This is a genomic window from Lachnospira pectinoschiza (assembly GCF_900103815.1).
Lineage (GTDB): Bacteria > Bacillota > Clostridia > Lachnospirales > Lachnospiraceae > Lachnospira > Lachnospira pectinoschiza_B.
Window position 1 is genome coordinate 1 of record NZ_FNHZ01000002.1, and the last position, 115343, is coordinate 115343.

Consider the following 115343-nt stretch of genomic DNA (forward strand, 5'->3'; position numbering starts at 1 on the left):
AAGGTTAAGGTTTGGATAGAGAGTGAGAAATCACTGAACAAAACGAGGGTTATTCTTTAAGGATAATCATACGGATGATATATTTAATGTGCAGTTTTGAATAAACAAGAACTTAAAGCTTAGAGATTTTTCTCTAAGCTTATTTTTTTTTCTATAGGTAATTCCAAGAACTATATTGAAAGTAAAAAAATTATATATTTCGATTGAAAAATATATATTGTTTTGTTATAATATTTACATAAGTTGATCGTGAAACAATATGGAGGAATTAAATATGGAAACTAACATTTTACTAGATAGTGGAACTAACGAGCTAGAAGTATTAGAATTTATCGTTGGTGGAAATCATTATGGAATTAATGTTGCTAAGATAAAGGAAATCGTTCCATTTAATACTGTTACACCAGTTCCAAACTCGCATCCTTGTGTAGAAGGAATTTTTATGCCAAGAGATCTTATGATTACTGTTGTAGATTTGGCAAAGGTAATTAATAGAGAACCTTCAGTGGATCAGAACAGAGATATGTTTATTATTACAAACTTTAACAAGTTGAATGTAGCTTTCCACGTTCATGCAGTTTGTGGTATTCATAGAGTTTCATGGGCAGACATTATTACTCCAGATGCAACAATTAGTAATGAAGATTCTGGCGTTGCAACTGGTATTGTAAAGATTGATGGTCAATTGATTGTTATCCTCGATTTTGAAAGAATCGTATCAGAAATCAGTCCAGAGACTGGTTTAAAGGTTTCAGATATTTCAAAGCTCGAAGGAAGAGCAAGAAACGAATCTCATATTGTTATTGCAGAGGATTCTCCACTTCTTATTAAGCTTATTTCTGATTCTCTTACAAAGTCAGGATATAGTAACCTTACACTTTGTAGTAATGGTCAGGAAGCTTGGGATTATTTGTGCTCAGCTAAAGCTGGAGAAACCGATTTGGATATAGACATTATTATCACTGACTTAGAGATGCCACTTATGGATGGCCATAGACTTACTAAGTTAGTAAAGACAGATGAAGTTTTAAAGTCCATACCGATTATCATTTTCTCTTCTCTTATCAACGAACAGATGAGAATTAAGGGCGAATCTTTAGGAGCTGATGTTCAGCTTTCAAAACCAGAGATTGGTCGATTAGTTGAAGAGATTGATAAACTTTTAAGATGATTTTTTCTCATTTTTTACACTTCCTCTTATGGTGCCGCTCTTATAGAGCGGCACTATTTTTTTAAGGAAAATCTATAAATTCCTTTAAAAAGGTTAATATTTCTAAAAATTTTTCCGATATATTTATAGGTAAAATATTCTAACATATATTTTTAACTTAGACTTTAGAATTAATATTCTTGTTGATAAATACTATATATGTTAAAATATTATTATATAAAAGAACGTGACAAGGTGGTGAATACATTTGCCAAATAATGACGAGGACTACCTAAATAAATTGCTTCAATCAGTTGGTGCTGATGAAAATTTAGCCAAGGGAAAGAAGGCTTCTAAGGCTAATTTGTCTGCTGATGAATTAGAGGAGGAACGCTTATCTAGAGAAGTTAGAAACGCAGTGGATAGGAATAATGCGTCTAACAAGGATGAGAGTATTGAGGCTTTTAATGAGGAGGATGCTAATTCTATAGATTCTATAAATCCTGAGGATTTTGCAGATCTTGAGGGCTTAGCTGAAGATGATGAATTAGAAAATGAATTAAATGATGATTTTGATGATGCGGATTTGTCTGAAGATGACGAGTCGGCGTCTTTGATTGATGCTCTGGGAGATATTATGGACGGCTATAATGATTCAGGGCTTGATTTAAATCTTGAAGATGAAGCAAATGCAGTCACAGACGATGATGATAATGATGAAGATAACAACGACGAAGATGAATTAACTATAGATCCGGACGACCTTGAAAAAGACTCAGAAGTAGAAGAGGAATCAGAAGAAGAATCAGATGAAGAATTAGATGAAGAATTAGAGGGATCAGATGAAGAATTAGACGCAGACGATAATGACCATGAGGATGAAATCAGTATAGAAGAATCTGGGGACGCAGATGGTGATGAGGCTGCAGATGATGAAGCAGATGATGAAGCTGGTGGCGATGGTGATGAAACTGCGGATGATGAAGCTGATGGCGATGATGCTGATTTATCTAGTCTTGAGGATATAATGGCTGAGACTGAGGAGATTGATGAAGAAGAGGCAATTGATCCGGAGGCTGTTAAGGATAATGTAAGCGAAGATGATGGACTAAGCGAGGAGGAGAAGGATTTAAAGGCAGACGAGGAAATTGACAAATTGCTTAGTGAAACGGATTTAGATGAGGGCATGGATTTAGCCTCTAATGATTTGGCTGGAGAATTTGCCGATGGTGAATTGTCAGATAATGAAATTGAGCGTCTTGTAAATATGGACTTAGACAACATCATTGAGGATGCTACTTCAGATAGTATGTCGGTTGAGGAGTTATTTGCAGAGGACGACGAAGAGACTAGAGAAGATGGCGATGAGGCAGAGGATAAAAAGAAAGAGAAAAAGGAAAAGAAGAAAAAAGAAAAGAAGGCGAAGAAGTCAAAGGATGAGGTTGAGCTTGATGACTTAATTGAAGAGACTACTAAAAAGCCAGGTTTCCTTGCAAAGCTTAAGGACATTTTCTTTGAGAGTTTGGAAGATGAAGACTTAGAAGAAGAGGATGAGACTAGGGGTAAGTCTAAGAGAAGGACTGATGAAAATGGTAGAATCTTAGACGAGATTGATGGTGAGGCTGGAGAAGATGGCGCACCAAAGAAGGGCTTCTTTGCAAAGTTTAAGTATAGACTTGCGCAGTGGAAGAAAAAGCAGGCAGAAGAGGAGGCCCAAGAAGAGGAGCAACAGGCTATTGCTGATGAAGAGGCTAAAAAGGCAAAGGAAGAGAAAAAGGCGGCAGCAAAAGAGGCCAAGGAGGCTAAAAAGGCTGCGGAGAAGGAAAAACCTAAAAAGGAAAAGAAAGAAAAGCCTAAAAAGGAACCTAAGCCAAAGAAACCTAAGAAACCAAAGCCTGAGCCAAAGCCAGAGGATATCCTAAAAATTAAACCTGTTTCCATGATTATGTTTATTTTATTTGTCGCAGGTGTTATAGTACTATTATTAGTTCTTATTAACGCTGTTAACTATGACTACAGTTCTAGTACGGCAAAGAACTATTTTAACAAGGGCGATTATGCAGCGGCATATGAGGCACTTGACGGTTTAAGTTTGAACGAATCAGACACGACTTTATATGAACAGGCAAAGACAATCCTCTATGTTGAGAGACAGTATGAGGCTTATACTCTTTATTTGCAAATGAATGACAATACGGAAGCGCTTAATTCCTTAATTAAGGGAGTTATAGCTTATGATAAATATTGTGACGCGGCGGAAGCACTTGGAGTTTCAGACGAGTTTGAAGCAGCTTATGAAGAGATTTTAAATGCCCTTGAAGATACATTTTCAATAGGAGAAAATAAGGCCGAATCATTAGCCGAGATGTATAGTTCAGACTTTACCGAGTATTACTTCGTAATAATAGAATACGGGAAAGCGGCAGGTACTGAATGATTGCAATAATTGATTATGATGCAGGAAATTTAAAAAGCGTAGAGAAAGCGCTACTCTCCCTTAATCAGGAGGTTTTGGTAACTAGAGATAAGGATGCAATTTTGCAGGCGGATAAGGTTATTTTGCCAGGTGTTGGCTCTTTTGGCGATGCTATGAATAATCTTGATAAGTTTGATTTAATTGACCCTATTAAAAAATGTGTTGACAATAAGACACCATTTCTTGGGATTTGCTTAGGACTTCAGCTTTTGTTTGAGTCAAGCGATGAATCTGTTGGGGTTGAAGGATTAAATATTTTGCCTGGAAAAATTCTTAGAATACCTCCAAAAGAGGATTTCAAGATCCCTCACATGGGCTGGAATTCTTTAAATGTTAAAGAGGATGCAAAGCTATTTAAGGGATTAACTAAAAATCCTTATGTATATTTTGTCCATTCTTATTATTTACAGGCAGCAAATGAAGACATTGTAGCTGCAACAACTGAGTACACAACTACGATTCATGCAAGTGTGGAGGCTGGAAATGTATTTGCATGTCAGTTCCATCCAGAAAAAAGTAGTAGTGTAGGCTTAAAGATTTTGGAAAATTTTGCAAATTTATAGGCTAATTTCGTGTGGTAAATGTAAATTGAGAAAATGAATGGAGAAGGTGTATGTTTACAAAGAGAATTATTCCTTGTCTTGATTGCAAGGATGGCAGAGTTGTTAAGGGCACTAATTTCGTGGATTTGGTGGATGCCGGTGATCCAGTTTTAGTTGCTTCTATGTATGATAAGTCGGGAGCCGATGAGTTGGTTTTCCTTGATATAACTGCTTCTAGCGATGGAAGAAATACAACTGTTGACTTGGTTAGAAAGGTAGCAGAGAAGGTATTTATCCCATTTACAGTTGGTGGCGGTATTAGGACTGTGGAGGATTTTAAGGTTTTACTTCGTGAGGGTGCTGATAAGATCTCTATTAATTCGGCAGCTATTATGAATCCAAATCTTATATCTGAGGCAGCATATAAGTTTGGTAGCCAGTGCGTGGTTGTGGCAATTGATGCTAAACGTTGTGATGATGGTCATTGGAGTATTTATAAAAATGGCGGTCGTGTGGACATGGGCATGGATGCTGTTGAGTGGGCTATGAAGGCTGAAAAACTTGGCGCTGGTGAGATTTTACTTACAAGTATGGATTGTGACGGCACAAAGGCAGGTTATGATTGTGAGCTTACAAAGGCGATTTCTTCAAATGTATCTATTCCTGTAATTGCCTCAGGTGGTGCAGGTAAAATGGAAGATTTTAAGGATGCCTTTACAAAGGGTGGTGCAGATGCAGCACTTGCAGCTTCACTATTCCACTTTAAGGAGCTTGAAATCAAGAACTTAAAGGAATATTTGGCTAAGGAAAATATTCCTATGAGATTGTAATTTTGAAGAAAAACGACATGTAGGATGATTTGTAGTTTTGAAGAAAAACGACATGTATATATGATATTTAAACTACCTAGAGATTATTATTAATCTAATTTCTAGGTAGTTTTTTTATGGCTTTTCTTTGCCAAAAGAAGAGTGGGCGAGTATAATTGTTTCTTGATTGGATTTTTATTGATGAATTAAAGAAAGAGAGACATTTTTATGGAAAAGTTTACTAATTCCTGGGCGACTAGTCTTAGCGCTGAGTTTGAGAAGGACTACTTTAAAAAGCTAGAGGGATTTATTGATGAAGAATACAGTAGTAAGGAGGTTTTTCCAAAGAAAGAGGACCTTTTTACAGCACTTAATTTAACGGCTTTAGAGGATGTGAAAGTGGTGATTTTTGGGCAAGATCCATATCATGAAGAAAATCAGGCCCATGGTTTAGCATTTTCAGTGCCCTTATCTCAAAAGAAGATTCCACCTTCATTAAAGAATATCTATAAGGAATTAAATAAGGAGTGCGGCTGCTACATTCCTAATAACGGCAACTTAAAGAAATGGGCAAGCCAAGGGGTACTTTTACTAAATACAGTGCTTACAGTTAGGGCACATGAGGCCAATTCCCACAAGGGTAAGGGCTGGGAGTGCTTTACAGATGAGATTATAAAGATCTTAAATAACGAGGATAGACCTATTGTTTACATGCTTTGGGGCAATAATGCTAAGGAGAAACTTGAGATGCTAAACAATCCAAAGCAGCTGGTTTTAACTGCGGCTCATCCAAGTCCACTCTCTGCAAGAAGGGGATTTTTTGACTGCGGACATTTCAAAAAAACTAATGAATTTTTAATTAACAATGGATTGTCGCCTATTGACTGGCAGATTGAAAATGTGTAAACTAGGCTAGGTCTTGCAATAATAGCAAGAATAGAGAGAATGAAATATTTTGGAGGAAATATGTTTAAAAAGTATTTGATTATATTTTTAGTTTCAATGGTTCCTTTAGTAGAGCTTAGAGGTGCTATTCCTATTTCACAGGGAATGCAGCTTCCACTAGTTCAGTCCTACATTGTATGCATGATAGCTAATATGTTACCTATGCCTATTATTTACCTTTTTGCAAGACGTGTGCTTGAGTGGGGTAAGGATAAGAAGGTCATTGGAAAGTTCTTTACTTTCTGTCTTGAGAAGGGACATAAAGGTGGAGAGAAGTTAAAAGAGAAGGCTGGTAATGGCTTATTCCTTGCATTAGTTTTATTTGTTGGTATTCCAATTCCTGGAACAGGCGCTTGGACAGGAACTCTTGCAGCTTCAATTCTTGACTTTGGTTTTAAGAAGAGTGTACTTGCAGTATTCCTTGGAGTTTTACTTGCAGGATGCATTATGAGTTTAGTAAGTGCAGGTTTATTTGGTGCAATCTTTAGTTTTGCATAGAATTTAATTAGACTAAACTTTAAATTAAATATAGAAGAATATATTAAAACACAAGATTTAGTGGTATTGATTAATTAAGACTACAAAATCTTGTGTTTTTCTTTATTTTTATGAAAATATGAGAATTCAGTGTTTATGCGGCTTTGAGACGGGTAGGAATCAAGAAAGCTAGAAAAAATCTAATTTTTTCAAAAAAAATTCAAAAAAGTACTTGCAATTATGTCGCAACTAGTGTATATTATCAAAGTACCGCGCGGCACTAAAGAGTGCGACGGACAAGATATGGCTCGTTGGTCAAGAGGCTAAGACGCTGCCCTCTCACGGCAGAATCAGGGGTTCGATTCCCCTACGAGCTATTCTGTATTATTAGTACTTAGAAGTGAGTGGACTTATGATAGTCCACTCACTTTAGTTTTATGTTTAAATAATATAGAAGCACATAGGCTTATTTATTTTGTGTTAAAAGCATATTTATAGTATAATAACTTTGTGCGTGTTACTAAAATTGAATATTTTAAAGAAAGGCAGAGACATTAAATGGGTAAAAGAGAAAGTTACGAAGAAAAAACTGAAATGCTTATTAAACCTATTATCGATGCTAACAAGGTTGAACTTTTTGACGTTGAATTCGTCAAAGAAGGTAGCGATTGGTACTTAAGAGTTTTCATTGATAAGGAAGGCGGAGTTACTATTGAGGATTGCCAAAATGTAAGTAGAGCCTTTAATGAAATCTTAGATAAGGAAGATTACATTGACTCTGAGTACATTTTTGAGGTTAGTTCTCCAGGTCTTACAAGACCGCTTAAAAAAGAACGTGATTATGAAAAAAGTATTGGCCGTTTAATTGAGATTAAACTTTATAGTGCGGTAGATGGTGTTAAGGAAGCAGAAGGGATTTTAAAGTCATTTGACAAGGACACTATTACAATTGAAATTAACGGACAAGATAAAGATATAGAAAGAAAGAACCTATCTATGATTAGATGGGCTTACGTAGAAAAGTAAATTTTTATTTAATGGAGGATAAGATGAATAAAGAATTAATCGCAGCTCTTGAGTTGTTAGAAAAGGAAAATGGAATTAGCAAGGAAATTATGTTTACTGCTATTGAGAAGTCTCTTATGGATGAATATAAGGCTGAATTTGATAAGGCAGATAATGGTCACGTTGTTTTAGATAGAGTAACAGGTGACTTCCATATTTATGCTGATAAGCTTGTTGTTGAGAAGTTAACAGAAGTTGACGGTGATGACGAGAATAAGAAGATTAAGGAAAGAAGAATTTACAGCAAGGAAATTACACTTGATAATGCAAGAAAGGTTGATCCTAAGGCAGAAATCGGAGATGTAATTACTATTGAAGTAAAGTCTGAAGAATTCTCAAGAAAGGCTGCTAAGAATGCTAAGAACGTTATCGTTCAGACAATTAGAGAGCAGGAGAAGAATTCTATCTTTAAGGAATATAAGGCTAAGGAGAAGGAAATCATTACTGGTGTTATTCAGAGAATCGCTGAGAATGGTGATATGACTGTTGATATCGGAAGAATCCAGACAATCCTTAAGGCTGAAGAAGTTAATGTTGGAAGAAAGTTAAAGGTTGGCGATAGAATTAAGCTTTACGTTCTTTCAGTTGTTAATAGAGAAAAGAGCGGAATTTCAGTTAGAGTTTCTAGAAAGTCTCCAGAACTTGTAAAGAAGTTATTTGAAGAAGAAGCTGCTGAAATTAAGGATGGCGTAGTTGAAATTATGGGTATCGCTAGAGAGGCTGGTTCAAGAACTAAGATTTCTGTTAGAGCTAATGTGCCTAACGTAGATCCAGTTGGTGCTTGCGTTGGTATTAGCGGTGGCCGTGTTAGAAATATTGTTAACGAACTTGGTGATGAGCAGATCGATATTATTGAATGGGATGATAACTCAGCTCAGTATATTGTTAATGCACTTAGCCCAGCTAAGGTTGTTGCTGCAGAAGCTGATGACGATGCTAAGAAGGCTAAGATTGTTGTTTCAGAACAGCAGTTATCACTTGCTATTGGTAAGTCTGGTCAGAATGTTAGACTTGCAGCTAAGTTAACAGGCTATGGTATTGATATTAAGAGCGAAGCTGATGATGAAGCACTTTATAATGAAGAAGACGATAGCGATTTTGAAGATTTAGATTTTGAGGCAGATATTGAAGTTGAAGAGACTCCTTAATACCTTGAAAATATTTTAAAAACTTATCTGATTGGAGTGATTTAATGCCGGGAACTAAAAAGATTCCACAAAGACAATGCATTGGGTGTGGTCAGATGAAAGATAAGAAAGATCTTATCAGGATTCTAAAGAGCCCAGAGAATGAAATTATAGTAGATACTACTGGTAAGAAGAATGGCAGGGGCGCATACATTTGCAATAATCCTGAATGTCTTAATAAGGCTATCAAGCAAAGGGGCTTAGAAAGATCCTTTAAGATGGCAATTGATAGTAGTGTTTATGATGAATTAAAGAAGGAGTTTGAGAAACTTGGACAATAAAAAAATTATATCCATGTTAGGATTAGCTCAGAAAGCAGGAAAGGTAGTTAGTGGTGAATTTTCTACAGAGAAGGCCGTTAAGTCTAAGAAGGCTTTTATGGTTATCGTTGCAGATGATTCTTCAGATAATACTAAGAAAATGTTTTCAAATATGTGTGAATTCTATAAGGTTCCTATATATTTCTTTTCCGAAAAGGAAGCTATTGGTCATGCAATAGGAAAGGAATTTAGAGCATCACTTGCGATTCTAGATGAAGGATTTAAAAATAAATTAGAAGAATATTTTAAACAAGGTATAGACAGTAATGAATAAGGAGGTCATTGTTTAATGAGAGTACACGAATTAGCAAAAGAATTAGGTATAAAAAGCAATGAAATTATAGAAATGTTATCAAATAGTGAGAAGGCTTATAAGACTATGAGCGGCTTAACTGATGACGAAATCAAGAAGGTTAGGGGTAAGTTTAAGCCAGGAAAGCCTGAAGCTAAGGCAGAGCCTAAGCCTGAAGAGAAGAAAGAAAAGCACATTTCTCAGGTTGTTTTCCCACAGAATAGCAACAGAGATGGTGATTATAAGGCTAAGTTAAATCAGAAGAAGGATCAGATTTCTCCAAAGGGTGATTCAAGAGATTCTTCTGATAGAGATAACAGAAATAGAGATAATCGTGACAACCGTGATAGAAACGGAAACCGTGATAGAAACGGTTATAACAGAGACAACCGTGATAATAGAGATAGAAACGGTTATAACAGAGACAACCGCGATAGAAATGGTAACCGCGATAATAGAGATAATCGCGACAACCGTGATAGAAACGGAAACCGCGATAACCGTGATAGAAATAATGGCGGTTACAATAGAGACAATCGCGATAACCGTGATAGAAACAATGGTGGTTACAACAGAGATAACCGCGATAATAGAGATAGAAACGGTTATAATAGAGATAATCGTGACAGAAACGGTAACAGAGACAACCGTGACAGAAATAACGGTGGTTACAACAGAGATAACCGCGATAGAAATGGCGGCGGCTTTAATAGAGACAACCGTGATAGAAACAACGGTGGTTTTAATAGAGACCGTGACAGAAATAATGGTGGCTTTAATAGAGACCGCGATAGAAATGGCGGCTTTAATAAGGATAAGGACTCAGATAATAACGGCAGAAACTTTAATCAGAGAAGAAATGATAGAAGAGATTCAGCTCCAAAGGATGATTTCTTATTTGAGCAGAAGCCAGATGCTAGAAGAGCAGATCAAAGATATAATTCTAAGAAGAATAATGACAAGAATGATAGAAGAAAAGATAGAGACTCAAGAGAGAATCTTAAGTTTGCAAGCGGCTTAAACAAGAAGCCTAATAAGCCAAATAAGCCAGCTCCAAAGAAGGAAGAAGAGGATACAATCAAGACACTTACTCTTCCAGATTCACTTACAATTAAGGAACTTGCAGATAAGATGAAGGTTCAGCCATCTGCAGTTGTTAAGAAGCTCTTTATGCAGGGTAAGGTTGTTACAATTAATCAGGAAATCGATTTTGAAACAGCTGAAGAAATCGCATTAGAGTTTAACTGTATTTGTGAACATGAAGAGGTTATTGATGTTATTGCAGAACTTCTTAAGGAAGAAGAAGAGGCAGCAGATACACTTGTAACTAGACCACCAGTAGTTTGTGTAATGGGTCACGTAGATCATGGTAAGACATCCCTTCTTGATGCTATTAGAGAAACACATGTAACTTCTAAGGAATCAGGTGGTATTACTCAGAAGATCGGTGCTTATAGAGTTGATGTAAATGGTAACACAATTACATTCCTTGATACACCAGGTCATGAGGCCTTCACTGCAATGCGTATGCGTGGTGCTCAGGCTACTGATATTGCAATCTTAGTTGTAGCTGCTGATGATGGTGTTATGCCACAGACAATCGAAGCTATTAACCATGCTAAGGCTGCTAATGTTGAAATTATTGTTGCTGTTAATAAGATTGATAAGCCAAATGCTAACATTGAAAAGGTTAAGCAGGAACTTACAGAATATGGTCTTATCGCTGAAGATTGGGGCGGTTCAACAATTTTCTGCCCGGTATCAGCTCATACTAAGGAAGGTATTGATAACCTCCTTGAAATGATCTTACTTACAGCTGAAATTATTGAACTTAAGGCTAATCCAAACCGTAAGGCAAGAGGTATTGTTATTGAAGCTGAGCTTGATAAGGGACGTGGTCCAGTTGCAACTGTTTTAGTACAGAAGGGTACTTTAAGAGTTGGTGATTCAGTAGCTGCTGGTTCTTGCTATGGTAAGGTTAGAGCTATGATTGATGATACAGGTAGAAGAGTTAAGGAAGCTGGCCCATCTACTCCTGTAGAGATTCAGGGTCTTAATGATGTACCTAATGCTGGTGAAATTATTATGGCTATGGATTCTGATAAGGAAGCAAGAAATGTTGCTGAGACATTCATTGCTGAGAATAAGAAGAAGCTCTTAGATGATACTAAGCATAAGGTATCACTTGATGCTTTATTTGAGCAGATTCAGGCTGGTAACATGAAGGAACTTAATATTATTATTAAGGCCGATGTTCAGGGTTCTGTTGAAGCTGTTAAGCAGTCACTTGTTAAGTTATCTAACGAAGAAGTAGTAGTTAAGGTAATTCATGGTGGCGTTGGTAATGTAAATGAATCCGATGTAGTTTTAGCTTCTGCATCTAATGCAATTATCATTGCCTTTAATGTTAAGCCTGATAACCAGGCAAGAATTTTAGCTGACCGTGAAAAGGTTGACTTAAGAACATATAGCGTTATCTACAATGCTATTGAAGATGTTGAGTCTGCTCTTAAGGGTATGCTTGAGCCTATCTATGAAGAGAAGATTATTGGTCATGCTGAAATTAGACAGATCTTTAAGGCTTCTGGTGTAGGTAATATCGCTGGTACATTAGTAACAGAGGGTAGAATCACAAGAGAATCTACTGTAAGACTTACAAGAGAAGGCGAAAAGATTTACGAAGGACCAATTGCTTCACTTAAGCACTTCAAGGATGAAGTTAAGGAAATCAAGGCTGGTACTGAATGTGGTATCGTACTTGAAAACTTCAATGACATCAAAGAAGGCGATGAAATTGAAGCAAGCATTATGGTTGAAATACCTAGATAATAAAAAATGTAACTTATATATAAGAAAGCCTCTAAATTTAGGGGCTTTCTATCTTGATTATAGTGAATGTTTATGATACATTTGCAAAAAAGAGGAATTGCTATGAGAAAGAATAGTTCGAAGAATATTAGAATTAATTCAGAGGTCTTAAGAGAATTAAGCAATATCATTAGAAAAGATATTAAGGATCCAAGAATTAATCCAATGACATCAGTAGTTTCAGTTGATGTAGCTCCTGATTTAAAAACATGTAAGGCATATATTAGTGTCCTTGGTGATGAGCAGTCACAAAAAGATACTCTAGCTGGTCTTGTTAGCGCTGAAGGCTATATTAGACGTCAGCTTGCTAGAACAGTTAATTTAAGAAATACACCAGAAATTAAGTTTGTAATTGACCAGTCAATTGAATATGGTGTTAAGATGTCTAAATTAATAGATGATGTTACTAAGGCAGATGCAGAGTCACACAAGGAAGATTAGTAGTTGCTAATAGGAGGTTATTTATGAATATTTTAGATGAATTAAAAGACGCGAAAATAGTTGGAATTACCGGACATGTACGACCAGATGGCGACTGCGTTGGTTCTACTATGGGACTTTATAATTTCCTAAAAGTAAATAGACCTGATTTAGATGTAAGAATTTTCTTACAAAAGCCAGGTGATGAGTTTAACTACATTCCTAGAATAGATGAAATTAGACAAGAGACAGATATTAATCTTGTTTGTGACGCATTTGTAGTACTTGATTGTAGTTCACTTGATAGAATTGAGCCTTTTGCAGAGCTTTTTTGTAATGCAAAAAAGACAATTTGTTTAGATCATCATATTAGTAATAAGGATTTTGCTGATGTAAACTTAGTTGAGCCAGACTGGAGTTCTACAAGCGAGGTTTTATATACAACTCTTGATGAGGAAAAAATTGATAAGGATGTGGCAACCTGCATCTACACTGGTATTATTCATGATACAGGTGTATTTAAGTATAGTTGTACATCTGCGCAGACAATGGCTATTGCTGGAAAATGTATGGAAAAGGGTATTGATTACTCAGACATTATTGACAATAGCTTCTATGCAAAGACTTATATTCAAAACCAGATTCTAGGTAGAGCATTACTTGAAAGTGTGTTATTTTACGATGGTAAATGCATTTTCTCAAGTATCTCAAGAGAGATTATGGACTTTTACGGAGTTGATGGTAAGAGTCTAGGCGGAATTGTTGAACAATTAAGACTTACAGAGGGTGTTGAAGTGGCCATCTTTATGTATGAAATTGGAGATGGAGAATACAAGGTTTCTCTTCGTTCAAAAAAAATTATAGATGTGGCAAAGATTGCTGCTAAATTTGATGGTGGCGGTCATGTTAGAGCTGCTGGCTTTAGTATTAAGGGCACAGTTCATGGCATCATTAATCAGATTGGTGCTCTTATTGAAGAGCAAGTAAAGCAATTATCATAATTTAAGTTAGGGATTGATATTATGAATGGGATTATTAATGTATACAAGGAGCAAGGCTTTACATCCCATGATGTGGTAGCTAAGCTGAGGGGCATTTTAAAATTTAAGAAAATTGGACACACAGGAACTCTAGATCCTGACGCAGTAGGTGTTTTACCGGTTTGCCTTGGAAAGGGCACAAAGATTTGTAGCATGATTACAGATTGGGATAAGACTTATGAGGCTGTTATGCTTCTTGGTACAATCACTGATACTGCAGATATTTCAGGAAATGTGTTAAAGTCTAGTGAGGTTAATCTTACTGAGGCTGATGTTCTTGAGGCTTGCGAAAGTTTTATTGGTGAATATATGCAGGTTCCACCGATGTATTCAGCACTTAAGGTCAATGGAAAGAAGCTTTATGACTACGCAAGAAGTGGAATTGAAGTGGAAAGAAAGGCTAGAAAGGTCGTAATTAAGAGCTTACATGTCAATGATATTGACCTAGAAGGTAAGCAAAAGTTTGTTACTATGACTGTAGAATGTTCTAAGGGAACTTATATTAGAACTTTATGCGAGGATATTGGTAATAAGCTTGGTTGCGGCGCTTGCATGTATAAGCTTACAAGAAAGAGAGTCGGTCAGTTTTGCATTGATGATACATTAACTCTTAATCAGATATCAGCTCTAGTTTTAAAGGGTGAATTTGAGAGTGTTGTGAAGGCTATTGATGATATGTTTCCACAATACCCTAAGTTAGAGGTTACAGTAGAAGGGGATAAGTTATTACATAACGGTAATAAGATAGATTTAGAATATAAAGAGCAATTTATAAAGCAGTTTGAAGGAATTGATTTTGTTGAGGGAGACAAGCTTCGTCTCTATGATTCAAATGGCGTTTTTGTAGGAGTTTACAGAGTTTGTGAAGGTCTTTTAACTCCAATTCAGATGTTTTATGATGCTAATGAATAATATAAAAAAGGGAGGTGTGGCCAGTAATGGAATATATAAATGGGCTAACTGACGTGAGATTGCCTAAAGCAAGTGCAGTTACACTTGGTAAGTTTGATGGATTGCATATTGGGCATAGAAAGCTCATTAATTTAGTTAAAGAAAAAGCTAAGGAAGAAGATTTACTCTCAGTTTTATTTACTTTTGATAGTATTCCATTAAGTTTATTGCCACAAAGAAATCAGCATTTTCTTACAACAAATTCTGAAAGAAAAGCAATCTGTGATAAGTTAGGTATAGACTGCTTGGTCGAGTATCCATTTACAAAGGAATTTATGAATATGGATGCTAGGGAGTTTGTAAAAAAGATTATCGTAGATGACTTAAGAGCTAAGGTAGTCGTGGTAGGTACTGATTATGGCTTTGGCAAAGGAAGAAGCGGTGATGTTAATCTTTTAAAGGAGCTTGGTGACGAGCTTGGTTTTGAAACAATTATTGTTGAAAAGGAGAAGTATCAAGGACAGGAAGTTAGTAGCACTTATATTAGAGAAGAGCTAGCCCTTGGTCATATGGAAACAGTAAATGTGCTTCTTAATAGACCTTTTTCTATTACAGGAGTTGTATCATTTGGAAAACAACTAGGCAGAACTATTGAAATGCCAACAGTTAATATATATCCAACAGAGTCAAAACTATTACCACCTAAAGGGGTTTATGCCTCTAAGATATTAATCGATGGAAATGAATATTTTGGCGTAACTAATCTAGGAACTAGACCTACTGTCAATGACAGTATGGAGATTAGCGTAGAGACTAATATTTTTGACTTCAATGAAGATGTTTATGGTAAGAAGATAGAAGTTATGTTGATGCATTTTTTAAGAGCTGAAATTAAATTTGACAGCGTTGATAGCTTAAAAAAGCAAATGGAAGCGGATAAAGAATTTGCTAAAAATATGTTCTTAATAAATTAAGCTAGTTTAGTAAATTAACTTGCAAAGATAGTAATGGTATGGTAATATACCAAGGTACTAGCCACAACTCAGGAATCGGAAACTCCGACCTATTGCTTAGTTGTTGGCGTTTAAATTAAAGGAGGATACAAGTATGATATCTAAGGAAAAGAAAGCAGAAATTATTGCAGCTTACGGAAGACAGCCTGGTGATACAGGATCTCCAGAAGTTCAGATCGCAATCTTAACAGAAAGAATTGCTGAATTAACAGAACATTTAAAGGTTAACCAGAAGGATCATCATTCAAGAAGAGGTCTTTTAAAGATGGTTGGTAAGAGAAGAGCTTTACTTGCTTACCTTAAGAAGAATGATATTGAAGGTTACAGAAACCTTATCGAGCGTTTAGGCTTAAGAAAGTAATTTATAATGCTTTTTTAGGGGGCGGAGTTTATCTTCGCTCCTTTTTATACGCCAATTTTTCACTAGGGATTTAAGAATTGAAACTTCTTTTCATTAAATTCTTAAATTATAATATGGTAAAGAGTGTTTAATTGTTGTATAATAATAATGTTTATGTGTATGTGCAATTAGGTTATTCCGAGACCACTGAAAAGCTTATTAAGACATTTTTAATGAGTTTTTTAGTTGTTTCGGCACCTATTTGCTCATATGGTAGGGCTTTGGCCTAGATTATTTACCAATTATTTAAGCCCATAGGGCGGATAGGAGATTATATGTTTAAGCAGTATACTTTAGAGCTTGCTGGTCGTACACTTAGAGTTGATATTGGCCGTGTTGCAGCTCAGGCTAATGGTGCAGCATTAATGCACTATGGTGATACAGTTGTCTTATCTACAGCAACTGCATCAAAGGAACCAAGAGAGGGAATTGATTTCTTCCCACTTTCTGTAGAATACGAAGAGAAGATGTATGCAGCTGGAAAGATTCCAGGCGGCTTCAATAAGAGAGAGGGTAAGGCTTCAGAGAATGCTATTCTTACTTCAAGAGTAATTGATAGACCTATGAGACCTCTTTTCCCTAAGGATTACCGTAATGATGTTACATTAAACAACATGGTTATGTCTGTTGATACAGAATGTAGACCAGAACTTTTAGCTATGCTTGGTTCTGCAATTGCTACATCAATTTCAGATATTCCATTTGACGGTCCATGTGCTACAACTCAGATTGGTTTAATCGACGGTGAATTCGTTGTTAACCCTTCACAGGCTCAGTGGCAGGAAGGCGACCTTCAGTTAACAGTTGCTTCAACAAAGCAGAAGGTTATTATGATCGAAGCTGGTGCTAATGTAGTTCCAGAAGAGAAGATGATTGAAGCTATTTACATGGCTCATGATATTAACCAGACAATCATTGCATTTATCGAGAAGATTGTTGCAGAGGTTGGTAAGGAAAAGCATACTTACGTTTCATGCGCAGTTCCTCAGGAAATGTTTGATGAAATGAAGAAGATTGTAACTCCAGAAGAGATGGAAGTTGCAGTATTTACTGATGATAAGCAGACAAGAGAGAAGAATGTTGATGCTATCACAGAGAAGTTAAAGGAAGCTTTTGCTGAGAATGAAGAATGGTTAGCAGTACTTGGTGAAGCAGTTTACCAGTATGAGAAGAAGACTGTTCGTAAGATGATCTTAAAGGATCACAAGAGACCTGATGGTCGTGCAATCAACCAGATCAGACCTCTTGCTGCAGAAGTTGATATTATTCCTAGAGTTCATGGTTCTGCTATGTTTACTAGAGGACAGACACAGATTTGTGACGTTGTTACATTAGCTCCATTATCAGAAGCTCAGAAGGTTGATGGTCTTGATGAGAATGTTACAACAAAGAGATATATTCACCATTACAATTTCCCTTCATACTCAGTTGGTGAGACAAAGCCATCTAGAGGTCCAGGACGTAGAGAAATTGGACATGGTGCCTTAGCTGAAAGAGCTTTAATTCCAGTTCTTCCATCTGAGACAGAGTTCCCATATGCTATTCGTGCCGTTTCTGAAACATTTGAATCAAATGGTTCTACATCAATGGCATCAACATGTGCAAGCTGTATGTCACTTATGGCAGCAGGTGTACCTCTTAAGGCTATGGTAGCTGGTATTTCTTGTGGTTTAGTTACAGGTGATACAGATGATGATTATGTAGTACTTACTGATATCCAGGGCCTTGAAGATTTCTTCGGTGATATGGACTTTAAGGTAACAGGTACAACAGAAGGTATTACAGCTATTCAGATGGATATTAAGATTCATGGTCTTACACGTCCAATCGTTGAAGAAGCTATTAGAAGAACTAGAGAAGCTAGACTCTTCATCATGGATACATGTATGAAGCCAGCTATTGCTGAACCTAGAAAGACTGTTGGAGAATATGCTCCAAAGATTATCCAGACTCAGATTGATCCATCTAAGATTGGTGAAGTTGTTGGTCAGCGTGGTAAGGTTATTAATGCAATCATCGATGAATGTGGCGTTAAGATTGATATTACAGATGATGGCTTTGTTTCAGTTTGTGGCGTAGAGCAGGCTGGTATGGATAAGGCTATGAAGTATATCAAGACTATCGTTGAGGACTTCAAGGAAGGTACAATCTATGAAGGTAAGGTTGTAAGCATTAAGGAATTTGGTGCATTCGTTGAATTCGCTCCTGGTAAGGAAGGCCTTGTTCATATTTCTAAGATTTCTAATGAAAGAGTTAACATGGTTGAAGATGTTCTTACACTTGGTGATCAGGTTAAGTGTAAGTGCATGGGTAAGGATAAGTTAGGAAGACTTAGCTTCTCAATTAAGGATGCTCAGTAATAATTACTGATTTAATTTGACTAGAATAATTTTAAGGAATGTCTGCTATTAAGGCATTCCTTAAGTTTGTGTAAAGAGACTAATATTAAGAATGGAGAATTATTATGATAGATAATAATTGCGCATATTGCGTTGAGGGTGAACTTGTTGCAAAGTTCGGTATTAAGATTTGTGAATTAGAGACATCAAAGGTTTATTTATTTAAAGAACAGTCACATCCAGGTAGATGTATCGTTGCTCATAAGAAGCATGTAGGTGATATGAACGAACTTACAGCTGAGGAAAGAGCTGCTTATTTTGAGGATGTTGCTAGAGTAGCACGTGCTATTATGAAGGCATTCAACCCAGATAAGGTAAATTACGGTGCTTATGGTGATACAGGTCATCATCTTCATTTCCATTTAACACCTAAGTATAAGGATGAATTTGAATGGGGTGGTACATTTGAAATGAACCCACAAAAGACATTCTTAACAGATGACAAATATGATGAAATGATCGCTAAGATTAAGGCTAATCTTTAATTTAGATTATGCTTAAATTTGGCTTGTTTTGTCATTATTTATAAATGCTACAAAGTTATTTTTAAAGGAGTTATAATATATATGTCAGGACATTCAAAATTTGCTAATATTGCCCATAAGAAGGCTGCAAATGATGCTGCTAAGGGTAAGATTTTTACTAGACTTGGTAAGGAAATTATGGTCGCAGTTAAAGAGGGCGGTCCAGATCCTAATAATAATAGCAAGTTAAGACAGGTTATTACAAAGTGTAAGGCAGCTAACATGCCTAATGATACAATTGATAGAGCTGTAAAGAAGGCTGCTTCTACAGATATGTCAAACTTCGAATCTGTTACTTATGAAGGTTATGGCCCTAACGGTACAGCTATTATCGTTGAAGCTTTAACAGATAACCGTAATAGAGCTGCATCTAACATCCGTAATGCCTTTACAAAGGGTGGCGGAAATGTTGGTACACCAGGTTGTGTATCTTTCATGTTTGATAACAAGGGACAGATTATTGTTCTTAAGGAAGATTATGACAAGACTGCAGATGATTTAATGGAAATCGTATTAGATGCAGGCGCAGATGATTTAGTTGAAGAAGAGGAGTACTTTGAAATTTTAACAGCACCAGAAGATTTTGATGCAGTTTCAACAGCACTTTCAGATGCAGACATTAAGATGTCTTCTGCAGAAGTTACAATGATTCCTCAGACAACTGTTGATTTAACAGCAGAAGAGGATTTAAAGAAGATGAGAATTATTCTTAAGCTTCTTGATGAAGAAGATGATGTACAGAACGTATATCATAACTGGAATGAACCAGAAGAAGACGAGGAATAATTTTTAGCTAAGTTTTCTATAATAAGATAAGTCATTTAATAACAACGGGAGAGAATTTTTTTTTAAGGAGTTGTTGTATAATGATTTTTACAGACATTAAGATCAATACTAATCTTAATATTATAGTTAAACAAAAAAGCGAAGAACTACAATTCCATTCTAAAGTTGTTAGTGTTTTAAATGATAAGGTACTTATTGATGCTATAAGGATGGATGGAAAGGCTGTAAAGCTTAGTTCAAGTCCTAATATAAGAATAGATATAATGGCATGCCCAGCTGGTGAAGCACCATATATGTTTACTAATGTTTTGGTGAAAATGACACGACATAACGGTCGTTTAGCATACCAGGTGACAGCTTTAAAAAGAGGTAAGAAGGTTAATAGAAGAGCAGCTGAGAGAATTTTTTTAGGTGTTAAAGGCAATGTTCAACTTGGAATTACTAAGAGTAATTTTGATGTGGTTGTTAAGGATATAAGCCAGACTGGTTTTTCTTTTGCGGCCTCTAGAAATCTAATTGATGCAGTGGATATGCCCGTTAAGCTTCGTTTTAAAGATGATTATAATATGATTGATATTGTTGGAAGAATTGTTAGAAAGACAGTTCTTGATGACAAGAAGGTTATATATGGTTGCCAATTGCTTATAAATAAGGATAGCTATCAAAGATACGTTCTTAATAAAGAAAAGGTCTACACAGAGAAAATGAAGGCTAGTAAGAATGGATATTTTAGTCCAGCTAAACGTAATTTGATGCGAGCTTTAAAAGAAAGATAATAAGAATATAGATAAGATGAATTATAGTTAATACTATGATTCATCTTATTTTTTATTTAGATTAATCTTAGATTAGATCTTTCCATAAAAAAATAAATCTGACAAATAGGCAAGAAAAAAGGGAAACGAAAAATTCGTTTCCCTTATTATAGTTATTAGTAAAACTAAATAGATAATTACTTAATGAATCTGTCAAAACCAAAGTATCTAACAGCGTTATTGTATGAGATACCTTCAACAATCTTCTTAAGAGACTTATCATCTGCTGGGTATTCACCATTCTCAACCCATCCACCAATAAGTTCACACATAATTCTTCTGAAGTATTCATGTCTTGTGTAAGATAAGAAACTTCTTGAATCTGTAAGCATACCGATGAAGTTACCAAGAAGGCTTAAGTTAGCAAGTGATGTCATCTGGTTTGTCATACCAACCTTGTGATCATTGAACCACCAAGCAGAACCCTGCTGAATCTTACCAGCAGCTGTTGAATCCTGGAAACATCCAATAACTGTACCGATAATAGCGTTCATGTTAGGGTTAAGTGAGTAGATGATTGTCTTAGGAAGCTCTTCTGTAGCTGAAAGTGCATTTAAGAATGCAGCCATTTCTGCTGAGCAGTCATAAGAGTTGATGCAATCATAACCTGTATCTGGTCCTAACTGAGAGTATCTTAACTTGTTGTTATCACGGATTGTACCGTAATGTAACTGCATAACCCAACCAAGTCTATTGTATTCCTTAGCAAGAGTAACCATGAAGGCTGTCTTAAACTTATCTCTTTCAAGATCAGTTAATTCATTGCCTGCAAATCTCTTAGCAAAGATTTCTTCGATTTCAGCGTCTGTATAAGGCTTGTACATAACGTATTCAAGAGCGTGATCAGATACGCAGCATCCCATAGAATCAAAGAATGCCATTCTATCCTTTAATGCTTCTACTAATGTCTTGAATGAGTTAACCTTAATACCAGATCTTTCTGATAAGCTAGCCATGTAATCAAGATATTCAGGCTTTTCAATGTTCATAGCCTTATCAGGTCTCCAAGCTGGTAAAACCTTAATATCGCTACATGTAGGATCTTCAGCGATAACCTTATGCCATTCAAGAGTATCGATAGGGTCATCTGTTGTACAGATTAACTTAACGTTAGACTGACGAATAAGTCCACGTACAGTCATTGAAGATTCCTGTAACTTAGCATTACAAATGTTCCAAACTTCTTCAGCTGTATCACCATTTAATACACCTGTGTAACCAAAATATCTCTGAAGCTCTAAATGAGACCAGTGGTAAAGTGGGTTACCGATAGCAAGCTCAAGTGTTTCTGCCCACTTCTGGAACTTTTCGCGGTCGCTTGCATCTCCTGTGATATATTTCTCATCTACGCCGTTAGTACGCATCTGTCTCCACTTATAGTGGTCACCACCAAGCCAAACCTGTGTGATGTTCTCGAACTTTCTATCTTCAGCAATTTCTCTAGGGTTGATATGACAGTGATAATCAACGATAGGCATCTTGTCAGCGAAATCGTGGAAAAGATGCTGAGCTGTTGGTGTAGATAATAAAAAGTCTTTATCCATGAATTGTTTCATAATCCATAGTCCTCCTAAAATATAATAAGAAATCCTCTGTAAAAATGTTTCGTTTACAGCACTTCTTTAAAGATACAAAACTACAGAACAAAAATCAAGGTTTACCAACGAAAAAGCCAATAAAAATACAAAATACAAGATATTTTTGAACAAATTTACTAAAAGGTATAGTTAAAAATAAGTAGTTAAATGTAAAAATTTTTGTTAATTTAATATCAATTGAAAATACTGTTGATAATTGCAAATCACAATGATATTATATCTAAAGTAAGCCGTATTTAGGGGCAAAAATGGGACTGTTCCCATAAAAAGAAGGAGATTTATGATGCAAAGATTAAATAAGAGTATTACACATGCAGTTGACAGACCTGTTAAGGTTATGCAGTTTGGTGAAGGAAACTTCCTTAGAGCATTCGTAGACTATATCTTCGATGTTACTAACGAGAAGACAGATTTCAACGGTGGTGTTGTTATTGTTAAGCCTATCGAATTCGGAAACCTTGACAGATTCCATGATCAGGAGTGCCAGTATACACTTCAGTTAAGAGGTTATGAGAATGGTCAGCCTAAGGAAATTACTCGTCAGATTACTTCAGTAGTAGATGCAGTTGCAGCTATTGAAGACTATGAGAAGTTTATGGAATATGGAACAAGCGAAACACTTAGATTCATCGTTTCTAACACAACAGAAGCTGGTATTGTATTTGACGCTACAGATGATTTCAATGCTTGCCCTCCAAAAACATATCCTGGTAAGTTAACAAAGTTATTATTTGAAAGATATAAGAAGTTCAATGGAGCAGCTGATAAGGGTCTTATCCTTCTTCCATGTGAACTTATTGCCGATAATGGTATAGAATTAAAGAAGTGCATTATGCAGTTTATCGATCTTTGGAAGTTAGAAGATGGATTTAAGACATGGGTTAACGAATGCTGTTCATTCTGTCCTACACTTGTAGATAGAATCGTACCTGGTTACCCAAGAGAAGATGCTGAAGCACTTTGCAAGGAGTGGGGTTATGAAGATCAGTTAATCGATAGAGCTGAAACATTCGGTTTATGGGTTGTTGAAGCTGATACTAATATCACACTTGATCAGTTAAAGAAGGAACTTCCATTTGAAGAAGCTGGACTTAACGTAGTATTTACAAAGGATCATCATCCATACAAGGAAAGAAAGGTTAGAATCTTAAATGGTTCTCATACAAGTTTCGTACTTGCTTCATTCCTTGCTGGTAACAATATCGTAAGAGAGTCTATGGACGATCCTACAATCAGACAGTACATGGAAGAAACACTTTATAACGAAGTTATTCCTACACTTTCATTATCTAAGGAAGACTGTGAAGAATTTACAAAGGCTGTTATTGATAGATTCCTTAACCCATTTGTAAAGCATCAGTTACTTGATATCTCACTTAACTCAGTATCTAAGTGGGAAGCTAGATGTTTACCTTCATTCTTAGGTTATGTTAATAAGTTCAATAAGTTACCTAAGTACTTAACATTCTCTATCGCAGCACTTATGAGCTTCTACACATCACAGACAGAAGCTGAATTCAATGGTGGTATTGTATTACAGGGCGATAGAAACGGTGAGAAGTATAACATCCGTGATGACAAGGCTGTTCTTGATTTCTTCAAGGAAAACTCAGCTAAGTCTGCAGCAGAATTTACACATGCTTACCTTTCTAACACAGCATTCTTTGGTGGAGAAGATTTAACTAAGGTTGCTGGTCTTGAAGAAGCTATTACTAACTACATTGATGACATCAGAAACAGAGGCATGAGAGCAGTTGTTACTGATTTAGTTAATGCTTAATTTAGTAAAAAGTTATACTTTAAGTATTGTTAGAGTAAATATTATATAATAATATAAAAGAGCGGGTGATAGTACTCATCCGCTCTTATTTAAAGAAAAAAAGAGAGAATATAAATTATTTAAAGGGAGGATATTATGCAGGAATTTATTAAGATTAATAAAGACGATAATGTCTGTGTTGCCTTAAAGCCAATCGCTAAGGGAACAACTGTAAATGTTGCTGGTGAGAATATTACTACAGTAGAAGATATTCCACAGGGACATAAGTTTGCTATTAAGCCTGTTAAGAAAGGTGATTCTGTAATTAAGTATGGCTTTAGAATCGGTATTGCTCAGGCTGATGTTGAAGTAGGTGCATGGATTCATACACATAACTTAAAGACAGGTCTTGGAGAATTACTTGAATATAAGTATGAACCAACAGGACAGGTTGATAAGGTTGATGAAGAAAAGGCATATTTTGACGGTTATGTTAGAGAGAATGGCAAGGTTGGTGTAAGAAATGAAGTATGGATTATTCCAACTGTAGGTTGTGTAAATTCAATTGCTAGAGCAATTGAAGCTAAGGCTAAGCTTCGTAAGCCAGAAGGTGTAGATGAAGTCGTAGCATTTACTCATCCATATGGATGTTCTCAGGTAACAGAAGATCAGGAGAACACAAGAACTGTACTTGCTGATTTAATTAACCATCCAAACGCAGGTGCTGTATTAGTACTTGGTCTTGGTTGCGAGAACTCAAGAATTGAAGTTTTAAAGAACTATATCGGTGAATATAATCCTGAGAGAGTTAAGTTCTTACAGGTTCAGGATGTAGACTATGAGCAGGATGATGCTGATAGAATCTTAGATGAACTTATGGCTTATGCTTCTCAGTTTAAGAGAGAAAAGGTTGATGCTAAGGAACTTATCATTGGTATGAAGTGTGGTGGTTCTGATGGCTTATCAGGTATTACAGCTAACCCAACTGTAGGACAGTTCTCAGATATGTTAGTTGCTAAGGGTGGTACAACTATTCTTACAGAAGTACCTGAAATGTTTGGTGCTGAAACAATTCTTATGAATCGTTGCGAGAATGAAGAACTCTTTAATAAGACTGTACACTTAATCAACGATTTTAAGGAATACTTCATTAAGAACGGTCAGGAAATTTATGAGAATCCATCTCCAGGAAACAAGGATGGTGGTATTACAACACTTGAGGATAAGTCACTTGGTTGTACACAGAAGTCTGGTTCTTCACTTGTAAAGGGTGTATTAGCTTATGGCGAACCTGTTAATACTAAGGGCCTTAATTTATTATCAGCTCCAGGTAATGATTTAGTTGCAGCTACAGCACTTGCAGCTTCTGGTGCTCAGATCGTTTTATTTACAACAGGACGTGGTACCCCATTTGCTTCACCAGTTCCTACTGTAAAGATTGCGACAAATTCAAGACTTGCTAATAAGAAGAGCAACTGGATTGACTTTAACTGCGGTAGAATCGTAGCTGATGATGTTCCAATGGAAACAGTATCTAAGGAATTATTCCAGTATGTATTAGATGTAGCTTCTGGTAAGAAGGTAAAGGCTGAAGAAGAAGGCTTCCATGACTTCGCTATCTTTAAGCAGGGCGTTACATTATAATTTAAAAATACATTAAAATATAATACGATATAAAAAGCTATCAAGATTTGTAATTTGAATCTTGATAGTTTTTTTTATAAATAATTGAATTTATAAAATATATTTGTAATAATTAAAATATATATATTAATCTAATATGTGGGACTTAGATGAGACTAGCTGTGTGTGATGATGAAAGATCATTTATAGATGAATTTAGTTCAATAATGGAACAATTGAAACTAAAGTTAAATGATATATATGATATAGATTATTTTACAGAAGCTTCTGAATTGATAAGTGAATTAAAGAATGGGGAGAAGTATGATTTAATATGTTTGGACATTTGTATGCCGGATTATACAGGACTAGAAATTGGAAAATTTATTAGGGATATTTTAAAAGATGATGTATGTCAGCTTGTGTTTATTTCTTCAGAGACTCAATATGCTCTTGAACTTTTTAAACTTAGACCGATGGATTTTATTATAAAACCTATTACAAAAGAAAAACTATCATCAGTTATAGAAATTGCTGAAAGATTAATTAATAATAATCATAGAATTTTTGAATACAGTTTTAATTCTATGAATTTTAAAATTGCTTTGAGTAGCATTATGTATTTTTCAAGCGAAGCAAGAAAAATAGTAATTCATACAAAAGATGAAAATTATGAATTTTATGATAACTTGAAAAGAATTGAAAATGAATTGGATAAATATAATTTTTTTAGGATTCATCAATCATTTATTGTTAATGCGGTTTATATTAGCAGAGTTAAATCAAACGAAATAATTCTTTTGAATAATGAAGTATTACCAGTAAGTAGAAGCAGAAAGGATGAAGTAAAAAAATTATGTTTTATGAATTATCTTTAAATCTATTATTCTTCTTAGTACAATTAAATATTTTATATGAAATCCTAGGGTTCTCCTTTAATATAAGATTAGATATAAAAAGAGATTTTTTAAGAATATTTACAACTATTGTTATCGGGTTAAATGTAATTCTTTATTATAGAAAGCTTGCGATGATGGTAATTGCAAGTGTATTTGTATTAATAATATTAAGTATTCAGGATTATAAGTATTGGAGAGATTATTGGAAAAAAATCGTACTGTATGCTGTATATTTTACTTTAATTCATATTGTTGTATTTGTTATAAATGGCATGACTATAGATACTTTTTACTATCTTTATATAGTAATTATTGAGTATGCTTTGTTAAAAATAATTATTTATATTCAATCAGAAAAATATAATTCTTATGAGTGTTTTTCTTTTGTGATAACATCAGTCATAGTAATGTGCTCTGCTTTTTTTATTGATACAAAAATAATTAATCAATCACAAGAAAAAATTATTTTATTTATTCTTTTACTATTTTCATATTTTATTTTTTATCTTTTGCATAAAAAAGAACTTAGAAAAAATGATATTAGTTTATTGAATGATAATCTAAAAAATTATAGAAGACAATTAGATGATATAAAGAAATCTAATAGTTATTTAAAATCTGTAAAACATGATTTAAATAATCATTTGTTGATTATAAAAAAATTAGCAGGAGATAATGATAAATTAAAAAAATATTTGAATAATATAGATGCTATTGTTGATTGTAATAATTCCTATCTAGACACTGGTAATCTAGAAATAGATATGATAATAAACAGTAAATTATCGATTATGAAGGAGAATGATATTGATTTTAATTATGAAGTAATTATACCTAATGATTTGAATATTAATTCCTTTGATTTTGTTATTATTTTGGCTAATTTATTAGACAATGCCATCACAGCTTCTATTGAATGTGAGAAACCTGCTATAGATATTATAATTAGATATCAAATGGGTTTGATATATATAGAAGTAAAAAATAGTTGCGCATTATCGAATGACTTTACTTATGATTTATTAAAAGAATCAGATTTACATTTTTTTAAAACCAGTAAAAAGAATAGCATTGAACATGGAATTGGTCTGAAAAATGTATACTACACTGTGAAAAAATACAATGGTTCAATGTCAGTAGAAAGATATAGCGATAAATTTACTACTAGGATTTATATGGAGGATATCTAAATATGTAAAAAATTACATGAAAGAGGATGTTTTTTACAGATTAATAATGTTTAAAGAATAATATGATATTTTTTTTATAGATAAATTCTGGCTAATGTATAGGAGGTTTATATTTATAGAGGTTGGTATGAATAAAATAGTTAGAATATCGTTAATAATTATCTTAATTGTTTCTGTATTAGTTTTTGTGTTTAATACTTTTGAAAAGTATTTTAAGGAAGATACAAATGTGAATGAGATAAATCAAGAAAACATTGAATTAAACTTTGATTATAAGAATTCGATTGTTGATTATTATAGCAATCCGGTGAAAGACATGGGAGAGAAAAACTATAAGGCTTATCAAGAAAAACTAATGGGGGAAGATGTTTATGTTTGTTATAGCTTAGAAAGCCCGGAGGAAAAAGGCTATTCGGATTATAAGTACTATCCAGTTAGAATTAATATAACAGATTATGAGATAGTGGATAGTTATGATGGGAAAATAGATGAAAAGTGGGTTGATATCTCGGATTATGATAAGTTTATGTTGGTTAACATTGAAATAACAAATCTTTATGATAAAGATAGATTATATGTATTATCAGTTAATGAAGTTATTCACTATTTGGAAGGTACTGAATTAGATCGTTATTCTTTGATAGCATATAATTTTGAAGATAATAGGCCATATTTTTATAGGAAAGATATTAAGGAAACTATGAAAAATAATGGTCAATATTATTATGGAGAAATAATATTGAAGGCTAATGAAACTGTCAAATTGCAAGCGGTAATGGCTTATAGAGGTGGAGATTATAATTTCAATATTGGAGAGTGGGTAGTAGAACATAGACTTTTTGGTGAACGTGCGAATTCTAATTACAAGATTTATTTGTATAAACAAGAGTAGATAATGGGGAGGCTTATTATGAGAGAAATTATGAAAATAGAATTAAAAAGGGCGTTTATAAATACAAAATTCTATATTGTAGTTTTTGTAAGCACTATTTTTGCAATAGGCTCTTTTTTTACGACTCCAGGATTTACAATAGCAAAGAATTGGTTTTTATATATGAATGGAGATTTGGATGCTAGTTATATAATAGAAAAATGCGATTATAGTGATGTTGCGATAGAAATATGGATGCCTAATTATGGTGCTTCAAGCAAATTCTATTTTTTATGGTTAATAATTCTTCCTCTTTTATGCATAATTCCATATGGCATTACATATATAGAGGATAAAAGTAGCGGATTAATTAATCAATATATTATTAAGATAGGTAAAGGAAAGTATTACGTTTCTAAGTTTATTACCTTGTTTATATCTGGTGGGACAATAGCAACTCTTCCCTTATTTATAAACCTAATTATATGCAGTATGGCACTTCCGTTTGGTCTACCAGTAAGATCGACACAGTTTTACCCGGTAAAAGAGTACAACCTTTTTAGCAATCTTTATTATCAAAATATAGTTGTTTATCTAATGCTATATTTTTTGATTTACTTTGTAGTATACGGTTTGATAACATGTTTGGCATTAGCTTTTGTTTATTTTGAGGAAAACAAATATATGCTTTTGCTTGTACCGTTTATTATTTATTTTTCAGAACACGTTATTATTTCGTTTGGATTTAATCGATATGATACATCATTATTACTTGCTACAAACATAATTAATCTAAGATATGAAAATATTTTGTTTTACTTGCTACAAATAATAGTTCTTTTCTTATTTGATTTTTTGTTTTTCTTTAGAATTAGAAGGGATGTAATTTAGTATGAAAAAGGTATTGAAGATAATAGTTGTTATTATTTGCTTCTTGGTTATTGCAAGAATCGCATATGTAAATATAGCTTATCCGGCAGCTGATATTAAAATAATAGACGAAGATGAAATATTTGATTTAAAAAATTTCAGCTTAAGGCTGAAGGAATATGATATTTATTCTAAAGAAGAATGGAAACAAAAATTAGAAAATGAAAATATTGAATTAGAAGAAGAAAAATACAATGTCATTTATAATATGAATCTAAAAACGGTTTTGCTGGAAATGGAGATTATAGGTTTTATCTTTTAAGTAATAAGGTACATATAATGATATTTACTGCGGTAATAGCATTATTAATATTATTGATAAATTCTATAATTTATGCTAAGAAAGATTTTTATAATTAAAAGGATGTTTATAAAAAGGATGTTTATAAAATGAAAAAAAGAATTCTATTTACATTGTCTTTAACAGTATTTATTACAATAAATGCCTTATTTAGGTTCTTTATTGATGAAAAAGTAAGTGGAGTTAATAGTTGTCTTATTGATGGAATTTTTACTTGGTCTGTTAACAGATTTCTAATTCTTGGATTAATACCAATGATGGTATATTGGTATTTTATTGAAGAATCAAATCAAGATAATAATATTAATATAATAATAAGAAGAAAAGATAGATTCGAAATTTGGCTAGAGGAGTCTAGAAAAATCTTATCATTATGTTTTTTTTCATTTTTATTCGATATATTTATAAGTTTTTTATTTGGCATTATTTTTAATGGAATAAATAGTAATTATTCTAATCTATCTGGAGATGCATTTTTAAAACACAGTTATTTAGGAATTAGCTGTTTTGAAAAACTAAATACTACAGTTTGTCCTAAATTGAATATTGTAAATGTTGTAGCTTTTATTGTAATAAATTTGCTTCAGATATTTTTGCTGGTAATAGTTGCAAATGCAGTTAGATGGTTAATATCGACTGTAGTATCATATGTGTGCCTTTTTGGATTTTGTGGACTAATTGGTGTAAATTTTGCAGCAAAATTTTATGGATTGTCGGATTTAGGAATAAAAAGTTCAAATGGTGATTATTATTATGAAATATTAAAAAAAGATATATATTTACAAAAAATATTTGTTGAAATTGTATTTATTTCTATAGTTTTTTTAATAGTAAAAATTTTTATAAATAGGAAAAATTTTATTTAAATAAAACAATATAGTGATTACTTAGAGGTGATTAGATGTTAACTTTGGTAAAATACGAAATAGTTCAGATGAATAGAAGAAAGGATAAGTATATCCTTTTTTTGATTCTAATAATTATGGCTGCATATTATATGAAGATGAAAGTGACTTCATATATGATGGTATTTTATCCAGAGAGTTTTAAAGGGGTTGGAGTACTAGATATTATATTGTATATCTTTTCTGGAGCGAGTAAAAGCTTTTTGATTTTTAGCAAAAACGTAGAGCTTCCTATTAGTTATTTGATTTATTTGGTTTATATGAGTGTTATGACTTATTGCATTTTCGATGGAAAAAATGACAATAATATTGTCTTAAAAATTGGTTCAAAGAAGAAATGGCTATTTAGCAAGTTAATTATTTCATTTATAAATCTAGTACTTTATTATTTTATGGTATTGGTTGTGGCTATGTTTATAACCAAATTTAATTTTGATTATAATGAAATTGCAGACACGTCAATTTTAAAATTAGATTATTATAATACTAGATATATAGATATTTATTTACTTCTATTATGTTCTTTTTTAACATCATTAGCAATTATGATGATACAGATATTTTTAGTTATTACAGTAAATGAATTTGTAGCATTAATAGCAACTTTATCTATTTATGTGTTCTCTATGTTTAATTGTACTTATTTATTTATTGCAAATGCCACAATGCTAACAAGATCAAATTTATTTTTAAAATCAGGTTTGGAATTTAATTCTTTTATTTTGATAGATTTCGTTATAATAGTAGTTTCCTTAGTATTAACAATAATGATGTTAAATAAAAAAGACTTTTTATAGTTTTATGATTTTTATGAACTGTAATAATAAAAAATAAAAAAAGTTCTTGACTTTAAAGCGATGAAGTCGTAACCTTATTAATAACTTGTATGACAATATTAGGGAGTTGTCATACAACGAAACACTTTACTTAATTTATTACTGTGTGTCTTGTGATATTTAAGAAGTGGAGAATATAAGGGAGGAAAATGTATATGAACAGTCTAGTAATTCTAGCTATTGCAGTTGTTGCTCTTTTGCTTGGTTATACTCTTTATGGTAGATTCCTTGCAAAGAAGTGGGGCATCGATCCTAAGAAAAAAACACCTGCATATGAGTATGAAGACGGAAAAGATTACGTACCATCTTCAAAGTTAACAGTTTTTGCACATCAATTTTCATCAATTGCAGGAGCAGGCCCTGTGCAAGGACCAATACTTGCTGCAATGTTTGGATGGGTTCCAGTACTAATTTGGCTTTTAGTAGGAGGAATCTTCTTTGGTGCAGTACAAGATTTTGGTGCACTTTATGCATCAGTAAAAAATGAGGGTAAGTCAATTGGACTTATTATTGAAAAATATATTGGAAAAGTAGGTAGAAGATTTTTCTCATTATTTGAATGGCTCTTTACATTACTTGTAATTGCAGCATTTACATCAATGGTATCTTCAACATTTAACGGCTTTAAAGAAACTACTGAAGGCACAGTTAAAAACTTCAACGGTGCATCAGCAGCTACAATTTCAATGTTATTTATCTTTGTAGCAATTGCCTTTGGTATCTTTAATAAATTTGTAAAAATAAGACAAGAAGCAGTAAAGTCAGTTATTGCCATTGTACTTGTGGTTGCAATGTTTGCAGTAGGTATGCAGTTACCAATTTACCTTAATGCAAGTCAGTGGAATTTAGTAATTATGGTTTATCTTTTTGCGGCAGCAGTAATGCCAATGTGGTTACTTATGCAGCCAAGAGATTATCTTACAACATTTATGTTAGTAGCAATGGTTTTATCAGCATTTGTAGGTGTAATTATTGCACATCCTAGCATGAATCTTAATAGCTTTAATGGCTTTACAGTTACTTCAGCATCAGGATCTGTAAGCTATTTATTCCCTACACTTTTTGTAACTATTGCTTGTGGCGCTGTTTCAGGTTTCCACAGCCTCGTATCATCAGGAACATCATCAAAGACAATATCTAATGAAAAAGACATGTTATTCGTTGGATATGGCGCTATGATCCTTGAGACATTACTTGGTGTTATTTCACTTATTATTGTAGGTGCAGTAGCAGTAAATGGTGGCGTTCCAGCAGGCCTTACACCATTCCAGATTTTCTCTGCAGGTGTTGCAGGCTTCCTTGAAAAGTTTGGAATTCCTAATACCGTTGCAAATGTATTTATGACAATGTGCGTTTCTGCACTTGCCCTTACAAGTCTTGACTCAGTTGCAAGAATTGGACGTATGGCATTCCAGGAATTATTCCAGACAGAGAATGAAGAAAAGTCTATAGTAGAAAAGATTTGTACAAACCAGTATTTTTCAACAGTAATCACACTTGTTCTTGGCTACCTTCTTTGCCTTGGTGGTTATGAAAATGTATGGGCTCTCTTTGGTTCAGCAAATCAGATGTTAGCAGCATTAGTACTTATTGGTATTGCAGTATTCTTAAAGGCTACAGGAAGAAAGCATAAGATGTTACTTCCTCCAATGCTTATTATGTTTGCAGTAACATTTAGCGCAATTATCTTAAATGTAAAGGGAAATATTGAAAGCTTTGTAGCAGGTAAGGGAACATTCCTTGTAAATGGATTACAGCTTATTGTAGCAGCTTTCCTTATTGTACTTGGCGTATTAGTATTAGTAACTTGTCTTAAGACTTTAATTAAGACAAAGAGCGAAACAGATACAAATAGCAATCAAAACGTTGCCTAGCTGCATATAATGTTTGCCTTAAGGCATGCTCACTAATTTAATAATAAGAAAAAAGCTTATAAAAAAGAAAAAGCTTGTGAATTATGATAAATATAATTCACAAGCTTTTTTATGTATTAAATTTACCTAGTAATCAATTAGCCTAGATAACATTTTTACAAAAATAATAAATTACTTTGTTGCAAGATGAATTGCATATCCTCCAAATTCACCTTCAAGGTAAATAGCCTTAAATACGCCTTCCTTAACAACTCTAGAAGCCTCTTCAAACTTGAAGCCTCTCTTTTCTAAGTGGTAAACAGCTCTATCCATGTAATTTGTAGAAATAGCAATATGACCATGAGTACCACGACCTGGCTTCTTCATGATTTCAAATGCAGTATCAGAAAAGATTGAGCTATTGCCATTCTTAGGTTCGAAGTTAAATACCTTCTTAAATGTATCAGCAAGTTCAAATGCCTCTTCTTCGTTAGCCATATTAACACCAACGTGCTTAATCTTTAAGTCAAGCATTGTATCAACAGCTTCACGAGTAAGTCTTGTGATTTCTTCGAAGTTACCAGCAGCAACTAAGTCCTTCTTAACCATCCAAGAACCACCGCAGCAAACAATCTTCTTAAAGTCAAGGTAAGACTTTAAGTTAGAAGCGTTAATACCACCTGTTGGCATAAACTTCATCTGTGTATATGGAGCTGACATAGCCTTGATCATAGCAAGACCACCTGCAGCTTCAGCAGGGAAGAATTTAACAACATCTAAGCCAAGTTCAATAGCAACTTCAACATCTGAAGGATTGCTTGTACCTGGGATGATAGGATATCCCTTATCGATACAGTGCTTTACAACCTTAGGATTAAGACCTGGAGATACGATAAACTTAGCACCAGCGTTCATAGCTCTATCAGCCTGCTCTGGTGTAAGTACTGTACCAGCACCAACGATCATTTCTGGGAATTCCTTAGCCATGATCTTAATAGATTCTTCTGCAGCTTCAGTTCTAAATGTAACTTCTGCACATGGAAGTCCACCATCAATTAAAGCCTTAGCAAGTGGCTTGGCATCCTTAGCATCGTCAAGTGCAATAACTGGAACGATACCAATAAGACCAAGTTCTTCAATAACCTTATTCATAATTAATCTCCTCTCGTTATAAAACGGAATTTATGGTTAATTAATCAAATTAACCCCATAAATTATAGGTTTCTAGCAATTTTTTGTCAAACAAAAGAAGGACCAAATATTAAATTTTTATTGCGAAAATTTATAATTTTTACAGTATGTTCATAAATTGCTAAAAAACTCTAGATAATTAAACTTGTTTGTGGTAAAATCTTTTAGTATTTATAAATCTTTGGGAGGTAATTAATAATGGAACTTAATTTAAGACCAGCTGAAGAATGCGCATTTGACGCTGTTTCATTAGGTGAAGTAATGCTTCGTCTTGATCCAGGTGAAGGTCGTATCCGTACAGCAAGAAACTTTAGAGCATGGGAAGGCGGCGGAGAATATAACGTAGTACGTGGTCTTCGTAGATGTTTTGGCCTTAAGACTGCTGTATTAACTGCATTTGCAGATAACGAAGTAGGTAAGCTTATGGAAGACTTCATCCTTCAGGGTGGCGTTGATACATCACTTATTTGCTGGAAGAAGACTGATGGTATCGGTCGTCTTTGCCGTAACGGTATCAACTTTACAGAAAGAGGATTTGGTATCCGTGGTGCTGTAGGTTGTTCAGATAGAGCTAACACAGCTATTTCTCAGGCTAAGCCAGAGGATTTCGATTTTGATTATATCTTTGGTACACTTGGTGTTCGTTGGTTACATACAGGCGGTATCTATGCTGCATTATCAGAGCAGTCATGTGAAACTGTACTTGCTGCAATCAAGACAGCTAAGAAGTATGGTACAATCGTATCTTACGATCTTAACTACCGTCCATCTATGTGGTCAGCTATCGGTGGCTTAGAGAAGGCTCAGGAAGTTAACAAGGAAATCGCTAAGTATGTTGATGTTATGATCGGTAACGAAGAAGACTTCACAGCTTGCTTAGGTTTCGAAATCGAAGGTAACGACGCTAACCTTAAGTCTCTTAACATCGAAGGTTACAAGAAGATGATCAACGAAGCAGTTAAGACATATCCTAACTTCAAGGCAGTAGCTACAACACTTAGAACAGTTAAGACAGCTACAGTTAACGATTGGTCAGCACTTTGCTGGGCTGGTGGAGAAATCTACAAGGCTAAGCAGTATGACGGTCTTGAAATCATGGATAGAGTTGGTGGCGGTGATTCATTCGCTTCAGGTCTTATCTATGGTCTTATGACAACAGGTGATGCAGAAACAGCTGTTAACTACGGTGCAGCTCACGGTGCATTAGCTATGACAACACCTGGTGATACAACAATGGCTTCTTGCAAGGAAGTTGAAGCTATCATGGGTGGCGCTGGCGCTAGAGTTCAGAGATAATTTAACACTTTTTGAGTGTTTTTTAGGGCATCTTTATAGATGCCCTTTTTTTAATGCTGTGAAAAATGAATCGCAGTTATTTAGACTTAGATAGATATTTGATTTCACAATAAAAGTTTCGGTCTTGATACATTTTCATAAAAAAAATTAAAACTAGGGGTTAACTTTCCTAAAATTTAGCCGATAACTTATATGAAGTGGATAAAAAGCCACTTTATTTAAGTATGAACAATTAATTAGGATATAGATTTTATTAGAAGGGGTAAGGGATTTAACCATCTAGTTAGGAGGTAGTATGAAGAAGTTTATGAGACTTAAGATGAAATGGAAGCTAACAATAGGAGCGATGTTAGCTGTAGTTTTAGTGTGGGGAGCAATCTACATTGCAATTGGTGATACAAGTGTAAGTTTAGCTCTTAATCTAAGCACCCTTTCAATCACTGAAGGAAGCACTTCAACTGCCCTTTATACATCTACATTTTCAGGAACAGATGATAATTACGTGGATACTGACGACTCCTCTCTTGATGGCTATGCCAATGTTAAAAGACTTATTTGGACCACATCTGATAGCGACGTGGTTTCTTTTGTAGATGATGACGGAGAATATCAGGAAACTATAGATAATACAATTAGACCAACTCTTTACGGGGCTAGTGCTGGTGCGGCCACAGTCACTGTTTCCTACCATTCAAGGACTTACGATGAAAATGGTGACATTGCCACAGATACTGTTGTTAAATCCGCATCTGCATCAGTATATGTACCTATTGAAGTAGAATTTTATGTAACTCGTGACGGAACAGATGTTACAGATGAAAATTACTACGAAGTCGGGGATATTATTACAATTTCAAGTAATACATCAACCTCAAATCCATTATTTATTTCAACAACAAATGATACAACAGGAAATGTAACAAGCGACGGCGTGGTTGAACTTGTTTCTTCTACTTATAATACAGCAACTCTTGAAGTAGTTGGTGGTGGTAAAACAGTAATTACTGCAAGAACTACTGATGGAGATGGTGTAACAGCTCTTTCTTCTACATTTACATGTGTAGGCGAGGTTGAATTTTATGAGGGCTCAGACTATGCTAATAGCGAAGGCCACTATATTCAGACTTTAAGCTCAGGACAAAAATACATGATTTTAGATGACACTGATTTTGAGAGCTTTACATATGAAACAGTTCCATCAAATGTAACTTATCCTTCAACTTCAGGAGTGGAATATGAAATTGCTGATACAAGCATTGCAACTGTAATTGCCGGCACAGTTTGCGGCGTGGCAGCAGGTGTTACAAAGCTTACAGCAGGAGTTACGGTTACGGATGTCAACGGAGATAGCACCTGGCTTACTTATGATACAGTAAATATTGTAGTGCCCTTTAAAAAGTTAGGAAATGAAACTACAACCCTAAATGTTGATGATCAGCTGCAACTCTACACCTCAGGTGTTACAAGTGAGGTAACTTGGTCTACTTCAGATACCTCTGTATTACAGGTTGATGCATCCACTGGCCTTGTAACAGCAACGGGCGCTGGAACTGCCATAATTTACGCCACAAGAACTCAGGATGAATTATACACAACCTATAATCAGACCTATCAGTTATTATATACAATCACTGTAATTGATGATTTTGGTCTAAGCACAACAACAGCTACCCTAAATATAGGAGATAGCTTTGATTTAAAGGCCTTAGTAACTAATGAAGTAACAGCAGATGATTTAACTTATACAATTACAAATCAGGCAAACGACGCAGGCGTTGTGCCAAGCGATGACATCGTAACTGTTTCCCAGTCAGATGATGGCGTTACATTTACAGTAACAGGCGTATCTGCCGGTACGACACATATTAAGATTATTCAAAATATTGACGGAGTTATAAAGTCTGACACCTGCGTAGTTTACGTAACAACTCCAGTTGAGGGCATTTCTATTAATCCTTCAACTATAGATATTGCAATTGGCACTACAGAAACGGTTCAGCTTGAATTTACACCGGAGAGCCCAACAAATAACACTGTTTACTGGTTTACTTCAGATAGTAGCGTAGCCACAGTAACAGGAACGAGCTACACAGCAAGCATTACAGGTGTTAGTGGTGGTAGCTGTACAATCTCAGTTATTTCTCAGGATGGCCTTTATATGGCAAGCTGTACAGTTAATGTAACCGTGGCAGTAACAGGCGTAAGCCTTAATGCTACAACGGTTTCCACAAATCTTTCTGTAGGACAGTATCAATTAGTAGCAACAGTTACACCAGCTGATACTGATGGTGTTAATACAAATGTAACTTGGACTAGCTCAGATACTAGCGTAGCAACAGTAGACGAAAATGGCTTAGTTACATTTGTATCATCAGGAAACGTAACTATCGTCTGCCAGACAGAAGAGGGTGGTTATCTTGCCATGTGTAATATAACAATAGCAATTCCTGTAGAATCCATAACTCTAAACCATACAGACGAGATTCTCTCAATTGGCGATACCTTGACAATTTCTGCCACAGTCCTTCCACAGACGGCAACAAACAGAGAGGTATCTTGGTCTTCAACAAATACAAGCGTGGCAACAGTTGATGAAAATGGCGTTGTAACAGCAGTGGCCAGTGGTAGCGCAACTATCCTTTGTCAGTCTACAGATGGAACCGCCTTAGTTGAGACCTGCGCAATTTATGTAAAGCAGCCTATTACATCAATTACTCTTACAACTACTGAAATTACTGTAAGAAAGGGACAGGTATTCTGGCTCTATGCTACAGTTCTTCCTGAAAATGCAGACAACAAAACCCTTACTTGGACTAGTGCCGATTCAGATTATGTAACAGTAGATTCAGATGGAATGGTAACAGCTGTTGAGGCAACAGACGGAGCGGCAATTACAATTACTTGTACTAATGATGATACGGGACTATATGCAACTTGTAAGGTAACAGTAACACAGCCAGTTACAGGCATCACCCTTAATTCTTCTTATCAAGAATTATGGGTAGGCTCAAAGTACGCCATTATTCCAACTATTGAGCCAACAGATGCGGAGAATAAAAATGTAACTTATCTATCAAGTGATGAATCCGTAGCCACAGTTGATGAAAATGGCGTAGTTACAGCAGTAGCTGGTGGTTCTTGTGTAATTGAGGTTACAACGGAGGAGTGTTCCCTTACGGCGGCTTGTAACATCGTAGTATTTGAATATGTATCAACGGTAAGTTTAGATCAAAGCGAATTTTATATAAACGTAGGAGATAAGAAGAAAATCAATGCCACAGTGGGGGCCGACACAGCCACTACAAAGACGGTTTCTTGGACCTCATCTAATGACTCCTATTGTAGTGTAGACTCCACAGGCTATATAACAGCTATTAGCCCTGGAAATGTAACAATTACCGCCACAGCAACAGATGGAAGTAGCGTTAGCGCTAGCTGTATTGTTCATGTGGTAAATCCTGTAACGGGAATTAGTGTAAGCCCTTCTACTTCAAGGATTTTAGTAGGGGACTCAGTAGTTTTATCAGCAAATATAAGTCCTAGTAACGCAACAGTTCAAACTGTAACCTGGACAAGTTCAGATACAAGCATTGCCACAGTAGATGAGCAAGGCGAAGTAATTGGCGTGGCAGCAGGTAAGGTTAAAATTACAGCTACTTCTACAGATGGCAATAGCGTAAAGGGCGTGGCATGGGTTTATGTCACAACCCCAATAAATATCACATCATTAAAGATTAACTCCTCTAGTATCTATATGCTAAATGGTAAATCAAGACAGCTAAGCGTCATTGTAAGACCTGTAACAAATACAGATGCCTATAGCTGGTATTCATCAGATACCGGTATTGTAACAGTTAATCAAAATGGCCTTATTACAACGGTGGGACCAGGAACTGCAGAAGTTTATGTAATGAGTGAAGGATCATCAGTTGAGGCTACTTGTACAGTTCACTCACTAGCTCTTAGCTCAACATCTATAACTCTTGAACAGTACGATAGCTACTATTTAACAGTAATTGGCAATGATGAAGAAAATACAGTCACATGGCGAAGTACAAACCCAAGAGTAGCAACTGTAAATGACGATGGAACTATTGTTGCAAGAAAGGCAGGAACTTGTACAATTAAGGCCATAGTAGACAACAAAACCCTAAATTGTGTAGTTCGTGTAACAAATTTTAGATAGTTTAAGCATACTTTATTTGAAGGACACAATTTGGACACAAAATGAAATTAACATAATATACAGATAGCAAAGTTAATTCTTTCTATCTCCCCCTCATATTTTTATTTTTTAAGGAGATGCTTGCACACGCATCTCCTTTTTTTACGCCCTGGGGGGAGGAAATGTAAGGGAAGGGCTTTCGGCTGGGGAAGTTCTACATTAGTGGCATGGGGCGCCCTTCTTTTTTTAGAGCACGCTTTCGCTAAGCTAGCAGCCTAGTAGCACTAAGCGCCTTTCCCCCTTGCGGGTGAAACTTGCTAAGTGCTAAGGCTGCTAGAATTGCCTAAAAAAAGAAGACGCCCCACTCGCCTGAACTTGTCACAGCCGAAAGCCCCCACTACGTTACCTCCCCGCTTAGGGGAAAAGTGGCGGGACGGAGGTGTGCTTTGTCTCTAGTTAAGCAAGTTGGGTATCGTTTTGGAAGCTTTTCTTAGGGGAATTTTGACTATTTCCCGGTAGTTTGTTGTTTTAAGGCACAAGACCAGGAAATTTTTCATTTTTTAAGCGGGGGCTTAAGGCTTCCTTATTAGTGAAATTTCACTATTTAACGAGAATTTATGAATTATAGCCACAATTTTTAATAAGTGTTGTAGTTGCTTATATGAGAGCTTGTGCTTATTTTTACAAGTTCTTGATAGAAAGGCACAGAAGTTAAAAGTTTTAAATCTAATCATATAAGTTTCATAAAGGGGCTTGTGCTTTTTTAATTAGAATTTACTAATCATAGCCACTTCATGTCTAAAAAATACAAAAATGAAAAATTTACTGTGTGGCTGTTTTTAGATATTTAAAGCAAGTTGGCCACAAACCACTAATCCCCAAAGGCTAGCAGTGGCTAAATCCCAGCAATTCATCGCCAAAAGGCACACAAGCCCCAAACAGCCCCTTTACGTTCCACAGCCCCTCCACCTCACTACACTTCTGTCTTGCGAAAATCCCCCATTTATGCTAAACTTAAAAAGTTAAATTCATTGGAGGAATTATTATGTCAGACAATAATAATAAGAATTTTGATAATGACTTAAATGCTAAGACACAGGTCATTAACAACAAGAGGGTAAGGGAAGAAATTAATGATTTAGAAGCCACTAAGCAGATTAATGGTGACGAGATTAGTAAGATTTTGAGTGAGAATAGCAAGAACATTGCTGATAATATAAAGGCCCTTGATAGTAACAATCAAAGATCAATTGATGAAGAGATAGAAGATTCTATTAAGAAGATGGTAGCAGAGGAAACTTCTGTTGCTAGGGCTTACATGGATTTAGGTAAAACGGAGAGCTTAAAGTATCAGCCAGATATTAAGCTAGTTGATGATGTGGATGATACTAAGATAATTAATCCTGATGATACAGTAGTTGTGCCAGAGGATAAGAAGAAAAAGCTAGATAAGAAAACTAAGTATACAATTATTGCGATTGCAGCAACAGTAGTTATTTTACTAGCAGTAATTATTAGCGTGGCAATTATTAATAACAATTCTACTAAGAAAAGCTATAGCTATAATTATGATAAAGGTATGGAATACTATAATGATGGCGATTACTCTAAGGCAACAAGTTATTTAAAGACAGCAAGCCTTACATCAAAGGGTAAGACAAATCTTGAACTTAAGATGGCTCTTTACGAGTGCTATTATAAGCTTGAAGATTATGATAGTGCCATTGAAACTTTAAAAGACATTTTATCTTATGATGATGAATATGATAAGGCGATTACAGCTCTTGCAAAGCTTTATGCAAAGCTAGAGGATGGAGAATCTCTTACAGAACTTATTAATACATATAAAGATACTTCTATGAAGAAGTATATAGAAAGTTATATTGTAAATGCACCTACAGCAAATAAAGAAGCTGGTGAGTATGATGAAGACATTGAGCTAACTCTTGAATCTTCAGATTCAGATACTACAATCTATTACACAGTTGATGGCAGTGAGCCAACAACAAAGAGCACACAATATGACGGAACAGCTATTAAGATAAGTACAGGAACTACAACAATTAAGGCAATTGCCGTTGATAATATTGGAGTTGTAAGTGATACCTTCAGCGCTGAATACATTTTAGTATATGGAAAACCAGATGCACCAGATATTTCGCCAAGTTCCGGCACATATGCACAGGGACAGGTTTTCTCTATAACTAATATTCCAGAGGGCGCTACAGCTTACTACACACTTGATGGCTCAACACCAACAACTTCAAGCACTGTCTACACTGATGAGGTAGAGCTTCCAGTTGGAAATATTGTGGTTTCAGCAATTATTGTTAGCGAACATGAGCAGACAAGCTCAGTGACAAAGAGAAATTACGTGATAAGTGCCAGTGCTTCATATACTAGAGCAGAGTGCCTTTCATTTTTACAGGACAAGCTAGTAAATAAGGGCGTACTTACATCCTCAACTAAGCTAGCCAATGGCAATGCTGCCGACTTTAGCTATGTTTCGAATACACAGGTAGATAGCATATCTATGTACATTTTCAAGTTAATAGACAAGCAGACTTCACAGGTGATTGGCACTTACGGAGTTTCTATTAATTACGGTACTGTCTACATTATTTCAGGCTCTGAAGGTAGCTATAGTTCTAGCGTACTTTAGTTTTGTAAGAAGAGTTTTGAACGCAGTGTAAGCAATCCCCCGCTTTAAAAGCGTAAGCTTTAAGCGGGGGTATAAAGCTTACTAGTGTCAGAAGGGGTTAAAGCCCCTTCTGACAAGTGGCACAAAGTGCCACTGCGTTCATGAGGAAGTAGCGAAGCGGATTCCGAATGTCCGCTTTACTAAAAAGGACATGAAAGATTTTTGAAAGAATGAGACATTTTCTTTTGAAAGAATGAGACATTTTCCCTTTGAAAATGTAAAACTAAATAAAGCTTAAATTAGACCATGAGTTTTACTAAATCATACATTTAATCAATGTTTGACCATTTTGTAATTCTTATGGTCTTTTTGTTTAAAAGTTTGCTAACTAGACAAAGGTTTTTTATTGAAATGGAACAAAAAAATAGTTGATTTCATTTGACACAAACTTAACAATTAGTTAAAATTATAAATGGTAGTAAATGAGAAGTTTTATCAACTTTCCATTGAGCTTATTATGAGAAAATTTAGGAAAGGGGTACAAATTATGTACAAGATTCTTAAGGCCGAAAATATAGCGGATAAGATTTATCTAATGGATGTAGAAGCTCCAAGAGTGGCATCCCATTGTGAACCTGGCCAGTTCGTAATTGTAAAGATGGATGAGAAGGGAGAAAGAATACCTCTTACAATTTGTGATTACGATAGAGAAAAGGGTACAATTACAATCGTATTCCAGACAGTTGGTGCATCTACAGAGAAGATGGCTAAATTAAAGGCAGGAGATTCTTTCCAGGATTTTGTAGGTCCACTTGGCCGCCCATCTGAAATGGTTGAGGAAGATTTAGAAGAATTAAAGAAAAAGAAGATCGTATTTGTAGCAGGTGGTGTTGGTACTGCGCCTGTATTCCCACAGGTTAAGTGGTTATATGCTCATGGTATTGAGTGTGATGTTATCGTTGGTGCTAAGAATAAGGATTTAATCATCTTAGAGGACGAGTTAAGAGCAATTGCAGGGGACAATTTATACATCACAACAGATGACGGTAGCTATGTCAGAAAGGGCATGGGTACTGACGTATTAAAGGATTTAGTTAACAATCAGGGTAAGAAGTATGATAGATGTATTGCTATTGGACCACTTATCATGATGAAATTCGTATGTCTCCTTACAAAGGAATTAGGAATTCCTACAATAGTTTCTATGAACCCAATTATGGTAGATGGAACAGGTATGTGTGGCGCATGTCGTCTTCAGGTTGGAGATGAGATTAAATTTGCTTGTGTTGATGGACCAGAATTTGATGGTCATTTAGTAGATTTTGATCAGGCAATGAAGAGACAGCAGACATATAAGACAGAAGAAGGTAGAGCAATGCTTAAGCTTATTGAAGGTGATACTCACCACGGTGGTTGCGGACATTGCAGTAACGACTAATTTGTCAGATTGATATAGAAACACTATTATTGGAGGTTAAATATGGACGTAATGAAGAAAGTTCCAGTTAGAGAGCAAGATCCTAACGTTAGAAATAAGAATTTTGATGAAGTATGTCTTGGCTATAATTTAGAAGAAGCTAAGGCTGAAGCAAGCAGATGTTTAAACTGTAAGAATGCTAGATGTATCCAGGGCTGTCCTGTATCAATTAACATTCCTAAGTTTATTGCAGAAGTTAAGGAAGGCAATATTGCAGAAGCTTATAACGTAATTAGCGAATCTTCAGCACTTCCAGCTGTTTGTGGTAGAGTTTGCCCACAGGAATCACAGTGCGAAGGCGTTTGTGTAAGAGGTATTAAGGGCGAGTCAGTTTCAATCGGTAAGTTAGAGAGATTCGTAGCTGACTGGGCTAGAGAAAATGGCATTACACCTAAGGGTGCAGATAAGAAGAATGGCAAGAAGGTAGCTGTTATTGGTTCAGGTCCTTCAGGCCTTACATGTGCAGGTGACCTTGCAAAGCTTGGTTATGATGTAACAATTTTTGAAGCTCTTCATGAAGCCGGCGGCGTTTTAGTTTACGGTATTCCAGAATTCCGTTTACCAAAGCAGACTGTTGTGGCAGCAGAAGTTGAGAATGTTAAGAAGCTTGGCGTAAAGATTGAAACTAACGTAGTTATTGGTCGTTCAATGACAATTGATCAGTTATTAAATGATGAAGGTTTCGATGCAGTTTACATCGGTTCCGGTGCTGGTCTTCCAAGATTTATGGGTATCCCTGGTGAAAATGCTAACGAAGTATTTTCAGCTAACGAATACCTTACAAGAAGTAACTTAATGAAGGCTTTCGATGATGAATATGATACTCCAATTGCTAGATTTAAGAAGGTTGCAGTAGTTGGTGGCGGTAACGTTGCTATGGATGCTGCAAGAACAGCTCTTAGACTTGGCGCTGAAGTACATGTAATTTATAGACGTTCCCTTGAAGAACTTCCAGCAAGAGCTGAAGAAGTACATCATGCTAAGGAAGAGGGAATCATCTTTGACTTATTACAGAACCCAACAGAGATCCTTACAGATGACAAGGGTAATGTAACAGGTATCAAGGTTATTAAGATGGAACTTGGCGAGCCAGATGAATCAGGCAGAAGAAGACCAATCGAAATCCCAGGCTCAGAATATGAGATGGATGTAGATGCAGTTATCATGTCTCTTGGTACATCTCCAAACCCACTTATTTCATCAACAACTAAGGGCCTTGAGATTAATAAGAGAAAATGTATCGTAGCCGAAGAAGAAACAGGTAAGACTTCAAAGACAGCAGTATATGCTGGTGGTGATGCCGTAACAGGTGCAGCTACAGTAATCCTTGCAATGGGTGCTGGTAAGGCAGGCGCAAAGGGTATCCACGAATTCTTATCAAACAACTAGATTATAATTGTAGGCGCAATTCATATATGAGAGGTGTGGCGAAAGCCGCACCTCTTTTTTGTTTGAACGCAGTGTAAGCAATCCCCCGCTTCAAAAGCGTAAGCTTTAAGCGGGGGTATAAAGCTTACTAGTGTCAGAAGGGGTTAAAACCCCTTCTGACAAGTGGCACAAAGTGCCACTGCGTTCATGAGGAAGTAGCGAAGCGGATTCCGAATGTCCGCTTTACAAGTGGGGGAGTTAAAAGCAAGTGAGTGCGGCCGCTGAGTTGGAAAAAACTTTTCGGGCTTCCTGTGCCTAGAAACCCTAATTACCATGAGAAAAAGCACAGAATAGAGCTCATAGGAAGAAATCAAGGAGACTTATAGGAAGTGAATTGTGCCTGTAAATTAGTAAAATTTCTTATTTAAGCACAGAAATCAAAAAAACTTCCGGCAGCTATAAAATTTCCTGTGACTTTTTTTCTAGCAAGCTGCAATTAAGGCACAGGATTCAAATAATGCTAGGAGAGTAAATAAAAAACTTGTGCTTTAATCTCGCAATATTGCAATTTACGGGCACAATGAGCTTTAAGAAATTAGAATTGAAAGATTTAGTGTGTGGCTATTTTTAGTTAATATTGATAAGTTGGCCACTCCCCACTAATTAAAAAGCTTAGAACTTTTAAAACCCTCAAGGTTTCAAAGCTCTAAGCTTCCTTAATTTCAATTATCTATTTCCTTTAATTTACGGTCTCATTACAATCCTTGTTAATCCCTAGCCTCCACAACAATGGCAATGCCTTCAAAAACTGTAATCACACCTTCATCTGCGCTTATCTCATTACTTTGAGTAAGGCTAAGACCTGTCTTTACCTCACACTTTTCAAGAGGATAGTAAAAACCTTCTAAGCTAATTAACATCTTATCGCCTAAAGGCTGGAGTGAGACGTAATCGCCGTATTGTTCTGATTTTCTAATGATGTGTTTTTCGCCCTCAGCCACTAAATAAATCTTATTGTGGGGGTCCACAATCTCAGCGCTTATATCTAAATCTAGCAAAGCCTTAAGATTTCCAATGGATGTAAGGCTGTGATCAAGTCTGCTGCCTGTGGCTCCAAGAATTGTAATATGTCTTGGAGATAGCTTAATTGCTGTAATTAAAGCTAGGTGAGTGTCAGTGTAGTCCTTTTCTCTTGGATAAGTCTTAATATCAAAACCCTTAAAATACTCTAAAACCTCAGGGTCTACAGAGTCATAGTCTCCAAGAATAAAGTTTGGCACAAGACCTAAATTCTTTATGTGTGAAAGACCGCTGTCAGCGGCAATAATATAGTCGTAATTATTATCCTTTAAAAAGGATTTAGCCCAGTCAATATCTAGACTTCCGCCAGTTACTATTAAAAGCTTGTCTATGTAGTCAGTTTGCATTAAAGTGTCCTCTTTTGCTAAATATTTTCTAACTAATAAACTAACACAGCCTGGCTATCTTGTTCAACCCATCTTTGTAAAAATGTTTTCAAATTATAACTTTCAATCTCCCCTGTAAGTGGGTCAGCAAGATAAGCAATATCTGCGCTAACGTCATATCCAACTAATACAAGGCAGTGCTCGTTTCCACGCCATATAACAGTATTTCCTTCAGAATCTGTCCATGTGGAAGAGCCATATTTAGTAGCTGCCATGTCCATAGTGCCCCAAACGATTACAGGGTAGCCTTCTGAAACGTAGTTAAGTAATTCGCTATAAGAACAGTATGAGATGTTTACTGCATTTGCACCAAAACTTGTAGCACAGTCAACGATTACTGGGGAATAACATCCATAAGCGTGAGATGAAAATGGACTGCCAACGAAATTTACATATGGATTAGATCCAAGAGAACCTGTATTAAGGTAATTACTAGCAAGTTCTGTATTTGTAATATCATAGCCATAGTAATTTAAAACCATAGTTAAACTAGTAACTTCACAGCCTGTAGGAAGGCTTGGATTCTGATTAATAACACTAAAGTTTTCAATATAAGCACTAGATGTCTTATCTAGGCTATTATAAGCATCTTCATCAAAAGTAAAACTTGAAATACTAGCTCTATAAGCTAGCGAATTTGTAGATGACGAACTAGATGACGAACTAGATGATGAACTAGCAACTTCATTATTTGCAATAGTAGCGGCAAGTTCTGTTGATATTTCTTCAGTAGATTTTGAACTTGTTGCTTCTTCATTAGATTCTTCTTCCTCTGCTTCTGAATCTTCTTTTGCTGCTTTAAGAGAAACTACATTTGCTCTGAAATATGTAGCATCGTTATAAACTGATTGTGTAGAGTGATTAATAGATGAATTATCTTTATCACCACTACAAGCTAAAAAATTTGTTGATACAAAAATAATCGATAATGCAAGAGACAAATTAGTCTTTGCTTGTTTAGGTGTTACATGTTTAAACATATATTCTCCTTTATCCCATTAAATATAAACGCCTTATATATTAATTGAAAAAAAAAAAAATAGCAAGTATTTTTTTAAAAAGTTCTTGAAAAATTCACAATGATTTTTTTTTAAGAAACATTTGTTAAAAAATTATCAACTATATAATTTTTAATAATTTCGTAGTTTTTTCACAAATAAGGTCTATAATAGACACTGCGTTCATGGGGAAACAGTAATGTAGTTTTTCAATGCCCGCATATAAGCAAAAACTATATGGAAGGTAAATTAAAGATGTTTGATTTAAAGTTAAAAAGAAATAAGATGGACAGTAAAGAATCAGAAGAATCTTTGAATAAAAACGACATCGAGGAAAAAGACTTAAAAGAAACAGAAAACAAAGAAATAGAGTCAGAAGAGGAAGATTCAGAAACTAACAAAGAAACAGAGGAATTAGTATTCTCTACTGGCAGCAGCTACAAGGCTAAGGAATACGAAGTTCTTGCCTACCTTGATGAGGAGGAGAGTGCTAATCGTCTTGTGGAGCTTCTTAAGTATTCTGGTATTTCTGATTGCAAATGTGAATTTGGCGAAGTTAGTGCCCTTTATGAAGTTTATGTAAGTCCAACAAGTTATGAGCTTGCTAATAACATTTATAAAAAGGTTCTTGAAGATAAGTTAATTGAAGGCATTAAGGAAAAGGAAGAAGAGGATGTCATTGATAGAGATGAAGCCCTTGAACTTGAAGAGGAAGTAACAGAGGAGATGTCTGAGCTTAATACTCAGAAGGCCTTTAGAGAGCCAACTCTTTATGATAGCAAGGAAGAAAAGTATAAGGATAATTTATCCTCAGCTTTCACATTCCTTATTTGTGGCGTCATAGGTTTAGTAGTTGTATTACTTAACGACCTTGGAGTATTTAAGCTAGTAACTAAGGATTCCTCATCCTTTATAACAATAAATGTAATTCTAATTGCCATGTTCTTACTATTTTGTGGAATTGGCGTTTGGTCACTTATTTACTCAAAGAAATTAAAGCTTGAGGCTAAGGAAGAGAATGACAAGATCAAAGAGATTAATGAATTTTTAGAAGAAAATGTATTTAAAGAGGACATTGATAGAGAAGTGGATGTTGACATTCCAGACGAGCTTAAGTTCTTTAACAGAGTTGACTATGTAAAGGATAGATTAGATTCAGAGTTTAGCGACTATGATGAAAGCCTTGTTAGCATGGTATCTGAAAAGTACATCGAAAAACTCTATGCTTAAAATCAAATTAACTTGGTTAAAAATATAGTTAATATAACATAACAAATTATCAAAACAAAGGCTAGGTGAAATCTTATGAAAATTAAGATTTTATCTAGCTTTTCTTTGTGCAAAAAGTCTTGTTTTTAGGTCAAGTTTATTATAAAATATATTTTAGTTATGTAATACATTTACTAAACATATTATTTGGAGGAGGCTAGAAAAATGAGCAATACTACAAATGCATTATCAAGAATTCAATCAATTCTTGATGATAGTAGCTTTGTTGAAATTGGTGGTTTGGTTACTGCTAGATCTACAGATTTTAACATTCAGGAAAAGAAAGCTCCATCAGACGGTGTTATCACAGGTTATGGAGCAATTAATGGCAATCCGGTTTACATTTACAGCCAGGATGCATCAGTACTTAATGGTACTGTCGGGGAAATGCATGCAAGAAAGATTGTCAATCTTATGAATTTAGCATTAAAGACAGGTGCTCCAGTTATTGGATTACTTGATTGTGCAGGAATTAGATTACAGGAGGCACAGGATGCTCTTTATAGTCTTGGTAGAATTTATACTAAGATGAGCGAGTGCTCAGGTATTATTCCACAGATTACAGCCGTATATGGTAATTGCGGCGGCGGTTTAGCAATTCTTGCTAAGCTTTCAGATTTCACATTTATGCTAGAGGATGGCGGAAAGTTATTTGTTAATAGCCCTAACGTTATTGCAGGCAACTACGAAGAGAAGTTAGATAGTGCATCTGCTAAGTTCCAGGCTGAGGCAGGAGTTGTAGATTTTGTTGGCAATGAAGAAGAGATTGCCAATGGAATTAGAGATTTAATTTCAATTTTACCTGCTAATTACGAAGAGGGACAGTTAGTGGATATTTCTTCTAACGATAACTTAAATAGAACTTGTCCATCAGCTCTATCTAATGTCAATGATCCAGCCCTAGTTTTGGCTGAAGCTTCAGATGACAATTTCCTAATTGAAGTAAAGAAGTGCCACGCACCAGAGATGTTTACAGGTTTTATTAGACTTGATGGGGTAACGGTAGGTGCTGTTGCTAACAGACTTTCTTTATATGATGAAAATGGAAAAGAGACAGCTAAGTTTAACAAGGCCCTTACAGTTAATGGTACTAAGAAGGCAGCAGATTTTGTTAAGTTTTGTAATGCCCTTGAAATTCCAATTGTAACTTTAACTAATGTTTCTGGCTTTGATGCAAGTCTTGAGGCAGAAAAGGAGATGGCAGCAGCTGTTGCTAGACTTACCTATGAATTTGCCAATGCAGATGTACCAAAGGTTAACTTAGTGGTTGGTGATTCTTATGGTAGTGCTTATATTGCTATGAATTCAAAGGCTCTTGGCGCTGACTTTGTATATGCTTACGAAGGCGTTTTAGTAGGTACTATGGATTCAAATCAGGCAGTAAAGATTATTTACTCAGATGAAATCTCTAAGGCAGAAGATCCTAATAAGGAAATCGCAGATAAGGTATCTGAATTTGAAGAGACAAACAATTCAGTACTTGCAGCTGCAAAGAGAGGCTATGTAGATACTATTATTGCTCCAGAATATACAAGACAATATTTATGTGCAGCTATTGAAATGCTTTATGGTAAGCAAGAATTAAGAGCTGATAAAAAACATGGCACAATTTAAAAGAATGGAGAATCTTTTATGAATAAGAAACATTTAAAAAGAGTTCTATCATTAATTTGTATGTTGCTTTTTAGTATCTCTTTAACTGCTTGTTCTTTTAATAGTAATGAGACAATAGATACAACTGATGTAAAGCAAGAATCTAAGCAACAATTTGTTGATACTTACGAGAATTCTATTAAGCTTTGGGTCGTTGATTTCCTTGAGTATCTAGATAAGACAAGTGCTAGTGATTTAGTTGAAGATGCTAATAATAACATTACACTTTATGACAAGACAGAGACAAGATATATAATTAACTACTATGGCTTTAATGATGCCACAATTCAGCTCTATAATAGCTGGAATGCTACAAGAGATGAGCTAGGTGATTTAAAGTCTATAGACTTAGCTTCTATTGATATTGAGGTAAGTAAAGAAACTGGTGATTTATGTGTTATTAGTGTAGAGGCTGCTTACGAGAAGAATGACAAGGTTGTATTTGAGTTTACAATCGATGAAAACTACTACGTAACAGGTGCTGCAATTAATCCTACATATACAACAGCTCAAAAGATGGCTAAGGCAGGAATGAATACTTTAATCGGTATGGGAACAGTATTTGTTGTATTAATATTTATTTCCTTTATTATTTCACTCTTTAAGTACATTAATAAGTTCCAGAATAGAAAGACTAATAAAGAAGTCGCTCCTGAAACTAATAAGGCTTTAGATGAAAATGTAACTAATACCGAGGCAGAAGAAAACTTAGTTGATGATTATGAGCTTGTGGCAGTTATTTCAGCAGCTATAGCCGCCTATGAGGGCGAGGCTAGTTCAAACGGCTTAGTAGTTCGTTCTATTAGACGAGTAAGATAATATAGCGATACATTTTAAAAAAATTAATAATCTAGATATGGAGGATTAGATTAATGAAGAATTATACAATTACAGTTAATGGTAATGTTTATGAGGTTAGTGTAGAAGAAAACGGTGCAGGAGTAAGCACAGCTAGTCAGGCTAGTACAACTAAGGCAGCAGCTCCAAAGGCAGTGGCTAAGCCAGCTAGTACAGGGGCAGCAGGTGCTATTAAGGTAAATGCACCAATGCCAGGTAAGATTTTAAAGCTTAATGTTAAGGCTGGAGATTCAGTAAAGAAGGGTGATGTACTTATGGTACTTGAAGCTATGAAGATGGAGAATGAGATTCAGGCACCACAGGATGGCGTAGTTGCATCAGTTAATGTAGCTGCATCTGAGTCAGTTGAATCAGGTCAGTTATTAGCTTCTTTAAATTAAGAATAGTTTCTTGGAGGGATTTCAATGAGTTATATTATAAGCACACTAGGAAACCTCGTACACCAGACAGCCTTCTTTGGACTTACATGGGGCAATTACATAATGGTTTTGGTTGCGTTGTTTTTTATGTATTTAGCTATAAAAAGAGAATATGAACCTCTCCTACTTGTACCAATTTCTTTTGGTATGTTACTTGTAAATCTTTATCCAGACATTATGCTTGCTATAGAAGATTCAAGTAATGGCGTAGGCGGTTTATTACATTACTTTTATTTGTTAGATGAATGGAGCATCTTACCTTCTTTAATTTTCCTTGGAGTTGGTGCTATGACAGATTTTGGTCCTTTGATTGCTAATCCTAAGAGCTTTTTACTTGGAGCTGCAGCCCAGTTTGGTATTTTTGCAGCTTACATAATGGCTATCTTTATGGGATTCCCAGATAAGGCCGCAGCAGCAATTTCTATTATTGGTGGTGCAGATGGTCCTACATCAATTTTCCTTGCTGGTAAATTAGGACAGACAAAATATATGGGACCAATTGCAGTTGCTGCTTACTCATATATGTCACTTGTTCCTATTATTCAGCCACCAATTATGAGACTTCTTACAACTAAGAAGGAAAGATCTATTAAGATGGAACAGCTTCGTCCTGTATCTAAGCTTGAAAAGATTTTATTCCCAATTATTGTAACAATCGTAGTTGTAATGATTTTGCCTACAACAGCACCACTTGTTGGTATGTTAATGCTTGGTAATTTATTTAGAGAATCAGGTGTTGTTAAGCAACTTACAGAAACAGCATCAAATGCTTTAATGTATATTGTTGTAATTATTCTTGGTACATCAGTTGGTGCCACAACTAGTGCAGAGGCCTTCCTTAACTGGGATACTTTAAAGATTGTTGGCCTTGGTCTTATTGCCTTTATGTTTGGTACGGCAGCAGGTGTATTATTTGGTAAGTTAATGTGCTTCTTTACTCATGGCAAGGTTAATCCACTTATTGGTTCAGCTGGTGTATCAGCAGTTCCAATGGCAGCTAGAGTTTCACAAAAGGAAGGCGCAAAAGCAGATCCAAGCAACTTCTTGCTTATGCATGCTATGGGACCTAACGTAGCAGGTGTTATAGGAACTGCAGTTGCAGCAGGTACATTTATGGCAATGTTTGGAGTATATTAAAATTGGAGGGATAAAAAATGGCAGAAGAAATTAAAAAGCCTCTTAAGATTACAGAGACAGTCTTAAGAGATGCTCATCAGTCACTTATTGCAACAAGAATGACAACAGAGCAGATGCTACCAATTATAGATAAAATGGATAAGGTTGGATACCATGCAGTAGAATGCTGGGGTGGTGCTACATTTGATGCATCACTTCGTTTCTTAAAAGAAGACCCATGGGAGAGACTAAGAAAGCTAAGAGATGGCTTTAAGAATACTAAGTTACAGATGCTTTTTAGAGGACAGAATATCTTAGGCTATAATCACTATGCAGATGATGTAGTTGAATATTTTGTTCAAAAATCTATTGCTAACGGTATTGATATTATTAGAATTTTTGATTGCTTTAATGATTTAAGAAATTTGCAAACAGCAGTTAATGCAGTTAAGCTTGTTAAAAAAGAGAATCCTAAGGCTCACGCACAGATTGCTCTTTCATATACCCTTGGTGATGCATATACACTAGAGTATTGGGAAAAGACAGCTAAGGCTATTGAAGAGATGGGTGCAGATTCTATCTGTATTAAGGATATGGCAGGCTTACTTGTTCCATATGAGGCTACAAAGCTTGTTAAGGCCTTAAAGGCAGGTTCAAATCTACCAATTGAAATGCATACTCACTATACTTCAGGTGTGGCTTCAATGACATATCTTAAGTCAGTTGAGGCTGGAGCTGATATTATTGATACAGCCATGTCACCATTCTCAATGGGTACTAGCCAGCCAGCAACAGAGGTTATGGTAGAAACCTTTAAGGGAACACCTTACGATACAGGATTAGATCAAAAGCTACTTGCTGAAATCGCAGCTTACTTCCAGCCAATGAGAGAAGAGGCTCTTAAGTCTGGTCTTATGAACACTAAGGTATTAGGCGTTAATATTAAGACTTTACTTTATCAGGTACCTGGTGGTATGTTATCAAACCTTGTATCACAGCTAAAGGACGCTGGAGCAGAAGATAAGTATCAGGAAGTATTAGAGGAAATCCCAAGAGTTCGTAAGGATTATGGTGAACCACCTCTTGTTACACCTTCATCACAGATTGTAGGTACACAGGCTGTACTAAACGTCCTACAGGGTGAAAGATATAAGATGATTACTAAGGAGTCTAAAAAGGTATTATCAGGCGAATTTGGTAAGACAATTAAGCCATTTAATGAAGAGGTTCAAAAGAAGGCTATTGGCGACAAGGAGCCTATTACTTGTAGACCAGCAGACTTAATTGAGCCACAGCTTGAAAAGTATCGTAATGACCCTATTGTAAAGCAATATGCAAGACAGGATGAAGATGTATTAAGTTACGCCCTCTTCCCACAGGTAGCAACTGAATTCTTTAAGTATAGAGAAGCTCAGGAATCAAAAGTGGATTCTAAGAAGGTGGATAGTGAGAATAAGGCATATCCAGTGTAAAATTTAATTAAATAGCAAAGTTTAGAAGGAGTACTTTTATAAGTGCTCCTTTTTGCAATTTTAAAATGAATTAATTTCTTGTCCTTTTTGTTAATTTTTTGTAAAGTCACTTGTAATTTATATATTGCTACTGTATTATATCAACTAATATGTAAGTCATGAAAACGATTACATATAAAAATTTAAGAAAAAAGGTGAATATAATGAGAGTAGAATTTTCAAATGGTAATGGTAAGAGAGTATTTATTTCTGAAGTTAACAATGTAGATGATGCTATTTCAGATATGTCAGATTATATGGAAAATCATAGATTTAATGCAATGCACATGAAGGCTAGACAGCTTGATAACGAATGGAAGATTGACGTTGGTAGCTGGACAGAATTTTTCTATGTATCTGATTATAAGGATAAGGACGTGGATGAATTAAAGTCTGCATTAGTAGAGTTTAATAAGTATTTACAGTTCTAAATATTCTTACAATTTATATTGGTTAGCAAACGAATATATGCTATTATTTAATTAGGAAACATAATGGATTGATACGTATTATTGAGGATGTTTATTATGGTTAAGGTTTGTAGTAAATGTAATAATATGTTTGAGGATTACCTAGATAAATATAATATGTGTCCTAATTGTCGAGATGATGAAGAAAGCTTACTAAGAAGGATAAAAGATTATTTATGGGATAATCCTGGAACTACAGAGAAGAAATTAAAGGAGCTTTTTGATGTTAGCCATAACCAGTTAATGGAATGGCTTAGAGAAGAGCGCTTAGAAATTACTCCAGATTCTGACATTGTTCTTAGATGCGAGCGATGTGGAAGTATGATCTTTACAGGTAAATACTGTGAGGATTGTAGTAATAAGATTAAGACTACTGTTAATGAAATTAATAATAGTATGAATAAGGATAAAGAAGATAAGAAATTAAGAGTGATGTCTATTAATAGAGCGAAGCTAAAAGAAAGTAAGATGCGCTTTATAAAGAATGATAACTAGACTGTATTGATAGAACTAAATAAACTGACAAAATTAAAGGAGCCTAATAATAGGCTCCTTTTAAAATGCTTTTTTAAAATTATAATAGTCTTTAAATTAAATTAGACCCTGAATAATAATTATAATAATTAGTATTGGTAGTACAAATCTAAAATAATATTTAGTCCACTTAGGGATCTTTACTCCTTTACCTGTATTAGCTTCTTCTAAGTAGTTATCAAAGCCCCAGCCCCATTTTGTAACACAAAAGATTAGGATTATAAGGGCACCTATTGGAAGAATAAGGTTACTTACTAAGAAATCTTCACTATCAAGGATTCCCATGCCTTTAATTAGTGTTACATTCTTTAAAAGGCTAAAGGAAAGGGCACATGGAATTGAAGTTACTAGTAATATTACTAAGTGAATTACTGAGGACTTAGTTCTTGAAATATTAAGGTTTTCCATGCCCGAGGCAATTAGATTTTCAAAAACAGCAATTACAGTTGAAAAGGATGCAAAGGTCATAAATATAAAGAATAAGCTTCCCCAAATTCTGCCATAAGGCATATTAATAAATACCTTAGGTAGTGTAATAAAGATTAGTGAAGGACCTGCAGTTGTTTCAACATTATATGAAAAGCATGCTGGGAAAATGATAAGACCTGACATAATGGCTACAAAAGTATCAAGAACACTAATTCTAAAGGATTCTCCAGCAAGACCATTATCTTTACTCATATAGCTACCAAAAATTTCCATTGAGGCAGCGCCTATTGAAAGGGTGAAAAAGCTCTGATTCATGGCAGCAGTAATCACTTTTCCAAGTCCCACAGCTTTAACATTTTCAATATTAGGAAGAAGGTAGAAACTAAGTCCTTCCTTAGCGTTACTAAGAGTAAAGCTATGAATTGCTAAAATAATAATTAAAGCGATAAGGCATAGCATCATGACCTTAGTGATCTTTTCAATGCCGTTTTGTAAACCAAAGCTACAAACTATAATACCAACTATTACTGAAATAGCCATAAAGATAAGCATCTGAGCAGGGCTATTTAGCATAGTATTAAATACATTTTCCACACCATCAGTGGATACATTGTTAAACTTTCCTATGGCAAATTTAAAAGCATAGTTTAACATCCATCCAGATACGGTTGTGTAATACATCATAAGAAGCAAACTGCCAAGTATGCAAATGTAACCATGAATATGCCACTTTGACTTCTTAGGTTCTAATGATTTGTAGGCTTTAATGGCACCTTTTCTACTAGCTCGACCCATAGCTAGTTCCATAGATAATATAGGTGCACCCATAATAAATAAAAATAAGAGGTAAAATAAAACAAAAATACCTCCGCCGTTTTGGCCAGCAACGTATGGAAATTTCCAGACATTACCAATGCCGATTGCACATCCTGCGCTTACTAAGATGAAGCCAAGACGCGACCCAAAATTTTCTCTCTCCATAAAATACTCCCGGAATTCTTTTTTACTTTAACGCTTTAAATCGCGATATCTCCATATTATAACAGAAATAAATTTAATTTCCATAATAGATTGAGTTCAATTTTTTTTTCTTTTGGTAAAGGATTGTTTTAATCATGTTTGTAGTTTAAAATGGAAAGGATGTAAGAATCATGATATAATTTAGAATTCTTGATTAACTTTAATAAAAGGAATTTTGATATGAGTAATGTAATAGTAATTGGTGGCGGGGCAGCAGGTATGATGACTGCCATTACAGCCGCTAGATATGGATTAGATGTAACCTTAATCGAGAAGAATGAGAAATTAGGAAAGAAGGTCTTTATTACTGGTAAGGGCAGATGTAATGTGACTAATGCCGGGGATGAGGACGATATAAGAAATGCTATAGTTTCTAATGAGAAATTTATGTATAGCAGTCTTGCGGCCTTTTCTAATTACGATATGATGGGCTTTTTAGATGAGCTTGGCCTAAAGATTAAGGTGGAAAGAGGCAATAGAGTTTTCCCAGAATCTGACCACTCTTCAGATGTTATTAGGGTTTTGGAAAATGAATTGAAGCACCTTTCAGTTAAGATTATGTTAAATTGCCAAGTCCTTGAAATTTTAACTAATGGACTAGGAGACAAAGAGGAAAACTTTAATAGTAAGGTTTCAGCTGTAAAGCTTAAGCGCATTAATAATGACAAGGAAGAGACTATTTATGCCGACAGAATTGTAGTTGCCACAGGTGGTCTTTCCTATCCACAGACAGGTTCTACAGGCGATGGCTATAAGTGGGCAAGAGAGCTTGGCATTGATGTAACTAACCTTTATCCTGCCTTAGTGCCTATTCAGGTAAAGGAAGACTTTATTAATAGATTAATGGGTCTTAGTTTAAAAAATGTTACAGCTAGCGTATATGACGGCAAAAAAGAGCTTTATTCCGACTTTGGAGAAATGCTTTTTACTCACTTTGGTGTAAGTGGTCCGATTATTCTTTCAGCAAGTAGTAAGATTGCTAAGATTTTAAAGGAAAGATATCTAGACCTTTATATTGATTTAAAGCCTGCCCTTTCTAATGAGCAGCTAGATGAGAGAATCTTAAGGGATTTTGACGACTTAAAGAATAAGGCCTTTAAGAATTCGCTAGATAAGCTACTTCCAAAGAAGATTATTCCTATAATCATTGAGATGACAGGCATTGATCCAAGCAAGAAGGTCAATGAGATAAAGAGAGAGGAAAGACTAAGACTTGTTGAGGTCTTAAAGAATTTCCACTTAACTCTAACAAATCTTAGAGGCTTTAATGAGGCAATTATTACTCAAGGGGGTATTAATTGTAAGGAGGTCAATCCAAAGACTCTAGAGTCTAAGAAGGTTTCAGGCCTTTATTTTGTAGGTGAGGTTATGGATGTAGACGCCCTAACAGGTGGTTTTAATTTACAGATGGCTTGGTCAATGGCCTATGCTTGTGGTTCACATATGTTAGAGCAATAAATAAGTAAAAGGGAGATAATATGACTAATTCAATAGCAATAGATGGACCTGCAGGAGCAGGAAAAAGTACAATAGCAAAGCTTTTAGCAAAGGAGCTATCATACATTTACGTGGATACAGGCGCTATGTATAGAGCTATGGCTATTTATTTTAACGAGAATAAGGTAGATCCTGATGATGAGGCAGCAGTTAGTAAGGCTTGTGAAAATGTAAACATCGATATCGAGTACAAAGACGGAGTACAGCAGGTTATTTTGAATGGAACTAATGTGACACATTTACTTAGAGAAGAGGCTACAGGCAAGATGGCTTCAAAGACTTCTAAGTACAGTGCTGTTAGAACTAAGCTTGTGGACTTACAAAGAGAGCTTGCAAGAAAGAATGCGGTAATTATGGATGGCAGGGATATTGGTAGCGTAGTGTTAACTGATGCATTTTTAAAGGTATTCTTAACTGCCACAAGCGATGCAAGAGCTAAGAGAAGATATGATGAATTAATTGCAAAGGGTGAGGATGCTAACTTTGAGGTTATAAAAAAGGACATCGAAGAAAGAGACTATCAGGATTCTCACAGAGAAATTTCTCCACTAAAGCAGGCAGAGGATGCAGTTTTAGTAGATAGCTCTAATATGACTATTGAAGAAGTGGTAGCTCATATTAAGAATTTAATTGACCAAAGAAAAGAAAAATAAATTTAATCAGATTAGATTAAAGAAAGGATAAATTATGGCAAAAATTATATTGGCAAAATCAGCAGGTTTTTGTTTTGGTGTTAAAAGAGCTGTAGATATGGTGTATAATCGTTTTGGCATGGAAAATGTTTATACCTATGGGCCAATTATACATAATGCTTGTGTAGTAGAAGATATAGAAAAAAATGGGGTCAAGGTAATTAAGGATGCTAGTGAAATAATTAATCCAACTACAGCCACTATTATTACTAGATCTCATGGTATTTCTAAGGAAACTGAAGACGCTCTTAGAGCAACAAAAGCGGAAATTGTAGATGCAACTTGCCCTTTTGTTTTAAAGATACATAAAATTGTAAAGGAAGAAAGCGCTAAGGGATCTCAAATAGTTATTATTGGTAATGAGAATCACCCGGAAGTTGAAGGCATTAAAGGCTGGGCAACAGGTGAGGTTTTCATTGTGGATACTAAGGAAAAAGCCGAAAATATTAAGCTAGACCCTAGTAGAAATGTAGTTATAGTATCACAAACGACTTTTAATTATAAGAAATTTCAAGAATTAGTTGAAATTTTAAGTAAAAAAGGTTACAATATTTCTATTCGTAATACGATTTGTAATGCTACTGAGGAACGTCAGACCGAGGCTAGACAAATCGCTAGCCAAGTAGATTCGATGATTGTCATCGGAGACAGCAGCAGTTCCAATACACGTAAACTGTATGAGATTTGTTTGAACGAATGTCCAAATACGTTCTATATCCAAACAATAAATGATCTTGAGCTTAGTAAGCTTAGTTCGTCAGACTACATAGGTATTACAGCAGGGGCTTCGACCCCACAGAATATCATCGAGGAGGTTTATACTAATGTCAGAACAGAGTTTTGCAGAGATGTTAGATAATTCAGAATGGAAAGAAATTCATACAGGAGAGGTTGTTGAAGGTACTGTAATTGACGTTAAGGAAGACCAGATCATTCTTAACATCGGCTATAAGGCAGATGGTATTATTACACGTAGTGAATACACATCAACACCTGGCATGGATTTAAGAGAAGCAGTTAAGGTAGGCGATCCTTTAACAGTTAAGGTTTTAAAGACAAATGATGGAGAAGGTCAGGTCCTTCTTACATATAGAAAGCTAGTTGCTGATAACGGCAATAAGACATTAGAAGATAGCTTTAACAATCACACAGAAATCACAGGAACAGCTAAGTCAATCAAGGGTGGTTTAGAAGTAATTGTTGAAGAGTCAAGAGTATTTATTCCAGCTTCACTTGTATCTGATTCATTCGTAAAGGATTTATCAGTATTTAACGGTAAGGAAATTACATTTGTTGTAACAGAATATGATCCAAAGAATCGTAAGATCATTGGTGATGCTAAGCAGATTATCCTTGCTAAGAAGGCAGAAGCTTCAAAGGCTTTACTTGCTAAGATTAAGGAAGGCGATACAATCGAAGGTACAGTTAAGAACGTAACAGACTTCGGTGCATTCATCGATTTAGGTGGTGTTGATGGTCTTCTTCATATTTCAGAAATGTCTTGGGGTAGAACAGAGAATCCTAAGAAGTTATATAAGGTTGGAGATTCAGTAAAGGCATTCATCAAGGAAATCAATGGTGAGAAGATTGCTCTTTCTGTTAAGTATCCAGATGCTAACCCATGGAACGGCGCTGATGTTAAGTATGCTATCGGCAACGTTGTAAAGGGTAAGGTAGCTAGAATGACAGACTTTGGTGCTTTCATTCAGTTAGAAGACGGTATCGATGCTTTACTTCACGTTTCTCAGATTTCTAGAGAACACGTTAACAAGCCATCAGATGTATTATCAATTGGTCAGGAAGTAGAAGCTAAGGTTGTAGATTTCAATGATGCTGACAAGAAGATTTCTCTTTCAGTTAAGGCATTATCAGAAGATAACAACGAAGAAACAGTTGATGCTGAATAATGTTTCAATTGCATAGCAATTGATATCAATCTAATAATAAAACGCAGATTTTGATTAATTTCAAAATCTGCGTTATTTTTTGCTCTTAAATATATTTTTCTAAATGCACATAAACTCTGCCGCTTTTGGTTTCTTTACCGTTTCCAAGGAAATTAAACTTTCCTATGCCTCTAATTACAAGGACGTCTTTATCCTTTAGCTTATAGCTTACATTTTCATTTAGAAGGCCATTTACATAGATTTTCTTTGAAAGGAATAAATCCTTTACCTTGCTTCTAGAAAGCTTTGTAATGGAAGATACGACGGCATCTAGACGGGCTGAGGCAGCTATAAGTTCTAGTTCTTCCTTTTTACTTTCTATGCCTTCTAAATTGGCATCCTCTACAATTTCAAGCTTAACATTGGTGTGTCTAACCTTATCTAGATTATCCATAATAAAATCGCTTATATGATCTAGGCAAAATAGATAGGCATCTAAATCCTTTATAAGGATGTCTCCTAGCAATTCCCTTTTGATTCCAAGATTCATAAGGGCTCCTAGATAGTCCCTGTGATTTAGTTTTTCAGAAAACTTTGGAGTAAGGGGTGAAATCTTTATTAGCTTTATTGGAAAATCTAGACTATAGCCTAAGTTTTCCTCACTTCCAAAGCGAATTATATTTCGCTCACTAGATTCGAAACCTCCAAAGCATTTTGACTCTATAAAGTTTAGCTCCTTTGATAGGCTGTGATAAATGCTAAGCTCTGCAAGACTAAGGAAATTAGTGAAGGCAAAGCTATTAGTCTTATAAGCCTGGTTGGCTGTATCTATAATTTTTCTTTTAATTAATTCTTCTTCATTCATAAAAATACCTCAAGTTTAATATACTGCTTATTTTTTATAATTATATACTATGCTGACATTTTAATAAATAAAAACAATCATTGACGACATATGAGAGGATAGTCGATATTATACGAATTCCACCAATTTGTCTAAATAATTACAATTATTATATTTCTTGTTTATAAAGTCTATCCATGCTATAATATCCATATAAACTTTTTTACAATATGTGATTGTTCGTGACCAATCGCAGGAAAGAGGCAACATGATTAAAGATTACGAAGATTTCAAGAAGTTTGTTTTCCAGACAACTTCCATTGATCTTAATGCCTACAAAGAGAGGCAGATGAAGAGACGTATTGACACTTTAATTTCTCGTAATAGGTTTCCAGATTATGAAACCTATTCTAAAGCCCTAAAGACAGACAAGGAAAAGTTAGATGAGTTTGTAAACTATCTAACTATTAATGTGTCGGAATTCTATAGAAATCCTAATTTATGGAGGACGCTTGAAACACAGATTTTACCTGATTTAATTAGCAAATTTGGTCAGAATTTAAAGATTTGGTCAGCAGCTTGTTCTACAGGTGATGAGCCATATTCTCTAGCTATGGTTATGGCAAAGCTTGTGCCAATAAATAAGGTTAAAATCTATGCCACAGACATTGATTCTCAGGTCTTAGAAAAGGCCCAGGATGGCGTTTATGGTGCTAATTCTCTAGCAGGTCTTCCAAAGGAATATAAGGATAAGTACTTTGAGAAGATGGGTGATAGATACTTTAAGATTTCAGATGAAATCAAGAAGTGCGTAGATTTTAAGAAGGCAAATCTTTTAAAGGATAGTTATCCTTCAAATTGTCATTTAATCGTTTGTAGAAACGTAATGATTTACTTTACAGAAGAGGCTAAGGATGAAATCTATAAAAAGTTTAATAGGTCCCTTGTAAAGGATGGCTGCCTCTTTGTTGGAAACACTGAGCAGATCATAAATCATAAGGAATTAGGCTATGATTTTGACGAGCTCTTCTTCTATAGAAAAGTCTAAGACCTAAAGCCTTAAACTTTTCTTTTGGGAAAGGGAAAACTAGCACTTAAACTAATATGAATTAGCGGCGTACTTAATTAATACACTTAGGTATGCCGCTTTTTTTATTGCCTCCATATCCTTTAATTCCATAAAGAGATCATTTTTTTCAAAACTCTCTTTGAAAATGTTTATCTCCTCAAATTCCTCAAAGACCGGAATAAATCTAGAAGCATGACAGATATAACAATTCTCTTTTGTCGCTTTTATTCTAAACTCTTTATCAATATAATTAGCCACAGATTTATGTATTGCCTTATTCTCATTTGGTATAAAGAAGTAGTCTTTATAGTTTTTATAAAAATGCTTCAACTCCGTCTTAATTACTTTTATCTTTATAGATACATTTTCCTTAGTTACTTTTAAAGAAAAGTAGTCAGAGTTAAAATTAAAGTCCTTAGCTAGTGGGGCTAGAAGCTTAAAAGAAAGATTAATTTCTGATTGTAAGTCTTTTTCCTCTAGAAGAAAGTCTAGCTTAGCCTCTTTATTTATCTCGTTATTAAGTAGATTTTCTAGATAGACCTTATTGTTAGCTATAAATTCAAGCTGGCTTAGGGCAGTAGTAGCTAATATATGAAGCATGCCCATTAAATCATCGTGATTGTGTAAAAGAATTAACTCTCTTTTTTCTTCCTCTTTAAAGGCAATGAAGTCCTTAAAGAGCTTAATAAGCTCCTTACCGCTAAATTTATCCTTTCTTTCATAGCCTAGATACTTTTCCACGTCCTTTTGCTTGTGACTTTCAAGGGGAAGTTTATTTTTATAGGCTCTAATAATTTTAAAAAGATCCATAGATTCATAAGAATTTTCCTGTAAAAATTCCTTTTCAATTGGTAATTCGTGAAATTTTGCCCTCTTTTTTAGGAAAGGAATGTCAAAACTGTCTCCGTTATAGTGTACTAAATTTAGTACATTTACCCCTGATAGTACCTTATTGAATGTTAAAATTAGGGCAATTTCATCCTCAGCCTTCTCACAAAATAGCTGATTTAATTCCCAGTTTTTACCATTAAATTTAATGTAACCTAGGAGATAAATCATGGAATTTCTAGCAGAAAGACCAGTGGTTTCTATATCGAAAAACACAGTATTTGTGCGGCTTTTATTAAATATTGTTAAAAAATTATCTATGCTATTTAAAAGATTTGTATCAACGATTTGTTTGTTTACAGTATACAATTTGTTGCCTCCCTTGATATAAATTTCACAAAAAACACTGTTAAGAAAATATCATTTTTTGTCTATTATATACGAAAATATATGCAAAAAAAAGTAGATTTATTTTTCTTAATGATATAAAATAATCAAGTAAAGAGATTTTAGTTAAAATTTATCATTAAGCTTTAATGGTAAGTGCTCAAAATCTAACTCACCAAAAGTTCTAATTTTTTAGGCCTTTTAGTGAGTTATTTTTCGTTTAAGGACTTTGTTTGATTTATAACAAACACTTTAGGCATGAGCAATTTTAAAAAAAAGGAGAGAAATCAATGGGAAAGTGTACATTTAAGGGAGGTATACATCCTTTCGATGGCAAAGAGTTATCTAAAGATAAGCCTATTAAGGAATTATTCCCTGCCCTAGGAGAGATGGTTTTTCCGCTTTCACAGCACATTGGAGCACCTGCCAAACCTCTTGTAAACAAGGGTGACTATGTTTTGGCTGGTCAGCTAATCGCAGAAGCTGGTGGATTCGTATCCGCAAATATTCATTCATCTGTTTCTGGTACTGTTAAAGCAATCGAGCCTAGAACACTTGCAACAGGTGGCAAGTGCAATTCTATCATTATTGAGAATGATGGAGAGTATAAGGAGATAGAGTATAAGGAGTCTAAATTTGAAGATTTAACTAGAGAAGAAATCTTAGACAAAATTAAGGCTGCCGGTGTTGTTGGTATGGGTGGAGCTGGTTTCCCAACTAACGTTAAGTTATCACCAAAAAATCCAGAGAATATTGATTACATTATTATTAATGGTGCAGAGTGTGAACCATACTTAACATCAGATTATCGCAGACTCTTAGAAGAAGGCGATAAGGTTGTAATGGGTCTTAAGATTGCACTTAAGTTATTTGATCATGCTAAGGGTATTATTGCTATTGAAGATAATAAGCCTGAAGCTATTAAGAAAATGAAGAAGTTAGTTGAATCTGAAGCTGATATCGAAGTCAAGGAATTAAAGACTAAGTATCCTCAGGGTGGTGAACGTAGCTTAATTTACGCTACTACTAAGAGAGAAATTAATTCGTCTATGCTTCCAGCTGATGCTGGTTGTATCGTACATAATGTTGATACAGCATTTTCAATTTACCTTGCAGTAATTGAGGGTAAGCCACTTACAAAGAGAATCTGTACAGTTACAGGTGATGGCGTTAAGAATCCTGGAAACTTCTATGTATGGCTTGGTACAAACTACAGACAGTTACTTGAGGCTGCTGGCGGTCCTGTGGGCGAACCAGAAAAGTATATCTCAGGTGGTCCTATGATGGGCTTCTCTATGTATAGCCTTGATGTACCAGTTGTTAAGGGAAGTTCTTCTTTACTTGTATTTGAAGAAGATATCGTATCAAAGATTGATGCTAGTGCATGTATTAGATGTGGCAGATGTGCTGAAGGATGTCCAGAACATTTACTTCCAACAAAGCTTGCTGAATTTGCTTCACGTAATGATGAAGAAGGATTTACAAAGTTTGACGGTATGGAATGTGTAATGTGTGGTAGCTGTTCATATGTTTGTCCAGCAAAGAGACCTCTTACACAGCAGATTAAGTCTATGAGAATGAGAGTCTTAGCTAATAGAAGAAAGAAGTAGAAAGGAATAAAAACATGAGCGAGAAATTTAACGTTTCCACTAATCCACATGTGCGTAGTAAGGTAACTACTCAGTCAGTTATGCGCGATGTTTTAATTGCCTTAACACCTGCTTCGCTATTTGGAATTTATAATTTTGGATTTGATGCATTAATTCGTATTATTGTCGGCGTAGTAGCTTGTATAGCTTTTGAAGCCGTATATCAGTATTTTATGCATTTAAAAGTTACAGTATCTGACTTAAGTGCTGCAGTTACTGGTTTACTTATTGCACTTAATATCCCATCAACACTTAATGTGGGATTTGAAATTGTTGGTTGTGCTTTTGCAATTATTATTGTTAAGCAGTTATTTGGTGGTTTAGGACAGAACTTTATGAACCCTGCCCTTGGTGCTAGATGCTTCTTACTTATTGCTTATACAGGCCCAATGACAAACTTCGTTACTAGTAATTCATTTGCAGTTGATGCATACTCTGGCGCTACACCACTTGCTATCTTAAAGCCAGGTGCAGAGGTGGTTGCTAATTCACCAAAGTTACTTGATATGTTTATTGGTACAACATCCGGTGTAATCGGTGAAACATCTGCAATTTGTTTACTTATTGGTGCTATTTACCTTCTTTGTAAGAAGATTATTAACTGGAGAATTCCAGTGGCTTACATTGCAAGTTTTGCAGTACTTATCTTCTTACTTGCACCAGGACATCAGTTTGACCTTTATTACTTAGCTTGCGAAATTTGTGGCGGTGGTTTACTTCTTGGTGCCTTCTTTATGGCAACAGATTATGTAACATCACCAATCACACCTAAGGGTAAGTTAGTATTTGGTTGCTTACTTGGTATTCTTACATTTATCTTTAGAATGTATGGTGGTTCAGCAGAAGGCGTTTCATATGCAATCATCTTCTCTAACTTACTTGTACCTCTAATTGAAAGAGTTACAGTTCCAAGATCATTTGGTAAGAAGAAAGCAGAAAAGAAGAAGGAGGTAGCTTAAATTATGGGAAAGATTATTAAAGATGCCTCAGTTCTTTTCATCATTACTTTAGTAGCAGGTGTCTTACTTGGTCTTGTTTATCAGGTAACAAAAGAGCCAATTGCTGCACAGAATGAAAAGGCAAAGCAGGAAGCTTATGAAACAGTTTTAGCAGATGCTAGTGAATTCGAAGTTCTTTATTCTGAGGAAAATGCTGACGATGTCGCTTACCTTAGCTCATTACTTAAGGATAGCGCAACAGATTTTTCTAAGGATGACATATCAGAAGTTGTAAAGGGAACAAGTAACGGTGAAACAGTAGGTTATGTTATTACAGTTACAGCCCATGACGGTTACGCTGGAGACATTAAGTTCTCAGTAGGTTTAAGCGTTAGTGGCGAATACCTTGGAACTTCAATCCTTTCAATTGGTGAAACAGCTGGTCTTGGTATGAGAGCTAAGACAGATCCAAGTTTCTTAAACCAGTTTAAGGGTGCAACAACTAGTGAATTTAGCCTTGTAACAGACGGTACAGGCTCAGAAGCTGGAGATGAAATTGTTGATGCTATTTCAGGTTCAACAGTAACATCAAAGGCTATGACAAAGGCTATTAACGCAGCATTAGTTGTATTTGAAACTATTAATGAAGGAGGTAATAACTAATGAATAAGTGTGTAGAGCGTTTATATAACGGTATTATTAAGGAAAATCCTACACTTGTACTTACTCTTGGTATGTGTCCAACACTTGCGGTTACTACATCAGCAATCAATGGTATTGGTATGGGACTTTCTTCAACAGTAGTTTTAGTATTATCAAACCTTGTTATTTCATTACTTCGTAATGTAATTCCAGATGGTGTAAGAATGCCATCATTTATCGTAATTGTAGCTTCATTCGTTACAATGGTTCAGTTCCTTATGCAAGGATTTTTACCATCACTTTATGACTCGCTTGGAATCTATATTCCTCTTATTGTTGTAAACTGTATTATCCTTGGTAGAGCTGAGAGCTATGCTTCAAAGAATCCAGCCCTTCCATCAGCCTTTGATGGTCTTGGTATGGGACTTGGTTTTACAATCGCTATTACAGTTCTTGGTGCTTGTAGAGAGTTACTTGGCGCAGGAACAATCCTTTCATCAGGAAGTTCTGCTTTAGTAGACTTAACTAAGTTTGGTTACACACCAGCTTCAATCTTTATTTTAGCTCCTGGTGCCTTCTTCATGCTTGCTATGCTTGTAGCTATTATGAACAGAGTTAAGAGAAGAAAGGGCATGAAGCCAGCACAGGTTCCTGACTATTTAGCAGGTGATACAGACGAGCTTGGTCACAAGCTTGGCTCATTAGATAAGGAGGAGGCATAGTATGAATTTACTTATTATTGCTATTTCAGCAGCATTAGTTAATAACGTTGTATTAAGTCAGTTCTTAGGTTTATGTCCATTCCTTGGTGTTTCTAAGAAAATTAATACAGCAGCCGGTATGGGTGGCGCTGTTATTGGAGTTATTACAATTTCATCAGCTATTTGTAGTCTTATTTATGACTTTATCTTAACTCCACTTGATTTAACATACCTTAATACAATCGTATTTATCTTAGTTATTGCAACTCTTGTTCAGTTTGTAGAAATGTTACTTAAAAAGACAAGCCCAGCACTTTACGAAGCTCTTGGTGTTTATCTTCCTTTAATTACAACAAACTGTGCAGTACTTGGTATTGCATTAACTAACGTTCAAAACGGTTATAACTTTATTACATCTGTTGTTTCAGGTGTAGGTACAGCTATTGGTTTTGCTATTGCAATTATTATTATGGCTGGTATTCGTGAACGTATTGAATATAATGATGTTCCAGAAAGCTTTAAGGGAATGCCTATTGTACTTTTAACAGCAGGTCTTATGTCAATTGCATTCTTTGGCTTTTCAGGAATTTTATAAAAAGGAGGAGTAAAGATGGGAGTAGTTATTGCAGCTGCAGTAGTTAGTATAACTGGTTTACTTCTAGGCCTCTTCCTTGGTGTAATGGGAAAGAAGTTCTACGTTGAAGTAGATCAAAAAGAAATCGATGTTAGAAATGAGTTACCAGGAAACAACTGTGGTGGTTGTGGTTATGCAGGTTGTGATGCCCTAGCTAAGGCAATTGCAGCAGGAGAGGCAAAGATTGATGCTTGTCCAGTTGGTGGTGCACCAGTTGCTGCTAAGATCGCAGAAATCATGGGAACAGAAGCAACAGAGTCAGTTCGTATGACAGCTTTTGTTAAGTGTTCAGGTACTTGTGATAAGGCAAAGGAAAACTTCACATATTCAGGTGTTATGAAGTGCGTGGATATGAACGTTGTTCCTAATGGTGGTTCTAAGGCTTGTACTTACGGATGTATGGGTTATGGCTCATGTGTTGATGTCTGTGAGTTTGATGCTATCCATGTTATCAATGGCGTAGCAAAGGTTGATAAGGAAAAATGTAAGGCTTGTGGCAAATGTGTCGACATCTGTCCAAGAAACTTAATCGATTTAATTCCTTACAAGCCAAAGGCAAAGAAGAAATATGTTGTAGAATGTGCAAACAAGGATAAGGGTAAGGCTGTTATTGATGTTTGTAGCACAGGCTGTATTGCATGCGGTATCTGTGAAAAGACATGTAAGCTTGATGCAATTCATGTAGTTGATAATTGTGCAATTATTGATTATAGCAAGTGTGTAGGCTGTGGCATGTGTGCTGATAAGTGTCCAAAGCAGGTTATTCATATTCATGCATAATAGAAAAATAAAATAAAACGAAAAGGGCTCCTTTACTTAAATAAAGTAAAGGAGTTCTTTTTTGCTCTAAAAGGGCTTAAATAGTGGAAAAACATAGTTTATTCATAAAATAATCGATAATTTGTTCTAGTAATATAGGCCTTAATATGCTAAAATATAATGAGTTTATAGGATGGTAAATTTAAGTATAGACTAAAATAAATTAGGGCAAAGATATTATGAACGAAATAAGTCAAACTAAGATAAATAATAAAAGAAAAATAAGAAAAAGAGTATTAAGATACATCGGAATATATTCCTTGATATTTGTAATTACAGCGATTCTTGTTTTTTCCTACAATTTTGTGTCAGGTAAAACTTTTATTTGGAAAGCTGATGGTTGGGAACAGCATTTTAAAGCCTTACTTTACTATGCTGATTATTTAAAGGAATTCTTTTATAAGCTCTTTGTGGAGCATAGAATAGAATTTAATCAATGGGATTTTGCCATAGGAGAGGGTGGAGATGTATTAAACACTCTTAATTACTATGTAATAGGGGATCCTTTTGCATTTTTTGCATTTTTAGTACCTTCAAATTATATGTACATTTTCTATGAAGCAATGATCTTGCTTAGATTATATCTTGCAGGCCTTGCTTTTTCATGGCTATGTTTTTCCACAAGAAGAGTTAGAACAACAGCCGTACTAACAGGTGCTATTACATATGTATTTTGTTATTGGGGCATGTTAAATGCTCTAAGACATCCATATTTTCTAAATCCAATGATTTATTTTCCACTTTTAATTTTAGGTGTGGAGAAGATTTTAAAGGGAATAAGACCTTACCTTTTTATCGCTGCAGTTTTTGTTGCAGCTATTAGTAATTTCTACTTCTTTTATATGCAGGTGCTATTAACAGTAGCTTATGTTTTTGTGCGCTTGATATATTTGTATAAAAAGGACATCAAAAAGATGCTTACTAAGTTAGGACAGATTGCTCTAGCTTCTATTGTTGCGGTTATTCCATCGGCAATAATTGTAATGCCAGTGCTTAATGCCTTTTTATCAGATTCAAGATTTAAGACAGCTACACCTTTCTATTTTATATATCCTGTAAAGTACTATCTTCAGATGATTTCAAATTATGTTTCTGAAGGTGATAGTTACTGGCTTTGCATGGGCTATGCAATTCCAACGGTGCTTGCAGTAATCCTACTTTTTATAAAGAGAAAGAAGAATACCCTTTTAAAGATATATTTCTTTATCTGCTTTATAATTATGATTATTCCATTTTTTGGACAGGTTTTAAACGGCCTATCTTATATGTGTAATAGATGGAGCTTTGCCTTTGCGCTACTTAACGCCTATGTCTTAGTAGTTATGTGGGAGAGCCTACTTAATATTAAGGCAAAGGAAGGCCTTGTTATGCTTATTGTAATGGTAGTTTACATGGGACTTTGTATGTTTATTGAATATGCAAGAAACACTAAGTCTTTTTCTCAGCTTATGCTTGGCTTCGTGCTTTTAATTGTTTTAATGCCTCTTATGAGTACGGATGCTGGAAAGCCAGTAATTAGTAGAAAGACTAAGCAGATTTGCATTCTTATTGTGGCTATTATTAGTATTGCAGTTAATAGCTTTTATAAGAATTCAGTAACGGGAGAGAATTACGTATCTGAGTGCGTTTCAGTAGACGACCTAGATATGTTACTTTATAGCAACGAGAATACAGCGCTTCTTACATATTTAGAGAATACTAATATTGATAAGAGCTTTGTAAGATATACAGGTTCTGACCTTGATTATAATTCTAATATGCTTTACGGCTTATCTTCATCACAGTATTACTGGACTTTAACTAACCAGTATGTATCAAGATTTAGATCAGCCCTTGGAATTACTCTTAATACTGAGCTTCCACATAAGTATATTGGCTATGATGATAGAACTTACCTTCTTTCTCTATCTTCAACTCAGTATTACCTTGTGGACTTGACTAAGAAGGTGCAGATTCCTAACGGATTTGTCTATATTGGAACTTATATGGGTTATAAGATATATAGAAATGTTAACGCCCTTCCACTTACTTATAGCTATGATTCTTATGTTACAGAGGATCAGGTGGCAGGTCTTAACGGAGTTGAGTTACAGGAAGTTATGATGAACTCAATTGTTTTATCAGATTCCCAGGCAGAGAATTTATCAACTGATGCACAGAGTCAGGCGGCTATTAAGAATGACGATTCAGCAGCTTATTTTGATGATATTGATTTTTCTAGTGAAAGCCTAGATTATACAATTAATTGTAATTCTGAAGATGTATCAGTGCAGAATAATAGTCTAGTTGTTACAAAGGCTGGAGCTAGCATAACAATTAATTTTACAGGTAAAGAGAATACAGAGACATATTTTGTAATTGATGGTATGAACTATAGCAATGCTTCAACTTATGAGCTTTACTATGGAGATTCAAAGTATGATCCTCTTGATTTATATAATTCCACAAGATGGAATTCCCTTGATTATTCAGAACAGGCTACAATATTTAGCGATTGGTTATTCCATAAGATTTCTTCTACTAACGTAGAGTTAAGCCTTACAGCTTCTAATGGGGCAACTAAGAATATGCGCTATTTTACACCAAGTTATAGTTACTATAATGGTGAAGAGGATTTCTGCGTCAATATGGGTTACTCTAATGATGCGGTTAATTCCATTACAATTACTTTCCCTAAGGTGGGAATTTATTCCTATGATGATATTAAGATTATGAGTCAGGAAACAGACAGAATCTCTTCTTATGTCAACAAGCTATCAGCGAATAGTCTTGATGATATGGAGATTGGCATAGATACTGTTACTGGTAATATTAGTCTTGATAGCGCTAAATTCTTAACCTTTGCAATTCCATATTCTAAGGGCTGGAAGGCCTATGTGGATGGGGAAGAAGTAGATATATTAGAGGGCAATTTAACCTATATGGCCATCTATGTAACTGCCGGCGACCATGAAATTAAGCTAGTCTATAACACGCCGCTTTTTGATGAGGGAAAGGTGGTAAGTTTCCTTGGCATAATTTTACTTGGTGGATATATATTTGTAACAGAACAACAAATTAGGAAAAAGAGGAAGGGCTTTAAATGTATCAAGAAGTAAGTGATTTACTAATTTTTAGTAACATAAAAAGAGATAGTATTCTTTATAAGATGTCCGATATTTTCAAAGATTTTTCTACAAAGGATTATGATAAATCGGAGCTAACTAATAGAATTTATAACGAGATTAGAAGATTATTAGAGATTTCTACAGACTTTGGTTTTGATGAAAATTTATGGCATAACTACATTACTTATCTTTTAATTAGCACAGAAACTCCTTTTAGTGTAACTTGCGAAAAGGTGGGTGCCAATGAGGGCAGTGTAAACATTTTAGCTAAGTCAGACTTTGAAAACTTTTATAAGATCTTTAATTACGACTTTAGCGAAATTGAAGAAAAGTTATCTATTAAGGTCTTTGATATAATTTCAAACTACAAGGCCGTTAAGAAGAGCACTCTTGTCTATAATGCAAATGTATCAGAGAAGGTAAGAAATTTAAGTAGACAGCTTGAAACTGCTAAGTCTGGAGAGGATTTCTTTAAATTTGTAACAGAATTTTATAAGGCTTTTGGTGTTGGAATGTATGGTCTTAATAAGGCCTTTAGAATTAAGGATACTAACGATGAAGTTTCACTTATTCCAATTAATAACATGGATACTGTAGTTTTAGATGATTTAGTTGGCTATGATATTCAAAAGAAGAAGTTAATTGAGAATACAGAAGCCTTTGTTAAGGGCAGAAAAGCTAATAACTGCCTTCTTTACGGTGATAGTGGAACTGGTAAGTCTACATCTATTAAGGCAATTGTTAATATGTATTATAACGAAGGCCTTAGAATGATTGAGATTTACAAGCATCAGTTTAAGGACCTTTCAAGTGTTATTGCTATGATTAAGAATAGAAATTATAAGTTCATTATTTACATGGATGACTTATCTTTTGAGGAATTTGAAATTGAGTATAAGTTCTTAAAGGCAGTAATTGAGGGTGGTGTTGAGACTAGACCTGATAACATCCTTATTTATGCAACTTCTAATAGAAGACATATTATTAAGGAGACTTGGAAGGATAGAAATGATGTGGAAATCGATAATGGAATTCACAAGTCAGATAACATGGAAGAGAAGTTATCCCTTGTTAATAGATTTGGTTGCCAGATTTACTTTGGTAAGCCAGCAAAGAAGGAATTCCAGGATATTGTAATAGAGCTTGCTAAGAAAAATGATATTAAGCTTGAACTTGACGAGCTCTTACTTGAGGCTAACAAGTGGGAAATTGCCCATGGTGGCTTCTCAGGAAGAACAGCACAGCAGTTTATTAATCACTGCTTAAGTATTTCAGACTAGGGAGGTATTGTTTTGCTATCTTATATAAAAGGAGAACTTGCAGAAGTTTTTGAAGATACAATTGTTGTTGAGAATAATGGAATGGGCATTAATGTTAAGGTTCCAGCAACGGTGCTATCAAATATCCCATCCATAGGAGAGGATATTAAGGTCTATACATACCTCTATGTAAGAGAGGATGCCATTAACGTTTACGGCTTTTTAACTAGAGATGACTTAAACGTATTTAAGCTCTTACTTAATGTTAATGGTGTTGGCCCAAAGGCAGCCCTTGGCATTCTTTCAACTATTAGTGCCAATGACCTTAGATATGCAGTTTTATCTGATGATGTGAATGCCATTAAGAAGGCACCAGGCATTGGAGCTAAGACTGCTCAAAGACTTATTATAGAACTTAAGGATAAATTAAAGCTTGAAAGTGAAGAGGCTTTAATTCTTAATGCAAATGTTGGCACTAAGCCTTCAGATGACTTAATCCTTAAAAATGATGCGATTGAGGCTTTAGTATCTCTTGGCTACTCACAAAGAGAAGCTATGGATGCAGTTAAGAAGGTTGATATTAGTGGAAAGAACCTTGATGATATTATTAAGGAGAGTTTAAAGAATTTGGCTTTCTTGTAATCTTTATTAATCGTTAAAGCTAAAAGACTAGAATACATTTTCAAAAAGAATAATAAAAAAGAGGACGAATTATGGAGAGACGATTGATTTCTACCCAAATAACTGAAGAAGATATTGGTAATGAAAATTCTCTAAGACCGGATAGTCTTGATGATTATATAGGTCAGGAGAAGATTAAGAGAAATCTTAAGGTCTATATTGAGGCGGCAAAGAATAGAGGAGATGCCCTAGATCACTGCCTTTTTTATGGACCTCCAGGACTTGGTAAGACTACACTTGCTGGTATTATTGCCAACGAAATGGGAGTTAATTTAAAAGTTACCTCAGGCCCTGCCATTGAAAAACCAGGAGAAATGGCAGCTATACTTAATAATTTAAGTGAGGGCGACATTTTATTTGTGGATGAAATTCATAGATTAAATCGCCAGGTAGAAGAGGTTTTATATCCAGCAATGGAAGATTATGAGATAGATATTATGATTGGTAAGGGCGCAACTGCCCGTTCTATCCGTCTTCAGTTGCCAAAATTTACACTAATTGGTGCAACAACTAGAGCAGGTCTTTTATCTGCACCTTTAAGAGATAGATTTGGTGTGGTATCGCACATGGAATTCTATACTGTGGCAGAGCTTGAAAAGATTATTGTAAGATCTGCATCGGTACTTGAAGTTGACATTGATAGTGAGGGCGCTAATGAACTTGCAAGAAGATCTAGAGGTACACCAAGACTTGCCAATAGATTGCTTAAGCGAGTAAGAGATTTTGCCCAGGTTAAATATAACGGCGTGATTACTAAGGACGTATGTGATTATGCCCTTAATTTACTTGATGTGGATAGGGCTGGACTTGATAAGAATGACAGGCTTATCCTTGAAACTATTATTGATAAATATGATGGTGGACCAGTAGGACTTGATACTTTAGCAGCTTCTATAGGTGAAGATGGTTCCACACTTGAGGATGTTTATGAGCCATATTTAATTCAGAATGGCTTTATTAATAGAACTCCACGAGGTAGGGTTGCTAGTAAATTAGCTTATGAAATATTAGAAAAAGACTATAATAAGCAAATAGAAGAAAATTAGGTCTTTATTTATTTAGAATTTGTCGTATAATGGAACAAATCCTAAATTTTATTGATAGAAGATAAAAAATACTGTATAATTTAATTAAATTATATTGTGTAAAAACCCAAATGGGAGGATTAAAAAATGGAAGAAAAACATACTACTCAGGTGGTTCTTGGAGGTAAGGTGCTTACTGTAGGTGGATATGAAAGTGAGGAATATCTACAGAAGGTTGCATCTTATATCAATAATAAGATAGAGGAATACAACAAAGAAGATAGTTTTAAAAGATTATCATCAGATTTAAGATCGAATCTCTTGTTTTTAAATATTGCTGATGACTATTTTAAGGCAAAGAGAGTGGGCGATAATTTATCAGCCGAGCTTGAAGAAAAAGACAAAGAAATCTATGATCTTAAACATGAATTAATTGCAGCAAGCATTAAGCAGGATGCTGCTAATAAAAGTATTATGTCGCTTCAGGAAGAAGTGAAGAAATACCAGAAAGAAATTGTAAGATTAGAGACAGAAAAGAAAATGCGATAGGGGGAGTTTTAAAAACCCCCTTTTATTATTGCAAATAAAAGAATTGGAGCTATATGAAAAATTCTAATATTATTTTAAACAATAACGCAAAGGCTGAAGTTTTAGCCCCTGCCGGCTCTATAGATATTGCAAAGGCAGTTATTAATGCTGGTGCCGATGCAGTTTATCTAGGTGGAGATATGTTTGGCGCAAGAGCCTATGCAGGAAACTTAAACCCAGAGGAAATGCTAGAGATAATTGAGTATGCTCATAGATATGGCAAGAAGATATATCTAACAGTTAATACTCTTTTAAAGGAACAAGAGATTACAAAATCCCTTATTGATTATTTAATTCCATATTACGAGAAAGGTCTAGATGCTGTAATTGTGCAGGACCTAGGCGTGTTTAATCTTATTCATAAGAATTTCCCAGATATGGATATTCATGCTAGTACCCAGATGACACAGACAGGACCAAAGGGAAGTAAGATTTTACAGGAACTTGGGGCAAAGAGAGTAGTTACTTCAAGAGAAATGAGTCTTGAAGAAATAAGAACTCTTCATAAGGAAATCCCTGAACTTGAAATTGAGAGTTTCGTTCATGGTGCCCTATGCTATTGCTATTCTGGACAGTGCCTTTTATCTAGCTTTAATGGTGGTAGAAGCGGTAATAGAGGTCGTTGTGCCCAGCCTTGTCGTATGCCCTACGAGGTGGATTATAATAACGAAATCATCAATAGAAAAGATGAGAGATACATTTTAAGTCCAAAGGATATGTGCGGGCTAAGCATCCTACCGGATATTATTGAGGCAGGAGTTTATTCCCTTAAGATTGAGGGACGTATGAAAAATGTTACCTATGCCGCCTTTGTTACAAGCATGTATAGAAAGTACCTTGATATCTATTTTGAAAAGGGAAGAAAAGGCTTTAAGGTGGAAGAAAAGGACATTAATGACCTTCTTGATATTTATAATCGAGGCATGTTTACAACAGGTTATTACAATGCTAGTAAGGGTAAGGATATGTTATCTTTAAATAGACCTAACCATATGGGAACTAAGGGCTTGAAGGTAATTTCTAACCAGTCAGGTAGGGTGAAATTTAAGGCCCTTGAAGAGATTAATCCAGGAGATGTCTTTGAAATTGAAGAGGGCGCTAGCTTTACAAGCGGTAAGGCCCTAAAGGCTAACGAGGAGTTAGTGGTTAACCTTCCAAAGAAATATAAGCTAAATCCTGGTAGAGTAGTTAACCGAATGAATAACGCAGCCCTAAAGACATTAGTTCAAGATAATTTTGTAAATAATGAACCAAAACTTGATTTAGATCTTAACATCTATGTAAGTGTTAATGAAAATGCAGTCCTAACCGCTAGTCTAAAAAATCCAAATTATGGCAATAGCTATTATGGAAAGGGCGAAGAGGAAAGAGTTTCTGAATATATCGATGTTAGTGTAACAGGGGATTTAGTGCAGGAAGCAAAGAATGCAGCCATTGATGAAAAGAGTATTAAAAAGGCCCTTTCACAGATGGGAGATAGCTATTTTAGACTTAATAATCTTGATATCTATCTTAATGGCAATGCATTTTTACCAATGGGCTCAATTAAGAAACTAAGAAGAGAATTAATTGAGAAGTTAGACTATGAATTAATAAATTGTAAAAAAAGGACATTTAATGGTCAAAATAGTTTGGCATTTAAAACTAATAGTGGTAAAATTTCTAAATACGGATTAAGTCTGTATTTTACAAATTTTGACTTAAGTAAAAAGATAGAAGACTATAGTGAAATCTCAAGAGTTTATCTAGATTTTTCTTCCCTTTATAAGATTTCATCTAAGCTAAAGGAAGAGGAAGAATTAGAGGAGATAAAGCAGGAGATAGAAAAAATCAAAGCCTTTGGATGTGATTTTTACCTAAGCCTACCATACATCTATAAGATTAGTCATAAGAATACTTTTAGAAAACTTGTGGAAACTGCTATTAATTTAGGGGTTAATGCTTTTCTAATAAGAAACTTAGAAGAATTAAGAACCGTGGATGAATTAATAGACGAATTGGGTCTTGGTGTTTATGAAAATGCAGATGCAAGATTTAAATTTGTCTTTGATAGTAATATGTATTGCTTTAATAAATTTGCAAAGGAAGAGCTTGAAAAAATCAGAGTTAAGAATTTAAAGCTTTCTGGCTTTAGTGCTCCTCTAGAACTTAATAATAGAGAACTAGCAGATGTTTTAGATCCTGATTTTGAGCTTCAGGCAGTCTATAGAGCGCCCCTAATGGTAAGCGAGCAGTGCCCTAAAAAGACTTTTGACAAATGCAACAAAAAGATGGAAAATTATACTATCAGAAACGGTAAAAATAAAGATTATCAGGTTAAATCTGTCTGTCCATTCTGCTACATGCAAATGGATAGTAAAATGATTAACTTATTAGATACGAAGGAAATAAAGGAATTAAATTACGGTCATCTTCGTATTCAGCTTGAAAAGGAAGAGGATTTACTAGCTATCTTTGATGCTCTAGAAATTAATGAGGATAATTCAGAAAGATTAGATAAGATGAAAAAGAACATTAAGTTATCAAAGAATTTAGTAAGAGATAAAAATGAGATTGTAGAATATGGACATTTTTACAGAGGAGTTGAATAAATGCAATCATTGTTATTTAATTTATCAAAATACGTATTAGCCTTTCTTATGGCTTTTTATTGCTTATCGGGTTACATTGGCTATACGACTAAGGAGAAGAAAAGAGGCACGATTTATTTTTGGCAGTACTTGTTAGGCTTTTTGATACATTTGCTTTGTTATAGCATTCTTTATGTGGCCTACGATGATGTGAAATACATTTTCCTCTACGTAGTAGAGTTTATATATTTCTTTGTAGTCATTGTGGTTTACAACCTTTTGTATCCAAAGGCTTCGAAATTGCTTATTAATAATATGTGTATGCTTATGGCCATTGGTTTTGTCATGATAGCAAGACTTGATTATGATAAATGTGTTAAACAATTGGTTATTGCAGCTATTTCCACTATTGTTACCTTTATAATTCCAGCCCTATTTAAAAAGGTTAAGACCTTTAGAAATTTCGCTTGGATTTACTGTGGAATCGGTTTAGTTTTACTTGTAGTTTTGTTACTTGGAAACCAAGTATTTGGTGCTAACTTAACAATTTCTATTGGCGAGTTTTCAATTCAGCCAGCAGAATTTGTAAAGATTACCTTTGTTTTGTTTGTGGCTTCTGCATTCAATCAATCTACGGATTTTAGACAAATTGTTTTAGTAAGTATTGCGGCAGGACTACATTGTCTTTTACTAGTGGCAGCAACAGACTTAGGTGCAGCATTAATATTCTTTATTTGTTATTTAATGATGTTATATCTTGCAACACGTAAGGCTAGATATTTAGCTTGCGGCTTTGTTGCATTTGCAGGGGCATCTGCTCTTGCTTATCAGGCCTTTAGTCATGTAAAGGCGAGAGTTACAGTATGGCTTGATCCTTGGTCATATATTGATACTACAGGCTATCAGATAACTCAGGCACTATTTGCTATTGGCATGGGTTCTTGGTTTGGTTACGGCCTTACAATGGGAGCACCAGAAAAGATTCCAGTTGCAATAAAAGACTTTATGTTTGCTGCTATAACTGAGGAGTTCGGTATTATTTTCTCGCTAGCCCTATTCTTGGTTTGCTTAAACAACCTAATCTTAATGATGAATATTGCAAGTAGATGTAATACTTTATTTTATAGACTTGTGGCAGTTGGACTTGGCGTAACTTATGGCTTCCAGGTATTCTTAGCTGTGGGCGGTTCAATTAAGTTAATTCCAATGACAGGTGTTACAATTCCATTTGTTAGTTATGGTGGTAGTTCATTACTTAGTTCTTTAGTGATGTTTGCTTTAATAAATGCTATGTATAATATGAGACATGATGAAAGAGAGACAGTAAATGGAAAAGAAGTCAAAAAAGAAAGATAAAAAAGATATATTAAATTCAAAAAAAGGTTTAAGAAATAAAGAGACAAATATTATCTCTTATTGCTTTATGAGTATCTTTGCCATAATTATGGTTTATCTTGTTATTTTTAATGAGTTTTTAGCTAAGGACATTTTAAATAATCCTTATAATAGCTTGGTAGATACTCAGGAAGATAATGTAATTCGTGGTGATATTCTTGCTTCAGATGGAACTGTGCTTGCAACAACACAGGTGGATTCTGAAGGAAATCAAACTAGAGTTTATCCACTTGGTTCAGAGTTTAGCCACGTTGTGGGCTTTAATAACAATGGTAGAAGTGGTCTTGAATTATCAGAAAACTACTATTTACTTTCTAAGGCAGACAATGTCTTAAGCCAGATTAGTGATGATATTGATGGAGAGATGTATGAGGGCGATGATGTCTATACAACTCTTTCTGTCACACTTCAAAAGGCAGCTTATGAAGCTCTTGGAACTAACAAGGGTGCAGTAATTGCCATGGATCCAACAACTGGTAAGATTCTTTGTATGGTATCTTATCCAAGTTATGATCCTAATGATGCGGTAGATGATTATTCTACTTGGTTAACTTATGATAGCGATGATTCGGTTTTACTAAATAGAGCTACTCAGGGTCTTTACCCACCGGGTTCTACTTTTAAGATATTAACTTTACTTGCCTATATGGAGCAAAATTCCGATTATGAGGATTTTACTTTTAACTGTTCTGGTAGCGTTTCAATTAGTGGCGGTACTAAGATTAACTGTGCAAGTAATACAGTTCATGGATATGAAACCTTAGTTACAGCTTTTGCAAATTCTTGTAACTCAGCCTTTGCAACTATTGGCGTCTCCCTTACAAGAGCAGAGTATATTAGCTTGGTTTCTAGATTCCTATTTAACCAGTCTTTAGGTGTTGATTTTACATATAATGAGAGTTCCTTCTCCCTTACAACGGACTCTTCAATTAGTGCTGTAGAAGAAACTGCCATTGGACAGGGGCAGACAATGATTAGCCCACTTCATAATTTAATGATAGCTTCAAGTGTTGCCAACGATGGGGTTATGTTAAAGCCTTATCTTGTCGATAAAGTAGTAGATAGCAATGGAAATACCGTTATCTCATACGATTCAGAAGAGCTAGGAATTATGATGTCAGAGAAACAGGCAGAATATATAACAACTTGTATGAAGCAGGTTTGCAAGACAGGTACAGGTTCAGCCTTTAGAAATTATGGTGTATCTGTAGCAGGAAAGACAGGTTCGGCACAGTATGGAGATGGCTCAAATTATCATTCCTGGTTTGTTGGCTTTGCGCCAGCAGATAATCCTAAGATTGCAATATGCGTCATTCTTGAAGGCGGTTTTACAGGAGTTTCTTCTGCTCAATACGTGGCTAGAGACGTTTTAGATGCTTACTTTGGATACTAGAAGATTTATATAGTTTCCCTGTACTTTAACCTTGATAACTAAGCATATCAAGAGTATAATATCTATATAAGCCTTTTTAGGTATAATAGCAATTTAAAATGTTGATTTTGAATGGTAAATTTAGCTTAAAGGGAGAAATGAGTATGAATTTATCTGAATTAATTACTGGAAACATGGTTACTTTACAGGTTCCATTATCCGATAGTTACCACGAGTTTGGGACTCGCATTGTGGGAAAGAAAGATGGGGTATTAATTCTTTCCTGTGTTAAGGTGGCTGGTAAGAACATTAGAATGCCACTTGATAAGATAAACATTTATTGCCAATTACTTAATAAGCTATACATATGGAGAGGTGTTAAAGTTGAAACCCTCCCACTTGGGGCAAGAGTTTATTATCGTATTAAAGATACTAACTTGGAGAGCGAGAATTATAATAGGCGCGGGGCCTATAGATTACCAGTTGATGAGATATTACAGCTAGGTATTTATAGGAATGGCGAAGAGCAAAAAGAAAGCGTTTTAGTAAAGGATATATCAGAATCTGGTTTTGCCTTCATAACTAATAGAGAGTTTAAGAAGGGCGATAGAGTGCGACTTAGTTACACACCAGAGGAAGAAACCTTTGATATGCATGCCTATATTATTAGGTCTTTGTATAACGCTGAAACAGGCAAGTATAGCTATGGCTGTAAGATGCCTGAATTTGATGCGCTTCTTGGCGGCTTTATAATGAAAGAGCAGATAAGAAGAAGGAAGATGTTTGCGTAACATTTTCAAAAGAATTAAGAAAATTAGAGATAGAGATAGGATAAGGATGAAATTTAGGGGCTTTAAAGCTGTCTAGCTTTGGAGGTATTAAGATGAGTGGGATTTATGGAGTAGAAGCACTTGATGGTAATATCTATCAGGTCAAATATTCAAATGATTCTAACAGTGTCACAGGTGATTCCTTTGACACTGTTTTTAATGAGATTAATGCACCAGTTGATTTAGAGAACATTTTTAGTGAGGCAGCAAGTAAGTATGGTGTTAATGAAAACTTACTTAAAGCAGTTGCATACGCAGAGTCAGGCTTTGATACTAATGCAACTTCTAGCGCAGGAGCACAGGGCATCATGCAGTTAATGCCATATGTAGCTGAGGATTTAGGCGTAACAGACCCCTATGATGCTCGGCAAAACATTAACGCGGGCGCATCTTTACTATCGTCTTTATTATCTAAGTATAATGGAAATGTAACTCTAAGCCTTGCAGCTTATAATGCAGGTTCAGGTAACGTTTCTAAATATAACGGAGTGCCACCTTTTAAAGAGACTCAAAACTACATTGATAAGATCAATGATTTACTTGGCGGGGCACTAAGCGGAGATTCCACAACACTTGATGGAACTAGCTCTTCAACAGTTATAGAGGAGAGCTTAGTAGATATTCCTTCTACTAAGATATATTCAAATTCCAATAGTCAAACAAATGAGGAAAGCACACAGCTTAATACTAATGCAAATGCAATTTCAAATAGCGCCTATTTAACAGTAGCTAATAACGAAAAGCTATTAGAACTTTTAAAGGCACTTGCAAACAATGGCAGCAATTCATCTACTTATAAGGACAGCGTAATGCTTGATTTGGTTTCCTTAATTACAGGAAATTATGATTCTGATGAGGATTCAGAGGATTTGATCAGTTCACTTTACACTAATAGTGCTACATCCACGGTTTCAGATAGTGATGAAAGCCTTTTATCATCCTATTTATCAAGCCTTTCAACAGATGAGTTAGATGCCTTAAGTAAAAATTCTCAATTACAAGAGAATTTTGGCCTATCTAGTGAGGCCCTTGCCTTAACTAGTAAATTAAATAACCAAGCTAATAACATCCTAGAAACAGATCTTTATAGTCTTTATGAGGCTCAATCATCTGTTATGAGCCCTGTGTTAGCAAAACTTCTCAATTTATAAATTATTTTTAACAGACTTAAGCTAAAGATAATAAATTTTGGGGGAAAATGTGCCAATACAGTGTTATTTTTTAGACAATCCGTAAGTTGTCTTAGGGTGTTTATATAAAGGAGCCAAACCTATATTTGGCAACATAAGTTAACTTATGTAGAAAGAGGGAGTAATATGAAGAAAGAAAGAATCAAAGTACAGTTGTACAACAAGACTTATAAGGAGATCGATATGAGCGATTTTACAGAAATTCCAGAAGAATTATTCTCGAATCGCAATGACATAATTAGCGTATGGTTACCAGATGGTGTTAAGAAAATCGATGCTAATGCTTTTGAAAACTGTGTAAGACTTAGTGAAATTTTCTTTCCTAAGACACTTAGAGTTATTGAAAGCGAGGCCTTTAGAAATTGCATTAACCTAAAGAAACCTGAAATTTCAGAAAAAGTAGATGTGGCCACAAGCGCTTTTGTTGGTTGCAAATTATCATAAATAGAAATTAAAAAGCCTTTTTTACAAAATGATATATACCCTCTTTACTGGACAATATAGTTTCAGTAAAGAGGGTTGTTTTTTTAAAAGTATTTTATTATTGACTACCCTCCTAAAATTGCTCGCTATATAAAAAACAGTACTTCTTTTCCAGAAAATGTATTGACTTTATATATTATCAGTATTACAATCATTTTGTTTGTGAAAAAATTGTGTAATTATTGTGATAATAAGGTGAAATAATAAATATTATTATAAATATAAGGAGAAATTATGAGAAAGAGTAAATTAATCACAACACTTTTAATTTCCACACTCGCCCTATCAAGCGTTTTAACAGCGTGTGGATCAAAGAAGAATACATCAGAAAATGAAACAGAGCTTGTAACGGAAGTAGAAACACAAAGCTTACAGAGTGAAGCAGGTGCTAATATAGAAGGAACAAATCTTGAAGGACTTACATTTAATCAGTCCGTTTCAGAGGATTCCAGCGAAGTAAAGAATTTACTAACAAATTCAGGTGTTGAATATTCAGACGTAATTCTTTACGATTTCAATCTTACAGATGCTAATAATGAAAAGGTTCAGCCAGACGGCAGCGTAACAATTACATTTACACCAGAACTTGCAAACCCTAATAGAGAAGGTGCGACAAGCACTTATGCAGTTTACTATTATGATGATGAAAATGGAACAATCAGCCCTATGGAAACAACATCTAATGGAGATGAAGTTACATTTACAACAACACATTTTAGTTACTATGCACTTGCAAGAGCAATTCATGTTACTAATGAAGATGGAACAACATCTTTACTTGAATATGTTGACGATGAAGGCAACTATTTAACATGGAATGAAAAAGAAGAATTAAGAGCTAAGAAAGAACAAGAAGCTATGGAAGCCGCAGAAAAAGAAGAAGCAAAGAAGGCACAAGCTAATTCATCAACAACTAGCTCATCAAGTGGTAAGTCAGGAAGTACTAGCTCTTCTAGCAACAGTTCTAGTGGTTCATCATCAGCATCTACAACAGCATACTTCGATAGAGCTGCTGCAGAATCCTTATGGGCATCTATAAATGCTGAAAGAACCGCTGCAGGAGTTCCAGCTATGGAATGGAATGAAACTGCTTATGCATATGCCTGTGAAAGAGCACAAGAACTTGTAACAGACTATTCTCACAATGGTAATAATGAATCTTATAACGAAATTATTGCAATGAGATATGATACTAATTTCTACACAGCATTCAAAAACTCATCATCACATCACAACAATTATATGAGTTCTAGTAATACAAAGGGTGCATGTGCAGTATATTACTGTAATGGTTGGTATTACTGTGCTGGAGACTTCTATAGCAGTGGTTCATCTGTAGGAGCAAATTATGTAGACACATACACAGCTAGCAACGGTGTAACAATCCATATTCTTGAAAACGGAACATGTGGATGTTTCGACGCATGTAGCACTGAAGCAATGATGGCTGCTTGGGAAGAATATAAAACATTGAAAGGAATTCAATAAAAAAATATTGAAAAATCAATCGTCCTACGAATTTTCGTAGGGCGATTTTTTTTTTTTTTTCGAGTGATATTACGAATGTAAAAGCATTCACGAAACAATAAACCTTATATTTTTGAAAATATAATATTAAGACACACATATGTGTCTTCGAGTGTATTTATGAATTTTAAGAAAGACGGCATAACCGATGACAAAAAAGAAAATTTTAGTAAGTATTATGATGGTACATTTCACGAATCTGGAACTTGTTATCCAGAAGGAGGAACAAATTTCTGAAAAAAATGATATAATGTCCTTACCAAGAAGGATTTCTTTTGGGAAAAATTGAAGGAGGTTTTATTATGTTAAAAGAAAAGACTTTGCAGACTGCAGAACTTTTAGATATTCTTCCAGATGAAGATATTTTACTTGTTAATGCTTTAATTAAAAAACTTGTTATTGCATGGGATCCAGACTTCACAAAAGTAACTGCAAGGGAAAGAGAATTACTCGAAAAAATTGACTCCGAAATGAAAAATGGCGATTTCGTTTCAGAGGAAGATTTTTGGTCATAATTTAGTGATTATAAAATACAGTCAGTAATTGGCTGTATTTTTTTGCTTAAGTTAATTGTTTTCTTTCAGTCGTTTTTAATATCACAGGCATTGTATATACATTTTAGTATGGTAAACTGTAAAAGTTTCATGTATCTTACTTGACAAGGTTAGCCTGATATTATACTATCAAAAAGTGCAATTTAACCGGCGCTTTTCTTGATGTTATCGAGTTTTGTCACTGTTTGATTGCATACAATTAATATAGTAAATGTAAGAAAAGAGGTCGCATATGGGAAGTAAGAAAACATTCGTATCACTAGAACAAATCAAGGATATTGTAAAGACATATCCAACACCATTCCATCTATACGATGAGAAGGGCATTAGAGAAAATGCTGCAAAGTTAAAGCAGGCTTTTTCTTGGAATAAGGGATATAGAGAATATTTTGCTGTAAAGGCAACTCCTAATCCGTTTATTATTAACATTTTAAGAGACTACGGTTGCGGCCTAGATTGCTCATCACTTACAGAGCTTATGATGGCTAATGCTTTGGAGTGTAAGCCAGAAGAGATTATGTTTTCTTCAAATGATACACCAGCCCAGGAGTATGAATATGCCCTTAAGATTGGTGCAACAATTAATTTAGATGATATTACTCATATTGAGTTTTTAGAAGAAATTGCAGGGGGTAAGCTTCCAGAAACAATGAGCTGCAGATTTAACCCAGGCGGATATTTCAAGATGGGTACAGATATTATGGATAACCCTGGAGATGCTAAGTATGGTATGACTCACGAGCAGATTATTGAAGCCTTTAAGATTTTAAAGAGCAAGGGAGTTAAGCATTTTGGTATACATTCTTTCCTTGCAAGTAACACAGTATCTAATGATTACTATCCAACACTTGCAAAGATTTTATTCGAGCTTGCAGTTGAATTAAAGGAAAAAACAGGAGTTAGCATTGAATTTATCAATCTTTCCGGTGGTGTTGGTGTAGCTTATAAGCCAGAGCAGACACCTAATGATATTCTTGTAATTGGTGAGGGTGTTCATAAGGTATTTGATGAAGTATTAGTACCAGCAGGCCTTGGAGATGTTGCTATCTTTACAGAGCTTGGTAGATTTATGCTTGCACCATATGGTTGCCTTGTTTCTCAGGCAATTCATGAAAAGCATACACATAAGGAATACATTGGCCTTGATGCTTGTGCAGTAAATCTTATGAGACCAGCTATGTATGGTGCTTACCATCATATTACAGTAGCAGGTAAGGAAGATGCAGTTTGTGATCACACTTATGATGTAACAGGTTCTCTTTGTGAGAATAATGATAAGTTTGCTATTGATAGAAAGTTACCAAAGATTGATATGGGGGATTACCTTATTATCCACGATACAGGTGCTCACGGCTTCGCTATGGGTTATCAGTACAATGGCAAGCTTCGTTCTTCAGAACTCTTACTTAAGGAAGATGGTTCTGTTGAGATGATTAGAAGAGCAGAGACACCAAAGGATTATTTCCAGACATTTGATTTCTGCGATTTTTATAAGAAAGTTCTTAACTAGTTAGGACTTAATAATATTGATTTAAAGTCGGCGAAAGTGTATTATAGACTATGTTTTCTAAAAAGAAGAGAAAGGGAGAGCGTTTTGAAAAATTTATCTTATATTGCCAATGAAATAAATAAGGGTAAGGATTTAGATGAGAATCTTTTATTATATTTGAAATCAGCTTCTTCGCTCTATAGTACACTTGGAGCCATTAAATTATCTATGAATTATTACACTTTAGTAGATATTTTACTTGAAGAAGACATAGATGATACTTTTGTTAGTAATTTTGAAAATGTTAAGACAGTCCTTGAGGATATCTTAAAAGGTGAGACAGAGGATGCCGATAGTAAGCTTAGTGAAATTAGAAATAAGCTTATTGAAAAGATGGAGAAGATTACTAACATCGTTGATAGACTTAGAATTTACGAATATGTTTTAAATAGAATCGAGTATAAGTACAAAGAAGCAGAACTTGATAAGGAGTACTATAATACTTATTTGACTAATGATGTAATGCATTACATTTTAAAGGATAAGGACAATCTAGTAATTAATACTAAGATTGCTGAAATCATTGGCCAGCTTCCAATGAGAATGTCAAAGGGTAAGTTCTATGACCATATTGAGGATGCCTTTAGTCTTCATCATGGCGCAATGAAAAAGACTATTGATGACTTTTATTACTCACTTTCAACTACAGCAATGTTAAAGGATTTAGGAGATATTTCTGAATTTGGTGATGTGGCTGTTGCTATTGAAAGGTTAGAATCTGCAAGCTATTCAAAGCTTTCAAAGGATGAGTTTGATCAGTTAAGAAAGGCCTTTGATTTAGCAAGTGAAAGAATCAATGCATTAGCTGATTCTTACGTTTTACTTACTCAGGTAATTAACGATGCGCTTACAATTTCCCTTACAAGCAGCACAAGTCTTGGCCTTAATGAAGAACTTGACCTTGCAAAGAATATTATTCTTGAGACAGGAAAGGCCTATATTACTCGTGTTGGTATGGATGAAATTGCTGAGAATTTCGTTAACTTTGAAGGCAAGCAGGAAAAGCTTTTAGAAAATATTTCAAGCTCAGACTTCATTATTGACTATGTTAATAATGAATTAAAGGATAAGCTTGATGTAGAAAGTCTTGTAGGCTATGAAAAGCTTTTACAGGTTACAAAGCTTCAGTCAGGTAGTGACTTCGTTTCTTTATTTAAGGTGGAGAATGAAGAGGAAATTCCTGAGGATTCTTATGCTGATAATATGGCAGAGAAGCTCTGTAAGGAATTAGATGAAAGCTTTAAGGGCATGGAATCAATGGTTAAGAGAGCTATTATGGCAAGCGTAATTTCTAATTTACCAGTTTTCTTTAATGACACTAAGGAGATTCAGGATTATATTAACTCAGCACTTATGGCATGTAGCGATGAGGCAGAGATGAAAGCCTGCGTTGAAATTATAAAAGCTGTTGTTAAAGGTTAAAATTAGTGTTAATATTTACTATAGTAAATTTAAGCGGATTTAAAGGTTTTCTTTTAGGTCCGCTAATTTTAAAATAGAGGGATTGTATGAGATTTTATAAAAAGTTATATTACGGCGAGGAAGCAAGAAAGAATAAAGCTAAAATATTTTCCAAAATCAAAAGAAACAGCTTTAGTTCTGATACTTATCTTATTACTCTAGCTAGCAATCCAGAGAATCTATTAGATATTATTTCAGCTAATGTCTTTAATCAGCCACATTTTAAAAAGCAAAAGAATCATGAAGATATCCTAGTGGTGGGTATTGCCAAAGGTGAGGCTGAAAGCTACGAGCTTGTAAGACAGATAGTTGATGAGATGTATAAAAAACAAGGGGACTTTAATATAAGAGAATTTCTTGAGATTAAAGGCTAAAGAGGGTATTAGATGCTAGGTGTTTGTTTGTTAATTTTGAAAATAATAGGAATAGTTCTTCTAGCCTTGCTTTTACTGCTTTTACTAGTGCTTGGCTTGCTTTTATTTGTTCCTGTTAGATATAAAATTTATGCTAGTTATTATAATGAACTAAAATTTAGTGCAAGTCTAACTTGGCTTTTGCGACTACTTAGAATCAACGCTAAATTTGATAAAGAGTTTAGCTATGAGGGCAAGATTGCATTTTTTAAATTCTTAGATGGTACATCAGAAGAGGATGTATCAAAGGAAGAGGAGAACTCAACTGTTAAGGATGCATCTGGAAAAGCTTCATCTGCTAAGGCTAAGAAAGAAAAGAATGTTTTTGATGATGACTTTGAGGATGATGAGCCTAATGAAAATGCAGGCAAAGCCGGAGAAGAAGAGCAGTCTAGTACAGGCGTAAAGACAGAACATTTTGATGAATTCTATAATGAGGAATTTAGGGAAGGGGAGTTAGGCCCTGAACCAGATATTGATGAATCTAGAAAAACTGATGACTTTGGCGAAGACGACTTTGAAGACGAGGATTTAGATGAAGAAGACTTAGCTGATAAGGACTTAGATTACTTATTATCTAGGGGTCCTATTGGAAAAGTGAGACGAATTCTAATAATTCTAGTTCGTAAACTTAAAAGAATTCTTTCCTTAATAGCGGATAGCTTAAGAAAAGTTAAAGGTGCTAAAGAAAAGCTTTTTAAGAAGATTAATCATATAAAAGAGCTTGTAACAGATGAAGAAAATAAAGAGTTTTTAGCCTTTATAATTCAAAGACTAAAGGAGCTTTTAAAGTTACTAAAGCCTAAAAAGTATAAAATTGATTTACATTTTGGCTTTGAAGATCCTTCAACTACAGGAAAAATCTTGATGTATTTATCAGTTATTTATGGTCTTACAGGCCTTGATATGAAGATAAATCCTGATTTTGAAGAAGAAGTTAAAGAAGGAGAAATCCTATTAAAAGGAAGCTTTCAGTTAATTTTTCTAGTAATAATTGCAGTTAAGCTATTCTTAAATAAAAAATTTAAAGAGTTGGTTTTCAAATAGCTTAAATGTGGTATAATTAGCAATGTATTATAGTAAGGGAGGAAATCTATGGCTAATAATAACTTTGATACAACAGTTGCGTCACTATTTAAGGGCATGGATGCTTTTGTTTCAGCTAAGACTGTAGTTGGAGACGCAGTTAAAGTAAATGATACTATTATATTACCATTAGTAGATGTAGCTTTTGGCGTTGGTGCCGGTGCATTTGCTGGAGAAAAGAAGAATAATGCTGGTGGAGCTATGACAGGTAAGATATCTCCTAGCGCAGTTCTTGTAATTCAGAATGGTGCAACTAAGTTAGTCAACGTTAAGAATCAGGATACAGTTACTAAGATCTTAGATATGGCGCCAGATATTATTGACAGATTTACAGGTAAGTCTGGAAAAGTAGAGACAGATGAGGAAATTGATAAGGCAATTGACGATATTACAGACTAGTATTAAAGATACTATAGATTATTTTTTAAATTATAAAATATTGTTGCATTATTAATTTTTATCTGATATAATAACGACTGTTGTGGGTAAAATACCCCCAAGTTTGATAAGGAGGTGTTATAGTAATGGCAAAATGTGCGATTTGTGAAAAAAGTGCTCACTTTGGAAATGCTGTGAGCCATTCTCATAGAAGATCAAATAAGATTTGGAATGCTAACGTTAAGTCTGTTAGAGTTAAGGTTGAAGGTGGATCTAAGAAGATGTATGTTTGTACATCATGCTTACGTTCAGGTGCTGTAGAGCGTGCTTAATTGACGCCTATGCGAATAACTTTAGGTAATTAAGGTGAATTGCGGAATATTTATATATACGTAATTCACTTTATTTTTTGCCTGAAATTTTACTATATACACGTATAAGAAAAGTTTTATCATTTACCAAAGGGGCTAAATCTTGAATTTAGGCCTTTATAATAGTATAATGACATCATTAAAGAAACTTAGAGATAGTTTTTCTATAGGGATAAAGTTTTCTGCGCAAGCTTTCGGTAATTACCGTCCCAATAAATCAAGACGCAGAGCGGAGGCGAGATATGAAGGGTATTCTTGATAATGAGTTAGGAAGGGTTTCTATTGATCCTGAGGTTATTGCACAATACGCTGGTTCAACAGCTATTGAATGCTTTGGTATTGTTGGTATGGCTGCAGTAAGCATGAAGGATGGTTTAGTTAAGCTTCTTCGTGGCGACAGTTTAACAAGAGGTATTAAGGTTGATATAGATGAAGATAACAAGATCACTATCGATTTCCACGTTATCGTTTCGTATGGTGTCAGCATTAATACAGTATCTGATAACTTAATACAGAATATTAAGTATAAGGTTTCTGAATTTACAGGCCTTGAAATTAAGAAGATTAATATATTTGTTGAAGGCGTTAGAGTAATTGACTAGTCTTTAATATTTATTAACATAGAAATTATTATAGGATTATTTTATTTAATGCTAAGCAAGGGCTTAGCAGAATGGAGGATTTAAAAGTGGCTACAAAAACTATAGATGCATCGCTTATGCAAAAGATGTTTCTAGCTGGAGCTAAGAATCTAGAGGCTAATAAGGAATGGATCAACGACTTAAACGTTTTCCCAGTTCCAGATGGAGATACAGGTACTAATATGACTATGACAATTTTGTCAGCAGCAAGAGAAGTTAGTACAATTGCTAATCCTAATATGGCTAGTTTATCAAAGGCGATTTCATCAGGTTCATTAAGAGGAGCTAGAGGAAATTCAGGTGTTATTTTATCACAGCTTTTAAGAGGTTTTACTAGAGAGGTTAAGTCTACAACAGAGATTAATGTTGAGACAATCGCTCTTGCATGTCAAAGAGCAACAGAGACAGCATATAAGGCTGTAATGAAGCCTAAGGAAGGAACAATCCTTACAGTTGCTAAGGGTGTTTCTGATAAGGCAGCAACACTTGCAGCAGAGACAGACGATGTTGAAGAGTTTATTGCAAAGCTTATTGAAGAAGCAGAGTTTGTATTATCTAAGACTCCAGATATGCTTCCAGTATTAAAGGAAGCTGGCGTAGTAGATTCAGGCGGACAGGGCTTAGTAGTTGTTCTTAAGGGTTGTTATGATGCCTTAACAGGTAAGGTAACAGACTTTACAATTACAGAGACTGACAATAAGCCAGAATCTGAAAGCAAGGCAGGCGTTGGCGCTGCTATTGAAAATGTTGAAATTAAGTACGGTTACTGTACAGAATTTATCGTAAATCTTGAAAGAGAATTCACATCAAAGGATGAAGCTGAATTTAAGAAGTTCTTAGAGTCAATTGGTGATTCTATTGTATGTGTATCTCTTGATGATATTGTAAAGATTCACGTTCATACAAACCATCCAGGTTTAGCTTTCGAAGAGGGATTAAAGTATGGTTCATTAACTAAGATGAAAGTTGATAACATGCGTGAAGAACACAATGAAAAGCTTGTTACACAGGCTGAAAAGCAGGCTGCTGCCGCAAGTGATGCTATGAATAAGGTTAAGGAATCTAAGGCAAGCAATGAGCCTAAGAAGGATTTTGGCTTTATTACAATTGCACCAGGTGAAGGTATTGGCCAGATCTTTAGAGATTTAGGTTGTGATGAGGTTATTGAAGGTGGTCAGACAATGAACCCTTCAACAGAAGATATCTTAAATGCTGCAGATAAGATTAATGCAGAAGTTATTTATGTCTTACCTAATAACGGTAACATTATCTTAGCTTCTAACCAGGCTGCAAGCATTATTGAAGATAAGAAGATGATCGTTATTCCTACAAAGACTGTACCTCAGGGTATTTCAAGTTTAATTAACTTTGAGGCAACAAGATCTGAAGAAGAGAATACAGAGGCTATGACAGAAGGCTTAAGCCTTGTTAAGTCAGGTCAGTTAACATATGCAGTAAGAGATACATCTATTGATGGCAAGGAAATCAAGAAGGACAACTTCATTGGTTTAGGCGATAAGGGCCTTTCATCAGTTGGTGTTGATATGCATGAAACACTCGTTGAATTAATTAATGATTTAATGTTTGATGATGCTGAACTTGTTACTGTTTATTATGGTAGTGATGTTACAGAAGAAGCTGCTAACGAAGCAGTTGAGGCTATTAAGAATAAGTTCGCTGATAAGGAAGTTGAATTACAGTACGGTGGACAGCCAGTATATTACTACATCGTTTCAGTAGAATAATTAATATTAATAATGAATTTAGATTAATCAACGCATAAGCTTTATGCGTTGATTAATTTTTTATCTAAGACTATCTAAGATTAAGAATAATAAGGGGACAGCATGGATATTAAGGCTTTAAAGGGAGTGGGCGAAAAGACTGCTAGCTATTTTTCACAACTAAATATTTATACTACTGAGGATTTATTAAAGCATTATCCAAGAAAATACGACATCTACGAAGAGCCTGTAAGAGTAGCAGATTTAGAAGCAGATGAGGATTTAGAAGGAAGTGTTGTTGCTATGGAGGGAGTCGTAATTAAAAGCCCTGACATCTATGGCAATGGTAAATTAAAGATTCTTTCAGTTAATCTAAAGGATGAAAATGGCGATGCCTTTAAAGTAACCTTCTTTAATATGCCATTTTTAAAGAACAATTTTAAGTTAGGGGCTAGATACATTTTCAGAGGAATAATTAATAAGACTAGATATAAGTGGACCTTCGAGCAGCCAAAGCTCTTTACGAGGGCTGCTTATAAAGAACTTGAAGGAAGCATGATGCCAATTTATCCATTAACTAAGGGAATTACCAATAATATGCTTACTAAGTTGGTGTCGGGACTTTTAAAGGAATATGAGGAAAAGCTTGAGCCAGAGTACATTCCTTTATGGGTTAGGGAAAAGTATGAGCTGGCGGAGCATAATTTTGCTATGGAGAATATACATTTTCCAAAAGAGTTTGATGATTATATCAATGCTAGACATAGACTATCATTCGAGGAGTTTTTCCTCTTTATTCTAGCAACACTTAGCTTGAAATCTTCAAAGGAGACTAATCCAAATATTTATGAAATTAATCGACTTGAGAAAATCGATGAATTTATAGAAGGTCTACCCTTTAAACTTACTAATGCCCAGCTAAAAACAGTGGAAGAGGTTAGGGCTGATTACACAGGACCTAAGATTATGTCTAGATTAATTCAGGGTGATGTAGGTTCTGGTAAGACTATTGTGGCCATTATTGCCTTACTTGAAATTGCTCTAAATAACTATCAGGGGGCTATGATGGTGCCAACGGAGGTTCTTGCCATTCAGCAGTTTGAATCTCTAAAGGACTTAATTGAAAAAAACGGACTTGATATTAAGATAGAGCTTTTAGTGGGTTCTATGACAGCTAAGGAAAAGCGCCTAGCCTACCAGCGAATTCAGTCTGGAGAGGCGCAGATTATAATTGGAACTCATGCCCTTATTCAGGAAAAGCTTGAATACAAGGATTTGGCCCTTGTTATAACAGATGAGCAGCATCGATTTGGCGTTGCCCAAAGAGAGAGCTTTTCTAATAAGGGAAGACGACCACACATTTTGGTTATGTCTGCTACACCGATTCCAAGAACCTTGGCCATTATTCTTTATGGAGATTTGGATATTTCCGTAATTGATGAGCTACCAAAGGGGCGTTTGCCTATTAAAAATGCAGTCGTTGACGAATCTTACAGAGATAATGCCGACAAGTTTTTAGATAGGGAAGTAAAGGCAGGACATCAGTGTTATGTTATTTGTCCAATGGTTGAGGAAAGTGAAAATTTCACTGGGGCTAATGTAATTGATTACTCTAAAGAGCTTTCAAAGCGCCTGCCAGATTGTCGAATTGAATATCTTCACGGCAAGTTAAAGCCTGCCAAAAAGGAAGAGATAATGAGGCGGTTCTCTAAACATGAGATAGACATTTTAGTATCCACAACGGTTATTGAGGTTGGCGTAAATGTACCTAATGCCACAGTTATGTTAATTGAGAATTCAGAGATGTTTGGACTTGCGGGACTTCATCAGCTAAGGGGCCGTGTTGGTCGAGGCGATGCCCAGAGTTACTGTATCTTTATGACCGGTAAAAAGTCTGAGAAGATTAAGAAGAGATTAGACATTTTAAAAAATAGTAACGACGGCTTTGAGATAGCAAGAAAGGATCTAGAGCTTCGTGGCCCTGGCGACTTCTTTGGCGTAAGACAAAGCGGAGATTTTAATTTCGGTATTGCAGATATATTTGCAGATGCACAAACCCTAAAAGAGGCTAGTGATGCGGCTAAGCTAATTTATGATGCAGACAATAATTTAGAGAGCGATGAAAATGCACTGCTTAAGGAAAAAGTGATAGAATATAGGGGTAAGGTGTTAGATAAGATTAATATATAAAGAATCGAGGCTTAAGATATGAGAGAAATGTCATTTACTATGAGTAGACCAGGTTTAGTAAAAGAAGGGGATGTAGTGGAAATTACTGAGGGAAAATTACCTAGTAGTTATTATTATACTATTGAACCTGCGGTGGCTATGTCTGGTAACTTCACAACTCCAGAGCGCTTAAAATCTAGAAAAGGCGTGGTTAAGGAAGTTGGTGAAACAAGTAGGGGATATTATGTTTTGTGTGAATTTGATGAATAGTTATACAAAACGAAATTTTTATGTTATAATGAGAAGTGCGTCATTTTATGATATTAATAGTTTAAACATATTAAGGAGTTTGTTACAATGAAAAAGGTTGAAGATTATGTAAGAAGTATTCCAGATTTCCCTAAGGAAGGCATCGTATTTAGAGATGTCACAACAGTACTTCAGGATCCAGATGGCTTCCAGTTAGCAATTGATGAGATTGATAACTTATTAAAGGACGTAGATTATGATGTTGTAGTTGGACCAGAATCTAGAGGATTTATTTTTGGTGTTCCAATCGCTTATAAGAACCACAAGGGATTTGTACCTGCAAGAAAGAAGGGTAAGCTTCCTTGCGAGACAGTATCAAAGGAATACGCTCTTGAATATGGCACAGCCGTTGTTGAATTACATAAAGATTCTATCAAGCCAGGTCAGAAGGTAGTTATCGTAGATGACTTAATCGCTACAGGCGGAACAATTGAAGCAATCATTAAGCTTATCGAAGAGCTTGGTGGTGAAGTAGTTAAGGTTGTATTCTTAATGGAACTTGAAGGCTTAAAGGGCAGAGACAAGTTAAAGGGATACAATGTAGATGCAGTAATTAAGTATGAAGGAAAGTAATTAATTTAGAAAGTTTTAATTCCTAAATCTTAATTATTAGTTTATAATATTAGATATTAAGAAGTAGTGTGTTTTATTTATAAAGTGCACTACTTTTTTTAAAAGATTGGAGGATAAATATGAGTACAGCACATAACGCAGCTAATTTAGGTGACATTGCAAAGACTGTTCTTATGCCAGGGGATCCGCTAAGAGCTAAGTTTATTGCAGATACATTCCTTGAAAATGTAACACAGTTTAATACTGTAAGAAATATGTTTGGATATACAGGTGAATATAAGGGCAAGAAGGTTTCTGTAATGGGAAGCGGCATGGGTATGCCATCAATTGGTATCTATAGCTATGAGCTCTATAGCATGTATGACGTAGATAATATTATTAGAATCGGTTCTGCAGGAGCTCTATCAGATGATCTTTCTTGCATGGATGTAGTTTTAGCTTCTACAGCTTCTACTAATTCAAATTACGCAGCCCAGTATAAATTACCAGGTACAATTGCACCAACTGCTAACTTTACACTTTTAAAGACAGCTTATGATGAGGCTGCAAAGCTTGGTATTGATGTAACTGTTGGAAATGTATTATCATCAGATACTTTCTACTCAGATGATAAAGATGCTAATGACCTATGGAAGAAGATGGGCGTGCTTTGTGTAGAGATGGAATCGGCAGCTCTTTACTTAAATGCTCAGAGACTAGGTAAGAAGGCGCTTTGCATTTTAACCATCAGTGACCATCTTTATAAGAATGAAGAGCTTGATGCATATCAGAGACAGACTAGCTTTACTAATATGATGGAAATTGCACTTAATACTGCTATTAATCTTTAATTTAGGAGACTTGAATTTATGAATAATAAGGACATCGTTTGGATACTAATAATAATAGCAGCAATAGTTTCTATTATTTATGCCTACATTTCACAAAGAAGGGCAGCAAGAATAAAGCTACACAAAAGACTTAAGAAAGCTTATGGCAAAAGGGCGAATAAGAAGACTAGCCTAGATGAACTTGAGCAGATTACACATTTTTATAAGAACAGGGCAAGGGGAGAATGCGTTGATGATATTAGCTGGAATGACCTAGATATGGACAGAGTTTTCCATACCCTTAATAATACCAACTCTTCAATTGGTCAGGAATACTTATATAAAATGATTCGCGAGACGGATAAGTCTGAAGAAGAATTAAAGAAAATTGATGACTACGCTAATTCCTTTGATGAGGATGAGGATAGTAGATTTAAGATTCAAAAGATTTTTGCATTTATTGGATATGCTAAGCATATGGCAGTGTCTGATTATGTGGACATGATTGTGGAATTAAAGCCAAAGTCTAATATTGCAAATTATCTATCGCCTATTCTTTTAATCGCTTCTTTAGTGGTTTTACTTGCAATTAATCCATCCATTGGAATTTTACTTGTGATTGTTGCTATGATTTTTTGTGTGGTTACATATTACAGATTTAAGGCGGATGTGGAGAGATATTTTGTTTGTATAAATCAGATTGTTAAGATGATTAAGGCCTCAAAGGATATTGTAAATCTTGATTTGGATTTCCTTGCAGACTCTAATGCTAGATTAAAGGAATTATCAAAGGCCTTTAGTAAGATTTATAATAACTCAGCAATGCTTGAAACAGGCAATGTAACAGGCTCTATTTCCGAGATTATTATGGACTATTTAAGAATGCTTACTCATATTGACTTGATTAAGTTTAACAATATGGTTAAGTTACTTAATAATAAGGAGCAGGAAATCTACGAGCTTATGGACGTTTTAGGCTTTATTGAGTCTACAATTGCCATTGCATCCTTTAGAAAGAGCTTGCCATACTATAGCGTTCCACAATTTGTGGAGGGAGACATCTCTATTAACTTAGAAGAGGCATATCACCCACTAATTGAAAACCCAGTGGTTAATTCTATTAGTGAGAACGGTAATGTACTTCTTACAGGTTCTAATGCTTCCGGTAAGTCTACATTTTTAAAGACTGTTGCCATTAATGCAATTCTTAGTCAGACTATTAATACAAGCCTTTCAAAGTCTTATAAGGCACCAAAGTTTAGAATCTATTCTTCTATGGCACTTCGAGACGATTTAGAGGCTAATAATAGTTACTATATTGTAGAGATTAAGTCTATTAAGCGAATCTTTGATAGTCTTGATGATAATAAGAAGCCTTTACTTATCTTTATTGATGAGGTTTTAAAGGGTACTAACACAGTGGAGCGTGTGGCTGCATCAACTCAGATACTATCAAGCCTTGGCAAGTCAAAGGCCTTTGTATTTGCGGCAACTCATGATGTAGAGCTTACAACACTACTTGAGAAAGAGTATGAGAATTATCATTTTAGAGAAAATGTAACAGATGATGAAGTTTTATTTGACTATAAGCTTCACAAGGGACCAGCAACTACAAGAAATGCCATAAAGCTATTATCAGTTCTTGGATTTGATAAAGAAATTGTAGATAAATCAAATGAGAGAGCAGCATATTTTTTAGAGAATGCTAGCTGGAAAGTTGAAATTTAGGGACAAATGTTATATAATAGCACTATATATGTGGGATACCACGAAGGTGATTAACACAAATAAAATTAATTTGGAGGCGTTTTAATGGTTGTACTTACTACTTTAGGTGGCGAAATTTGTTATGAGGCAGTTAAGTTTGTAGTTTATATTGCTGCAATCGTTTGTGCTTGTATGATCGGTGGTAAATTACGCAAGTCCTCAGATGCTAAAAAGGCTGCAAAGGCTCAGGAAGAAGATAAATAATTATTATTTTATAGACAGGTCAGTGTTTGGCCTGTCTTTTTTTATTGCAAAGGCCTTTAAATCCTTGTTTCATTGACAGAAACAAATAATTGAGTTATATTTAGCTAGTGTCTTTAGAACTAGATAGCATAAAGACACGATTATTTTTTGTTAATTATTAAAAATTTATTATAGCATTTGGGAGGAAGAAACAGTGCAGTACAGAGGTGTAAACGAACTAAGAAAGTTATATCTTGATTTCTTTGAAAGCAAAGAACATCTTAGAATGAAGAGCTTTTCTTTAGTTCCTCACAATGATAACAGTTTACTTATTATTAATTCAGGTATGGCTCCTTTAAAGCCTTATTTTACAGGTCAGGAAATTCCACCTAAGAGAAGAGTTACAACATGTCAGAAGTGTATCAGAACAGGTGATATCGAGAACGTTGGTAAGACTGCAAGACACGGTACTTTCTTTGAAATGCTTGGTAATTTCTCATTTGGTGATTATTTTAAGACAGAAGCTATTCATTGGTCATGGGAATTCTTAACAGAAGTTGTTGGTATTGATCCAGACAGATTATATCCTTCAGTTTATGTTGATGATGATGAAGCTTTTGAAATTTGGAATAAGGAAATCGGCGTTGCAGCTGATAGAATTTATAGATTTGGTAAGGAAGATAACTTCTGGGAGCATGGTGCTGGTCCTTGTGGTCCATGTTCTGAAATCTATTATGACCGTGGTGAAAAGTACGGTACAGGCCCTGAGGATGTTATGGGTGGCGAAGGCGACAGATTCATGGAAGTATGGAATAACGTTTTCTCACAGTTTAACAACGACGGCAAGGGTAACTACACAGAATTAGTTCAGAAGAACATCGATACAGGTATGGGTCTTGAAAGACTTGCTGTAGTTGTTCAGGATGTAGATTCTATCTTTGATGTAGATACATTACAGGCACTTCGTGACAAGGTTTGCGAAATCGCTGGTGTTAAGTATAAGGATTCTGAAAAGCAGGATGTTTCTATCCGTGTTATTACAGACCACATTCGTTCTGTAACATTTATGGTATCAGATGGTATCATGCCTTCTAATGAAGGAAGAGGCTATGTTCTTAGAAGATTACTTAGAAGAGCAGCTAGACACGGTAGATTACTTGGAATTAACCATAAGTTCCTTGGTGAATTATGTGAGACAGTTATTGAAGGTTCTAAGGATGGTTACCCAGAATTAGAAGAGAAGAAGACATTTATCTTAAAGGTTATCTCTGAAGAAGAAGATAAGTTTAATAAGACAATTGATCAGGGCCTTACAATTCTTAACGATATGATGGATGAGCTTGCAAAGAACAACTCTAAGGTTCTTAGCGGTGCTGATACATTTAAGTTATATGATACTTACGGATTCCCTATTGATTTAACAAAGGAAATCCTTGAAGAAAAAGATATTACTGTTGATGAAGAAGGCTTTAAGGCAGCTATGGAAGAGCAGAGAGTTAAGGCTCGTAATGCTAGAAAGACTACAAACTACATGGGTGCTGACGCAACAGTTTATGATGATATTGATCCAGCAATTAGCTCTGAATTTGTTGGCTATGACAAGTTAACAAATGAAGGTGAAGTCCTTGTTTTAACAACAGAGGAAGAAATTGTTGATGCCTTAACAGAAGGCGATAAGGGTACAATTATCGTTGATAAGACAGCTTTCTATGGCACAATGGGTGGCCAGGAAGGTGATAAGGGTATTATTACAACTCCTGAAGGCGAATTTAAAGTTGAGACTACAATTCACTTAAAGGGTGGCAAGATTGGTCACGTTGGTGAAATGACAAAGGGTATGATTAAGCAGGGTGATAAGGTTACACTTTGTGTTGATGAAGCTGGTAGAGCTGACACATGTAAGAACCACTCAGCTACTCACCTTTTACAGAAGGCTTTAAGAACTGTTTTAGGTGATCACGTAGAACAGAAGGGTTCATTTGTAAACCCAGAAAGACTTCGTTTCGACTTTACTCACTTCCAGAGTGTAACTAAGGAAGAATTAGCTAAGGTTGAAGAATTAGTTAATGAGCAGATCGCAAAGGCTGTTCCTGTTGTAACTGATGTTATGACAATTGATGAAGCTAAGAAGACTGGTGCTATGGCCCTCTTTGGTGAAAAGTATGGCGAGAAGGTACGTGTTGTATCTATGGGTGATTTCTCTAAGGAATTCTGTGGTGGTACACATGTAGCTAATACAGCTAATATTAGATTATTTAAGATCGTTGGTGAGTCAGGTGTTGCAGCTGGTGTTAGAAGATTAGAGGCTCTTACAGATAAGGGTGTATTAAACTACTATGCTAAGCTTGAAGAAGAATTAAGCAATGCAGCTAAGGTAGCTAAGGTTGAACCTGCTCAGTTAATTAATAAGATTAACTCATTAAATGATGAAGTTAAGGCACTTTCAAGCGAGAATGAAAAGCTTAAGGCTGAACTTGCAAACAACGCTCTTGGCGATGTTTCAAGTGATGCAGTTGAAGTTAAGGGCTTTAAGTTAATCGCTACTAAGTTATCAGGCGTTGATATGAACGAACTTAGAAACTTAGGCGATAAGTTAAAGACAGAAATCAAGTCAGGTGTTGTATTACTTGCATCTGATAATGATGGTAAGGTTAACTTAATTGCTATGGCAACAGATGATGCAGTTAAGGCTGGTGCTCATGCAGGTAACTTAATTAAGAGTCTTGCTCCAATCGTTGGAGGTGGCGGCGGTGGTCGTCCTAACATGGCTCAGGCTGGTGGTAAGAATGCTGCTGGTATTGATGAGTTACTTTCAAAGGTAGCATCTGAATTAGAAGGTCAGTTAAACTAGTCTAAACTTTTAGTTCAAAACTAGTTGACGAAAATAAAATATATGGTATAATTTTAGTTGTGCGATTAGAATACCCTATATTTATAATTATGTATTGATGCACAATTTGCAACAGAAGGGTGGTCAGGGAAGTATGTCAAACGTAATCGTTAAAGAAAACGAATCATTAGATAGCGCTTTACGCAGATTCAAGAGAAACTGTGCTAAGGCTGGCATTCAGCAGGAAATTCGTAAGAGAGAACATTACGAAAAGCCAAGCGTAAGACGTAAGAAGAAGTCTGAAGCTGCTAGAAAACGTAAGTACAACTAATTATAATTGTAAAGATAATGAGGCTAGCATACATTGTATGCTAGCTTTTTTATCAATTTTATCTTGGAGTGTAGTAGATGAGCGAATTAGAAAAGATGATTAATATCCCAGCTAGTGCTGCGGTTAATGTATTTGGACAGTTTGATGAATATGTACAGGCAATTGAGAGAACATTGCACGTTGATATTATCGCAAGAGATGAGAATGTAAAAGTAATAGGTGAGGAAACTAATGTTAGAAGCGCTGTTGAGGTTCTTAATAACTTAGTTACACTTAATAATAGGGGCAATCAGATAACTAGACAGAATGTTGATTATGCCCTTTCTTTAGTTTTAGAGAATAAGCAATCAGATATGATGCTTGAGATAGATTCAGATACCATTGCAAGAACTATTGCAGGTAGACCAATTAAGCCAAAGACTTTAGGCCAGAAGGAATATGTTGATATGATTAGAGACAACATGGTTACCTTTGGCATTGGTCCTGCAGGTACAGGTAAGACATATCTTGCTATGGCAATGGCCATTACGGCTTTTAAGAACAATGAGGTTAATAGAATCATTTTAACAAGACCGGCAATTGAAGCAGGTGAAAAGCTTGGATTCTTGCCAGGTGACTTACAAAGTAAGGTCGATCCATATCTTAGACCGCTTTACGATGCTCTTTATCAGATTATGGGAGCTGAGAGTTTTACAGCTAATATGGAGAAGGGTCTTATTGAGGTTGCACCTCTTGCCTACATGAGAGGTAGAACTCTTGATAATGCCTTTATTATCCTTGATGAAGCACAGAATACAACACCAGCCCAGATGAAGATGTTCCTTACAAGAATTGGTTTTGGAAGTAAGGTGGTTGTAACAGGTGATATGACTCAGAAGGATTTACCTTTTAATACACAGTCTGGATTAGAAGTGGCAATTAAGGTCTTATCTAGAGTGGATGGCATTGCATTTGCAAAATTAACTAATATGGACGTTGTAAGACATCCTCTTGTTCAAAAGATTGTAAAGGCTTATGAAAGCTATGAAGAGAAGTTAGAAAAGAAGAAAAAAGCCCCAAAGAATAGAGCTTTTAAAAAATAAAAAGGTAAATAAAAGGCCAAGAGCCTAAGGAAGAATTGAGAGGTATATTTATGGGAATTTACATTGAATATAATACAGATAAGAAATTTGATTTTAACTACGAAGACGTTATTAGATCAGTTATTATTGAGGCTATTGATTATGTAAAATGTCCTTATAAGGCAGAACTTAATGTAACAATTACAGATAATGAGGAAATTCATGAAATTAATAAGCAGTATAGAGATGTAGATTCAGCAACAGATGTACTTTCTTTCCCAGGCCTTAACTATGTAGAGCCGGGAGACTTTAAGAGCTTAAGAAAGTTTTTAGAGGAGAATCACGAGGACTACTTTAATCCTGAAACTGACGAGCTTATGCTAGGGGACATTGTGGTTTCAATTGAGAAGGTTTATGAGCAGGCCCACAAGTATGGACATTCTCCCCTTAGAGAACTTGCCTTTCTTGTAGCTCATAGCATGATGCATTTATTTGGCTATGATCACATGACTGAGCCTGAGGCTAAGGAGATGGAAGGAAAGCAGGAAGATGTCCTAGCTCGCCTTGATATTACAAGAGATAAGGATATAAAGATGATTACTAAGGCCACAAAGGAAGATGAGGCCTTAATTAAAGAGGCTAAGAAGGCTATGAAGTTTTCTTATTCTCCATATTCGAAGTTCCCTGTAGGAGCTGCTCTTTTAACAGAAGATGGCAAGATTTTTACAGGAGCTAATATTGAAAATGCATCTTATGGCGCTACAAATTGCGCAGAGCGAACAGCAATTTTTAAGGCCGTATCTACTGGTGAGAAAAAGTTTGTAAAGATTGCAGTAGTTTCAAAGAAGGGTGCAGCTTATCCATGTGGCATTTGTAGACAGGTAATGTCTGAATTTATGAATGAGAATGCAATTTGCCTTGTGGAAGTGGATAAGGAAATTAAAAGATATAGCTTAGGGGATTTGTTAGCATTTTCCTTTAAACTATAAGATTGTATAGGAAGAATAAGTAAAACTAAGAGATATAAGGATTGATTATGAAAGATTTTTTTGAATATGATTGCCTAATAGTGGGAGCGGGAGCTTCAGGGCTTTTTGCTGCTAGCCTTTTATCAACTGCAGGCCTTAAGTGCGCAGTGGTTGAGGCTAACAATAAGCTTGCTGCTAAGCTTTTACAAACTGGCAATGGAAAATGTAATTTCACAAATCTAAATCTTAATGAAGAAAACTATCAAAATGAAGATAGAGATAAGGCCTTTGCCATAATTAAGGAATTTGATAACAAGGAAGTTATTAATTACTTTAAGGAGCTTGGAGTTTTAACTAAGATTAGAGATGGCTATGTCTATCCTAGATCTGAGACAGCTCTTAGCGTGGTTAATGCCTTAAGACTTGATATAGAAAGTAAGAAAGTTAAGCAGTTCCTTAATTGCAGTTTTAAGTCCTTTAAAAAGGAAGGGGATTATTTCCTTGTAAACTGCCTTGAAAAGATGGAGGAAAATTCTAAAAAGCAAGAAGCCTCTAAAAAGCAGGAGGCAAGCTTTCCAATCACCATTAAGGCAAAGAAACTTATAATTGCTACAGGAACTAATGCAAGTATAGATAATAAAAGAAAGTCTAATCAGGAAGAATTCCTAAAGAACATGTCCATTAAATACAAAAAATTTCTACCAGCCCTAGTAGCACTAAAGGCAGATAATAAGTTTATTAAGCTAGCTAAGGGAGTTAGAGCCCTTGGTAAGGTTACAATTCTTGTGGATGGTAAGGAAATCGCCTCTGATATAGGTGAGATTCAGTATGCAGATTATGGTATTTCAGGAATCCCTGTTTTTCAGGTAAGTAGATATGCGACTGCTGCCATAAACGATAAAAGGAAGGTGTATGCAAGCCTTGATATTACACCAGATTTTACTAAAGAGGAGCTTTTTGAAAATGTTTCTCTTATTGTAAAAAATGGACAAACTAAACTTTTAAGAGAACTTTTTGATGGCTTTATTAATCATAAATTAATGGAATTTATTTTAAAGAATATTAATATGGACCTAGATATAAAGGCTAGTAATTTAACTTCTAAGGATATTGATAAGATTTGCAAGGCCCTTAAAAATACCAGCCTTGAAATCACAGATTCTAAGGGAGAAAACTTCGCTCAAGTTTTACAGGGTGGAGTTTTGTTTAGCGAGTTAACGCCTGACTTAGAGTCAAAGAAATATCCAGGCCTATATTTTTGTGGTGAGATTGTAGATGTAGATGGCATGTGCGGTGGCTACAATTTACAGTGGGCTTTTTCATCGGCTCACAAGCTATCTAAAAAGATAATAGGAGAATATAGTGGAACAGGAAGTAATTAGAATATCTAATATTAAATGTAAGCCAAATGACGGCCTTGATTTAATTGAAAAAAAGATTAGAAAGGCCCTTAATTTAGGCAAGGAAGATATTAAATATGAGATTTTAAAGCGCTCTATTGACTCAAGACATAAGCCAGAGATTATCTATCTTTATAGCGTCATTGTCTTAAGCGTTAAGGGAAAGAGCTTTAAGGATATATTAAAAAGAACTAGAGATAAGAATGTGACTCTATCTAAAAAAATAATTTATCAGTTAGATACAAGCACTAAGGGACGTGAAATTAGTGAAGAGGAAAGACCTGTTATTATAGGTTTTGGTCCTGCAGGAATCTTTGCAGCCCTTAATTTATCTAGAATGGGCCTTAGACCTATTGTCTATGAGAGAGGTCTTGAAATCTCAAAAAGACAGGAAAAGGTTAATGGCTTTTGGTCAGGGGAAAAGCTTGATTTAAACTGTAATGTACAGTTTGGCGAAGGCGGGGCTGGTACATTTTCAGATGGTAAATTAAATTCAAGTATTCATGAGAGTACCGGAAGAATTAGTTATGTTCTTAATACCTTTGTAGAACACGGGGCAAATCCGGAGATCCTTTATGTTAACAAGCCACATATTGGAACAGATGTCCTAGCAAAGGTCATTGTAAGTATTAGAGAAGAGATTAAGGCTAATGGCGGAGAGATACATTTTGCATCAAAGCTTGAGGCTATTAATTTAAAGGCTAATCCAAGTGGGGAAAAGGAGATAGACTCCCTAGAGATTAAGGATTTAACTACAGGTAAAATTTTTACAAAAACTGCTAGAAAGGTAATTCTAGCTATTGGACATAGTGCAAGAGATACCTTTGAAATGCTTGATAAGCTAGGTATTATGATGACTGCAAAGCCTTTTGCTGTGGGCGTTAGAGTGGAGCATAAGCAGGAACTTATTAATAGAAATGCTTATGGGGCTGCCCTTGATAATCCAAATTACAAGCTTCCAACTGCAGATTATAAGGTGACTTATAAGACTCATGCTAGCGGCGAGGAAAGAGGGGTTTATTCCTTCTGTATGTGCCCAGGTGGTTATGTGGTTAATGCATCAAGTGAGGAGGGGGAGCTTGCCGTTAACGGAATGAGCTATTCAAGCCGTGCAGGAGAGAATGCAAACTCTGCAATTATTGTAACCGTAACTCCTAAAGATTTTGGTGAAAATGTACTTGATGGTATGAAATTCCAGAGAAAACTTGAGGCTGCTGCCTATAGAGAAGGTGAAGGTAAGATTCCTGTGCAGACCTTTGGAGATTTTGATAAGGGCGTCAAGTCAACTAGTCTTGGTAAGGTAAGTCCTAATACTAAGGGGGATTATAAGCTTTCAAATTTAAGAGAAGTTTTACCAGAATTTATAACTAGTTCATTAACTGAAGGAATTCATGGCTTTGATAAGTTTATTAAGGGCTATGATAACGAGGAAACACTACTATTAGGCGTGGAATCAAGAACTTCATCCCCTGTTAAGATTTTAAGAAATGATGATTATTATTCAATAAATATTAAGGGTCTATTACCATGTGGTGAGGGTGCTGGTTATGCAGGCGGTATAACTAGTGCGGCAGTAGATGGAATGAAGGCTTGCGAGGCAATTGCCAAGGGCTTTATAAACTAGACTTTTTTTAGGAAATATAGTAAAATTAATCCTTGTGAAACTTTAGGTTTTGCAAGGATTTTTTAGGGCTAAAGGTGACTATATGGAGAATTTACGAGAAGCAATTAAAGGCAAAAAAAGAATAGTTATTAAGATAGGTTCCTCATCACTTATGCATGAGAATACAGACAGATTAAACCTATTAAAGATTGAGAAGCTGGTAAGAACTTTGGTGGATATTAAGAATTCAGGTAGAGACGTGGTTTTAGTGTCTTCTGGTGCTATTGCAGTAGGAAGAAATGCCATTGGTCTTGATTGTAAGCCGTCGGAGTTACCAGTTAAGCAGGCTTGTGCAGCCATTGGACAGGCAAAGCTTATGATGGTTTACCAGAAGATTTTTGCTGAATATAATGCTTTAGCAGCACAGGTTTTAATGACAAAGAACACAGTCCTTAATAAGACTAATAGATTGAATGCTAGAAATACATTTGACGAATTATTAAAACTACATGCAATTCCTATAGTTAATGAGAATGATACAATTTCAACATATGAGATTGAACAGCTTAATACATTTGGAGATAATGATAGATTATCAGCAATTGTTTCAGCTATTATTGGGGCTGATTTGCTAATTCTTTTATCAGATATTGACGGATTATATACAGATGATCCTAATTCTAATCCAGATGCTAAATTTATTGAGTGCGTAGATACACTAGATGATAAGACCCTTGATATGGGTAAGGACAGCTCAAAGAGTAGTGTCGGTACAGGGGGCATGGCAGCTAAGCTTGTGGCTGCTAAGATTGCTACTTATTCAGGTGCAGATATGGTTATTACTAATGGTAATGACATTGAAAATATTAATAGAGTTTTAAAGGGTGAAAGTGTTGGTACAATCTTTAAGAGCAATAAGATTGAGAATTTCAACCTTAATTCACTAATCGATTAATTTCGGAGGATATATGGATATTCAGCTTATTAAGAATGCCGAAGAAAGTAAATATATACCCCTAGCTGGCGAATTGTTACTTCAAACTCAGAATGACGAGTCGATTTTTAGCAATCGATTTAGGTCAAAGAAGATGTTTTTACTTAATGCGTCAACTAATGAACGTTTTGAAATTGGTGCAGGAATTAAGAAGTATTTGTTTGGAGAGATTTCTTATGCAAGTAAGGAGCCAAACTATATATACTTTGTTTCCCTTGAGGAAGAAACTGCAGAAAGCTTTTGGGTAATTCTTTATAAATATCAATTTGATAATGATGAGATTTCTATAAGTTACAAATTTTCTATGAATAAATCAGACATAGAGGATAGACTTCTTATCTTTGCAATTGATGGAAATTATCTATTGATTGAGCAGATTGATAGAAAGACTAATAAATTTAAGAGAATAATTCTTCATGAGACAAATCAAGATAGAGACATTCCTATTGAGAATTCCCTGGTTGGAGTTTTAGGTGCTGAGAGAATTATTCCAATTAGTGGTAATAATTGCGTGGTTAAACTTGGAGCAAGCAAGACCTTTGAGCAATTTAAGAATGACAATAAGAGGAAGGACATTTTAATAAGTTCCTATTCCTTAGTGGATGAGGCAGACGTGGTGGACGAGTTTGAAACTAACGAGCAGCTAACACCAGAGACTGAGATTATTGGAATTGTTAATATTAGACAGTTTATCTCAGAGAATTCTCTTAACGGGGCCAACGTCAGCATGGAAAGACTTGATGTTGCAAAGAAGGATTCCACTTTCCCATACATTAAGATAACAGAAGGTAAGGTGGTTTATTCTAAGTTCTCCGCTGAATATCATTCAGAGAAGATCGTTTTTTATGATTATGAAAATGATGTAAAGCAGGTACGTCTTAATAATGACGTTTATAAAAGCGCGGACTTAAGTTATACCTACATCATTAACGACACACCATATATGATAAGCAGAGCTAAGACTCAAACTACTATGCTTAATCTGAATAACCAGAAGATTGAGGCAAAGTTTGGAGCAGATGTCTATGTGAAATTTGTAGAGAATGACCTTTTGGTTTTATCTAGAAAGAAGCACAAGATTCCATTTTTTAATGAGGGCTCAAACTACATTGAAGTAGTTCGATTCCCAGATATACATACTAAGGTATTTACAACAAAGGCAGACTATAAGTACTGTATTTCCACAGGAAATAATTTGCTTATTTTTACACTTTAGTTTTTAAGATAGAAAGGAAGTAGTTTTATGAATATGCAGGAAAGACTTGATAGAATTAATGAACTCTATAGAAAGTCTAAGGCTGAAGGCTTAACAACTGCTGAAAAAGAAGAGCAGGATAAATTAAGAAAAGAATATGTTAAGATTTTCCGTGAGAATCTAAGAGGTTCTCTTGAGACAATTAAGATTCAGAATCCTGATGGCAGTATTATTGATGTCAAGGAAAGACATGATGAGAAGATGAGATTAAAGGCAGAAAAAGAATTAGAAGAAGCTAAGAAAAACGGTAACTAGAACATGGAAAAGACAGAGCTAAGGAAGTTAATTAAGAAAAAACGAAACACATTTTCAAAAAATAAATTAGCTAGTTTAAGCGATAGAATAGCGGACAATCTCTTTAAATTAGAGGAATTGACTTTTGTAAAAAATGTACTTATCTATGTAAGTACTAATGTGGAAGTTGATACAAGAAAATTAATTCTAAAATTTCTTGAGGCAGGTGTTAATGTATATGTGCCTCGTGTAATGGATTTAGGCCAGGGACTTATGAGATTTTTTAAGATAAATAGCTTAGAGGATTTAGAGCCAGGTTGCATGAAGATTTTAGAGCCAAAACTAGATTTAGAAGAACTTGATGAAGCTAGTATTGATGATAGCTTTTGCATTATAATGCCGGGTCTTTCTTTTGATAAAAAAGGACATAGGTTAGGTTATGGCGGCGGATTTTATGACAGATTTAATGCAAGAGTTAACCCTAAGCTTTTAAAAGTTGCCCTTAGTTTTGAATTTCAGCTTGTAGATGAATTAATAGCAAACGAATTTGATATAGATGTAGACAAGGTTATTACTGAAAAAGAAATAATAAATTGTAAGTAAAGGATATTTTTATGAATACGGAAATTAAAAAGGAATTAGATAAGATTAAACCAGTTCAGAAAATTAAGGAAGCAGTTGAAAGCAGCGAAGAGCTTTCAGTTCAGATAGAATATATTGGAAAGTGCCAAGAGTATATTATGGATTTAAAGAATAGACTTGGCAGGCCACTTTACGCTTGCATTAACACATTTGGTTGCCAGATGAATGCAAGAGACTCAGAGAAATTACTAGGAATTTTAAAGGAAATTGGCTTTGTGGAAACAGATGATGAAACTAAGGCCGATTTTGTTTTATATAATACATGTACAGTTAGAGAGAATGCCAACTTAAGAGTTTATGGTAGATTAGGTCAGTTACGTGGCTTAAAGAGAAAGAAGCCTCATATGCTTATTGCTCTTTGCGGTTGTATGATGCAGGAGCCAGAGGTAGTTGAAAAGATTAAGAAGTCATATAGATTTGTAGATATTGTATTTGGTACATTTAATATCTATGAGTTAGCACAGCTTATTTATGAGAGAATCACATCTAATAAGCAGGTTGTAGACATTAGACAGGATACTAATGAAATTGTAGAAAATTTACCTGTAGAGAGAAAGTTCTCCTTTAAGTCTGGTGTTAATATTATGTATGGCTGCGATAAGTTCTGTACTTATTGTATCGTTCCTTATGTTCGTGGTAGAGAAAAGAGCCGTGAGCCAAAGGAAATTATTAGAGAAATCGAGCACCTTGTAGCTGATGGCGTTAAGGAAGTTATGCTTCTTGGACAAAATGTAAACTCATACGGCAAGGGACTTGATGATGATGTTACATTTGCAAACCTTTTAGCTGAAATTGATAAGATTGAAGGTTTAGAGAGAATTAGATTTATGACACCATACCCATCTGATTTTGGTGATGATGTTATTGAAGTCTGTTCAAAATCTACTAAGATTTGTAACCACTTCCATATGCCAGTGCAGAGTGGTAGTACAAGACTTCTAAAGAAGATGAACAGACGTTACACTAAGGAAGAGTATTTATCATTAATTGATAGAATTAGAGCTAAGCTTCCTAATGTTTCATTTACAACTGATATTATTGTTGGTTTCCCAGGTGAGACAGAAGAAGATTTCCTTGAAACTCTTGACGTGGTACGTAAGGCAAATTACGACAGTGCTTACACATTTATTTACTCAAAAAGAACAGGTACACCTGCTGCCAAGTTTGAAGACCAGGTGCCAGAGGATGTGGTTAAGGATAGATTTAACCGCTTACTTGAAGTGGTAGATGAAGTTTGTCATAAGAACAGTAAGAGATTTGAAGGCCAGACAGCAAGAGTACTTGTGGAAGGACTTGATGATCACGAAGAGGGCATGGTAACAGGCCGTATGACTAATAACATCTTAGTTCACTTTAAGGGAGATGCATCCTTAATTGGTTCCCTTGTGGATGTTAAACTTGTGGAATGCAAGGGCTTTTATTACATGGGCGAGTTAGTTTAAGCACAAATAAAAAATGGAGGAGAAGAAATGGCTGAATATTCACCGATGATGCAACAATATCTAAAGACTAAAGAAGAATATAAGGATTGTATTCTCTTTTATCGATTAGGCGATTTCTATGAAATGTTTTTTGACGATGCCATTCAGGTATCAAAAGAGCTTGAGTTAACTCTTACAGGAAAAGATTGCGGACAGGAGGAAAGGGCACCTATGTGTGGTATCCCTTTCCATGCTGCCGAAGGCTATATTAATAGACTTGTAGCTAATGGTCACAAGGTGGCCATTGGTGAACAGGTAGAAGATCCTAAAACTGCAAAGGGTCTTGTTAAGCGAGAGGTTATCAGGGTTGTAACTCCTGGTACTAATATTGAATCTAGTGCTCTTGATGAAACTAAGAATAATTACACTATGAGTATTTTTTATCTTGGTGAGAAATTAGGAGTGTCTTTAGTAGATTATTCTACAGGAGAATTCTTTGTAACAGAGCTAACAACAGGCTCTGCTTTAATTGATGAAATTAATAAATTTACTCCATCAGAAATTATTATCAATGATTATTTTCTAATGTCAGGAATTGATATTAATACAGTTTGTGATAAGTTAAATGTTTCTGTATCAACTCTTGATAATTGGTATTTTGATGATGATACAGCAAAGAGAACCATAGAGGAACATTTTCATGTAACTGACCTTACAGGTCTTGGTCTTGCTGACTTAACTGTTGGAATTAATGCTGCGGGCTCACTTCTTGTCTACCTAAAAGAGACTCAAAAGACAGAGCTTTCACACATTACTAATCTAGTTCCTTATACTACAGGAAAATATATGCTTATCGATTCTTCATCAAGAAGAAACCTTGAATTGGTTGAGACCATGAGAGAGAAGCAAAAGAAGGGTTCTCTTCTTTGGGTACTTGATAAGACTAAGACTGCAATGGGTGCTAGATCCCTTCGACTTTTAATTGAGCAGCCTCTTATTAATAAAGAAGAAATTATTAGAAGACAGGATGCTATTGAGGAACTTAATAATCATGCTATTGATAGGGAAGAGTTAAGAGAATATCTAAATCCTATCTATGATTTAGAGCGAATCATGACTAAGATTAGTTGTCACTCAGCTAATCCTAGGGACTTAATTGCTTTTAAGAATTCTTTGGAAATGTTACCTCATATCAAGAGAATTATTGGAAGCTTTCAGTCTGATTTATTCAAAGAATATTTTAATGAATTAGATGATTTGTCCGATTTATACAATTTAATTTCAGCAGCTATTATTGATGATCCACCAATTGCTATGCGTGATGGCGGACTTATTAAGGATGGCTATTCTGCGGAAGTGGATGAGCTTAAAAATGCGAAGATTAACGGTAAGGATATGCTTGCAGCTATAGAAGAGCGTGAACGTGAGGCAACAGGCATTAAGAACTTACGTATTAAATACAATAAGGTTTTTGGTTACTATTTAGAGGTTACTAATTCCTTTAAGTCACTAGTACCAGATAACTGGGTTAGAAAGCAGACTTTAACTAATGCCGAGCGTTATACAATGGATGAGTTAAAGAAGCTTGAAGATATGATTCTTGGAGCTGAAGATAAGCTATATTCTCTAGAATATGACTTATTTGTTGAGGTTAGAGATAAGATTGCAGGAGAGGTTTTACGTATTCAAAAGACTGCAAGAGCAGTGGCAATGATTGATGTATTTGCTTCTCTTTCAGTGGTTGCTGTAAATAATAACTTTACAAGACCTAGAATTAATGAAAAGGGAATCATTGATATTAAGGATGGTAGACATCCAGTGGTTGAGAAGATGATTTCAGGAGATATGTTTGTTTCAAATGATACATATCTTGATAATAATGCCAACAGAGTGGCAATTATAACAGGTCCTAATATGGCTGGTAAGTCTACATATATGAGACAGACAGCTCTTATTTGCTTACTTGCACAAACTGGTTCTTTTGTTCCTGCAAGTTCTGCTAACATTTGCCTAGTAGATAGAATCTTTACAAGAGTTGGTGCATCAGATGATTTGGCCAGTGGACAGTCTACCTTTATGGTTGAGATGACCGAGGTTGCCAACATTTTACGAAATGCTACTAAGAACAGTCTTATTATTCTAGATGAGATTGGCCGTGGTACTTCTACCTTTGATGGACTAAGTATTGCCTGGGCTGTAGTTGAGCACATCGCTAATACTAAGATTCTTGGTGCTAAGACACTTTTTGCTACTCATTATCATGAGCTTACTGAACTTGAAGGGTCTCTAGCGGGCGTTAAGAATCTTTGCATTGCCGTTAAGGAAAAGGGCGATGATATCGTATTCCTTAGAAAGATTGTAAAGGGCGGCGCAGATAAGAGTTATGGTATTCAGGTGGCAAGACTTGCAGGCGTTCCTGAATCCGTTCTTGATAGAGCTAAGGAATTAGTGCTTGAGCTTAGTAATGCTGACATTTCCATGAAGGCAAAGGACATTGCTCAGTATTCAAAGCAGAGCTCAAAGATTGGAGAAGAGTATAAGAGCGTGTCTGACCTTGATGTAAGACAGATGACACTATTTGATGCGGCTCCAGATAATGACATTTTAGATGATTTAAGAAATCTTGATATAACTAATATGACACCTATTGATGCCCTTAATGAGCTCTACAAGCTACAGGGCAAGTTAAAGAATAGATGGTAGAATTGTTGAATAAAAGAGACATAAATTAAGGCTAAAGTTGGGAGGGATGATATGCCTATTAAGATGCTAGATCAGGCTACAATTAACAAGATTGCAGCTGGTGAAGTAGTTGATAGACCTCAGTCTATTGTTAAGGAGCTTGTGGAAAATGCTATCGATGCCGGAGCAAGTGCAATTACAGTAGAGATTAAAGAAGGCGGAATTAGTTTTATAAGAGTAACTGATAATGGTAGTGG

At 35.1% G+C, this 115343-nt stretch carries 101 protein-coding genes, 1 tRNA gene and 1 pseudogene (1 of these 103 running past the window's edge); 96 read left to right on the plus strand and 7 right to left on the minus strand.

Annotation, left to right across the window (positions count from 1 at the left end; all coding sequences use genetic code 11):
* Positions 1–274 precede the first annotated feature (274 nt).
* The 21 genes from BLQ66_RS04050 to BLQ66_RS04150 all read left to right on the plus strand — a co-directional run bounded on the left by BLQ66_RS04050 (position 275) and on the right by BLQ66_RS04150 (position 20380).
* Entirely contained in the window at positions 275–1171 is an 897-nt protein-coding gene (locus tag BLQ66_RS04050; protein WP_074521072.1) for a chemotaxis protein, read from the plus strand.
* 247 nt (positions 1172–1418) lie between these two features.
* Positions 1419–3587: a hypothetical protein gene (locus tag BLQ66_RS04055; protein ID WP_074521073.1), complete on the plus strand. Its 2169-nt coding sequence runs from the start codon at positions 1419–1421 to the stop codon at positions 3585–3587.
* Positions 3584–4189 carry an imidazole glycerol phosphate synthase subunit HisH gene (gene hisH, locus BLQ66_RS04060; protein ID WP_027431768.1) on the plus strand — a complete coding sequence of 202 codons (606 nt, stop codon included), beginning with the start codon at positions 3584–3586 and terminating at the stop codon, positions 4187–4189. The genes BLQ66_RS04055 and hisH overlap by 4 nt, the downstream gene beginning before the upstream one ends.
* Positions 4190–4239: 50 nt before the next feature.
* A complete protein-coding gene (gene hisF, locus BLQ66_RS04065; protein WP_074521074.1) occupies positions 4240–4998 on the plus strand; it encodes an imidazole glycerol phosphate synthase subunit HisF in 759 nt (252 codons plus the stop codon).
* A 207-nt stretch (positions 4999–5205) separates the two neighbouring features.
* Positions 5206–5883, plus strand: a complete 678-nt coding sequence (locus tag BLQ66_RS04070; RefSeq protein ID WP_074521075.1) for a uracil-DNA glycosylase — start codon at positions 5206–5208, stop codon at positions 5881–5883.
* A gap of 60 nt (positions 5884–5943) precedes the next feature.
* Positions 5944–6420, plus strand: a complete 477-nt coding sequence (locus BLQ66_RS04075) for a COG2426 family protein (protein WP_074521076.1) — start codon at positions 5944–5946, stop codon at positions 6418–6420.
* A 284-nt stretch (positions 6421–6704) separates the two neighbouring features.
* Positions 6705–6776: transfer RNA gene (locus BLQ66_RS04080), tRNA-Glu, on the plus strand.
* Positions 6777–6957: 181 nt separating this feature from the next.
* A complete protein-coding gene (rimP, locus tag BLQ66_RS04085; RefSeq protein WP_074521077.1) occupies positions 6958–7425 on the plus strand; it encodes a ribosome maturation factor RimP in 468 nt (155 codons plus the stop codon).
* 23 nt (positions 7426–7448) lie between these two features.
* Complete coding sequence (nusA, locus tag BLQ66_RS04090; RefSeq protein ID WP_034246216.1) at positions 7449–8612, plus strand: transcription termination factor NusA; 1164 nt, start codon at positions 7449–7451, stop codon at positions 8610–8612.
* Between the two features lie 44 nt (positions 8613–8656).
* Positions 8657–8932: an RNase P modulator RnpM gene (rnpM, locus tag BLQ66_RS04095; protein ID WP_027431773.1), complete on the plus strand. Its 276-nt coding sequence runs from the start codon at positions 8657–8659 to the stop codon at positions 8930–8932.
* Between the two features lie 13 nt (positions 8933–8945).
* Positions 8946–9245: a L7Ae/L30e/S12e/Gadd45 family ribosomal protein gene (locus tag BLQ66_RS04100; protein WP_027431774.1), complete on the plus strand. Its 300-nt coding sequence runs from the start codon at positions 8946–8948 to the stop codon at positions 9243–9245.
* A 15-nt stretch (positions 9246–9260) separates the two neighbouring features.
* On the plus strand, positions 9261–12092 hold the full coding sequence (gene infB, locus BLQ66_RS04105) for a translation initiation factor IF-2 (protein WP_074521079.1): 2832 nt from the start codon (positions 9261–9263) through the stop codon (positions 12090–12092).
* A gap of 102 nt (positions 12093–12194) precedes the next feature.
* Positions 12195–12572: a 30S ribosome-binding factor RbfA gene (rbfA, locus tag BLQ66_RS04110; RefSeq protein WP_027431776.1), complete on the plus strand. Its 378-nt coding sequence runs from the start codon at positions 12195–12197 to the stop codon at positions 12570–12572.
* A 23-nt stretch (positions 12573–12595) separates the two neighbouring features.
* Positions 12596–13552 (plus strand): DHH family phosphoesterase, encoded by a 957-nt coding sequence (locus tag BLQ66_RS04115; protein WP_074521080.1) that lies wholly within the window; start codon positions 12596–12598, stop codon positions 13550–13552.
* An 18-nt stretch (positions 13553–13570) separates the two neighbouring features.
* Positions 13571–14503: a tRNA pseudouridine(55) synthase TruB gene (gene truB, locus BLQ66_RS04120; protein WP_074521081.1), complete on the plus strand. Its 933-nt coding sequence runs from the start codon at positions 13571–13573 to the stop codon at positions 14501–14503.
* 26 nt (positions 14504–14529) lie between these two features.
* Entirely contained in the window at positions 14530–15456 is a 927-nt protein-coding gene (locus BLQ66_RS04125) for a bifunctional riboflavin kinase/FAD synthetase (protein WP_074521082.1), read from the plus strand.
* 133 nt (positions 15457–15589) lie between these two features.
* Positions 15590–15856: a 30S ribosomal protein S15 gene (gene rpsO, locus BLQ66_RS04130; protein WP_027431780.1), complete on the plus strand. Its 267-nt coding sequence runs from the start codon at positions 15590–15592 to the stop codon at positions 15854–15856.
* Between the two features lie 314 nt (positions 15857–16170).
* Positions 16171–18255: a polyribonucleotide nucleotidyltransferase gene (locus BLQ66_RS04135; protein ID WP_074521083.1), complete on the plus strand. Its 2085-nt coding sequence runs from the start codon at positions 16171–16173 to the stop codon at positions 18253–18255.
* Between the two features lie 104 nt (positions 18256–18359).
* Positions 18360–18779 carry an HIT family protein gene (locus tag BLQ66_RS04140; RefSeq protein WP_027431782.1) on the plus strand — a complete coding sequence of 140 codons (420 nt, stop codon included), beginning with the start codon at positions 18360–18362 and terminating at the stop codon, positions 18777–18779.
* Between the two features lie 81 nt (positions 18780–18860).
* Complete coding sequence (locus BLQ66_RS04145) at positions 18861–19604, plus strand: YebC/PmpR family DNA-binding transcriptional regulator (protein ID WP_074521084.1); 744 nt, start codon at positions 18861–18863, stop codon at positions 19602–19604.
* 80 nt (positions 19605–19684) lie between these two features.
* A complete protein-coding gene (locus BLQ66_RS04150) occupies positions 19685–20380 on the plus strand; it encodes a PilZ domain-containing protein (protein ID WP_074521085.1) in 696 nt (231 codons plus the stop codon).
* Between the two features lie 176 nt (positions 20381–20556).
* Here the strand turns inward: BLQ66_RS04150 and uxaC are convergent, their stop codons facing one another.
* Positions 20557–21975, minus strand: coding sequence for a glucuronate isomerase (gene uxaC, locus BLQ66_RS04155; RefSeq protein ID WP_074521086.1), 1419 nt, complete (start codon positions 21973–21975; stop codon positions 20557–20559).
* 322 nt (positions 21976–22297) lie between these two features.
* Between uxaC and BLQ66_RS04160 the strand changes: the two genes are divergently transcribed.
* The 10 genes from BLQ66_RS04160 (at position 22298) to BLQ66_RS04205 (ending at position 33205) form a co-directional block, all read left to right on the plus strand.
* Positions 22298–23797 (plus strand): tagaturonate reductase, encoded by a 1500-nt coding sequence (locus tag BLQ66_RS04160; protein WP_330389803.1) that lies wholly within the window; start codon positions 22298–22300, stop codon positions 23795–23797.
* A gap of 135 nt (positions 23798–23932) precedes the next feature.
* A complete protein-coding gene (locus BLQ66_RS04165; protein WP_074521088.1) occupies positions 23933–25420 on the plus strand; it encodes a UxaA family hydrolase in 1488 nt (495 codons plus the stop codon).
* Positions 25421–25569: 149 nt separating this feature from the next.
* The gene (locus BLQ66_RS04170) at positions 25570–26277 is read left to right on the plus strand and encodes a LytR/AlgR family response regulator transcription factor (RefSeq protein WP_074521089.1); all 708 of its coding nucleotides are present in this window, start codon (positions 25570–25572) and stop codon (positions 26275–26277) included.
* On the plus strand, positions 26256–27488 hold the full coding sequence (locus BLQ66_RS04175) for a sensor histidine kinase (protein WP_074521090.1): 1233 nt from the start codon (positions 26256–26258) through the stop codon (positions 27486–27488). The genes BLQ66_RS04170 and BLQ66_RS04175 overlap by 22 nt, the downstream gene beginning before the upstream one ends.
* 127 nt (positions 27489–27615) lie before the next feature.
* Positions 27616–28380, plus strand: a complete 765-nt coding sequence (locus tag BLQ66_RS04180; protein WP_074521091.1) for a hypothetical protein — start codon at positions 27616–27618, stop codon at positions 28378–28380.
* A gap of 18 nt (positions 28381–28398) precedes the next feature.
* Positions 28399–29250 (plus strand): hypothetical protein, encoded by an 852-nt coding sequence (locus BLQ66_RS04185; protein ID WP_074521092.1) that lies wholly within the window; start codon positions 28399–28401, stop codon positions 29248–29250.
* 1 nt (position 29251) lies between these two features.
* The gene (locus tag BLQ66_RS04190) at positions 29252–29551 is read left to right on the plus strand and encodes a hypothetical protein (RefSeq protein WP_074521093.1); all 300 of its coding nucleotides are present in this window, start codon (positions 29252–29254) and stop codon (positions 29549–29551) included.
* Between the two features lie 128 nt (positions 29552–29679).
* Entirely contained in the window at positions 29680–30456 is a 777-nt protein-coding gene (locus BLQ66_RS04195) for a hypothetical protein (protein ID WP_074521094.1), read from the plus strand.
* 35 nt (positions 30457–30491) lie between these two features.
* Complete coding sequence (locus BLQ66_RS04200) at positions 30492–31292, plus strand: hypothetical protein (protein ID WP_074521095.1); 801 nt, start codon at positions 30492–30494, stop codon at positions 31290–31292.
* Positions 31293–31486: 194 nt separating this feature from the next.
* Positions 31487–33205, plus strand: a complete 1719-nt coding sequence (locus BLQ66_RS04205; protein WP_074521096.1) for a carbon starvation CstA family protein — start codon at positions 31487–31489, stop codon at positions 33203–33205.
* A gap of 171 nt (positions 33206–33376) precedes the next feature.
* Here BLQ66_RS04205 and BLQ66_RS04210 read toward each other — a convergent pair whose 3' ends face one another.
* The gene (locus BLQ66_RS04210) at positions 33377–34336 is read right to left on the minus strand and encodes a bifunctional 4-hydroxy-2-oxoglutarate aldolase/2-dehydro-3-deoxy-phosphogluconate aldolase (RefSeq protein ID WP_074521097.1); all 960 of its coding nucleotides are present in this window, start codon (positions 34334–34336) and stop codon (positions 33377–33379) included.
* A gap of 237 nt (positions 34337–34573) precedes the next feature.
* On the opposite strand from BLQ66_RS04210, the gene BLQ66_RS04215 reads away from it, so the two are divergent.
* From BLQ66_RS04215 to gltA, 5 genes are all read left to right on the plus strand, one after another.
* Positions 34574–35671 (plus strand): sugar kinase, encoded by a 1098-nt coding sequence (locus tag BLQ66_RS04215; RefSeq protein WP_074521098.1) that lies wholly within the window; start codon positions 34574–34576, stop codon positions 35669–35671.
* 295 nt (positions 35672–35966) lie between these two features.
* Positions 35967–39857 (plus strand): Ig-like domain-containing protein, encoded by a 3891-nt coding sequence (locus tag BLQ66_RS04220; RefSeq protein WP_074521099.1) that lies wholly within the window; start codon positions 35967–35969, stop codon positions 39855–39857.
* A 1024-nt stretch (positions 39858–40881) separates the two neighbouring features.
* Positions 40882–42498 (plus strand): chitobiase/beta-hexosaminidase C-terminal domain-containing protein, encoded by a 1617-nt coding sequence (locus BLQ66_RS04225; protein ID WP_074521100.1) that lies wholly within the window; start codon positions 40882–40884, stop codon positions 42496–42498.
* Positions 42499–43024: 526 nt separating this feature from the next.
* The gene (locus tag BLQ66_RS04230; protein WP_074521101.1) at positions 43025–43915 is read left to right on the plus strand and encodes a sulfide/dihydroorotate dehydrogenase-like FAD/NAD-binding protein; all 891 of its coding nucleotides are present in this window, start codon (positions 43025–43027) and stop codon (positions 43913–43915) included.
* Positions 43916–43957: 42 nt separating this feature from the next.
* The gene (gltA, locus tag BLQ66_RS04235) at positions 43958–45343 is read left to right on the plus strand and encodes an NADPH-dependent glutamate synthase (RefSeq protein WP_027431803.1); all 1386 of its coding nucleotides are present in this window, start codon (positions 43958–43960) and stop codon (positions 45341–45343) included.
* Positions 45344–46089: 746 nt separating this feature from the next.
* On the opposite strand, the gene BLQ66_RS04240 is transcribed toward gltA, so the two are convergent.
* Both BLQ66_RS04240 and BLQ66_RS04245 read right to left on the minus strand, forming a co-directional pair.
* Positions 46090–46749: a thiamine diphosphokinase gene (locus BLQ66_RS04240; protein WP_083330268.1), complete on the minus strand. Its 660-nt coding sequence runs from the start codon at positions 46747–46749 to the stop codon at positions 46090–46092.
* 32 nt (positions 46750–46781) lie between these two features.
* Positions 46782–47768 (minus strand): C39 family peptidase, encoded by a 987-nt coding sequence (locus BLQ66_RS04245; protein WP_074521102.1) that lies wholly within the window; start codon positions 47766–47768, stop codon positions 46782–46784.
* A gap of 255 nt (positions 47769–48023) precedes the next feature.
* Between BLQ66_RS04245 and BLQ66_RS04250 the strand changes: the two genes are divergently transcribed.
* The 8 genes from BLQ66_RS04250 to BLQ66_RS04285 all read left to right on the plus strand — a co-directional run bounded on the left by BLQ66_RS04250 (position 48024) and on the right by BLQ66_RS04285 (position 55577).
* A complete protein-coding gene (locus BLQ66_RS04250; protein ID WP_180364693.1) occupies positions 48024–49016 on the plus strand; it encodes a hypothetical protein in 993 nt (330 codons plus the stop codon).
* A gap of 204 nt (positions 49017–49220) precedes the next feature.
* The gene (locus tag BLQ66_RS04255; RefSeq protein ID WP_074521104.1) at positions 49221–50669 is read left to right on the plus strand and encodes an acyl-CoA carboxylase subunit beta; all 1449 of its coding nucleotides are present in this window, start codon (positions 49221–49223) and stop codon (positions 50667–50669) included.
* Positions 50670–50687: 18 nt separating this feature from the next.
* Positions 50688–51527 carry an OadG family protein gene (locus BLQ66_RS04260; RefSeq protein ID WP_074521105.1) on the plus strand — a complete coding sequence of 280 codons (840 nt, stop codon included), beginning with the start codon at positions 50688–50690 and terminating at the stop codon, positions 51525–51527.
* Between the two features lie 53 nt (positions 51528–51580).
* Complete coding sequence (locus tag BLQ66_RS04265) at positions 51581–51946, plus strand: biotin/lipoyl-containing protein (RefSeq protein WP_074521106.1); 366 nt, start codon at positions 51581–51583, stop codon at positions 51944–51946.
* A 24-nt stretch (positions 51947–51970) separates the two neighbouring features.
* On the plus strand, positions 51971–53122 hold the full coding sequence (locus BLQ66_RS04270) for a sodium ion-translocating decarboxylase subunit beta (protein ID WP_074521107.1): 1152 nt from the start codon (positions 51971–51973) through the stop codon (positions 53120–53122).
* Positions 53123–53139: 17 nt separating this feature from the next.
* Complete coding sequence (locus BLQ66_RS04275; protein ID WP_074521108.1) at positions 53140–54573, plus strand: oxaloacetate decarboxylase subunit alpha; 1434 nt, start codon at positions 53140–53142, stop codon at positions 54571–54573.
* Between the two features lie 203 nt (positions 54574–54776).
* On the plus strand, positions 54777–55043 hold the full coding sequence (locus BLQ66_RS04280) for a hypothetical protein (RefSeq protein ID WP_074521109.1): 267 nt from the start codon (positions 54777–54779) through the stop codon (positions 55041–55043).
* 96 nt (positions 55044–55139) lie between these two features.
* Positions 55140–55577 carry a hypothetical protein gene (locus BLQ66_RS04285; protein WP_074521110.1) on the plus strand — a complete coding sequence of 146 codons (438 nt, stop codon included), beginning with the start codon at positions 55140–55142 and terminating at the stop codon, positions 55575–55577.
* 96 nt (positions 55578–55673) lie between these two features.
* Here BLQ66_RS04285 and BLQ66_RS04290 read toward each other — a convergent pair whose 3' ends face one another.
* Positions 55674–57026 carry a sodium-dependent transporter gene (locus tag BLQ66_RS04290; RefSeq protein WP_074521111.1) on the minus strand — a complete coding sequence of 451 codons (1353 nt, stop codon included), beginning with the start codon at positions 57024–57026 and terminating at the stop codon, positions 55674–55676.
* A 219-nt stretch (positions 57027–57245) separates the two neighbouring features.
* On the opposite strand from BLQ66_RS04290, the gene BLQ66_RS04295 reads away from it, so the two are divergent.
* Genes BLQ66_RS04295 through rpsA form a run of 4 tightly spaced genes read left to right on the plus strand, consistent with a single transcriptional unit; the run spans position 57246 to position 61161 of the window.
* Positions 57246–58523, plus strand: a complete 1278-nt coding sequence (locus tag BLQ66_RS04295) for a BaiN/RdsA family NAD(P)/FAD-dependent oxidoreductase (protein ID WP_074521112.1) — start codon at positions 57246–57248, stop codon at positions 58521–58523.
* Between the two features lie 20 nt (positions 58524–58543).
* Entirely contained in the window at positions 58544–59215 is a 672-nt protein-coding gene (gene cmk / locus BLQ66_RS04300; protein WP_074521113.1) for a (d)CMP kinase, read from the plus strand.
* A gap of 34 nt (positions 59216–59249) precedes the next feature.
* On the plus strand, positions 59250–60113 hold the full coding sequence (gene ispH, locus BLQ66_RS04305; protein WP_074521114.1) for a 4-hydroxy-3-methylbut-2-enyl diphosphate reductase: 864 nt from the start codon (positions 59250–59252) through the stop codon (positions 60111–60113).
* Positions 60079–61161 carry a 30S ribosomal protein S1 gene (gene rpsA / locus BLQ66_RS04310; protein ID WP_074521115.1) on the plus strand — a complete coding sequence of 361 codons (1083 nt, stop codon included), beginning with the start codon at positions 60079–60081 and terminating at the stop codon, positions 61159–61161. The genes ispH and rpsA overlap by 35 nt, the downstream gene beginning before the upstream one ends.
* 85 nt (positions 61162–61246) lie before the next feature.
* On the opposite strand, the gene BLQ66_RS04315 is transcribed toward rpsA, so the two are convergent.
* Positions 61247–62005, minus strand: a complete 759-nt coding sequence (locus BLQ66_RS04315) for a YlmH/Sll1252 family protein (RefSeq protein WP_074521116.1) — start codon at positions 62003–62005, stop codon at positions 61247–61249.
* 247 nt (positions 62006–62252) lie between these two features.
* On the opposite strand from BLQ66_RS04315, the gene BLQ66_RS04320 reads away from it, so the two are divergent.
* Positions 62253–63032 (plus strand): CheR family methyltransferase, encoded by a 780-nt coding sequence (locus BLQ66_RS04320; protein WP_074521117.1) that lies wholly within the window; start codon positions 62253–62255, stop codon positions 63030–63032.
* A 51-nt stretch (positions 63033–63083) separates the two neighbouring features.
* On the opposite strand, the gene BLQ66_RS04325 is transcribed toward BLQ66_RS04320, so the two are convergent.
* Positions 63084–64157 (minus strand): ribonuclease H-like domain-containing protein, encoded by a 1074-nt coding sequence (locus BLQ66_RS04325; protein ID WP_180364694.1) that lies wholly within the window; start codon positions 64155–64157, stop codon positions 63084–63086.
* A gap of 401 nt (positions 64158–64558) precedes the next feature.
* On the opposite strand from BLQ66_RS04325, the gene rsxC reads away from it, so the two are divergent.
* From rsxC to mutL, 47 genes and pseudogenes are all read left to right on the plus strand, one after another.
* A complete protein-coding gene (gene rsxC, locus BLQ66_RS04330) occupies positions 64559–65878 on the plus strand; it encodes an electron transport complex subunit RsxC (protein ID WP_027431819.1) in 1320 nt (439 codons plus the stop codon).
* A gap of 14 nt (positions 65879–65892) precedes the next feature.
* Complete coding sequence (locus tag BLQ66_RS04335) at positions 65893–66876, plus strand: RnfABCDGE type electron transport complex subunit D (protein WP_074521119.1); 984 nt, start codon at positions 65893–65895, stop codon at positions 66874–66876.
* A gap of 3 nt (positions 66877–66879) precedes the next feature.
* Positions 66880–67518 carry an RnfABCDGE type electron transport complex subunit G gene (locus BLQ66_RS04340; RefSeq protein ID WP_074521120.1) on the plus strand — a complete coding sequence of 213 codons (639 nt, stop codon included), beginning with the start codon at positions 66880–66882 and terminating at the stop codon, positions 67516–67518.
* A complete protein-coding gene (gene rsxE / locus BLQ66_RS04345) occupies positions 67518–68219 on the plus strand; it encodes an electron transport complex subunit RsxE (RefSeq protein WP_074521121.1) in 702 nt (233 codons plus the stop codon). The genes BLQ66_RS04340 and rsxE overlap by 1 nt, the downstream gene beginning before the upstream one ends.
* Before the next feature lies 1 nt (position 68220).
* The gene (gene rsxA, locus BLQ66_RS04350) at positions 68221–68793 is read left to right on the plus strand and encodes an electron transport complex subunit RsxA (RefSeq protein ID WP_074521122.1); all 573 of its coding nucleotides are present in this window, start codon (positions 68221–68223) and stop codon (positions 68791–68793) included.
* A gap of 15 nt (positions 68794–68808) precedes the next feature.
* Positions 68809–69612: an RnfABCDGE type electron transport complex subunit B gene (locus tag BLQ66_RS04355; RefSeq protein ID WP_074521123.1), complete on the plus strand. Its 804-nt coding sequence runs from the start codon at positions 68809–68811 to the stop codon at positions 69610–69612.
* 218 nt (positions 69613–69830) lie between these two features.
* Positions 69831–72749 (plus strand): YfhO family protein, encoded by a 2919-nt coding sequence (locus tag BLQ66_RS04360; protein ID WP_074521124.1) that lies wholly within the window; start codon positions 69831–69833, stop codon positions 72747–72749.
* Positions 72734–74038, plus strand: coding sequence for an ATP-binding protein (locus BLQ66_RS04365; RefSeq protein WP_074521125.1), 1305 nt, complete (start codon positions 72734–72736; stop codon positions 74036–74038). The genes BLQ66_RS04360 and BLQ66_RS04365 overlap by 16 nt, the downstream gene beginning before the upstream one ends.
* Positions 74039–74050: 12 nt before the next feature.
* The gene (gene ruvA / locus BLQ66_RS04370) at positions 74051–74659 is read left to right on the plus strand and encodes a Holliday junction branch migration protein RuvA (RefSeq protein ID WP_074521126.1); all 609 of its coding nucleotides are present in this window, start codon (positions 74051–74053) and stop codon (positions 74657–74659) included.
* Positions 74660–74730: 71 nt separating this feature from the next.
* Positions 74731–75744, plus strand: a complete 1014-nt coding sequence (gene ruvB / locus BLQ66_RS04375; RefSeq protein WP_027431827.1) for a Holliday junction branch migration DNA helicase RuvB — start codon at positions 74731–74733, stop codon at positions 75742–75744.
* A gap of 126 nt (positions 75745–75870) precedes the next feature.
* A complete protein-coding gene (locus BLQ66_RS04380; RefSeq protein WP_027431828.1) occupies positions 75871–76272 on the plus strand; it encodes a cell division protein ZapA in 402 nt (133 codons plus the stop codon).
* Positions 76273–76325: 53 nt separating this feature from the next.
* Positions 76326–78902: a peptidase U32 family protein gene (locus tag BLQ66_RS12010; RefSeq protein ID WP_074521127.1), complete on the plus strand. Its 2577-nt coding sequence runs from the start codon at positions 76326–76328 to the stop codon at positions 78900–78902.
* On the plus strand, positions 78903–80237 hold the full coding sequence (locus tag BLQ66_RS04390) for an FtsW/RodA/SpoVE family cell cycle protein (protein WP_074521128.1): 1335 nt from the start codon (positions 78903–78905) through the stop codon (positions 80235–80237).
* The gene (locus BLQ66_RS04395) at positions 80209–81669 is read left to right on the plus strand and encodes a peptidoglycan D,D-transpeptidase FtsI family protein (RefSeq protein ID WP_074521129.1); all 1461 of its coding nucleotides are present in this window, start codon (positions 80209–80211) and stop codon (positions 81667–81669) included. The genes BLQ66_RS04390 and BLQ66_RS04395 overlap by 29 nt, the downstream gene beginning before the upstream one ends.
* 143 nt (positions 81670–81812) lie before the next feature.
* The gene (locus tag BLQ66_RS04400) at positions 81813–82439 is read left to right on the plus strand and encodes a PilZ domain-containing protein (protein WP_074521130.1); all 627 of its coding nucleotides are present in this window, start codon (positions 81813–81815) and stop codon (positions 82437–82439) included.
* Positions 82440–82531: 92 nt separating this feature from the next.
* Positions 82532–83629, plus strand: a complete 1098-nt coding sequence (locus BLQ66_RS04405) for a lytic transglycosylase domain-containing protein (RefSeq protein ID WP_074521131.1) — start codon at positions 82532–82534, stop codon at positions 83627–83629.
* A 165-nt stretch (positions 83630–83794) separates the two neighbouring features.
* A complete protein-coding gene (locus BLQ66_RS04410) occupies positions 83795–84112 on the plus strand; it encodes a leucine-rich repeat protein (RefSeq protein ID WP_074521132.1) in 318 nt (105 codons plus the stop codon).
* Positions 84113–84385: 273 nt separating this feature from the next.
* A complete protein-coding gene (locus BLQ66_RS04415) occupies positions 84386–85639 on the plus strand; it encodes a CAP domain-containing protein (RefSeq protein ID WP_074521133.1) in 1254 nt (417 codons plus the stop codon).
* A gap of 341 nt (positions 85640–85980) precedes the next feature.
* Positions 85981–86193 carry a hypothetical protein gene (locus BLQ66_RS04420; RefSeq protein WP_074521134.1) on the plus strand — a complete coding sequence of 71 codons (213 nt, stop codon included), beginning with the start codon at positions 85981–85983 and terminating at the stop codon, positions 86191–86193.
* Positions 86194–86464: 271 nt separating this feature from the next.
* On the plus strand, positions 86465–87742 hold the full coding sequence (locus BLQ66_RS04425; RefSeq protein WP_074521135.1) for a diaminopimelate decarboxylase: 1278 nt from the start codon (positions 86465–86467) through the stop codon (positions 87740–87742).
* Positions 87743–87826: 84 nt separating this feature from the next.
* Positions 87827–89203 (plus strand): hypothetical protein, encoded by a 1377-nt coding sequence (locus BLQ66_RS04430; protein WP_074521136.1) that lies wholly within the window; start codon positions 87827–87829, stop codon positions 89201–89203.
* A gap of 86 nt (positions 89204–89289) precedes the next feature.
* On the plus strand, positions 89290–89616 hold the full coding sequence (locus tag BLQ66_RS04435; protein WP_074521137.1) for a hypothetical protein: 327 nt from the start codon (positions 89290–89292) through the stop codon (positions 89614–89616).
* Between the two features lie 12 nt (positions 89617–89628).
* Complete coding sequence (locus BLQ66_RS04440) at positions 89629–90702, plus strand: DUF2953 domain-containing protein (protein WP_074521138.1); 1074 nt, start codon at positions 89629–89631, stop codon at positions 90700–90702.
* 48 nt (positions 90703–90750) lie between these two features.
* Positions 90751–91140 (plus strand): GerW family sporulation protein, encoded by a 390-nt coding sequence (locus BLQ66_RS04445; protein WP_074521139.1) that lies wholly within the window; start codon positions 90751–90753, stop codon positions 91138–91140.
* Between the two features lie 125 nt (positions 91141–91265).
* Positions 91266–91451 (plus strand): 50S ribosomal protein L28, encoded by a 186-nt coding sequence (rpmB, locus tag BLQ66_RS04450; protein WP_027430797.1) that lies wholly within the window; start codon positions 91266–91268, stop codon positions 91449–91451.
* Between the two features lie 281 nt (positions 91452–91732).
* Positions 91733–92092: an Asp23/Gls24 family envelope stress response protein gene (locus BLQ66_RS04455; protein WP_027430796.1), complete on the plus strand. Its 360-nt coding sequence runs from the start codon at positions 91733–91735 to the stop codon at positions 92090–92092.
* Positions 92093–92178: 86 nt separating this feature from the next.
* Positions 92179–93876, plus strand: coding sequence for a DAK2 domain-containing protein (locus BLQ66_RS04460; RefSeq protein ID WP_074521140.1), 1698 nt, complete (start codon positions 92179–92181; stop codon positions 93874–93876).
* 102 nt (positions 93877–93978) lie between these two features.
* Entirely contained in the window at positions 93979–96045 is a 2067-nt protein-coding gene (recG, locus tag BLQ66_RS04465; protein ID WP_074521141.1) for an ATP-dependent DNA helicase RecG, read from the plus strand.
* Between the two features lie 18 nt (positions 96046–96063).
* Positions 96064–96294: a hypothetical protein gene (locus BLQ66_RS04470; protein ID WP_027430793.1), complete on the plus strand. Its 231-nt coding sequence runs from the start codon at positions 96064–96066 to the stop codon at positions 96292–96294.
* An 87-nt stretch (positions 96295–96381) separates the two neighbouring features.
* Positions 96382–96906 carry an adenine phosphoribosyltransferase gene (locus BLQ66_RS04475; RefSeq protein ID WP_074521142.1) on the plus strand — a complete coding sequence of 175 codons (525 nt, stop codon included), beginning with the start codon at positions 96382–96384 and terminating at the stop codon, positions 96904–96906.
* 119 nt (positions 96907–97025) lie between these two features.
* Positions 97026–97736, plus strand: a complete 711-nt coding sequence (deoD, locus tag BLQ66_RS04480) for a purine-nucleoside phosphorylase (RefSeq protein ID WP_074521143.1) — start codon at positions 97026–97028, stop codon at positions 97734–97736.
* 18 nt (positions 97737–97754) lie between these two features.
* The gene (locus tag BLQ66_RS04485; protein WP_074521144.1) at positions 97755–99443 is read left to right on the plus strand and encodes a MutS-related protein; all 1689 of its coding nucleotides are present in this window, start codon (positions 97755–97757) and stop codon (positions 99441–99443) included.
* Between the two features lie 84 nt (positions 99444–99527).
* The gene (locus tag BLQ66_RS12015) at positions 99528–99686 is read left to right on the plus strand and encodes a hypothetical protein (protein ID WP_180364695.1); all 159 of its coding nucleotides are present in this window, start codon (positions 99528–99530) and stop codon (positions 99684–99686) included.
* 193 nt (positions 99687–99879) lie between these two features.
* Positions 99880–102516, plus strand: coding sequence for an alanine--tRNA ligase (gene alaS / locus BLQ66_RS04490; protein ID WP_074521145.1), 2637 nt, complete (start codon positions 99880–99882; stop codon positions 102514–102516).
* A 133-nt stretch (positions 102517–102649) separates the two neighbouring features.
* On the plus strand, positions 102650–102826 hold the full coding sequence (gene rpsU / locus BLQ66_RS04495; protein ID WP_005603101.1) for a 30S ribosomal protein S21: 177 nt from the start codon (positions 102650–102652) through the stop codon (positions 102824–102826).
* Between the two features lie 77 nt (positions 102827–102903).
* Positions 102904–103908 (plus strand): PhoH family protein, encoded by a 1005-nt coding sequence (locus BLQ66_RS04500; RefSeq protein ID WP_074521146.1) that lies wholly within the window; start codon positions 102904–102906, stop codon positions 103906–103908.
* A 50-nt stretch (positions 103909–103958) separates the two neighbouring features.
* A pseudogene (gene ybeY, locus BLQ66_RS12340) lies at positions 103959–104465 on the plus strand (rRNA maturation RNase YbeY); the annotation flags it as partial.
* A 9-nt stretch (positions 104466–104474) separates the two neighbouring features.
* On the plus strand, positions 104475–104876 hold the full coding sequence (gene cdd / locus BLQ66_RS12345; protein WP_408606417.1) for a cytidine deaminase: 402 nt from the start codon (positions 104475–104477) through the stop codon (positions 104874–104876).
* 47 nt (positions 104877–104923) lie between these two features.
* A complete protein-coding gene (locus tag BLQ66_RS04510) occupies positions 104924–106237 on the plus strand; it encodes an aminoacetone oxidase family FAD-binding enzyme (RefSeq protein WP_074521148.1) in 1314 nt (437 codons plus the stop codon).
* A complete protein-coding gene (locus tag BLQ66_RS04515; protein ID WP_074521149.1) occupies positions 106218–107879 on the plus strand; it encodes an NAD(P)/FAD-dependent oxidoreductase in 1662 nt (553 codons plus the stop codon). The genes BLQ66_RS04510 and BLQ66_RS04515 overlap by 20 nt, the downstream gene beginning before the upstream one ends.
* Positions 107880–107961: 82 nt before the next feature.
* A complete protein-coding gene (gene proB, locus BLQ66_RS04520; protein WP_074521150.1) occupies positions 107962–108813 on the plus strand; it encodes a glutamate 5-kinase in 852 nt (283 codons plus the stop codon).
* A 13-nt stretch (positions 108814–108826) separates the two neighbouring features.
* Positions 108827–110068: a hypothetical protein gene (locus BLQ66_RS04525; protein ID WP_074521151.1), complete on the plus strand. Its 1242-nt coding sequence runs from the start codon at positions 108827–108829 to the stop codon at positions 110066–110068.
* 27 nt (positions 110069–110095) lie between these two features.
* Complete coding sequence (locus BLQ66_RS04530) at positions 110096–110362, plus strand: DUF896 domain-containing protein (protein WP_074521152.1); 267 nt, start codon at positions 110096–110098, stop codon at positions 110360–110362.
* Between the two features lie 3 nt (positions 110363–110365).
* Positions 110366–110944, plus strand: coding sequence for a 5-formyltetrahydrofolate cyclo-ligase (locus BLQ66_RS04535; RefSeq protein ID WP_074521153.1), 579 nt, complete (start codon positions 110366–110368; stop codon positions 110942–110944).
* A gap of 11 nt (positions 110945–110955) precedes the next feature.
* On the plus strand, positions 110956–112425 hold the full coding sequence (gene miaB / locus BLQ66_RS04540; RefSeq protein ID WP_074521154.1) for a tRNA (N6-isopentenyl adenosine(37)-C2)-methylthiotransferase MiaB: 1470 nt from the start codon (positions 110956–110958) through the stop codon (positions 112423–112425).
* Positions 112426–112452: 27 nt separating this feature from the next.
* Positions 112453–115107: a DNA mismatch repair protein MutS gene (gene mutS, locus BLQ66_RS04545; RefSeq protein WP_074521155.1), complete on the plus strand. Its 2655-nt coding sequence runs from the start codon at positions 112453–112455 to the stop codon at positions 115105–115107.
* Between the two features lie 51 nt (positions 115108–115158).
* Positions 115159–115343, plus strand: partial view of a DNA mismatch repair endonuclease MutL gene (mutL, locus tag BLQ66_RS04550; protein ID WP_074521156.1) — the 5' portion only. 1804 nt of this gene lie beyond the right edge of the window; 185 of the gene's 1989 nt are visible here — the first part of the coding sequence; it begins with the start codon at positions 115159–115161; its stop codon lies off the right edge, out of view.

What these genes read in the sequence shown, in the direction of transcription:
- BLQ66_RS04050 (WP_074521072.1), top strand. Translation starts at nt 275, where the DNA reads ATGGAAACTAACATTTTACTAGATAGTGGAACTAACGAGCTAGAAGTA.
- hisH (WP_027431768.1), top strand. Translation starts at nt 3,584, where the DNA reads ATGATTGCAATAATTGATTATGATGCAGGAAATTTAAAAAGCGTAGAG.
- hisF (WP_074521074.1), top strand. Translation starts at nt 4,240, where the DNA reads ATGTTTACAAAGAGAATTATTCCTTGTCTTGATTGCAAGGATGGCAGA.
- BLQ66_RS04070 (WP_074521075.1), top strand. Translation starts at nt 5,206, where the DNA reads ATGGAAAAGTTTACTAATTCCTGGGCGACTAGTCTTAGCGCTGAGTTT.
- BLQ66_RS04075 (WP_074521076.1), top strand. Translation starts at nt 5,944, where the DNA reads ATGTTTAAAAAGTATTTGATTATATTTTTAGTTTCAATGGTTCCTTTA.
- rimP (WP_074521077.1), top strand. Translation starts at nt 6,958, where the DNA reads ATGGGTAAAAGAGAAAGTTACGAAGAAAAAACTGAAATGCTTATTAAA.
- nusA (WP_034246216.1), top strand. Translation starts at nt 7,449, where the DNA reads ATGAATAAAGAATTAATCGCAGCTCTTGAGTTGTTAGAAAAGGAAAAT.
- rnpM (WP_027431773.1), top strand. Translation starts at nt 8,657, where the DNA reads ATGCCGGGAACTAAAAAGATTCCACAAAGACAATGCATTGGGTGTGGT.
- BLQ66_RS04100 (WP_027431774.1), top strand. Translation starts at nt 8,946, where the DNA reads ATGTTAGGATTAGCTCAGAAAGCAGGAAAGGTAGTTAGTGGTGAATTT.
- infB (WP_074521079.1), top strand. Translation starts at nt 9,261, where the DNA reads ATGAGAGTACACGAATTAGCAAAAGAATTAGGTATAAAAAGCAATGAA.
- rbfA (WP_027431776.1), top strand. Translation starts at nt 12,195, where the DNA reads ATGAGAAAGAATAGTTCGAAGAATATTAGAATTAATTCAGAGGTCTTA.
- BLQ66_RS04115 (WP_074521080.1), top strand. Translation starts at nt 12,596, where the DNA reads ATGAATATTTTAGATGAATTAAAAGACGCGAAAATAGTTGGAATTACC.
- BLQ66_RS04125 (WP_074521082.1), top strand. Translation starts at nt 14,530, where the DNA reads ATGGAATATATAAATGGGCTAACTGACGTGAGATTGCCTAAAGCAAGT.
- rpsO (WP_027431780.1), top strand. Translation starts at nt 15,590, where the DNA reads ATGATATCTAAGGAAAAGAAAGCAGAAATTATTGCAGCTTACGGAAGA.
- BLQ66_RS04135 (WP_074521083.1), top strand. Translation starts at nt 16,171, where the DNA reads ATGTTTAAGCAGTATACTTTAGAGCTTGCTGGTCGTACACTTAGAGTT.
- BLQ66_RS04140 (WP_027431782.1), top strand. Translation starts at nt 18,360, where the DNA reads ATGATAGATAATAATTGCGCATATTGCGTTGAGGGTGAACTTGTTGCA.
- BLQ66_RS04145 (WP_074521084.1), top strand. Translation starts at nt 18,861, where the DNA reads ATGTCAGGACATTCAAAATTTGCTAATATTGCCCATAAGAAGGCTGCA.
- BLQ66_RS04150 (WP_074521085.1), top strand. Translation starts at nt 19,685, where the DNA reads ATGATTTTTACAGACATTAAGATCAATACTAATCTTAATATTATAGTT.
- uxaC (WP_074521086.1), bottom strand. Translation starts at nt 21,975, where the DNA reads ATGAAACAATTCATGGATAAAGACTTTTTATTATCTACACCAACAGCT.
- BLQ66_RS04160 (WP_330389803.1), top strand. Translation starts at nt 22,298, where the DNA reads ATGATGCAAAGATTAAATAAGAGTATTACACATGCAGTTGACAGACCT.
- BLQ66_RS04165 (WP_074521088.1), top strand. Translation starts at nt 23,933, where the DNA reads ATGCAGGAATTTATTAAGATTAATAAAGACGATAATGTCTGTGTTGCC.
- BLQ66_RS04170 (WP_074521089.1), top strand. Translation starts at nt 25,570, where the DNA reads ATGAGACTAGCTGTGTGTGATGATGAAAGATCATTTATAGATGAATTT.
- BLQ66_RS04175 (WP_074521090.1), top strand. Translation starts at nt 26,256, where the DNA reads ATGTTTTATGAATTATCTTTAAATCTATTATTCTTCTTAGTACAATTA.
- BLQ66_RS04180 (WP_074521091.1), top strand. Translation starts at nt 27,616, where the DNA reads ATGAATAAAATAGTTAGAATATCGTTAATAATTATCTTAATTGTTTCT.
- BLQ66_RS04185 (WP_074521092.1), top strand. Translation starts at nt 28,399, where the DNA reads ATGAGAGAAATTATGAAAATAGAATTAAAAAGGGCGTTTATAAATACA.
- BLQ66_RS04190 (WP_074521093.1), top strand. Translation starts at nt 29,252, where the DNA reads ATGAAAAAGGTATTGAAGATAATAGTTGTTATTATTTGCTTCTTGGTT.
- BLQ66_RS04195 (WP_074521094.1), top strand. Translation starts at nt 29,680, where the DNA reads ATGAAAAAAAGAATTCTATTTACATTGTCTTTAACAGTATTTATTACA.
- BLQ66_RS04200 (WP_074521095.1), top strand. Translation starts at nt 30,492, where the DNA reads ATGTTAACTTTGGTAAAATACGAAATAGTTCAGATGAATAGAAGAAAG.
- BLQ66_RS04205 (WP_074521096.1), top strand. Translation starts at nt 31,487, where the DNA reads ATGAACAGTCTAGTAATTCTAGCTATTGCAGTTGTTGCTCTTTTGCTT.
- BLQ66_RS04210 (WP_074521097.1), bottom strand. Translation starts at nt 34,336, where the DNA reads ATGAATAAGGTTATTGAAGAACTTGGTCTTATTGGTATCGTTCCAGTT.
- BLQ66_RS04215 (WP_074521098.1), top strand. Translation starts at nt 34,574, where the DNA reads ATGGAACTTAATTTAAGACCAGCTGAAGAATGCGCATTTGACGCTGTT.
- BLQ66_RS04220 (WP_074521099.1), top strand. Translation starts at nt 35,967, where the DNA reads ATGAAGAAGTTTATGAGACTTAAGATGAAATGGAAGCTAACAATAGGA.
- BLQ66_RS04225 (WP_074521100.1), top strand. Translation starts at nt 40,882, where the DNA reads ATGTCAGACAATAATAATAAGAATTTTGATAATGACTTAAATGCTAAG.
- BLQ66_RS04230 (WP_074521101.1), top strand. Translation starts at nt 43,025, where the DNA reads ATGTACAAGATTCTTAAGGCCGAAAATATAGCGGATAAGATTTATCTA.
- gltA (WP_027431803.1), top strand. Translation starts at nt 43,958, where the DNA reads ATGGACGTAATGAAGAAAGTTCCAGTTAGAGAGCAAGATCCTAACGTT.
- BLQ66_RS04240 (WP_083330268.1), bottom strand. Translation starts at nt 46,749, where the DNA reads ATGCAAACTGACTACATAGACAAGCTTTTAATAGTAACTGGCGGAAGT.
- BLQ66_RS04245 (WP_074521102.1), bottom strand. Translation starts at nt 47,768, where the DNA reads ATGTTTAAACATGTAACACCTAAACAAGCAAAGACTAATTTGTCTCTT.
- BLQ66_RS04250 (WP_180364693.1), top strand. Translation starts at nt 48,024, where the DNA reads ATGGAAGGTAAATTAAAGATGTTTGATTTAAAGTTAAAAAGAAATAAG.
- BLQ66_RS04255 (WP_074521104.1), top strand. Translation starts at nt 49,221, where the DNA reads ATGAGCAATACTACAAATGCATTATCAAGAATTCAATCAATTCTTGAT.
- BLQ66_RS04260 (WP_074521105.1), top strand. Translation starts at nt 50,688, where the DNA reads ATGAATAAGAAACATTTAAAAAGAGTTCTATCATTAATTTGTATGTTG.
- BLQ66_RS04265 (WP_074521106.1), top strand. Translation starts at nt 51,581, where the DNA reads ATGAAGAATTATACAATTACAGTTAATGGTAATGTTTATGAGGTTAGT.
- BLQ66_RS04270 (WP_074521107.1), top strand. Translation starts at nt 51,971, where the DNA reads ATGAGTTATATTATAAGCACACTAGGAAACCTCGTACACCAGACAGCC.
- BLQ66_RS04275 (WP_074521108.1), top strand. Translation starts at nt 53,140, where the DNA reads ATGGCAGAAGAAATTAAAAAGCCTCTTAAGATTACAGAGACAGTCTTA.
- BLQ66_RS04280 (WP_074521109.1), top strand. Translation starts at nt 54,777, where the DNA reads ATGAGAGTAGAATTTTCAAATGGTAATGGTAAGAGAGTATTTATTTCT.
- BLQ66_RS04285 (WP_074521110.1), top strand. Translation starts at nt 55,140, where the DNA reads ATGGTTAAGGTTTGTAGTAAATGTAATAATATGTTTGAGGATTACCTA.
- BLQ66_RS04290 (WP_074521111.1), bottom strand. Translation starts at nt 57,026, where the DNA reads ATGGAGAGAGAAAATTTTGGGTCGCGTCTTGGCTTCATCTTAGTAAGC.
- BLQ66_RS04295 (WP_074521112.1), top strand. Translation starts at nt 57,246, where the DNA reads ATGAGTAATGTAATAGTAATTGGTGGCGGGGCAGCAGGTATGATGACT.
- cmk (WP_074521113.1), top strand. Translation starts at nt 58,544, where the DNA reads ATGACTAATTCAATAGCAATAGATGGACCTGCAGGAGCAGGAAAAAGT.
- ispH (WP_074521114.1), top strand. Translation starts at nt 59,250, where the DNA reads ATGGCAAAAATTATATTGGCAAAATCAGCAGGTTTTTGTTTTGGTGTT.
- rpsA (WP_074521115.1), top strand. Translation starts at nt 60,079, where the DNA reads ATGTCAGAACAGAGTTTTGCAGAGATGTTAGATAATTCAGAATGGAAA.
- BLQ66_RS04315 (WP_074521116.1), bottom strand. Translation starts at nt 62,005, where the DNA reads ATGAATGAAGAAGAATTAATTAAAAGAAAAATTATAGATACAGCCAAC.
- BLQ66_RS04320 (WP_074521117.1), top strand. Translation starts at nt 62,253, where the DNA reads ATGATTAAAGATTACGAAGATTTCAAGAAGTTTGTTTTCCAGACAACT.
- rsxC (WP_027431819.1), top strand. Translation starts at nt 64,559, where the DNA reads ATGGGAAAGTGTACATTTAAGGGAGGTATACATCCTTTCGATGGCAAA.
- BLQ66_RS04335 (WP_074521119.1), top strand. Translation starts at nt 65,893, where the DNA reads ATGAGCGAGAAATTTAACGTTTCCACTAATCCACATGTGCGTAGTAAG.
- BLQ66_RS04340 (WP_074521120.1), top strand. Translation starts at nt 66,880, where the DNA reads ATGGGAAAGATTATTAAAGATGCCTCAGTTCTTTTCATCATTACTTTA.
- rsxE (WP_074521121.1), top strand. Translation starts at nt 67,518, where the DNA reads ATGAATAAGTGTGTAGAGCGTTTATATAACGGTATTATTAAGGAAAAT.
- rsxA (WP_074521122.1), top strand. Translation starts at nt 68,221, where the DNA reads ATGAATTTACTTATTATTGCTATTTCAGCAGCATTAGTTAATAACGTT.
- BLQ66_RS04355 (WP_074521123.1), top strand. Translation starts at nt 68,809, where the DNA reads ATGGGAGTAGTTATTGCAGCTGCAGTAGTTAGTATAACTGGTTTACTT.
- BLQ66_RS04360 (WP_074521124.1), top strand. Translation starts at nt 69,831, where the DNA reads ATGAACGAAATAAGTCAAACTAAGATAAATAATAAAAGAAAAATAAGA.
- BLQ66_RS04365 (WP_074521125.1), top strand. Translation starts at nt 72,734, where the DNA reads ATGTATCAAGAAGTAAGTGATTTACTAATTTTTAGTAACATAAAAAGA.
- ruvB (WP_027431827.1), top strand. Translation starts at nt 74,731, where the DNA reads ATGGAGAGACGATTGATTTCTACCCAAATAACTGAAGAAGATATTGGT.
- BLQ66_RS04380 (WP_027431828.1), top strand. Translation starts at nt 75,871, where the DNA reads ATGGAAGAAAAACATACTACTCAGGTGGTTCTTGGAGGTAAGGTGCTT.
- BLQ66_RS12010 (WP_074521127.1), top strand. Translation starts at nt 76,326, where the DNA reads ATGAAAAATTCTAATATTATTTTAAACAATAACGCAAAGGCTGAAGTT.
- BLQ66_RS04390 (WP_074521128.1), top strand. Translation starts at nt 78,903, where the DNA reads ATGCAATCATTGTTATTTAATTTATCAAAATACGTATTAGCCTTTCTT.
- BLQ66_RS04395 (WP_074521129.1), top strand. Translation starts at nt 80,209, where the DNA reads ATGGAAAAGAAGTCAAAAAAGAAAGATAAAAAAGATATATTAAATTCA.
- BLQ66_RS04400 (WP_074521130.1), top strand. Translation starts at nt 81,813, where the DNA reads ATGAATTTATCTGAATTAATTACTGGAAACATGGTTACTTTACAGGTT.
- BLQ66_RS04405 (WP_074521131.1), top strand. Translation starts at nt 82,532, where the DNA reads ATGAGTGGGATTTATGGAGTAGAAGCACTTGATGGTAATATCTATCAG.
- BLQ66_RS04410 (WP_074521132.1), top strand. Translation starts at nt 83,795, where the DNA reads ATGAAGAAAGAAAGAATCAAAGTACAGTTGTACAACAAGACTTATAAG.
- BLQ66_RS04415 (WP_074521133.1), top strand. Translation starts at nt 84,386, where the DNA reads ATGAGAAAGAGTAAATTAATCACAACACTTTTAATTTCCACACTCGCC.
- BLQ66_RS04420 (WP_074521134.1), top strand. Translation starts at nt 85,981, where the DNA reads ATGTTAAAAGAAAAGACTTTGCAGACTGCAGAACTTTTAGATATTCTT.
- BLQ66_RS04425 (WP_074521135.1), top strand. Translation starts at nt 86,465, where the DNA reads ATGGGAAGTAAGAAAACATTCGTATCACTAGAACAAATCAAGGATATT.
- BLQ66_RS04435 (WP_074521137.1), top strand. Translation starts at nt 89,290, where the DNA reads ATGAGATTTTATAAAAAGTTATATTACGGCGAGGAAGCAAGAAAGAAT.
- BLQ66_RS04440 (WP_074521138.1), top strand. Translation starts at nt 89,629, where the DNA reads ATGCTAGGTGTTTGTTTGTTAATTTTGAAAATAATAGGAATAGTTCTT.
- BLQ66_RS04445 (WP_074521139.1), top strand. Translation starts at nt 90,751, where the DNA reads ATGGCTAATAATAACTTTGATACAACAGTTGCGTCACTATTTAAGGGC.
- rpmB (WP_027430797.1), top strand. Translation starts at nt 91,266, where the DNA reads ATGGCAAAATGTGCGATTTGTGAAAAAAGTGCTCACTTTGGAAATGCT.
- BLQ66_RS04455 (WP_027430796.1), top strand. Translation starts at nt 91,733, where the DNA reads ATGAAGGGTATTCTTGATAATGAGTTAGGAAGGGTTTCTATTGATCCT.
- recG (WP_074521141.1), top strand. Translation starts at nt 93,979, where the DNA reads ATGGATATTAAGGCTTTAAAGGGAGTGGGCGAAAAGACTGCTAGCTAT.
- BLQ66_RS04470 (WP_027430793.1), top strand. Translation starts at nt 96,064, where the DNA reads ATGAGAGAAATGTCATTTACTATGAGTAGACCAGGTTTAGTAAAAGAA.
- BLQ66_RS04475 (WP_074521142.1), top strand. Translation starts at nt 96,382, where the DNA reads ATGAAAAAGGTTGAAGATTATGTAAGAAGTATTCCAGATTTCCCTAAG.
- deoD (WP_074521143.1), top strand. Translation starts at nt 97,026, where the DNA reads ATGAGTACAGCACATAACGCAGCTAATTTAGGTGACATTGCAAAGACT.
- BLQ66_RS04485 (WP_074521144.1), top strand. Translation starts at nt 97,755, where the DNA reads ATGAATAATAAGGACATCGTTTGGATACTAATAATAATAGCAGCAATA.
- BLQ66_RS12015 (WP_180364695.1), top strand. Translation starts at nt 99,528, where the DNA reads ATGGTTGTACTTACTACTTTAGGTGGCGAAATTTGTTATGAGGCAGTT.
- rpsU (WP_005603101.1), top strand. Translation starts at nt 102,650, where the DNA reads ATGTCAAACGTAATCGTTAAAGAAAACGAATCATTAGATAGCGCTTTA.
- BLQ66_RS04500 (WP_074521146.1), top strand. Translation starts at nt 102,904, where the DNA reads ATGAGCGAATTAGAAAAGATGATTAATATCCCAGCTAGTGCTGCGGTT.
- BLQ66_RS04510 (WP_074521148.1), top strand. Translation starts at nt 104,924, where the DNA reads ATGAAAGATTTTTTTGAATATGATTGCCTAATAGTGGGAGCGGGAGCT.
- proB (WP_074521150.1), top strand. Translation starts at nt 107,962, where the DNA reads ATGGAGAATTTACGAGAAGCAATTAAAGGCAAAAAAAGAATAGTTATT.
- BLQ66_RS04525 (WP_074521151.1), top strand. Translation starts at nt 108,827, where the DNA reads ATGGATATTCAGCTTATTAAGAATGCCGAAGAAAGTAAATATATACCC.
- BLQ66_RS04530 (WP_074521152.1), top strand. Translation starts at nt 110,096, where the DNA reads ATGAATATGCAGGAAAGACTTGATAGAATTAATGAACTCTATAGAAAG.
- BLQ66_RS04535 (WP_074521153.1), top strand. Translation starts at nt 110,366, where the DNA reads ATGGAAAAGACAGAGCTAAGGAAGTTAATTAAGAAAAAACGAAACACA.
- miaB (WP_074521154.1), top strand. Translation starts at nt 110,956, where the DNA reads ATGAATACGGAAATTAAAAAGGAATTAGATAAGATTAAACCAGTTCAG.
- mutS (WP_074521155.1), top strand. Translation starts at nt 112,453, where the DNA reads ATGGCTGAATATTCACCGATGATGCAACAATATCTAAAGACTAAAGAA.